The organism is Streptomyces sp. NPDC007905 (genome assembly GCF_042959345.1).
In the GTDB taxonomy this organism is placed as follows: domain Bacteria; phylum Actinomycetota; class Actinomycetes; order Streptomycetales; family Streptomycetaceae; genus Streptomyces.
The window spans coordinates 1-89,081 of record NZ_JBIBKS010000028.1; the positions used below are offsets into that span (position 1 = coordinate 1).

Below are 89,081 nucleotides of genomic sequence, written 5' to 3' on the forward strand. Positions count from 1 at the left end.
GTGGGGTGCCTGCTGCCGTCGGCCCCTTGCCGCGGGGGGGGGGGCGCGCGCGGCCCCCCCCCCCCCCCCCCCGGCGGGGGGGGGGGGGGGGGCCGGCCCCCCCCCCCCCCCCCCCCCCCCCCCCCCCCCCCCCGCCAGTCCGCCGTCAGCTCCCGCGCGGCCCACGAACGGCGTGTGCAGTTCCCGCGCCGCCCGCGGCACCGACTCCGCGCGGCGGCGCTGGAGTCTTCGGCAGACCGCGGGTTTCACGACCCGAGAGCCGCTGGACAGGAGGCGTCCGTCACCGACGGTCTGCCCTGGCGTGTCCGTGATTCCCCGCCCGGGCCCGTCGGCGTGTCCGTGATGCGCTCGCACGTTCACGCACGGCTCTCGTCCCCACGTCGGCCGGCCGCGCCGCCGCCGTCCCCGTCGGCGCTCGGAGCCGGCCCCGAAGCAGCTTCCGGTTCAGGTGCCGCTCGTGTCCGCCGAGCGGGCCCGCGCCCCGGTCAGGGCCTGCAGGTGTGCCCGGCGGGTATGCGCCGTCTGGCCCTGCACCAGCAGGAACAGGCCTTCGCGAGCGAGGCGTTGGGCGCGGCTGGTCAGGGACATCGCGCGGCCTCCGCCGGCCACCACCGCCGCAGTGGTGGCGGCGCCGAGCACCTCGTACGCCTCCGCCCGCACGGCCAGCCGTTCCTCGGTCCGCTCGTGCGGCACCGGGTGGTCGGCCAGGGCGTAGGCCCGGCGGCGGACGTCGGCGAGGCGGGCGCGCAGGGGGCCGGAGAACTCCTCGTCCAGCAGGGACAGCGCCGCCTGTGCGACGCCGAACACCGCCGGGTTGGCGTTGAGCGTCCTGGCCCGGTCGCGGGGGGCCCACTGCTCGTACGGGATCCGCAGGGCCACCGCCTCCTCGGGCACCCGCAGGCCGTCCAGCTCCAGCGACACCGTACGAGCGGCGGTGAGCGCCGCGAGGCGCATCGGCGCCGAGGCCCGCAGACCCGGCTGCTCGCGTGCCTCGACGAAGGCGAACAGGGCCTCGCCCGCCTCGCTCCAGCCGGCGAGTAGCAGCACGTCGTTCAGGCCCCATCCGGTGTACCAGGGGACGGTCCCGTCGAACCGCCAGCCGTCGGCCGCCCGCCGGACCCGCACCGGGACGCGGGGATGGGCCCGCAGGTGCGCATATGCCACCCCGGACAGCAGCTCGCCCCGCGACATGGGCCCCAACAGACGTTCGCGCACCGGCAGTTCACTCTGCGCCAGGGTCTGCACCGGTGCGTGGTGCTGCGTCTGCACGAACCAGGTCGAGCAGCACGCCCCGGCCAGGATCTCCGCGGTCTCCCGCAGCACGGCCGACGGCGCCCCCGAGCCGCCGTACGCGACCGGCGCGACCACCCCGAGCAGCCCCGACCGCTTCACCGCCTCGATGTGACTCGCGGGCACGCCTTCCCGGTCCACCCGCTCGGCCTCGGGGAGGAGCAGATCGGCGGCAAGGCGACGGGCGGCGGCCATGAGCGGATGTCCGGTGTCGGTCATACGGCAGATTCTCCCGAAGATGCCGCCGGATGTTTCTTCCGCATCCACACGTCGCGCTGTCGATGCGGGCTCCCGCCGTTCGTGTAGGAGGTGACAGACACCCCCGAGACCGGGAAGACGCCCGGCAGGACGCCAAGGAGGACGTCATGAAGCACTACCTGCTCAGCGTGGTCCAGCCCGCCGGAGGGCAGCCGCCCGCCCCCGACGCACTCGCCGGGATCATGCGGGACGTCGAGGCCTTCAACGACGAACTGCGCGCGGCCGGGGCCTGGGTCTTCGCCGGCGGACTGCACGGCCCGGAGACCGCCACCATGCTCCGCCCCCAGGACGGCGACGTCCTCATCACCGACGGCCCCTACGCCGAGGGCAAGGAGTACCTGGGCGGACTGTGCCTGATCCGGGCCGCCGACCTGGACCAGGCCCTGGAATGGGGGCGAAAGGCCGCCCTGGCGACCACGCTGCCGATCGAGGTGCGGCCGTTCGTGGACCAGCACTGATGGCCGAAGCGCCCGGCATCGAGGCCGCCTTCCGCGCCGAGTACGGACGCGCGGTCTCCGTCCTCGTCCGCTTCCTCGGCGACATCGGCCTCGCCGAGGAAGCGGTGCAGGACGCCTTCGCGACCGCCGTGCGCACCTGGCCGGAGACCGGCGTGCCGCCGAGCCCGGCCGGCTGGATCATCACCACCGCCCGCAACCGGGCCGTCGACCGGTTGCGCCGCGAGTCCTCGCGGGACGCCCGGCACGCCGAGGCCGTCCGGCTGTACGCGCCCGACGCACCGCCCGAGGAGGGCCCCGTGCGCGACGACCGGCTCCGTCTGATCTTCACCTGCTGCCACCCCGCGCTCGCCCCGCAGTCCCGGGTCGCCCTCACCCTGCGCCTGCTCGGCGGCCTGAGCACCGCCCAGATCGCCCGTGCCTTCCTGGTCCCCGAGCCGACCCTCGCCCAGCGCCTGGTGCGGGCCAAGGCGAAGATCCGGGATGCGGGCATCCCGTACCGCGTGCCGCGCGACGCCGACCTGCCCGAGCGGCTCGACGGCGTCCTCGCCGTCGTCTACCTGATCTTCAACGAGGGCTACACCGGCGATCCCGCCCTGTGCGCGGAAGCCGTACGGCTGGGCCGGCTGCTGGCCGGGCTGATGCCGGACGAACCCGAGATCACCGGGCTGCTGGCACTCATGCTGCTGATCGAGGCGCGCCGCCCGGCCCGGCGGGACGCGGACGGCGTCCTGGTGCCGCTGCCCGAGCAGCACCGCGACCTGTGGAAGCGCGAGCTGATCACCGAGGGCCAGGACCTGGTCCGCCGCTGCCTGCGCCGCGGCCGGCCGGGGCCGTACCAGATCCAGGCCGCCGTCAACGCCGTGCACAGCGACGCGCAGACCGCCGCCGCCACCGACTGGGGGCAGATCCTGCGCCTGTACGACCAGCTGATGGCCGTGGCCCCCTCGCCGGTCGTCGCGCTGAACCGGGCGGTCGCGGTGGCCGAGGTCGAGGGCCCGGCCAAGGCCCTGGACCTGGTCGACTGCCTCACCCTCGGGCGCTACCACGTCCTGCACGCCGTCCGCGCCGATCTGCTGCGCCGTCTGGACCGGCCCGCCGAGGCGGCGAAGGAGTACCAGGCGGCGATCGAGCTGGCCGGGAGCGAGGCGGAGCGGGCGTATCTGCGGCGCCGCCGCCGGGACCTCCACGACGGGGCCACGTGACCCTTGTCACCGCCGACGGGCATCGGAATTTACTTGGGTACCTGAAAGGTTGGCATCTACACCTGACCCTGTCGAGACCTAGGCTCGGACCGACCGGCCCGTGCACCATCAGCGAGGTACCCGTGACCCACTCCACCCCCGAGCAGCCCGCCGACCTCGTGGCCCGGCTGCGCGCCACCTTCCGCACCGGCCGCACCAAGCCCGTCGAGTGGCGCACCGGCCAGCTCCTGCGCCTGCGCGCGATGCTCACGGAGAACGGCGCCGACCTCGCCGCCGCCCTCCACTCGGACCTCGGCAAGAGCGCCACCGAGGCCTATCGCACCGAGATCGACTTCACCATCCGCGAGATCGACCACACCCTGGAGCACCTGGACGAGTGGCTGCGCCCGGAGCCCGCACCCGTCCCGGCGCACCTCGGCGGTGACGCGACGGCCTGGACGCAGTACGACCCGCTCGGCGTCGTCCTCGTCATCGCCCCCTGGAACTATCCGGCCCAGCTCCTGCTCGCCCCCATGGTCGGCGCGCTGGCCTCCGGCAACGCCGTCGTGGCCAAGCCGAGCGAACTGGCCCCGGCCACCTCGGCCGCACTGGCCAAGCTGCTCCCGGCCCACCTGGACACCGACGCGGTCGCCGTGGTCGAGGGCGGCGTCCCGGAGACCACGGCCCTGCTGGCCGAGCGCTTCGACCACATCTTCTACACCGGCAACGGCACCGTCGGCCGTATCGTGATGCGTGCCGCGGCCGAGCACCTCACGCCGGTCACCCTGGAACTGGGCGGCAAGTCCCCGGTGTTCGTCGACCGCGGCACCGACGTCGAGGTGGTCGCCGACCGGCTCGCACGCGGCAAGTTCCTCAACGCGGGCCAGACTTGCGTCGCCCCCGACTACGTCCTCACCGACCCCGAGACCGCCGCCGCCCTGGAGAGCGCGCTCGTCGCAGTCGTCGAAACCCTCTACGGCACCGACCCTGCCGCCTCGCCCGAGTACGGCCGGATCATCAACGAGCGCCATTTCGACCGGCTTTCCGGTCTCCTCGACTCGGGCCGTGTGGTGGTCGGCGGCGGCAGCGACCGTACCCAGAGGTACATCGCGCCGACCGTGCTCGTGGACGTCGACCCGACGTCGCCCGTCATGCGGGAGGAGATCTTCGGCCCGATCCTGCCGATCGTCACCGTGCCCGGCCTGGACGCGGCGATCGACTTCATCAACGACCGCGACAAGCCGCTCGCCCTGTACGTCTTCACCGAGTCCGAGGAGACGCGCGGCCGCGTCGTTGCCGAAACCTCCTCCGGTGGCCTCGGCCTCGGTCTGCCCCTCGCCCACCTCACGGTCTCCGACCTGCCCTTCGGCGGGGTGGGGGAGAGCGGTATGGGCAGCTACCACGGGCGCTACTCGATGGAGACGTTCAGCCACCGCAAGGCGGTCCTGGCGAAGCCGCTCGGCTGAACTCCCCTTCCCCGCAAGGGATGTGCCAGACTCCGCCGATGACCGCTGAAACGATCACTGCGGACGCGTCCGGCACGTTCAACCTCGGCGACCTGCCCGTCCACCGCATCGGCTTCGGTGCCATGCGGCTGACGGGCAGCGCCGCCTTCCATCTCGGCACCCCGAGTGACCGGGAACGGTCTCTCGCCGTGCTGCGCAGAGCCGTCGAGCTCGGTGTGAACCACATCGACACAGCGGCCTTCTACTTCTCGTCGCTGCGGTCCGCGAACGAACTCATCAACACCGCCCTGTCCCCGTACCCTGGGGACCTGGTCGTCGTCACCAAGGTCGGCCCCTACCGTGACCACCACGGACAGTGGGGCCCCTCGGCCCGGCCCGACCAGCTGCGCGGGCATGTCGAGGAGAACCTGCGCCAGCTCGGGCGGGACCACCTGGACGTCGTCAACTTCCGCCGCCAGGGCCAGGATTCGATAGCCGAGCACTTCGGCGCCCTCGCCGAACTGCGTGCGGCGGGGCTCATCCGGCACCTCGGCGTCTCCGGTGTCGAACCGCGTCACCTCGCCGAGGCGCTGGAGATCGCGCCGGTGGTGTGCGTCCAGAACCGTTACGCGGTGGACCGCCCCGACCCCGTCGACGACGAGGTCCTGCGCCTGTGCGGCGAGCAAGGCATCGCCTTCGTCCCCTTCTACGCCGTCGCCGGCGCGGCCGGACAGCACGGCGCGACGACCGCCCACGACGAGGCGGTGCTCTCGGTCGCCCGGGCCCACGGCGTGAGCCCTGCCCAGATCCGTATCGCCTGGACCCTGCACCAGGGCCCGCACGTCCTCGCCATTCCCGGCACCGGCAACCCCGACCACCTCGTCCAGAACGTCGCCGCGGGGTCGCTGCGGCTCAACGACGAGGAGCTGGCGCGGCTCGGCAAGGAGCGCGCGCAGGCAGGCTGACGGCGGTCGCTGGTGTCAGCCCGCGCCGGTGGGGAGGGAGAGGCCGGCGTAGATCTGGTCGAGGACGGTGGGCAGCAGGGCCTGGGCCGTGGTCCGGCCCTCCGGCGACAGGGTGAGGTTCGTCCAGATCACGAGCGTGACGTCGTGCTCCGGGTCGTAGCCGATGAAGGAGTTGAAGCCCGGCATCTCACCGCCGTGGTAGTACATCGAGGCGTTCGGACCGAAGCGCTGCTGGGCGATGCCGTACCCGTATTTCTGCCCGTCGGGCGCGGCCGGGTCCTCGGCCCGCGGGCTGTGCAGCCACTGCTGCTGGAACGCGGGGCCGAGGACTCTGCCCGTCACCAGGGCTCTGATCCAGGTGGCCAGGTCGTCCGCGGTGGAGATGACGCCTCCGGCGGCGGTGGCGTAGGAGGGGTTCTGGTGGGTGTAGTCCGTCGGCCGGAGCTTTCCGGATCGGGCCGCCGCCGGCACATCGGCGGGGTAGGGCCGGTCGACCAGCGCGTAGGCCGATCCGCCGTACATGTAGCCGTGTGCACAGGGGGCGGGGAGGGACCGGTCCTCGGGGCCGGGCAACGAGGTCCCCACGAGGCCGAGCGGGGCGAACAGCCGGTCCCGGAACTGCTGGGCCAGGGGGCGGCCGCCGGCCTTTTCGGCGACGAGGCCCAGCAGCGCGTAGTTGGTGTTGCTGTACTCGTAGGACGTGCCGGGCGCGAAGTCCGGCCGGTGCCGGAAGGCGAGGGCCAGCATCTCCTGCGGTGTGCGGGCCCTGCCCGGGTCGGCGTCCAGGCTCGCGGCGAGTTCGGGCACGTCGGTGTAGTTGTGGAGTCCGCTGCGCATCGTCAGCAGTTCGGCGAGGGTGATGTGTGCGCCGCCCGGCACTCCGGGAACGTACGCGGACACCGGGTCGCTCAGCCGGAGCCTGCCGTCCTGGGCGAGGAGGAGGGTCAGCGCCGCGGTCATGGTCTTGGTGTTGGAGGCGATCCGGAAGTGGTCGGCCGTAGTGGGCGGTTCCGCCGTGCCCGACTCGGTCGTGCCGACGGTCGCCCGGAAGGTTCCCTGCGGAGTGCGCAGCAGGACCACGGCGCCGGGGACCATGAGCTTCTTCGCCGCACGCGCCACGGCGGACCGGAGCGCGGCCGGATCGATGGGCTTCAGCGCCGACGGAGTGGGGCCGGGGGCGCTCGCCGTCGCCGCAGGTGCGGCCGGCGCGTCGGCCAGGGCCGTGGAACTCGCCCCCGAGGGTGATGCGCAGCCCGCGACGAGCACGGCCGCGCACGCGGCGGGCACAGCCATGCGGCGGGCGTCAGCTCGGCGACTCCTCATGCCGACGTCACAGCCCTCGCGCTCGACGGTCCGGTACCGCGGCCGGGACGGAGCCGAAGTGATACGGCTGGAACAGGACCGAAGAGACCAAAAGGCAATAGGATGCATCATTTTATCAGCGCGACGGCCCCGCCCGTCGCGTGCGCCTCCGAGGGGCACCACCGCATCGTCGGGGGCGCCGGTGCCGGCATCGGCATTGTCGGAAGCGTCGGTGTCGACGGCCGGCGCGGCATTGTCGGCGGCCCCTTTCATAATGGTCGTACGGGCGCGCGGCTGCGGGACGGCACCCGGCTGACTACACTCATGTAGACGGTCTTCCGCACGGTGGACGAAGACGGGGTGAGGAACGTTCCATGACCGACGCCAAGGACGAACGTCGGCCGGCCGGCGAGCTCGAAGCGAGTGTCATGGCCGCCCTCTGGGCCGCCGGCGCGCCCCAGACGCCCGGCCAGGTGCAGCTGAGCCTCGGCGCGGACCTCGCCCGTACGACGGTGACGACGATCCTCACCCGCCTGCACGACAAGGGCATGGTCGAGCGGCACCGTCAGGGCCGCGGTTACGCCTACGTCCCGCTCCAGGACGCGCAGGGCCTCACCGCCCGCCGGATGCACAGCGAGCTGGACCGGGACAGCGACCGCGAGACCGTCCTCGCCCGCTTCGTCGCCCAGCTCAGCCCGGACGACGAACGCATCCTGCGCGACCTGCTCGAATCCGACGACTGATGACCGTACTGCTCCTGCTGCCCCTGCTGCTGCCGTTCGCCCTGTCGGCACTGGCCCGGCGGGCCCTGGACCGGCTCGCCCCCGTCGCCGCGCTGTGGGCGGTCACCGCGTGCGCGGTCGTCCTCGCGGGTTGCTCGCTCACCGCACTCGGCGCCTTCGTTCTGACCGGCCTGCTCAAGGTGCCGCTGTTCGCCGCCCTCGGCGAACTCGTCCACCCGCTGCGCACCGCCTCGGACCTCGTCGTCCTCCCTGCCGCCGCGACCTCCGTCGGCGTCCTCGCCGTGTGCGGCTGGACGTTCGTCCGCTCGGTGCTGCGCCAGACCCGCGCCTTCCGTGCCGCCCGCACGGAGGCCGGGCGCGGGCCCGCCGCGGGCGACCTGTGTGTCGTCGACTCGCCCCGTCCGGACGCCTACGCGCTGCCCGGGCGCCCGCACCGCATCGTCGTCACCACCGCCATGCTGCGCAGCCTCGACGGTCCCGAGCGCGAGGCGCTGTTCGCGCACGAGCGGGCGCACAACGAGGGCGGCCACCACTACTTCCTCGCCGCCGCCGAACTCGCGGCGCACTGCCATCCCGCCCTGCGCCCGGTCCGCGAGACCATCCGGCTCGCCGCCGAGCGCGCCGCCGACGAGGCCGCCGCGGTCTCGGTCGGCGACCGGCGGCTGACCGCCCGCGCCATCGCCCGCGCCGCCCTCGCCGGTCAGGCCGCCCGCTCCGAGCGCCCCGACTTCGCCGCCGCCGCGACCACGGGCCCGGTCCCGCAGCGCGTCCAGGCCCTGCTGGCCGCCCCCCGGACCCCGGGCCGGACCGGCCGCCGCATCGCCGCCCTCCTCCTCGCCTGCACCGCCGTCTCCTGCGTCGCATCGGTCACGGGGATGGCCGACTTCCACCACCGGGTGGAGGTCGCCCAGGGCGAGCGGCCCTGACCTCCTGCCTGGACGAACACCCGTCGCGGAGGTGACTGGCGCCGTCGACGTTTTACGTATAACCTCCCGGCTGACCACCCCCACCGGAAGGCCCCGATGCGACGCGTTGCCCTGGTCACCCTCGTCGTGGACGACTACGACGAGGCCATCCGCTTCTACACCGAGGCCCTCGGATTCCGGCTGGCCGAGGACGAGTCCCGGCCGGACGGCTCCCGCTGGGTGGTGGTCGAACCGGGTACGGCCGGCCCCGGCACCGGTCTGCTGCTCGCCCGCGCCAAGGGTGAGGAGCAGCGTGCCCGGATCGGGGACCAGACCGGCGGGCGGGTCGGCTTCTTCCTGCACACCGACGCCTTCGCCCGCGACCACGCCCGTATGACCGCCGCCGGAGTGACCTTCCTGGAGGATCCGCGCCACGAGCCGTACGGCACGGTCGCCGTCTTCCAGGACCTGTACGGCAACCGCTGGGACCTGCTCCAGCCCGCCGGCCACTGACCCACCACCGCACCACCTGCCGAGGAAACACACGCCCATGACCGCGCCCCGCATCGACACCGAGACCCTCCGCCGGCTTCCCAAGGCCGTGCTGCACGACCACCTCGACGGCGGCCTGCGCCCCGCGACCGTCGTGGAGCTCGCGGCCGCGGTCGGCCACACCCTGCCCACCACCGACCCCGACGAGCTGGCCGCCTGGTACTTCGAGGCCGCCAACTCCGGCGACCTGGTCCGCTACATAGCCACCTTCGAGCACACCCTCGCCGTGATGCAGAACCGCGAGGGCCTGCTGCGCACCGCCGAGGAGTACGTGCTCGACCTCGCCGCCGACGGAGTCGTCTACGCCGAGGTGCGCTATGCCCCCGAACTGATGCTCAAGGGCGGGCTGACACTCAACGAGGTCGTGGAGACCGTCCAGGAGGGCCTCGCCGCCGGTATGGTCAAGGCGGCCGCCGCCGGTACGCCCGTCCGCGTCGGCACCCTGCTCTGCGGCATGCGGATGTTCGACCGCGTCGGCGAGGCCGCAGAACTGGCCGTCGCCTACCGTGACGCCGGTGTCGTCGGCTTCGACATCGCCGGCGCCGAGGACGGCTTCCCGCCCGCCGACCACCTGGCCGCCTTCGAGCACCTGCGCCGCGAGAACGTGCCCTTCACCATCCACGCCGGCGAGGCGCACGGCCTGCCCAGCATCCACCAGGCCCTGCAGGTGTGCGGCGCCCAGCGCATCGGCCACGGCGTGCGCATCACCGAGGACATCCCCGACCTCGCGGCCGGCAAGCTCGGCCGCCTGGCCGGCTGGGTGCGCGACCGCCGCATCGCCCTGGAGATGTGCCCGACCTCCAACCTTCAGACCGGCTGTGCCACCTCGATCGCCGAGCACCCGATCACCGCGCTGAAGGACCTGGGCTTCCGGGTCACCCTCAACACGGACAACCGTCTGGTTTCCGGTACGACGATGACCCGGGAGATGTCCCTGCTCGTCGAGGAGGCCGGCTGGGGCCTGGAGGACCTGCGCACGGTCACGGTGAACGCCGTCAAGAGCGCGTTCCTCCCGTTCGACGAGCGCAACGCCCTCATCGAGGACGTGGTCCTGCCGGGTTACGCGGCCGCGCTCTGAAGCAGCCCCCGCAGGTAGGCGGCCTGTCCGATGTGCTGAAGATCGTCGGACAGGACGCTCACCAGGCGCACGCCCAGCGTGACCGGGGGATCCCAGCGCTCGTCCACGATCCGTTCGAGATCCTTGGCGGCGAGGGCGCGCAGGGCGCCGAGCGTCTGTTCGTGCACGGCGTCGTAGTACCCGATGAGCAGGTCGGCCGACTCGACCCGCACCTTCGCGACCTTCGCGGGACTGTGCCCGTAACCGGTGTCGTGGCGGGGCAGGTCGAGGCCGAAGCGCTTCTCCCAGCCCTGTGACAGCCACACCTGGTCGAGGTCGAAGGCGTCGGCGACGTGGTCGTCCTGGACCCGGGTGAGGTGCCAGACGAGCCACGCGACGGAGTTGGCGTCGGGGGCCGGGCGGGAGTGCAGCTCGTCCGGTCCGAGGCCGTCGAGGGCGGCATGGACTTCTTCCTGGATGCGGCCGTAGCCGTCGATGAGGATGTCCTTCGCATGCATGCGTCCACCATCGCGCATCGCGCGTGGTCATGCGTCCGGAATCCAGCTCCCGTGGAAGCCGAGCGGCACCCGCTCGGACAGGTGTACCCGCGCCACCGGCCCGCCGGTGAAGTCCCGCGCCGCGAGGATCACCGGGCCGGCGCCTCCCGGTAGGGATCGTGGACGTACGAGAGCGCGTATCCGTCATCTTCCGCCGCCCTCCCGTCGCGCAGCCGCGCACCCCCTGCACCATGCCCTCGCCGAGCATCCAGTGGTGCGTGCGCGGATCCTCCGGGCCGAGGACGCTGGGGCCGTCGCGCGGGAAGCGGCCGTCAGCTCGCGTGGGATGCGGCCGGTGACCGGCAGGTCGAAGGCGGTCAGCTCCTCGGCCACCGGCCTGAACGCGTTCTCCAGGAAAGGATGGTGACGCTCGGTCGTCCGCTCGGCCGAACCGGCGCCGGCTCATGTCCGGGCGTTCCGGCGAGCGCGCCCGCCGCCGCGATGCCGGCGGCGCCCCGCAGCACCGTCCGCCGTGTGTGTTCCGTCATCTTCCGTACTCCCACCGCCGTCGACGTGCCCGACGGTCGCGAGTCTGCGGCGGCGGGCAGCCGGAATCAGCAGGCCTGCCCGTCCTGGGGTGGTGCCAGGCCCCCTGTCTCGAGGAGCGTGACCAGCGCGCGGGCCGCCGGGCTGGTGGCCCGCTCCGGCGGCAGCAGGGCCACCGTCTCGTACTCCGCCTCGCCGGCGCCCTTCAGCGGGAGCGCCGTGAGCGAGGGCCGCTTGTGCCGGAAATGACGGGGTACGACGGCGACGCCGAGGTTCTCGTCGACCAGGTCCAACAGGCTGTGCACGTCGTTGACCTCCAGGGCGACCGTGCGCCGGACGCCGGCCGCACTGAAGGCGGCGTCGGTGGTGCGGCGCGGCCCCCAGTCCGGGTGGAAGTCCACGAAGACCTCACCGGCCAGGTCGTCCGGTGCGAGTACCGCGCCGGCCGACGCGAGGCGGTGGCTGGGGTGGCACAGGACGGTCATCGGCTCGCTGGTCAGGGACACCGAGCGCAGCTGGTCGCTGTCCGCCTGGGTGCGGTAGGCGAATGCCAGGTCCAGCCGCCCGGCCGCGACCTCCTCGGCCAGCGCTCCCGAGCCCGCCTGCCGCAGTCGGATCTCCACGTCCGGATGCCGCCGCCGGAAGCCCGCCAGCAGCCGCGCCACATGCACCCCGGCGATGCACTGCTCGGTGCCCAGTGCCAGCGTGCCGCGCAGCACGCCCTGCACCGCGGCCACCGCCTCGTGCGCCGAGCGCACCTGCGCCAGGATCCGCTCGGCCTCGACCAGCAGCGCGCGCCCCGCCTCGGTGAGCGTGACCCGCCGGGTGGTGCGGACGAACAGCGGTGCCCGCAGCTCCCGTTCCAGCGCCCGGATGGACGCCGACAGGCCGGACTGGGACACCAGCAGGCGTTCGGCGGCCCGGGTGAAGTGCTGGTCCTCGGCGACCGCGACGAAGTGCTGGAGATGGCGCAGTTCCATGATTGAGAAGCCTAGTCGCACAATTCCATCGGATTCTCCTGTTGGACCGCTGTACGTGACCCAGGGAACAGTGGACCTGGTAGATCGTGTGCCAACCCCTCTGGAGTCGCGTTGTACACCGCACACCCCGACCGTTACGCCGACATGCCCTACCGGCGCACCGGACGCAGCGGCCTGAAGCTCCCCGCGCTGTCGCTCGGCCTGTGGCACAACTTCGGGCCCGACCGGCCCGCCGAGACCCAGCGCGCCATCCTGCGCCGTGCCTTCGACCTCGGCATCACCCACTTCGACCTCGCCAACAACTACGGTCCGCCGCCCGGCGCCGCCGAGTCCGCGCTCGGCGACGCCCTGAAGGCCGACTTCACGCCGTACCGCGACGAGCTGGTCATCTCCACCAAGGCGGGCTACCTCATGTGGCCCGGTCCGTACGGTGAATGGGGCTCGCGCAAGTACCTGCTGTCCTCGCTCGACCAGAGCCTCGCGCGGCTGGGCCTCGACCACGTCGACATCTTCTACTCGCACCGCCCCGACCCGGACACTCCCCTGGAGGAGACGATGGGCGCCCTGCACTCGGCGGTGCAGCAGGGCAAGGCGCTCTACGTCGGCGTCTCCAACTACTCGACGGAACAGACCCGCGAGGCCGCCCGCATCCTCGGCGAACTCGGCACCCCGCTCCTCATCCACCAGCCGCGCTACTCGATGCTCGACCGGCGCCCCGAGGACGAGGGCCTGCTGGACGCCCTGGACGAGCTGCGGGTCGGCTCCATCGTCTACTCCCCGCTGGAGCAGGGCCTGCTCACCGGCCGCTACCTCGACGGCATCCCCGAGGACTCCCGCGCGGCCGGCGACAGCCCCTTCCTGAACTCGGACGCGGTGACGGAGGACCTGGTCGGCCGATTGCGCGCCCTGGACCAGATCGCCACGTCCCGCGGCCAGACCCTGGCTCAGCTGGCCCTGGCCTGGGTGCTCCGGGGCGGCCGGGTGACCTCCGCCCTGGTCGGCGCGAGCAGCGCCAGGCAGATCGAGGACAGCGTCGGCGCGATCCGCAACCTGGACTTCGACGACGAGGAACTGGCGCGGATCGACGCGATCGTCAGGCCGTGAGCCGCTCGCCGACCTCCCAGAGGCGGGCCGCCGCCTCGGGGTCCACCGCGTAGGGCAGGACGCCCGGCAGCTCCGCTCGGGCGTACCACTCGGCCTCGCTCTGCGCGGTCACCTGCGGGCTGATGTCGCAGTTCTCAACAGTAGACGCCGCCCAGGCCGGCCAGCTGCGGGGCGGTGGCGCACCCCACGCTGGTGGCCGCTCCCTGCGGCACGGTCCTGAGCTGTGCCCAGCGACCCGGCGGAGGTCGCCGTCGATCCGCGCACCGGCATGGGTGAGCTCGGCGGGGGAGCGGAAGTGGTGTGCGTCTCCGGGCACATCGACCTCAGGGACGGCGGCGACCTGCTGCGCCGGGCCCTGCCCGAGCTGATCCACATGCGCGCCACCGCCGTCGAGGCCCCGGTGCTGGGCCGGCTCACCGCGGAGCTGATGGAGGAGATGGCCGGCGGCCGGCCGGGTTCGCACTCCTCCTCCGACCACCTGGCCCAGCTGATGTTCGCCCAGGTGCTGCGGGCCTGCCTCGGCGAGGCCGCGGGCCCGCTGCCCGGCTGACTGCGGGCGCCGGCGGACGAGAGGCCGGCTGCCGCCTGGCGGCTGATGCACGCCGACCCGGCCCACCCCTGGCAGCCGGAGGAACTGGCCCGGGCCGCCGCGATGTCCCGGACCACCTTCGCCGTGCGTTTCCGGGAGGCCGCCGGCGTGCCACCCCTCACCTGTCTGCAGAACTGGCGCATGAGCCTGGCCGCCCGTGCCCTCAGGCAGGACCCCATCCCGGTCGCGGCACTGGCACGTTCGGTCGGATACACCTCCGAGAGCGCCTTCAGCAACGCCTTCACACGTGCCGTCGGGGTCGCGTCCCGCCGCTACCGGGAGACGGCTGGGAGTTGAGCCGTTCCAGGAGGCGCACGGTCACCGCGTCCCCCTCGCTCTTGCCGATCGCCCTGCGCACGGCGGCCCTGACGGGCAGCTTGTGCGTGCCGTCGCCCAGGGCCATGAAGGAACTCCGGAAAGGATGGCCGTCGACCGTGCCGCGGACCTTGACGAGTCCGCGGGTGCCGAAGAATTCCGCGGACCGTGGCCAGACGACATACGTCCAGCCGCCTTTCCCCGGGCTTTTGCGCAGGACCGCGGTGAATTCCTCGTCCACTTTCCCCGTGCTGCCCGTCTTCTTGCCGGTGGTCATGACGGTCTCCGCTCGCGGTGATCTCTTTCCGGGCCGCACCGGGGAGTGCGCCCCGGCCTTTCCTTCACCAGACCGCCGCGAGCGGGAGAACTCATCGCGACCCGGCCTCAGGCGCCGGCGGGCACCCTGTCTAGGAAGCCCAGCACCTGGCGGATGCGGCCCTCGCCGTCCAGCGTGATCACGTCGAACCCGGCCACCGGCGCCGAGCCGTCCGCCTCGTTCACCAGTTCCCAGCCGAAGCGGGCGGTGTCGTGGTGCCCGTCCACCGCACCGAGGAGGCGGAACGCGAACCCCGGGAACTGCTCGTGGGCCGCCGCGATCACGGCCGCGATCTGCTCGTGCCCGCGCACGTCGGCGAGCGGGTCGGTGTAGCTGCCGTCCGCGGTCCAGGCCGCGGCGACCGCCTTCCGCAGGGCCTCCGGCTCGGTGGCGTTCCAGGCCTCGAAGTAACGGGCGACGGCGCTGTCGTAACTGTACGTGTTCACGGTCATGGCGAATCAGCCTCCATCGAGGGCAACTGCTGGTCAGGACCCGGATCCGGGCTTCGCCGATCCGGTGTCACCACCATGCCCGAGCGGCGCGGGCCGGGTCGATTACCTCCCGGGTAAGGCCCGGGGCGCCGTATGCCCGTCGCAATTTCGGCCAGAACGGACGGTGAATATGCCAAGAGGCTGGCCGGAAAGTCATGGTGACAGTGTTTCGGGAGTGGCGATACTCGAACGCCAAGGGCACTTCACCGCACAGGAGCCGTACGGAAAGCGAGGCCGGGCCGGCACACCAGCGAGGCGACGGGGGAGTGATCGTGCACGACGAATTCCTGTGCCATGTCACGGCGTACGGCATGTGCGGCGGACAGCGCATCGGCGTACCGCTCGGCACCTATCGCGCGCCCACCCTGGCCCTGGCCCTGTGGTGGCTGCGGGACCGCGCGTCCTGGATCGCCGAGCGGCTCGACCCGAGCCCGGAGGACCCCGCCTACCCGGCGGGGGCGCTCGTCCCGGTCGCGCACACGGTGGCCGACGTCCCCGCGCTGCTGCGCGCCTGGTGCGCCGATGCCGCCCGGCAGGAGCTGGTCGCGGACGAGCTGGCGGGCGGACGGCTGGTGCGGATCGCCGCCAGCGACGACACCACCGAGTACGAGCTGCTCGCCGAGTCCGTCGACGCGCTGCGCATGCAGCGCACCCTCCCGGCGCTCGTCGTCCCCGTCGCCTGAGACGGTCCACGGCGAGGCAGACCGTGGACCGCCCCGACCGCACGGGCACAGACAAGAACGAATCGGTAGAATTCAGGCCATGGCGGAGCGTCCGGTCGCCCCGACAGCGCTCGAACTCGTCCTGGAGACCGACACGGGCTCCACGGTGCTGAGCCCGGGCCAGGACTACCACGTCGGCCGCGATCCGTTGAGCGACATCGTGTTCGACGATGCCCGGGTCTCGTGGCACCACGCGGTGCTGCGCTGCGACCGCGACCGCTGGACGCTCAAGGACACCGAGAGCACCAACGGCACCTACGCCGACGGCCGCCGCGTCCAGGAGTGGGGCGTCCGCCCCGGCAGCGTCATCCGCTTCGGCAACCCCGACGACGGCCCCCGGGCCGTCCCGGTCGGTCCGCTCGCACCCGCCGCCGACCGCCCCTCGGCCGTCTCGCATCCCGAGCTGACCGGAACCTTCCGCACCCCGAGCAGCGTACGGCCGCTGCCCGCGCACACGATCCGCATCGGCCGCGACGCCCGCAACGACCTCGTCGTCGACGACCTGAACGTCTCCCGCCGCCACGCCGAACTGCGCGCCCTCGCCGAGGGGGGCTACGAGATCGTCGACCTCGGCAGTCACAACGGCACCTACCTCAACGGCCGGCCGGTCGCCCGCGCCCCGGTCGGCCCCGGCGACATCGTCGGCGTCGGCCACGTCACGTACTGCCTGGTCGGCGACGAACTGCGGGAGTACGTCGACACCGGTGAGGTGTCCCTCGACGTGCAGGACCTCACGGTCACCGTGGACCGCGGCCGCAAGGCCCTCCTCGACCACGTCTCCTTCCCGGTGGGGGAGAAGTGCCTGCTCGCGGTGGTCGGACCGAGCGGCGCCGGCAAGTCCACACTGCTGAACGCCCTGACCGGCCAGCGACCCGCCGACCACGGCACCGTCCTGTACGACGGCCGCGACCTGTACCGCGACTACGCCGAGCTGCGCGGGCGCATCGGCCTGGTCCCGCAGGACGACATCCTGCACCCCCAGCTCACCGCGCGCGCCGCCCTGTCCTACGCCGCCGAGCTGCGCTTTCCCGGGGACACGGCGAAGTCCGAACGGCGGGCCCGGGTCGACGAGGTGATCCGGGAACTGGGTCTCGAGCAGCGCGCCGAGCAGCCCGTGCACCGCCTCTCCGGCGGCCAGCGCAAGCGGGTCAGCGTGGCCATGGAACTGCTGACGAAGCCGTCGCTGCTGTTCCTGGACGAGCCGACCTCCGGCCTCGACCCCGGCATGGACCGCTCGGTGATGCACATGCTGCGCGGACTGGCCGACGACGGCCGGACCGTCATCGTGGTCACGCACAGCGTGCTCAGCCTCGGCGTCTGCGACCGTCTCCTGGTCCTCGCCCCCGGCGGCCGGATCGCCTACTTCGGCCATCCCGACGACGCCCTCGCCTTCTTCGGCTTCGAGCAGTGGCCGGAGGCCTTCGAGGCCTTCGACCGCGACCAGGACCGGGACTGGGCGCGGGAGTACCGCGACTCGCCCTTCCACCGGCACTACGTCATCGAGGCCACCACCCAGCCCCGCCGCCCGGACGCCGCACCGGCCGCCCCCGCGCCACCGCCCCGCCCCCGCAGCCGGCACGCGCAGCTCGGTACCCTGGTGCGCCGCTACACCGCCGTCCTCGCCGCAGACCGCACCTTCCTCGCCGTCATGATCGCCCTGCCCTTCGTGATGGGCGCCATGGACCGGGCCCTGGCGGGCGGGAAGCTCACCCAGGACACCGCGATGAACGCGCTGCTCATCCTGTGCGTCGGCGGCGTGCTCACCGGCGCCGCCAACGCGGTGCGCGAACTCGTCAAGGAGCGCGCGGTCTACGGACGCGAACGCGCCGTCGGTCTGCCCAGATCGGCATACCTCATGTCCAAGATCGTGGTGCTCGGCGCCATCACGGTCGTCCAGGCCGTCGTCCTCACCCTGGTCGCGCTGCTCGGCGTGGACATCAACGCACCCGGCGGCCGAGGCGTCATGATGCCACCTCTCGCCGAGATCACCCTCGCCGTCGCCCTGCTGTCCTTCACCGCGATGATGCTCGGCCTGCTGGTCTCCGCGCTGGTGCGCAAGGAGGAGGTGACGATGCCGCTGCTGGTGCTGCTGGCCGTCGTCCAGGTCGTCTTCTGCGGCGCCCTGCTCCCGTTGCACGGCGTACCCGTCCTCGAAGAGCTGTCCTGGCTGGTGCCCTCGCGGTGGGCGCTCGGTGCGATGGCGAGCACGGTCGGGCTCGCCCGGCTCGTGCCCGGCGACCTCACCGCCGACCCCCTGTTCCGGCACTCGGCCGGCGTCTGGCTGCTCAGCCTCACCATGCTGGTCGGGCTCTCAGCGGCCTACGGCGTCCTGGTCGCCCTGCTGCTGCGCCGGCACGAACCCGCCGTGATGCGGAAGTAGGCGAGGCGATGCCGAAACCGTCGAAACCGCCGGCCTCCGGATTCCGGCCCACGCACGTCGTCCCGCCGAACGGCATGCCCGCATGGGAGGCCCCGGACCCCGACAGGCCCACGGTGCCCCTCGACCCGCTGCTGCCCGTGGTGCTGGTGGAGCGGCTCGGCGACTGGGGGCACATCCGCTGTGCCAACGGCTGGGCCGCCTGGGTCGACGGCCGCCACCTGGTCGCCGTACCCCGGGACCCGCCCGCCACCGACGGACCGCCCGCCGGCACCGCCGACCCGCGTCCCCTCCTGGCCCGCGCCGAAGAGGCCCTGGCCGACTACCGGGCTGCGGTGGAGGAGCTCGCCGGCGGCGGCCTGGACGGGCAGTCCTTCGAGGACCGTACCCACGGACTGCGGATCGGGGTCGTGGTCGACGGGGAGTCCATGTGGGTGTACGACCACGACCAGGAGCGCTGGCTGTACGGCGACGGGCGGCAGCTGACCACCTACGCCACCGACCGGACGGCCTCGGACGAGGACTCCGGGCACGCACCCACCCGGTTCGTCGCCCCGAAGGGTGAGTCCTGATGGCGGGCCGGGCGAGCCTGTCCTCCGGGCGGCCCTCGGAGCTGATCGGCTGCCAGGTGGCGAGCTACCTCGTCGAGAGCGAGGTCGGCCGCGGCGGCATGGCCGTCGTCTACCGGGCCCGCGACCTGCGCCTGGACCGCACGGTCGCGCTCAAGCTCCTGGCCCCGGAGCTCGCCCGCAACGACACCTTCCGGCAGCGCTTCACGCACGAGTCCCGGGTGGCCGCCGCGATCGACCATCCGCACATCGTGCCCGTCTTCGAGGCCGGCGAGACGGACGGCGTGCTCTACATCGCCATGCGGTACGTACCCGGCAGCGATCTGCGCCACCTCCTGGACGAACGCGGGCCGTTGCCGTTCGACGTCGCCGTGCGCATCGCCGTCCAGGTGGCCTCCGCGCTCGACGCGGCTCACGAGCACGGCCTGGTCCACCGGGACGTGAAGCCCGGCAACGTCCTGGTCGCCCGGGGCACCGACAGCGACCACCCCGAGCACGTCTACCTCACCGACTTCGGACTGACCAAGAAGTCGCTGTCCTTGACCGGGTTCACCAGCGTCGGCCAGTTCGTCGGCACCCTCGACTACGTGGCCCCGGAGCAGATCTCGGGCCGGCCCGTCGACGGCCGCTGCGACGTCTACGGCCTCGCCTGTGTCGTCTACGAGACCCTGGCCGGACGCCCGCCCTTCCAGCGCGAGGACGACATGGCCCTGCTGTGGGCCCACCAGTACGACGAACCGCCCCCACCGAGCGAGACCCGCCCCGACCTGCCGCGGACCGTCGACGCCGTCTTCGCCAAGGCACTCGCCAAGAGTCCCGACGCCCGCTACGACACCTGCCTCGGCTTCATCGCCGCCCTGCGCGCCGCCCCGTCCGGCGGCCCAGGCGACGACCACCCGGCCACGGAGACGCACCGGAAGGCGCCCGTCGAGCCCCGGCAGCCGCCCGGGTGGGCACAGCCCGTCTTCCGCAGGGCCTCCTGAGGCATGAGGGATTTTCACGACCGGCCCTGGGGTCCGGCCCTGCTCCGCCGGCGCACCGGGCGGGCCGGCAGTGCGCCCAGGAAGCCGGTGGCCAGCCCCCACAGCGCGCCGAGGCCCACCGCCTGCCACAGCCCGGGCTTGAGGAACAGCTCCCCGGACAGGCCGCCGCCCAGATCGCCGATGCCGAGCAGGGACAGGCCGTAGTGCGCCGAGACCCGGCAGAGCAGACAGACCATGAACACCGTCAGGGCCAGGGCGACGGCCAGCCGCAGGGCGTGCCGCCGGGCCGGGACGCGGGCCGGGGACCGCACCGCCATCAGGAAGGCGACCGCGGGCAGCAGCACCACGTCCGCGACCAGCAGCCACCACATGCCGCTGTCGTAGTCGGTGAGCGTGCGCAGGTTCAGCGTGGCGATGTCGGGGGTGCGCAGGATCTCGTCCAGCACGTGCGGCATCGGCAGGCCGAACGGGCCGTCGACGCGGCCGTGCCAAGTGGCGCCCATGCCGAGGGTGAGGGCGAGCCACGCCAGGTTGGGCAGGCCGAGCAGGATCACCGCGAACGTCTCGCCGACGTGGCCGCGCGTCGCCGCCGACACGAGCCCGACGACCAGGCCCAGGACGACGTACCCGAGCAGCAGCACGAGCATGGCGTGCGCCGCCGGCCGTACCGAGGCGTGGAAGCGCAGCAGCCGCCCCGGCAGTGGTGCGCCGGGCGCGACGAGCAGGGCCACGACCAGCACCCCCGCGAGCCACAGCAGTCCGAACAGCATGGTCAGCGGCACGTCCGTGGTGAACCCGACCTTCGGTGCCGCGTCGAACAGGCCGGTGAGATCGCTGAGGGTGCCGTTGCCCACGTCCACGGCGAAGGTCTGCCGAGCGGCGAACGCGAGGCCGATGAGCGCGAGCAGCCACAGCACCGCGATCCGGGCGGCCCAGCCGGCCAGCTCCCCGGCCGACGCAACGGCACGGTGCCGCAGCGGGCGCAGGAAGCCCGCGCCGATCACCAGGGCGCCGGCCAGCGTCACCGACAGGGGCATCACGGTCAGGCCGGCCCTGGTTCTCGCCAGTGCGCCGGCGCCGCCGGAGAGTTCGAGCGTGCCGCCGACCGCGGTCACCACGGTGGCCACCACCACCCGTGCGAACGCCCCGTCCGGCAGATCGGCCGCCCCGGCCGCCCACAGCCCCAGCGCGGCGAGCACGACCATCACGACCAGCCCGGTCAACACCGTGGCCACGGCCCGCACCCAGCCGTGACGGGCGGCGGCCGGTGCGGGGGCGGTCGCAGGGCTCACCCTTGTCACGCTAAGCAGCACCCGGGCACCCCGCCCGTCGGGTGGCCCGTCCGCGTCGGCTTGCGGCGCCCCTGGGGCAGGAGGACACAATGGGTTCGATGTGCTGTAAGTGCACAAAAAGGGGAGTCTGTCTGATATAAGCCGCTCATTGCGACGGGAAGAAGGGCTCGTGAGCGTCGAACCTCCGTCCTCCGGCCGCCCGACCGGGCCCCCCTCCGGCCCTCTGTCGGGAGCCTCCCAGCCCCCCGTGGGACCGCCCTCGCCGCCACCGGGCGGCGGTTCCGGGGCCGGATCCGGCGAGCCGCACCGGCCGTGGTGGAAATCCGCGCCTCGCATGGCCGCCCTCACCGCCGTCGTGGTCGCCGCGGCCGTCGTGGCGGTGGTGCTCACCCGTCCAGGGGGCGGCTCCTCCGCGAAGAGCGGCGAGGTCTTCCTGCAGGCAGCCAACCAGACCGGCCCGGACCCCTTCACGGAGTCCACCGCGACCGACGGTTCCGCCCCGCCGACGGCCTACTCGACGAAGTCCTCCGCTCCGCGGACCTCCACCGCTGCGGGAACCTCCTCCGCTTCGAGGGCACCGTCGGCGCCCACCAACGAGGTGCGCGCGGTCCAGGGCGGCGCGCCGGGCCTGTACAGCGGCACCCGGAACCGCCCAAGCTGTGACGTGGAGAAGCAGATCAGGGCACTGCAGGCGGAGCCTGCGAAGAACCGCGCGTACGCCTCCCAGGTCGGTGTCCAGCCGTCCGCCGTCCCGGCCTACCTGCGCTCCCTCACCCCCGTGACGCTGCGCGCCGACACCCGTGTCACCAACCACGGCTACCGCGCCGGCGGCGCCACCAGTTTCCAGTCCGTTCTCCAGGCGGGCTCAGCCGTCCTGGTCGACGGGCACGGCATGCCCCGGGCGCGCTGCGCCTGCGGCAACCCGCTGACACCGCCGGTCGCCCAGCGCGCTCCGCGACTGACGGGTGACCACTGGGCGTCGTACCGGCCCTCGAACGTCATCGTGGTGACGCCGACGCCGGTGGTCGTCAACGTCTTCGTGATCTACGACCCCCACCACGGCGACTGGTTCCGCCGCCACCGCGGCGACGACACCGGCCGCCACGACCAGCACGTCCAGCCGCCGAAGGACCCCCACCCCTGGAACCGGCCGGCCTCCTGCCTGCCCACTCCGGGTACGACGGGGACACCGGGAGCCTCCCCGACGTCCTGCCCGTCGACACCGACACCGACACCGACGTCGACGTCGAGCAACTCCTCCAAGTCGTCGTCTTCGTCGTCCTCTTCGTCTTCGTCCTCGTCTTCGCCCAGTTCGAGTTCGCAGTCGCCGTCGTCCAAGACACCGTCGTCCAAGTCGCCGTCGTCCGAGACACCGTCGTCCAAGTCGCCGTCGTCGGAGTCGCCGTCGTCCGAGACACCGTCGTCCAAGTCGCCGTCGTCCGAATCCCCGTCGACGCAGGGCTCCACCTCGGGGCCTGCGTCCTCGACGTCCTACCTGCCTCAGAGCTCGTCCGGCCACGGAGCGTCCACGCAGTCGGAGAGCGAAAGCGCCCCCGGCTCGTCGGCCGCGAACTCTCCAGCGACGTGAGGGACAGGATGCCGTTCCCCGTACGCGATCGGCGAAACGGGCTCGGGGGGACTGCCGGGCCCGGCTCGGGGTACGAGGACTGGTGCAACAGTGGCCGGATCGGGCTTCCGGAGAGAGACACGAATGACCGAGTACCTGGGCGGGGCAGTGATACCGACTGGTTTCGACGTACCCGTGGAGCCGCTGCGACGCGCGGCGCACTACACCGGTGAACCCGGATGCATCGCCGAGGCGCGGGCCTTCGCCGCCCAGTTCCTCCAGCAGCTCAGGAAGGAGTGGTGCGCGGCCATCGACAGCCGGACCGACGGTGAGCTGCTCCTTGTCGTGAGCGAGCTCGTCACCAACGCCGACCAGCACAGCACCGGCCCGTACATCCTGGAACTGGAGGGCACGGACAGCGCGGTCATGGTGGCCGTGTACGACAGCAGCTCGGCCCTGCCCCGCCGGTTCCCCAAGAACCCCGAACGCGTCGGCCGGCACGGTCTGGAGATCGTGCACGCCGTGGCCTCCGAGGTCACCGTGCAGCGCGTCCCGGTCGGCAAGTGCGTGTGCGCGCGGGTGGAACTGAAGCCGTGAATCCCCGACGGCCCTTGACCGGGCTCGTGGGTCCATGGGCGGACCCGGTCAAGGGCCGTCGCGGCCTTCCTCTCGTCAGGCGCAGCCGAGTTCGCCGAGCATCCCCTGGCGCAGCCGCATGATGATCCGCTTGATCAGGCGGGAGACGTGCATCTGGGAGCAGCCCAGCCGTTCCCCGATCTCCGCCTGGGTCGCCTCCTCGACGAACCTCATGTGGATGATCTGCCGGTCGCGGTCGCTGAGTTCGGCCATGAGCGGAGCGAGGGCGTGGAAGTCCTCGACGAGCCTGAGGCCCTCCTCCTCGATCCCGATGAAGTCCGCGAGCACGGCCTCCCCGTCCTCGGGGCCGTCACCCGTGAGCGCCGCGTCCAGGGAGGCGGAGTTGTACCCGTTCGAGGCGAGCTGGGCCTCGACCACCTCGTCCTGGGAGATGTTCATGAGCGTGGCCAGCTCCGCGACGGTCGGATCCCGGTCGAGCCGGCTGGACAGCTCCTCGCGGGCCCTGGCCAGCTCCACGCGGGCCTCCTGCAGCCGCCGCGGCACGTGCACCGCCCAGGTGGTGTCCCGGAAGAACCGCTTGATCTCGCCCACGATGTAGGGCAGCGCGAAGGAGGTGAACTCGACCTCGCGCGACAGTTCGAACCGGTCGATGGCCTTGATCAGCCCGATCATGCCGGTCTGGACGATGTCCTCCATGTCGTCGCCGCGGCCGCGGAACCGTCCGGCCGCGAAGCGCACCAGCGACATGTTCATCTCGATGAGGGTGTTGCGCGCGTACTGGTACTCGTGCGTGCCCTCCTCCAGCTCGGTGAGCCGGCGGAAGAACTGGCGGGACAGCTCCCGTGCGTCACGCGGCGCAACGGATGCCGGGTCCTCGATGCCAGGCAGTGCTCCCTCGCCCGCCCTGTCCTGCTCGGTCCCCTCGACGACCTCTGCTTGTGACCGGATCCCGGCGGTGTTCATTACCTCTCCCACGAAAGTCACGGTTCGACGTCTGCCTGTGCGGCCTCTGTGTGTCCGATCTCTGCCCGATAGCGTGTTCCCCCGGATACCCCGAATCCGAGTTCCCATGCGTCACCACGACCTTCTTTACGGTGCGAGTACCCGCGGTGACACCACGCATGCCCCTGCCCGCCCGCGTCGGCGGGAAATCGGCGCCGTCCGGGTGCGGCGGCGGTGCCGGGGCCTACTAGGGTGAGGGGGTGACCGACCAGGTGAGCGACGCAACCCGTGTGATCCCGCTGCGCCCGGAGCCCACGCGTTCCGACGGGCCGGAAACCGCGCGCAGGGAGCCCCTGTGGCGCGATCTGGTCGGTGAGGTGCTGCGGCGCGAGCGGCTGGCGCAGGAACGCACCCTGCGCGACGTGGCCGACGCGGCCCGGATCTCGCTGCCCTATCTCTCCGAGATCGAACGCGGCCGCAAGGAGGCCTCCTCCGAGGTCCTCGCGGCCGCCGCCCATGCGCTCGGCCTGGGCCTCGGCGACCTGCTGTCGCTCGCGCACGGTGAGCTGACCCGGCACACCGGCGCGGCCCACCGCACGACCGCGGCGCCACGGCACCCGTACCAGCCGTACAACGGGCTGTGCCTGGCCGCCTGAGGCACCCTCCCTCCCGGCACGTCAGCCGATGTCCTTCTCCCGCAGCTGCCGGAAGAAGGCCCGCAGGTCGGCGGCGAGCAGGTCCGGTTCCTCCATGGCCGCGAAGTGGCCGCCCCGGTCGAACTCCGTCCAGCGCACGATGTTCTCGGTCCGCTCCGCCCTGTGCCGCAGCGGGATCTGGGGCTCGGCCGGGAACAGGGCGAGGGCCGTCGGCACCGTGGACGGCTCCGCGGGCCGGGCGGTCCGGCCACGGGCGTGGGCCCGCTCGTAGTAGATGCGCGCGGACGAACCGGCCGTGCCGGTCAGCCAGTACAGTATGACGTTCGTCAGCAGCCGGTCCCGGTCGACGGCCTCCTCCGGCACCTCGACACAGTCGCTCCACTCCCGGAACTTCTCCACGATCCAGGCGAGCTGACCGACCGGGGAGTCCGTCAAGGCGTAGGCGAGGGTGTGCGGCCGGGTCGACTGCAGGACCGCGTAACCCGTGCCCTCGCGCGACCACTGCTCCCACCGCCGCCACGAGGCGAGCGTCTTCTCCCGCTCCCGCGGGCCGAGCCGGCCCAGCTCCTCGGCGCCGGGCTCGGTCGCCGCCTGGGCGCCGGGCAGCAGGGTGAGGTGGACACCGATCACCCGGTCGGGGTGGGCGCGTCCCAGCTCGCGGGAGACGGCCGCGCCCCAGTCGCCGCCGTGCGCGCCGAACCGCTCGTACCCGAGCCGCCGCATCAGCTCCGCCCAGGTGTCGGCGACCCGGGCGGCCTCCCAGCCGGGCTGTGCGGTGGGCCCGGACAGCCCGAAGCCCGGGATGCCCGGTACGACGACGTGGAACGCGTCGGCCGCCTCGCCGCCGTGTGCCACGGGGTCGGCGAGCGGCCCGACCACGTCAAGGAACTCGACGATCGAGCCGGGCCAGCCGTGCGTCAGGATCAGCGGGGTCGCGTCCGGCTCGGGAGAGCGCACATGCGCGAAGTGGACGTGCGCACCGACGACCGTGGTGGTGAACTGCGGCCACTCGTTCAGCTGTGCCTCGGCCGCCCGCCAGTCGTAGCCGTGCCGCCAGTACTGGGCCAGATCACGCAGGTAGCCGCCGGGGACGCCGTAGTCCCAGCCCGCCCCCGGCAGCTCGGCCGGCCAGCGGGCGCGGTCGAGGCGTTCGTACAGGTCGTCCAGATCGCTCTGCGGAATCGACAGACGGAACGGCCGGACGGTCCCGGCGGACGCAGACGTCATGGCCGGGATGCTAGTGCGCGGCGGGCCCCGCACCCGGGAGGCCGATCGGGGGCCGGCCGATGAGTTTCGCGGGGCGGACCGGTCGATACGGATGACCGTGTTCCACGCCCCAGGAGGTGCGCATGACCACCGACGGATTCACCACGTGTCTGTGGTTCGACGGGCAGGCCGAGGAGGCCGCCGACTACTACGTGTCGATCTTCAAGAACTCCAGCATCGGCCGCGTCGGCCGCTACACCGAGGCCGGTCCCGGGCCGGCCGGCTCCGTGGTGGCCGTGGAGTTCACGGCCAACGGCCAGAAGTTCGTCGCCCTCAACGGCGGCCCCCAGTTCACGTTCAACGAGGCGATCTCCTTCCAGATCTTCTGCTCCGAACAGGAGGAGATCGACTACTACTGGAGCAGGCTCACCGAGAACGGCGGCGAGGGCGGCTCCTGCGGCTGGCTCAAGGACAGGTACGGCGTCTCCTGGCAGGTCGTCTACGACCGGCTGATCGACTTCATCGCCGACCCGGACCCCAGGAAGGCGACGCGTGCCACCCACGCCATGATGCGCATGGGCAAGCTGGAGGTCGCCGCGCTGGAGAAGGCGTACGCGGGGGAGTAGCGGGACTCCGGCACCTACCCGGCCTCGGCGAGGATCTCGGCGATCACATGCCGGGAGTTCTCCGCCAGGGCCGGGTTGCTGTGCCAGTAGTACGGCAGCTGGATCAGCGAGATCGACAGCGCCCAGCCCCGCCCGCGTGCCCACTCCGCGTCGTCCGCCCCGACCGCTTTGCGGAAGGTGTCCCGGGCGGATGCGGGCAGCAGGTTCCAGGCCACGATCAGGTCCACGGCGGGATCGCCGACTCCGGCGGTGCCGAAGTCGATCACGGCACTCAGCCGGCCGCCGTCGACCAGTACGTTCCCGGGAGACAGGTCTCCGTGGGCCCAGGCCGGCGGCCCGGCGTGCTCCGGGGCGCCCAGAGCCCGGGTCCACAACGCCGTGACCGCGTCGGTGTCCACCCTGCCGCCCAGCTCGGCGACGGCCGCGCGGGTGGGCTCGTCCCGGCCCGTCAGGGGGCCGCCCCGGTAGCCGGGCGGACCGTCCTGCGCGGGGACCCGGCGCAGGGCGCGGACGAACGCCCCGAGGTCCTCGGCGAGCCGCTCGGGCTCCTCCACGGCGCCCGCCGCCGGATTGCGGCCCTCCAGCCAGCGGTAGACGGACCAGGGCCACGGAAAGCCCTCATCCGGGTCGCCCACCCCCAGTGGCTCGGGCACCGCCACCGGCAGCAGCGGCCCGAGCCTGGGCAGCCAGCGCTGCTCCCGCGTCACGTCCTGCACGGCGCCGGGACGCCGGGGGAGCCGAACCACGAGGTCGGTGCCCAGCCGGAACATGGCGTTCTCGGTCCCGCAGGACGCCAGGCGCCGTACGGGCAGCGCGGCCCACTGCGGAAACCGGAGGGAGACCAGGCGATGGACCAGCGGGGCGTCGAGGTCGACCTCGTCCGCGTGCATCTTCCGCGGCTTCTGGCTGTCGAAGGCATTCATCGGAGCCCATCCCAGCGCCTCGACGCCCCGGCTGTCGACGGAATTTCGCCGGGATCAGACCCGGTCGGCCACGATGAGCAGGTACTGGAAACTGCCGTTGCGGTACGCGGACAGGAAGGTGTCCTCGATCCCCGTGACCAGGTGGTCCGCCTCCCTGCGCAGTTCCCAGTACGGGATGGTGGCCTGCGTCAGGTCCTCGACGTGCACCGGCACCAGCCGGTTGCGGGCCATCGCCCGGAAGTACGCCGACCGCGGATGGATGTCGCAGATGTAGTGCGCGTTGATCAGCGACACCTCCCGGGAGGCCTGCCCGTAGGTGTCGTTGTAGCAGCCGGTGATGACCACGTACCGGCCGCCGCGGCGCAGCAGCCGGGCGTGTTCGGCGAACAGCAGGTCCAGCTCGACGTACATCGTCGACTCGTTGTTCCACGAGGCCGCGTACGCGCCCGACGTGAAGCCGGTGTCGAGCATGTTGCGGTGGTGGTAGCGCACCTTGCCGTCGATGCCCCGCTGCCGGGCCTGCTCGTTGGCGAAGTCCGCCTGCTTCGCGGAGATCGTCACGCCGTCGGCGTGACAGCCGTACCGCAGGTGCGCCGTGACGCTGCCGCCGCCGCGGCCGCAGCCGGCGTCGAAGACCCGGTCGGTGGGGGAGAGCGGCCCGAGGCGGGAGGCGAGCAGTTCGGCCTGGGCGTGCTCCAGACGGTGCAGCTCGGTGGTGATGCGCTCCCGGCGCCGGTCGGGGTCGGGCTCGTCGAGCACCGAGCGGTCGGCGGCGCCGATGCCGTAGTGGTGGTGGTACAGGTCGTCGATCCTGCCGAGTTCGAGATTGACCGGGTTCTCCTCGGCGTTCCAGTAGTCCGCGACGCGGCTCTGGTACGTGGACTGGGCCGGCACCGGAGCGGGTGCGGTCCGGGCGACGGGGACGGTCGTCAACGGTGACTCCTCGTGGCGCATGTGACGGTGTTTCGTTTCCGTGGAAGCGGGGGCGGTTACCAGTAGTCGGGCAGGTGGTAGCGGTGGGTGTTGGTGGCGTGCCACTCGTGGTTGCCGGACACCCAGGCGGCGAGCCCCTCGGCGTAGCGCTCCACGAGCGGCGAGACGGTGGAGAGGAGGGCCGACTCCTCCTCGAAGGCCTCCATGATCCTGTTGTGGATCTCGACGGACCTCAGGTACGCGGCCTTCAGCCCGCACCGCTCGTTGGCGGCGACGACCTGCGGCAGGTTGAGGTGGGTGGGATCGCTCGCCAGCTCCTTGGTGAAGGAGTACAGGTCGTTGACGATGGTGGTGGCGTTGCACGCCAGGGCGGTGATCCGCTGGATCGCGGGGCGGGCGTAGACCTGCTCGGGCAGTTCGTAGCCGTCCACCGCGTCCACGATCGACAGACAGGGGCGGAAGTTGTTGAACTGCCGCATCACCAGGTACTCCCAGACCCGTGGGACGTAGCGGGTCTCGGCCCAGCCGGCCTCCGCCAGATAGCCCAGGTGGAGCCGGGCGATGTCGTGCACGAACCGGTCGGTCTGGCTGGGCGTGGCGAAGGTGGCGTAGTCGGTGAGGGCGAAGTGGTACGAGCGCAGCGGACCGTCGGCCCGCATGCCCTGCCGCCACTCCTCCTCCAGCTCCGGGATGCCGTGATATGGGTCGATCGCCGACTGGGCCATGATCAGCCGGCCGCCGAGGCCGCGACGCGCTCCGCCCCTGCCCTCGTCCTCCTCGCAGTAGCAGGAGTCGACCACGTTCTCGGCCAGCAGCAGCTGGCCGGCGACCGTCAGGCGCTCCAGGTCGAGGGCGCCCGGATGCTGCAGAACGACGGCCCGGCCGAACTGGAAGCCGGAGAAGTCCCCCTTCCAGGCCTCGGGGAACAGGTTCAGGCCGCGGGCCCAGATCTCCAGCCGGCGATCGATCTCGGCGGCCTTCTCCGGGTCGGCGGGAGCGGCCGGCCGGAAGCGCAGCCCGGGGATCGCCCCGGTGCGCCGGTTTCCGCGCATGCTCCGGGCGATGTCGGGCGGCCCGGGCAGCGTGTAGGAGGGAGTGGGTGCGCTCATGGCGTGCTCCGGGCCGTCACTCGGCCGTCCGGCCGATCTGGACGTTCTCCAGGATCCCCGCCGCGTCGGGGACCAGGATGGCCAGCGAGTAGTAGGCCGTGACGAGGTAGTTGGTGATCGCGGCGCCGTCGATGCCCATGAAGCGGACGTTCAGGCCGGGCTGGTACTCCTCCGGGATGCCGGTCTGGTGGAGGCCGATGACGCCCTGGTCGGCCTCGCCGGTGCGCAGCGCGATGATGCTGCTGGTGTGGTCCTCGCTGATCGGGATCTTGCCGCAGGGGAAGATCGGCACCCCCCGCCAGGCGGGCACCTCGTGGCCGTCGACGCTCGCGGTGCCGGGCACCAGGCCGTGCTTGTTGCACTGCCGGAAGAAGGCCGCGATCGCCTTCGGATGGGCGAGGAACACCTTGGTCTTGCGGCGCATCGACAGCAGCTCGTCGAGGTCGTCCGGCGTCGGCGGCCCGGTGTAGGTGCTGATGCGCTGGCCGTAATCGATGTTGTGCAGCAGCCCGAACTCGCGGTTGTTGACCAGTTCCCACTCCTGCCGCTCGCGGATCTCCTCGACGGTCAGCCTCAGCTGCTGGGCGGTCTGGTCCATCGGGTCGTTGTACAGGTCGGCGACCCGGGTGTGCACCCGCAGCACGGTCTGGGTGAGGGACAACTCGTACTCGCGCGGGGTCAGCTCGTAGTCGACGAAGCCACCCGGGAGCGTCGGCTCGCCCACATGGCCGGCCTGTACCGGCACCTCCGCCTCGCCCTTGCGGTTCATCGGCCTGCGCTGCCGCTCGACATAGGCCTGCAGGTGGGCGGCGAGGGACGGCGCGCGCTCGGTGAGCTCCTCCACGACCGCCCAGGGCAGCGCCAGCACCACACCGGCGGTCTCGGCCCGCACCGAGGTCAGCCACAGCGGATCGGACTGGCCGACCGCCTCGTCGCCCATCTGGTCGCCGTCGGTGACGACGCCGATGATCTCCTCGTCGCCGTACTTTCCGTTGGTGTAGCGGGTGAACCGGCCGTGGACGACGAGATAGGCCTCGGTGACCGGCTGCCCCGCCTCGAACAGCACCTGTCCGGCACGCACCTCCCGGGGCTGGAAGCGGGTGGCGATCTCCCGCAGCACGTCCGTGTCGGGGTAGCCGCGCAGGATCGGCAGCTCGGTCAGCGTCTGGGGGACGACCCGGATGTCGTCGGCGCCGTTCTGCTCGAAGTGCACGCGCCCGCGACCGGTGCGCAGTTGCAGACGCCGGTTGACCCGGTAGGCGCCGCCCCTGACGTCCACCCACGGCAGGGTCTTCAGCAGCCATCGCGAGGTGATGGCCTGCATCTGCGGTGCGGACTTGGTGGTGGTGGTGAGCCGGCGGGCCGCCCGGGTGCTCAGGCTGGTGAGCTGCCCGTCGGCCGGGGGCACGGGGTCGGGTTCGTCGACTGCGGAACCGGTGGCGATGTCCGGTGTGGACACTTTCCCTCCTGCGGAGAGGCGAACAGGGGTGATGCGGATCGGTCGGTGGAGCGCGGGGCGCCGCTGCGCTGGGACCAGCCAAACAGCACGCGTGATGTACGGGTACGGCGTGAAAGGGGCGGTTTTGATCAACACGTGGTGCAAACCTGCCGTTGAGAGCGTTCTGTGTCGGTTGCGGTGATCGCGCGCTGAGGGGTCGCCTCCGCGCCCCCGGCGGCTCGGGGTTTTCGTCCCGGACGGTTCGGCGCGCGGCCCGACCGCGGGGTGGCTAACGTGATGTACCGGCACGAACCATCCGACCGAGAGGGTCCCGACCATGGCCGTGCAACCCGAAGGAACGCCCTGTTGGGCCGATGCGATGTTCAGCGATCTCGAGGGTGCCAAGACCTTCTACGGCGACGTCCTCGGCTGGACCTTCGGTGAGTCGTCGTCGGAGTACGGCAACTACACCCAGGCCTACGCGAACGGCAAGGCGGTGGCCGCCGTCGTTCCTCCCATGCCGGGGCAGGAGGGGCAGTCGCAGTGGTGCCTGTACTTGGCCTCGCCGGACGCGGCCGCGACCGCGGCGAGGATCCGGGAGAACGGCGGCGACGTGCTGATGGAGCCGATGCAGGTCGGCGAGTTCGGCACCATGTGCCTGGCCCGGGAGCCCAGCGGAGCCGTGTTCGGCGTGTGGCAGGGCGGCGTCCACGAGGGCTTCGAGGCGACGGCGGTGCCGGGCGCCTACTGCTGGGCCGAGGTCTTCACCCGCGAGCCCGAGAAGACGGACACCTTCCTGACCGCCGTCTTTCCCTACCGGGCGAAGCAGATCGAGGACGACGCGGTCGACTTCCGCATGTTCGACATCGGGGAGGACACCGTCCTCGGCCGGATGCGGATGACCGACGACTTCCCGCCCGAGGTGCCGTCGTACGTCAACGTGTACTGGACCGTCGACAACTGCGACGAGGCCGTGGCCCGGGCCACCGGGCTCGGCGGCATCCTGCGCTTCGGGCCCATGAGCAGCCCCTTCGGCCGGTTCGCGGCACTCAGCGACCCGCAGGGTGCGAACTTCTCGGTGATCGACATCACGACCACCGAAGGCGAGATGCCGAAGATCAAGGACGTCTGACCGATCGGCCGCGACGGGGACGCCGCCCGGCAACCGGTGGGGCCATGGCATGATCGACGGCATGCGTGAACGTGTGGTGGCCGCGTGCGACGGGGCTTCGAAGGGAAACCCCGGACCGGCCGGATGGGCATGGGTGGTCTCGGACGACGAGCGGACCGCCGCCCGCTGGGAGTCGGGCCCGCTCGGCCGGGCCACCAACAACGTCGCCGAACTCACCGCCCTGGAGCGGCTGCTGGCTGCCGTCGACCCGGACGTGCCGCTGGAGATCCGCATGGACTCCCAGTACGCGATGAAGGCCGTCACGACCTGGCTGCCCGGCTGGAAGCGCAACGGCTGGAAGACGGCCGCCGGCAAACCGGTCGCCAACCAGGACCTGGTGGTCCGCATCGACGCACTGCTCGACGGTCGCTCCGTCGAGTTCCGCTACGTCCCCGCCCACCAGGCCGACGGCGACCCGCTCAACGACTTCGCCGACCGCGCCGCCAGCCAGGCCGCCGCGGTCCAGGAGGCGGCCGGCAGCGCCCTCGGCTCCCCGGAGCCGCCGCCGTCGCCCGACACCCCGAAGGCGGCCGCCCCGCGCAAGAAGGCGCCCCGCCGCACGGGCGGCGGAGCGTCCGCCCGCACCATCAAGGCGAAGTTCCCCGGCCGCTGCCCGTGCGGCCGCGCGTACGCGGCCGGCGAGGCCATCGCCAAGAACGCGCAGGGCTGGGGCCACCCGGAGTGCCGTACCGCCGAGGCCTGATCAGCTGTCGAAGGTATAGAACGCGGTGTGGTCGAGCAGGTCCGCCGGACGCACGTCGTTCCACGGCTTCATCGTCTCGTTCAGGTCCACGACGTCCGGCGTTGCGCCGGCCGGTACATAGCCGGCGTTCGGGTGCCGGCGCTGCCACTCGGCCCAGAGCTTGTCGATGAAGGCGTGGTGCAGCCAGAACACCGGGTCGTTGGGGGAGACCCCGGTGGCCATCTGCCCGCCGACCCACACGTGGACCCGGTTGTGCAGATTGACCCCGCGCCAGCCCTCGAGGTGGTTGCGGAACCCGTCGGAGGCGCTGTTGTACGGCGCCATGTCGTACGTGGACATCGTCAGCACCGACTCCACCTCCGCGCTCGTCGGCAGCTCGCGCACGCCCACGCCGAGCGAACGGCGCAGGAACGTACGGCCGTCCACGCGCACGCTCAACGGCCAGTTGCCGGTGGACGCCGCGAACGGGCCGTCCATCACCCGGCCGTCGGAGCTGCGCCCGGTGCCGCCGAGGAAGTCCGGCGCCCACAGCGAGGCACGCACCGTGCGGTCGGTGCTCCAGTCCCAGTACGGCAGCGCGACCGAGGAGTCGACCGACTGCAGCGCCCGCTCGAAGTCGAGCAGGAATCTGCGGTGCCAGGGCAGGAAAGACGGGGAGCGGTGGCCGGTGCGTTCGCCGGTGTCGGTGTCGGACATGATGAAGCCGTTGTGGGTGCGGACGAATTCGTCGTAGCGTCCGCTGCGCTTGAGTTCGAGGACGGCGTCCACGAACCGGCGCTTCTCGTCGGGGGTCAGGGTGGCCTGGTTCTTGCGTACGGTCATGTGCGTGGTGCTCCGGAAGTCCTTGCGGAGGCGGTCAGTTGGCGGGGAACGGCAGCAGCGGGGCGCCCTGCAGCTCGTCCACCGCGGTACGGGCGGCGGCGCGCGGCGTGGGCACCGGGTCGTAGTGGCTGACGACGCTGATCCAGGTGCCGTCGGCGTTCCGCATCACGTGCAGCTCCACCCCGTCGACGAACACGGCGTAACCGCCGCCGTGTTCGTGGTGGTGACCGCCCCCGCTGGACGGCCGGCCCTGTATCCGGCGGCCCTTGTAGACCTCGTCGAAGGGGTCCGGCGAGCCGTGCTGGTGTTCGGCGGCCGGCGCGCCGGGCGCGACGAGGGTGGCGGCACCTGCCGTGGCGGCGAGGGCGACCGCCGCGGTGAGCGCGCGGCGCCGCGTGAGTCCGGGCATGCGGGTCCTCCTGCGAAGGTGTTCGAGTGGTGACTTCGCATGCCTACTGGGCCCTTGCGGAGGCGAGGAAATCGCCCGGAGCCGCTTGGCTGTGATCCGGACAATTACCCACATGACGTGCAGGATTGAACAAAGATGATCTTGCTGTGGCGGGGGCCGGTGCACCGCGGAACGGGGAATTCCTTGCCGGTGCGCCCGCAGTTGCGGTGATCTTTCTCGTGCGCGGCCCACCCGAGTGGCGCCGGTCACCGCGGCAGACTGGCGCGATCCGGAAGCCCGGCCGCACCCCTGCTGCGCCCCCGGTGCCAAACGGTCACGTCGGGTAAGTCGTCAGGGGGGTGTGCGTGAAGGGCGTCTGTGCCGGGGGTGAGCCCGCGGGCGTGCTCTCCGCGCAGAGCGCGGCACGCTGCAGCGCCCAGTGGTACGAGAAGCTGCCCCGCCGCACCGCCCTGGCGCCGCACCGCATGTTCGCCCTGCTCGGCCGACGGCACCCGCTGCTGCTGCCGCACGTCCCGCCCTCCGGCTCTGCTACGGGATCGACAAGGCGGCCGGCCAACTGGAGGTCCTGCGCCGGCTCAAGCGCCAGGCTCGGCCCCGCGGTGGCCCGCGCCCTGCGATCCCGGTCGACGGGCAACCGGGCCCAGGGCCCCAACCCCAGCCGCCCTGGAGGAGCACCTCGCCCGACGGGCCGGCCCGGCTTCCGGGCAACCTTGGTGAATGGCCATTCACCCGATAAGGTGAATTGTTATTCACCCTTATTGACGCTGCCCGCAGGAGCGCCGATGGACCAGCCGGACCCGATGCCCCAGCCGCCCGGCACCGCAGCCCCCGCGCCCCCGCTCCGGGACCGCCTCACCATCCCGGTGCTGGCGTCGGGCGGCATCCTCATGGCGGTCATGCAGACCGTGGTCGTACCGCTCCTGCCGGACCTGCCCCGGCTCACCGGCGCGTCGGCGGCCACGGTCTCCTGGATGGTCACGGCGACCCTGCTCTCCGGAGCGGTGCTCACCCCGGTGCTCGGCCGCGCCGGCGACATGTACGGCAAGCGCCGGGTCCTGACGGCGGCCCTCGCGCTGATGACCGCCGGCTCGGTGATGTGCGCGCTCTCCTCCGACATCGGCGTGCTCATCGCGGCCCGTGCGCTGCAGGGCGCCGCCGCCTCCGTCGTCCCGCTGTCGATCAGCATCCTGCGCGACGAACTCCCACCCAAGCGGCGGGGCTCGGCGGTGGCGCTGATGAGTTCCACGGTCGGCATCGGCGCCGCTCTCGGCCTGCCGCTCGCCGCGCTGGTCGTCCAGTACGCCGACTGGCACACCATGTTCTGGCTGACCAGCGCCCTGGGCGCACTCGGCGTGGCGGCCACCTGGTGGGCGGTCAGGGAGTCGCCCGTGCGGGAGCCGGGCCGCTTCGACGTCCTCGGCGCCCTCGGTCTCGCCGCCGGGCTGACGTGCCTGCTGCTGGGCGTCTCGCAGGGCGGCACGTGGGGCTGGGCGAGCCCCCGGATCCTCGGGCTCTTTCTCGCGGCCGTCGTGGTCCAGGCCCTGTGGTGGTGGCAGCAGCTGCGCAGCGAGCGGCCGCTCGTCGACCTGCGCCTGGTCACGCGGCCACGAGTGGGAATGTCCCATGTGGCGGCCCTGCTGACCGGGTTCGCCTTCTACGCCAACTCGCTCGTGACCGCCCAGCTGGTGCAGGCGCCGAAGGCCACCGGCTACGGCCTCGGGCTGTCGATCGTCGCCACCGGACTGTGTCTGCTGCCCGGCGGCGTCACCATGCTGCTCTTCTCGCCCCTGTCCGCCCGTATCTCGGCAGCGCGCGGGCCGCGCGTCACCCTCGCCCTCGGCGCCGCCGTCATCGCCTGCGGCTACGCGGTGCGTATCGCGGACAGCCGCGACCTGTGGATGATCGTCCTGGGCGCCACCGTGGTGGCTACCGGCACCACCCTCGCCTACTCCGCGCTGCCTACCCTGATCCTGCGCGCCGTCCCGGCCGGCCAGACCGCCTCCGCCAACGGTGTCAACGTCCTGATGCGCACCATCGGCCAGGCCACGTCCAGCGCCGCCGTCGCCGCCGTCCTCGTGCACCACAGCAGCCCCGTCGCCGGCCTCGCGGTGCCCACCCTGCACGGCTACCTGCTGGCGTTCGCGATGGCGGGGGCGGTCGCCCTGGCCGCGTGCGCGGCGGCCCTGTCCATCCCGGGCGACGAACCCTCCGCAGACACCCGGCATGCCCGCGGAACGAACCGGGGTGCGCGCGACGGGGCGATGGAGGGAGCATGAGGGTCGTGAGCACTCGACCCGGCCCCGCACCGGCCGCCCCCGTCCGCCGTGACGCCGAGGCCACGAAGGCGGCCATCCTGAAGGCGGCCCGATACCTGCTGGCCCGGCACGCGCACGCCGACATCACCCTCAGGGCGGTCGCCGAACGGGCCGGTGTGAGCCCACCGTTGATCCTGAAGTACTTCGGCAACAAGGACACCCTCTTCGCCCGCGTCATGTCCTTCGAGACCGACGCGGACGACCTGCTCGACGCGCCCCTGGAGGAGCTGGGCCGCCACATGGTCCGCCATGTGCTGGCCAGCCAGCGCGAGCGCGGTGCCGACCCGCTGCTGCGCATCGCCTTCGCACCCCTGCACGACGATCACGGAGACGTCCTGCGCGCCAACTTCCGCGTCCAGGTGACCGAACGTCTCGCCGGCCGGCTCCCCGGTCCCGACGCGGGCCTGCGCGCCGAACTCGCCGTCGCGGGACTCCTCGGCCTCGGCGTGATGTACGGCATCGCGCGTGGCCCGCACCTGCGCGCGACCGACATCGACGCCATCGTGGACCGCTACGGCCCCTTCGTACAGGCGCAGTTGACGCCCGGCTCCTGACCGAGTCCGGCAGCGGCGACGGCCGGGTCGGCCGCCACCGGCACCGGTACGGCGGCCGGCGCGGCGGCGGTGCGCAGGAAACCGCCGCGGCTGACCGGCACCGAACCGTCGCCCGCCGGAGGGAAGTTGCCCGCTGAACGGTCGATCACGGGTTCACGCTGGGGGGCCGCTCGACGACCAGCGGCCATCGACTCATTCACCCGTGTGGGTGATAAGCGCGCAGGTCGGCCGCCGGAGCGGCCCGTTCCGCGGAATGCGGGGCCGGGTGACAGACTGACGCCATGGACGAACGCGTATTCGGCAGGTCGGGGCAGTGGGCATCGGTCGTCGGCCTCGGCACGTGGCAGCTGGGCGCCGACTGGGGCGACGTGGACGACAAGGAGGCGCTGTCCGTCCTGGAGGCGGCGGCCGAGTCGGGAGTCACCTTCTTCGACACGGCTGACGTGTACGGCGACGGGCGCAGCGAGTCGACCATCGCCACCTTCCTGAGCAGTCGGCCCGACCTGCACGTTCTGGTGGCCACCAAGATGGGCCGCCGGGTCGAGCAGATCCCCGGGAACTACGTCCTGGACAACTTCCGCGCCTGGAACGACCGGTCCCGCCGCAACCTCGGCGTCGACCGCCTCGACCTGGTGCAGCTGCACTGTCCGCCGACGCCGGTCTACTCCTCGGACGAGGTGTTCGACGCCCTCGACACCCTGGTCGAGGAGGAGCGCGTCGCCGCGTACGGCGTGAGCGTGGAGACCTGCGCCGAGGCGCTGACCGCGATCGCCCGGCCGAACGTGGCTACCGTGCAGATCATCCTCAACCCGTTCCGCATGAAGCCCCTGTACGAGGTGCTCCCGGCGGCCCGGCGGGCGGGCGTCGGCATCATCGCGCGCGTACCGCTCGCCTCCGGCCTGCTGTCGGGCAAGTACACCAGGGACACCGTCTTCGCCGCCGACGACCACCGCACCTACAACCGGCACGGCGAGGCCTTCGACCAGGGCGAGACCTTCTCCGGTGTCGACTACGCGACCGGCGTCGAGGCCGCCGCCGAGTTCGCCGCGCTGGCCCCCGAGGGCTGCACCCCGGCCCAGCTGGCCCTGCGCTGGATCATCGAGCAGCCCGGCGTGACCACGGTCATCCCCGGCGCCCGCAACCCGGAACAGGCCCGCGCCAACGCGGCCGCCGCCAAGCTGCCGCCGCTGCCCGAGGAGACGTTCACCGCGATCCGCGATCTGTACGACCGCCGGATCAAGGACCAGGTCGAGCACCGCTGGTAACACCCGGCCAGCCATCCGTTTGAACGATCGTCCACGCGGTTACACGCACCGCATGACGCAGGAGGTACGGCGCAGGGGCCGCAACGAGACCGAGGAGGAGCGGGCCGACCGAATGTGGGGCGAGCTCATCCAAGAGGTCCGGGTGGCCCAGACGGGGGTGCAGATCCTCTTCGGTTTTCTGCTGACCGTCGTCTTCCAGCCGAAGTACGCCACGCTGACCCACACCAACCAGGTCATCTACATCGTGACCGTCGTGCTCGGCGCCTGCGCGACCGGTGCCCTCATCGGGCCGGTCTCCCTGCACCGCCTGGTCGCGGGCCGCCGCGTCAAGCCGCAGGCGGTGCGGCTGGCCTCCCGGATGACCTTCGTCGGCCTGGTTCTGCTGCTCGCCACCATGACCTCGTCCCTGCTGCTGATCCTCCGGGTGGCCACGGCCGACAGCTACGTGCCCTGGCTGGTCGCGGCGGTCGTCGCCTGGTACCTGCTGTGCTGGTACGGGCTGCCGCTGTGGGCGCGCCGCAGGCACACCAGCGGGTCGGCCGACAGGCCCTGACCGGCCGTACGCACCCCGAGGGCCGCCAGCTGGCGGTCGTGCACCCTGCCGAGCAGCAGCAGTGACAGCACGGCGCCGATCAGGGCACAGAACATGTCCCACTGTGTGTCCCACACATCGCCCTGGGTGGCCAGGAAGGCGTCCGCCCCGTGCCCCCCGATCACGGCGGCCGCCCACTCCAGCAGTTCGAAGCAGGCGCTGAAGGCGAGGCAGGCGCACACGGTGAGCGGTGCCAGCCAGCGGCTGCCGCGCAGCGGAGAGATACGGCTGAGCAGTTCCCGTACCAGGACGGCCGGTACGAAGCCCTGCATGAGGTGCCCGAACCGGTCGTACGGATTGCGGGACAGGCCGAAGGCGTCCCGTACCCAGTCGCCCACCGGCACCTGCGCGTACGTGTAGTGGCCGCCGACCGCGAGGACCAGCGCGTGCGCGGCCAGCAGCCCGCACAGCAGCCCGGTCAGCGGGAAGCGCCGCCAGACCAGCATCACCAGGGGCAGTCCGGCCAGCGCCCAGAACGTCTCCAGCAACCAGGTCGTGCGGTCGTGCACGTCCCACGCCGACACGGCGAGGCCCACGGCCACCACGCCCGCGCACAGGGCGGGCGGGACGCGGCGCGGCGTGGAACGTGCGGCGGGATGCACTGCGGTCATGGCGGGGCTCCTTGCCCTGGGCGTCGAAGGAAGCCCATCGTGGCGCCGACCGCCGGGCGCGGGCATGAGTACCGCTACTCAGCCCGCGCTGAGGATCTCCGCGAGCAGCTCGTCGACCGGGACCTCCTCCTGCCCGGGGGCCACCACCCCATGGGTCTCGCGCAGGAACGCGGCGACCGCGGGTGCCCAGGCGAACACCACCGCGTGGTGCCGGCCGCCGTCCGGCCGGACGTCTCCGAGGAACTCCAGGCGCAGCTCCTGCCACAACCCGGCGGAGACCGGACGTATCCGCACGTCACCGACCCCGACCGGCCTGGTCAGGCCGTCGGCGAGCATCTCCCGGTCCAGCCGCCACCGGGCCAGCACACGGCCGTCGTGACCGAACACGGCGGTGACGGCGAACGGGTCGTCGACGTCGTAGCTCAGGTGGGCGAGCACGGGACACCGGCCGGTGCCCTCCGCCTGGAGCTGCACCACCAGGGTCTTGTGCACGAGGGGGTTCACGCGAGGGCCTCCGGGAACGATCGGCGTAGAGCCCTCTAGTACCCCCGTCGGGCACAAGATGCTCATCCAGGTGGCTGATTTGTGCGGCACCCCTCAGTGCGGCCCGGCCTGTGCCGATGGCCTGCTGCAGCTCCTGCAGGCGCTGGGCCGTGTCGTCCTCGTCGGAGTCCTGACTGCCGGACCCGGCCGTCCCGTCGTCAGCCGAGCGCCTCCCGCAGCGCGGGCAGCAGCGTCTTCGCCGACCAGTCCAGGTACTCCGGCTGCGAGTCGCCGCCGATCTGGACGAGGGCGATCTCCTCGAACCCGGCCTCGGCGTAGGGGCGTACGGCCTCCACAAAGGCGTCCGGGTCGTCACCGCACGGGATGGAGGAGGCGACGTCGTCGGAGGTCACGAACTGTGTCGCGGACTCGAAGGAGTCCGGATGCGGCAGTTCGGCGTTGACCTTCCAGCCGAGCCCGAACCAGCGGAACTGGGCGTGCGCCCGCTTGATCGCGGTGTCCCGGTCGGGGTCGTAACACACCGGCAGCTGGCCCACCCGGCCCTTGCCGGTGCCACCGTGCCGGTCGAAGGCCTCCAGCAGCCCCTTCTTCGGCTCGGTGGCGATGACCAGGTCGGCGAGACGCCCCGCCAGCTTGCAGGACCGCTCGCCGGAGACCGCGATGCCGATCGGCGGCGGCTGGCTTGGCAGGTCCCAAAGCCGGGCCGACTCCACGTCGTAGTGCGTGCCGTGGTGGGTGACGTGCCCGCCCTCGAACAGGGCGCGGATGATCTCCACCGCCTCCTCGAGCATCTCGTGGCGTACGTCGACCGGGGGCCAGCCGCCGCCCACCACGTGCTCGTTAAGGTTCTCGCCGGCGCCCAGCCCGAGCCGGAACCTGCCGTCGCACAGCAACTGCATGGTCGCCGCCTTCTGCGCCACCACCGCCGGGTGGTAGCGGATCAGGGGGCAGGTCACGTATGTCATCAGCGGAATGCGCGAGGTGGCCTGCGCGGCGGCGCCGAGCACGCTCCACGCGTAGGGGGCGTGGCCCTGCGAACGAAGCCACGGAAAGTAGTGGTCGGAGGTCACCGAGAAGTCGAAGCCGGCCTCCTCGGCGCGCACCACGTGGTCCACCAGGTCACGGGGGCCGGCCTGCTCGGTCATCATCGTGTATCCGATTTGCACCATGGGGGGCGAGTCCCCGGGCTGCCGGTCCGAAAACGGCCGGGGGCGCGAGGTCAGTCCTTTGGCTCCTGAAAGGTCTGCAGGAAGGTCCGCAGGGCCAGGCGGTTGGCGGGGTCGTCCCAAGTCCCTGCCGGGGTGGTGAAGCGCAGGGAGAAGCCGTCCCCGCCGCCGAGCAGGAAACCGCGTCCGAAGGTGTGCACCTGTGCCTCCCCGGATCCGGACAGCCACTCCAGGTCGGCGGCCTTGTGCCCCTGGTAGGTGGTGGCCTGGACGCTGCGGACCTGGTGGTATCCCGGGAGCCGCTCCAGATCCGGTTCGACGTCGTCACGCCATACGGCGACCGGGTCCGGGCCCACGCGCTCGCTGTGGGTGACGGCGAGGGTCGGGGAGTCGCCGCCCGTGCCGAAGGTGACGCGGTAGGCGCGATCGGGCACGCGTGAGGTGGTCAGCCGTTTCCAGCCGTCCGGCAGGGCCACCGAGAAGCCCTCGGGAGCGGTGTAGCGGTGGTAGCCGGCCGGGAGGGCGGGGGAGTCTGTGGGCCTGGGGCCGGCACTCGGGCCGGCGCTGCGGCTCGGGCGGGGGCTGACGTTCTCGGTGCGCTTGGCCGGCGGGGCGGCCGAGGCGCCGGACCGGGCAGGTCCGTCGGCCGTGGAGGCACCGGAGCGATGGTGGGTCGCGACCAGCACGGCGGCCACGACGGTGATGACGGCCAGCGCGGTTCCGGCCGCCATCATGTGGCGGCCGCGGCCCGGGCCGGCGTGCCGCACGGCCGCGTACGCGCTGCGCAGCCGGGGGGCCGGGGCGGGGTACCGGTCGGCGTCCGCGTCCAGGGCCCGGGTCAAGGCCTCGCGCACCACCGGTCGCGTCAGCCGCTCCCCGGAGCTCTTGCGCAGCAGCCCCTGGACAGCCTGGGTGAGCGGGCCGGTGCGCAGTGGGGTGCGCAGGGGCAGCCGGTCCACGGCCTGCAGGGTGGCCTCGGGTCGGCCGCGGTCGCGGAACGGAGGCCGGCCCTCGACCGACGTGTAGAGGATCGCGCCCAGCGCCCACAGGTCGGCGGCCGGCCCGATGCGCTCGTCGCGGGCCTGTTCCGGTGAGGCGTACGACGGTGCCGTGAGCCTCGGGGCCAGGGTCGCGCCCGCCAGCCCGAACCCGGCGACGACGACCGGGCCCGCGTCCCGGACGAAGACCTGGCCGGGGCTCAGCTCGCCGTGGGTGATGCCCTCGTCGTGCGCGGCCTGCAGCACATCGAGGAGTTCGAGGCCGATCCGCGCCGCCCGCACCGGGTTGCACGGGCCTTCACGGTCGAGGAGTTCTCCGAGCGGGGTGCCGTCGATCCACTCCGTGACCGTCCACAGGGCGCCCGCCTCCACGACGGCGTCGACGACGGTGGCGACCCTGCCGGGGCACAGGAGCCGCATGATCTCGGAGGTGCGGACGACACGGGCCGTGGCGCGACGCAGGGTGTCCGCGTCGCAGGTCTCGGGGAGGACGATCTGTGACACCAGGCGGGGCTGGTTCACCGTCACGTCCTCGGCGGACCACCACAGGCGATTCGTCTCGCGCGCGAAGACCTCGAGGAGCCGGTAGCGGCCGGCGATCAACTCGTGTGCGGAGACGTGCGCCTTGACCATGGTCATCCCTCGCTGAACCCCTGACTCGTCCTTTCCCAGAGGTACGCGGGGGGTGCGGGGGTGCGTTCAACGAATCCTCAACTCCGAACCCCTTCCTGCCTTTTATTCACTACTTCGAAAGGGCTTGCGAGTTAGGGAAAACGGCTCACGGCCGGGCATCGACCTGCGGGTAACCGACGGTAAACGCCCGGCGGCCAGTGCGTCAGAGCAGTCCGAAGCGGTCCGCCCATCCGATGAGCTCCCCGGGTGCCGCATTGCCCCCGCACACCACGAGCCCGAGCCGGGCGCCGTCACCGACCCGCGCCACGACCTGCCGGGCCGCCGGCAGCAGACAGCCCGCGGCCGGCTCCGTCCACAGCTTGGCCCGGTCGGCGAGATCCAGGCAGCCCTGCACGGCCTCCCGGTCCGGCACCACCAGAACCTCCTCGACCAGCGCTGACACATGGTCGTACGTCAGCCGGGACACCGACGGCGCACTCAACGTGGTGACGAGCGAGGACACCGGCACCCGCACCGGACCGCCCGCCCGCAGCGCGGCGGCCATGGCCTCGGCGCCCTCCGTCTCCACACCCCACACCCGCACGTCCGGGCGCCGGGCGCGCAGCGCGGCCGCCACCCCGGAGATCAGACCCCCGCCGCCGACGCTGACGATCACGTCCGTCAGTTCCCCGGCGTCCTCGCCGAACTCCAGCCCCACCGTGCCCTGTCCGGCGATCACGACCGGATCGTCGAACGGGTGGACCAGGGTCAGTCCCTCGTCCCGCAGCCGGAGCACCAGCTCGAAGGCGCTGTCCATGCCGTCGGTCAGCCGCACCGACGCCCCGGCCTCCTCGGCCAGCTCGATGGAGCGCGTCGGCGCGGTGCGCGGCATGACCACGGTCGCCTTCACGTCGAGAGCCGCCGCCATCACGGCGAGGGCGATCCCGTGGTTGCCGCCGCTGACCGCGACCACGCCGGCCGCCCGCTCGGCCTCGCTCAGCGACAGCAGCCTGGCCGTCGCCCCGCGCGCCTTGAACGACCCGGTCCGCTGGAGCAGTTCGAGCTTGGCGGTGACCGGGACGCCGAGCAGTGCCGTGAGGCCGGGGCTCGGTACCGTCGGCGTCCGTACGACGTGTCCGGCGATCCGTCGGGCGGCGGCTTCGATGTCCGAGATGCCGATCAAGGTGGTTCACCTTCCCGGCGCGGGGGTGGGAACCGCGCCGCCGACACCGTGGCCCGCGGGCCCGTCCACGGTCAACGCGGTTTCACAGATGGCGACCCGCCAGGAGGTCGAGCAGGCCGAGCAGCTCGTCGACGGGTCCGGCGGCCAGTGTCGGTTCCGCGAGCAGGGCCCGTGCGGCGGCGGTGTGCGCGCGGGCCTCGGCCAACGCCGCCGCACGGCCGCCCGCCTCCTCGATCAGTGCGGACGCCTCCTCGACGTGCCCGGGGGAGTCCAGGAGCGCGAGCAGGTGGCGGGCCCGGGGGGAGCCGAGCGCCGCCAGGACCGGGAAGGTCTTCTTGCGCTCCCGCAGATCGCCGCCCACCGGCTTGCCGGTGACGGCCGGGTCGCCCCAGAGGCCGAGCACGTCGTCCACCAGTTGGAAGGCGACCCCCAGATGGCGCCCGGCGCGGTCCAGCGCGGCCACGGCCGGCTCGGGAGCCCCGCCGAGCGCCGCCCCCAGCGCCGCTGCGCAGCCCAGCAACGCGCCCGTCTTGTGCTCCGCCATCGCCCGGTACTCCTCGGGCGTGACCCGCTCCGGCCCGCCGAAGGGCCGCGCCGCGAACAGCAGGTCGTCGGCCTGCCCGCGCACCAGATCGGCCAGGGCGGCGGACAGCAGCCGTACGGCACGGGGGCCGCCCGGCGCCGCGGCGAGCGTCTCCACGGCCAGCGCGAACAGGGCGTCCCCGGCGAGCACCGCGGGACCCGTGCCGTACGCCTTCCACACAGCGGGCCGGCGGCGCCGCGTCGCGTCGCCGTCCATGATGTCGTCGTGGAGCAGCGAGAAGGCGTGCACGAGCTCCACCGCGACCGCCGCCGGGACCCCGGCCCGCGCGTCGGCTCCGGCCGCCCGAGCGCCCAGCACCGCCAGCGCCTGCCGTACGCCCTTGCCGCCGGGCGCGGCGGCGGGCGCGCCGCCGACCTCGCACCAGCCGAAGGAGTACGCGGCCATCTCGGCCACCCACGGATGCAGCCGCCCCACTGCCTCCGTCAGTGCGGGACGCACCAACTCGCGGCACTGGTCGAGGACTTCGGCAGCCGAGGGCGGTGCCTGCACCGCCGAGGAGAGCGCGGTCACCGTACGACCTCCGCGACCAGGCCGAACTCCTCCTGGGCCCGGGCCACCATCTCCCGCGCGTGCCGCAGTCCGCTGCGCTCCAGGACCCGTGCCAGCTCGGCGAGTTCGGCCGCCGTCTCGGCGCGGTCGCGGCCGAGGCGGGCCAGCGACTTGGCGAGGCCCAGCCGCGCCAGCGCCTCGCCGCGCGGCTCGCTCATCGCGCGGAACTCCTCGAGGGCGAGCTCGTACAGGTCCCGGGCCTCGGCATACCGCCCGGCCCGGTAGAAGACGTTGCCACGCATCTTGTGGTTGTAGGCGAGCGCGCTGGACAGGTTCATCGCCCGGCAGGTGGCCTCCGCCCGTGCCAGCAGCTCCAGCGCCCGCTCGGTGTCCCGTCCCGGACCGAGAGGACGTCGGCGAGTCCGCGCAGTGCCCAGGCGTGCCCGCGCCGGTCCTCGGACCGCTCGGCTATCTCCGCCGCCTCCTCGAAGAGCGCGTACGCCGTGTCGAAGTCCCCGGTGTTGCGGTGGATCTGTGCGATGCCCTCCAACGCCCAGACCGTGTGCCGGGCCTCCCCGCGCCTGCGGGCCTCGGCCAGCAGCTGCTCGTGCAGGCGGCGCACCGCCTCGTAGTCGCCCTGGATGCGGCCGGTCTCCGCGAGGCCCGCCAGGGAGTAGCCGCGGACGACGATGTCGCCGCCCTTTTCGCCGAGTTCTGCCGCGAGCCCGAGCAGTCGCCACGCCAGCGGGAACGCCCCGCGCTGCCGGGCGAGGGTGCCGCCGCTCCACAGCGCCCAGGCCATCGCGGCCGTGTCCCCGGCCTGGCGGGCCGCCCGGTAACTGGCCTTCCAGGCCCGGTCGGCGTCCCGCACCTGGCCGAGCCGCCGGTGCGCCTCGGCGACCGCGAGTCCGCAGCGGGCCGCTTCGTCGGGGCGGCCCGACCGCTCGGCCTCGCGCAGCCGCTCGGTGCCCTCGGCCAGCACGTCGACCAGCGAGGAGTTCACGGACAGGGTGGTCATGGCGCCCTGGTACTCCGGGGCGAAAGCCTTGCCGTACATGCGTCCCTTTCTATACACGACGTGTATACATAGCGTGTATAGCGCGCCGGAAACACGCCCTGACCCGGGGGCCAGGGCTTGGTCTGTCGTCGGTCAAGACGCGGGTACGGCGAGGGGGGTTGCCTGTGCGGCGCAGATCACGTCAGGGGCCCCTCAGTGCTGCTGCGCCTTCTGGGGCGTCGCCTCGCTCGGCCGGACCACGACGACCCCCTCCCCTTGGAGCATCAGCTGTACGGCCTCCCCGGAACCGCCGCGCAGCATCGAGCCGATCGACTGGGAACGGTGCAGGGAGGTCTGCAGCTGCGCGGTCCAGCCGACCACCGCGTCCGTGTCGACGTACACCGGGTACTGCGCCGAGACCGGTATGACCAGCGGGTTGCCCTCACAGACCAGACCGAGCCGGCCGTGCCCGCGGAACACACTGTTGAACAGACCGCCGCCGGCGATGCCCGAGCCCTTCACGGTCTTGATCTCGTACGACAACGAGGGGTCGAAGCACAGGACGTTGCGGCCGTTGACGGTGAACTGGTCACCCGGCTCGACCTCGACGATGAAACAGTTCTGCGCCTCGTGCGCGAACCAGACCTCGCCCTGCCCGCGCACCGTCATCAGGGGCAGCCCCTCACCGGTGACCGCGCGCTTGAGCATGCCGCCCACGCCCTGGCCCTTGCGCTCGGACTGGAGGTCGCCGCGGTACGCGATCATCGCGCCCTGCCGGGCGTACATCTCGCCGTTCACCGCGTACTTGATGCACTTGGCGTTCTCGACGGACATGCCGGGCTCGACGGCCGGCTGCACCACGTGCTCCTGGGAAAAGAGATCACCCTTCATGCGGGGCATCGTGTCCCGGACGGTGGCATTCCGCCAAGATCACGGAACGTGCCCGTTCAGCCACTGGACAGCTGGGCCCCGCAGACGCCCGCCCGGCCGCCGCCGGTGATGCCGGCGCCGCCGCCGACCTGCCCGCCTCCGTCCGTGACGAGGACGGACACCAGGAAGGGCCCGGGCACCCGCAACCGCAGCGCACCGCCCGGCACAGGCAGGTTCCCGCGGAGAAGCGGCTCGCTCGTCACATCGTGAGGAACGTGGGCCAGGGCCACGAGAGTTCCCGGAATCCGTCGACGAACGGCCCGGTGTCCTGCCCAGGGGCGCGGGGAACTGCGCGAGCAGTCCCCACACACCCGCACCCGGCCCCGAGGCCCCTACTCCCTCACATCCCCATGCCGCGCCATGACCGCCGAGCCGCCCGGCGACTTCGCCTGCTTCCCGCAGAACGCGGACTCCAGCACCCCCGCCAACGTGGTGAGCACCTTCCCGTTGTTCGAGGTGTTGGCGGCAGCGGTGACACTGCGCTTGCCGTCCTTCGTGGCGAACGCGTACGTGTAGTAGCCCTGGACCGCCCCCGTGTGGCCGTACACCGAGATCCCGCAGGACAGGTCGCGGCGACGCAGCCCGAGTCCGTACGACGTCGTGCTGTCGACCCGTGTGAAGCGCTCCATCTCCGCGAGCCGCGCCGAGGAGAGCAGCTTCCCGCCGAGCAACGCGGAATAGAAGGTGTTCAGGTCCTTGGCGCTGGAGATGATGGCACCCGCGCTCTGCGCCCAGGACACCGTCTGGGCGGTCGCGTCGACCAGCTGGGCGCCGGCCGTGTCCGGGGTGAGGTAGCCGTGGGCGTACCGGCCCGGGATCCCGGTGTCGGGGTGGACGTAGAAGGTGTCGAGCAGCCTCAGCGGCTTGACGATGCGGTTCTCGTACGCGGCCTTCACGGGCTGTCCGGTGAGCTTCTCGATGAGCAGGCCCGCGACGACGAAGTTGGTGTTGGAGTAGGAGTAGGCGGCGCCGGGCGCGTTGGTGCGGGGCTTCTTCAGGGAGAGCTGGACCAGCTGCTGGTAGGTGAAGACCTTGTCGCGTACCGCCTCGAAGCCGGACACGCTCTTGGCGAACATGTCGTTGGTGTAGTCGTACAGTCCGCTGCGGTGACTCAGTACGTGCCGGACCGTGATGTGGTCGTCCGGCAGCAGTTTGGGCAGGTAGCGGTTGACCGGGGCGTCCAGGTCCAGCTTGTGCTCGTCGGCCAGCTGCAGCAGGACGACGGCCGAGAAGGACTTGGTGACACTGCCGATGCGGAAGCGGTCCTCGGTGCTGATGCCCTGCCGCGTGCCGCGGTCGGCGACTCCCCGGGTCAGCCGGTAGGTGCTGCCGTTGTCGTCGATCTCGGCCAGCGCGCCCGGCGCGCCCTGCGTCACCGCCGTGCGCAGCACCTCGTCGAGGCCTGTGGCGTCGGGCGCCGGCAGCGTCGTCGACGCGCGGGCGTCCGCGTCTGCGGTCGCCCGCGCCGGGACCGCGAGCAGCGACATGACGACCGCTCCGAGCACCGCACCCCTGCTCACCGTTGCTGAGACCATCCGGCCACTCCCGTCCTCGCGGTATGTGATGCGACATCGGTCACATTCAGGCCTGGGAACCTAGGCGATGGGGGCTACGTCTCCACAGCCGACACACAGTTGGTCGTCCCGCGATCACTCTGTGGCAGGCATATGTAAAGGATTCCTCTAGAAATCCGCGAAATGGATCATTCCGGCTTTACGTGCGCATGACTGATCCGGAAGGGTTACCGCCCGGGGCCCGACCAGCCCCCGTGGCGCCCAACGGCGCCATGCATCAAGGCGGTTGGTGATCCCTGCCGCCTTCGATCGAAGGAACCCTGATCAGATTGCGTAGAGCGCACATACGCAGCGTGGCGGTCGCCGTCGCGGTGACGACGGCTGCCACGGGCCTGGCCGGTACGGCCTTCGCGGGTCCCTCCACGGGGGTGGAGCGGTCCGCCGCGTCCGCCGCCACGACCGCCACGGTGGTGGTGGAGGCGGCGCGCACCGCGGCCTTCGCCCACACCGCGGCGACGGGCGTCTCGCAGGGCGACGAACTCCACGCCCAGGACGTGTTGATCGACCCCGAGGGTGCGCGCCACGTCCGTTTCGTCCGCACGCACAATGGACTCCCGGTGCTCGGCGGCGACCTCGTCGTCCACCTGACCCGGCAGCTGGCCTACACGGGGGTCACCGGCGCGGCGGACCACTCCGTCAAGCCCGCCACCGCCGAGGCCAAGCTGACCGCCAGTCAAGCCGCGGCGAAGGCCGCCCAGGTCGCCAAGGGCGACGCGGGCAGCGCCCAGCTGGTCGTGGACGCCCGCGGCGGTTCCTCCGCCCTCGCCTACCAGGTGACGGTGACCGACAAGGGCAGCGCCAGCACCGTCGTCATCGACGCCGTCACCGGCAAGGTGCGCAGCAACACGCCCGACGCCGACGAGTTCCTGTCGCCGAAGCTGATCGACACACTGCGCGAGCGCGGTGAGACGATCGACCCGGCCACCGGCACCGCCTCCGCCGACGCCGGGCTGCTCGGCTCGGGCGTCTCCGGCGCCACCCACTACCCGGCCACCGCGCACGGCACCGGCAAGACGCTCTTCGTGGGCAACGTCGGCCTGACCACCACGGCGACCTCGCGCGGCCACTACCAGCTCAAGGACCCGAGCCGGTACGGCACCGAGACGCGGGACGCCAAGGGCAAGTACACCGAGAGCTTCGGCGCGGGCACGAAGTTCACCAACACCACCAACGTGTGGGGCAACGGCAAGACCTCCAGCCGTGCCAGTGCCGCCGCCGACGCCCAGTACGGCGTCACCAAGACCCTGGACTTCTACAAGAAGACCTTCAACCGCAAGGGCATCGCCAACAACAGCAAGGCCGCCCGCGCGATGGTCCACTGGGGCAACAAGGTCGCCAACGCCTTCTGGGACCCGACCTGCAACTGCATGCTGTACGGCGACGGCGACGGCGACATGTTCAAGAAGCCGCTCGTCGTCCTCGACGTCACCGGTCACGAGCTGACCCACGGTGTCGTGGAGGCGACCGCGAAGCTCGAGCCGACCTACGTCGACCAGGACGGCAACCAGTACGGCGAGCCCGGCTCGCTGAACGAGTCGCTCGCGGACATCTTCGGCTCCAACGTGGAGTTCTACGCCAACAACGCGAAGGACACCCCGGACTACCTGGTCGGCGAGAAGCTGGGTCTGCAGCAGAAGTTCCTGCGGCGCCTGGACCACCCGTCGCTCGACAAGCTCGAGGGCACGATCGACTACTGGGACCCGAGCACCTACTACACCGAGGTGCACGCCGGTTCCGGTGTCTCCTCGCACGCCTACTACCTCCTCGCGGAGGGCAGCGGCAAGAAGAGGATCGGCAGCGTGAACTACGACTCGCCGACGTACGACGGCTCCACGGTCAAGGGCATCGGCCGCACCAAGGCCACGGCCATCTTCTACCGTGCGCTGACCCGCTACATGGTCTCCACCACCGACTTCCACGACGCGCGCGTCGCGACGCTGAAGGCGGCAAAGGACCTGTACGGCGCGAACAGCACCGAGTACAACACGGTGGACAAGGCGTGGGCCGCGGTCAACGTCACCGCCGCCAACACGCCGGCCGCCCGCCACTGACGGACGGCACCGCACACCGGCACCACCGGATGCCCCGCCCCGCGCGGGGCATCCGCATGTCCGCCGGGGCCCGGCCCGGAGCGTCACCGCAGGTCGGCAACAGCCCCGCAAGCCGCTGGGGGTCCGCTCCGCAGTGATGTACGACAGGCGGCTGTTCGCGAGCCGCCCCGATGACGTGGTCGTCGTGCACTTCACCCAGAAGGGCGGCGGCCGCTGCACCGGCACCGTGACGCTCGAAGGCACGCACGGAGAGAAGGCGTCCGGCGCCACCTCCTTCGCGGGTGCCCTCCCCAACGGATCGCGGTACGCGGCCGCGGTCACCGCGCGCGGCAGCGGCGGCACCGTCCGTGTCGACGGCTGCCGCGTCACCTTCTCCAAATGCACGGACCTGACCGTCGTGGTCAGCGGCGGCACCGACTACGCGCCCGACGCCTCCGCCCACTACCGGAACCCCTCCCTCGCAAACCCACCGAGGTGCGGATCCGCAGCGTCGGCGGGACGATGACCTCCGTGGGATACGCAGGCACATCCCGGACGGTCCGCCACGTGCCCGGCGAGTACGTCACGCTCAGGGACCTCGCCCGGTGACCGGCCGGTTCCGGCGCGTCTGCCGCATCGCAGCCGTCCTGCTGGTGGCCGTCGCCTGTCAGTCCGTACCCGCCCGCGCGGCCGCCCCGCTTGCCCGGGCCACCATCCGGGCCTCGGGAGTGGTCACCTGGGCGGCGAGCGCCGACCGCCTGGGCGAGGGCAGCGCCGACCGCGGCTACCGGCTCGTCGTGCACACCAGCGTCGGCGGCAGCGACCTGCGCGTTCGCCTGTCCAACGCCTTCGGCGACCGCCCGCTGAGCCTGGACAGCGTGTACGCCGGCCTGCAGAGCCAGGGCGCCGCACTCCGGCCGGGCAGCAACCGCCGGCTGACCTTCGGCGGAGCGCGCACGGCCACCGTTCCGGCCGGCGCCTTCGTCTGGAGCGACCCGCTGCCCGGAGAGGTCCCCGCCGCCGTCAACCTGGTCGTCAGCCTGCACACCCCGGACGCGGTGGGACCGGCCACCGGCCACGGGATGGCCATGCAGACGTCGTACCTCGCCCAGGGCGACCACACCGCCGAGGACAGTGCGGGCAACTGGTACCTGACGACCGGCTCCTGGTGGTACCTCGACGCCGTCTCCGTGCGCCCGGCGAGCACCGCCACCGGTGCCGTGGTGGCGCTCGGCGACTCCGTCACCGACGGCTGGCAGTCCACCACCGACCGCAACCGGCGCTGGCCCGACTATCTCGCCCGGCGCCTGAGCACGGCGGGCACGACGGTCGAGGGCGTGGCCAACGAGGGGATCTCCGGCAACAAGGTGCTCGCGGACGGCGCCGGGCAGAGCGCCCTCAACCGGCTGGACCGGGACGTCCTCTCCCAGCCCGGCGTGCACACCGTCTTCCTCTTCGAGGGCGTGAACGACCTCAAGGCCCACACCGGCGTCACCGCGGCCGGCCTCGTCGCCGGCTACCGGAGGATCGCGCAGCGGACGCACGCGGCCGGGAAGTGCGTGGTCGCCGCGACCGTCGGCCCGTTCAAGGGCTGGTCCGAATGGGACCCGGCCGCCGAAGCCGTACGCCAGGACGTCAACCGGTTCATCCGCACCAGCGGGGAGTTCGACGCGGTCACCGACTTCGACCGCACCCTGAGCAGCCCCTACGACCCCGAACGGATCCTGCCCCTCTTCGACAACGGCGACCATCTGCACCCCGACGACAAGGGCATGCAGGCTCTGGCCGACACCGTCGACCCGCACAGCCTCGACTGCCCGCGCTGACACTCCGGCCGGCCGGACCCGGCCGGCTCCGGTGGGATCAGCCCTTGGCGGTGGGCGATCGCCACCACCGCCGTACGGCTCGCGGCGCCCAGCCCGGCGAGGATGCCGGAGACGTGCGGCCGTCCTGCCGGTGATGAACAGTTCTCGCCGATCTGCCGGTTGCTGCGCCCGTGCGCGAGCAGCCGCAGCACGTCCCGCTCCCGCGCGGTCAGCGGTGACACGCGGTCCTCGCTGCGCGAGCTGCCCATGGGGCGGCCCGGCGGATCCGCTCCAGCAGCGGCGCCGCGCCCAGCGCGGCCGCCGTCGAGCGGGCCTCGCGCGCCTGCTCCGCCTCCTCGCGCCGCTCCACGGCCGGCAGGGCGGCGGCGTACCGCAGCCGGCACCGCGCCCGCTCGTAGGCCCCGACACGGCCGACGCCCATTCCGCCTCGGCGCGCGTCAGCCGCCTGCCCCTCCGGATCGGCGCGCCGGCCACGCCTGCCCCGCCGGATCCTTCGAGCGGCCGTCCGCGCCGCGCTCGGCCGAGGCACGAGCCCGCTCCACCGGGTCGGCCGCGAAGTCCGTGCAGCGGCGCAGCTCCGGCGCCTGGCCGCCACGGCGCAGCTCGGGCGTGGGTGACCTGTGCCGGTTTCAGCGCAGCGTCTCGGCCCAGTTCGCCGGCACCCGCCCCGCCGGACCCGGCGCCGGCTGGTCGGCGGGATGGCTGACCGGCGGCGCGAGTTCGGGACCGCAGTCGTACACCTCGTTCGTGTCGTAGTTCCAGAACCAGGCCTCACCCGGCTCGTAGCTGCGGATCACCGGATGCCCGGTGGCCCGGTAGTGGGCCGTGGCGTGCTTGGCGGGGGAGTCGTCACAGCAGCCGATGTGGCCGCACGTCGCGCAGCGGCGCAGGTGGAACCACCAGCCGCCGGCCTCGTCGCACTCCACGCACCCGGTGCCGCTCGGCGGAACACCCGGGTCGATCGCGGCCTCGTCACTCATGCCGCCTCCTCGGGGGTCGAAGCGGACGCCTCGTCCGGCACCTCGGCGGTCAGCGGCAGCAGCACCTGGAATCGGGTGTCGCCGGGCACCGACTCGACCTGCAGCGTGCCGTGGTGCTTGTTGACGACGATCCGCCAGGAGATGTCCAGGCCGAGACCGGTGCCCTGGCCGACCGGCTTGGTGGTGAAGAACGGGTCGAAGATACGGCTTCTGATCTCCGGTGGGACGCCGGGCCCGGTGTCCCGGAACTCGACCAGCAAGCGCTCGTGGTCCAGCGCGGTCCGCACGGTCAACGTACCCTGGCCGCCCGCGCCGTTGATGGCGCACACCGCGTTGTCGATCAGGTTGGTCCACACCTGGTTCAGTTCCGCCGGGTAGCCGGGGATCTGCGGGAGCGTGCGGTCGTACTCCTTGACCACCTGGATGCGCGGGCCGATCTTGCCGGACAGCATCAGCAGGGTGCTGTCGAGCAGTTCGTGCACGTCCACCACCCGGTAGGGCGCCCGGTCCAGCTGCGAGTACTGCTTGGCCGCGTCGACGAGGTGCGAGATACGGGTGGTGGAGTCCTCGATCTCGTTCATCAACAGCTCGGTCTCGACGGTGTAGTTGAGCCAGCCGACCGCGCCGGGCAGGATCTCCTCGCCCACGGCCGCCGCGACCTGCTCCAGCCAGTCGACGTCGAGGCCCGCCTGCACGAAGGTGGGCGCCAGCTGCCAGCCGTAGTCGATGCCGTGGTCCTCCAGCCAGTCCGTGAGCGTGTCCTCGCGGTCGGAGGCCTCCAGCGGACCGAGCGCCGGCGCCTTGACCACCCGCTCGGCGGTGCGCTCCTGGATCTCGATCAGGCTCGCCAGCGCGTCGCGGGAGAACGGGCCCTCGGCGATGACGGCGAGCTTGTGCCGCATCTTGGCCACCCGCTCCCGCAGGGTGGCCGTGGCCCGGACGGCGGCCGCCGCCGGGTTGTTCAGCTCGTGGGTGAGCCCGGCCGACAACGAGCCGAGCGCCAGCAGCCGCTCCCGCTGGCCGATTGCGGCCTGGGCGCTCTTCGAGCCGAAGAAGAGCCCCTCCAGCAGGTGCACGGCCATCGGGAACCACTCGCTCATGACCTCGGCGAAGGTGTCCGCCGGCAGGACGAAGAACCGCGTCGGCTCCGTCACCCGCATCGAGTTGTTGTACACCTGCCGGACCCGGTCCCCGAGGTAGGCCTGCATGGCACCCGCGTACACCCCGCGCTGCGAGGTCCGGTTGACCTCCACGTCGTCCCCGCCGACGCGCCGTGAGAGCACGACCGTGCCCTCGACCATCACGAAGAAGCAGGTGGCGGGGTCACCCTCGGTGTACACCGGGCCGGGCTGGAACAGCTCCACCCGCCCCTCGCTGCACAGCCGCCCGAGCTGCTCGGGCGCCAGCTTCTCGAAGAGGAACAGGGAGCCGATGTCCTTGGGGTTGCACGGCATCACCTGCCCGCTCATGACTGCTCCAGATACCGGTGGACGAGCATGACGGCCATGGCTCCCTCTCCGACGGCGGACGCGACGCGCTTGGCGGACTCGGCGCGCGCGTCGCCCGCGACGAACACGCCGGGAATGCTGGTCTCCAGGTGGTACGGCGGCCGGTCCAGCTCCCAGCCCGTCGGCGGGCGCCCGTCGGCGGACAGATCCGGCCCGGCCAGGATGAACCCGCGCTCGTCGCGCAGCACCGTGTCGCCCAGCCAGTCGGTGAGCGGGGCGGCGCCGATGAACACGAACATCCACTGGGCTTCGACCTCTTCGGTCTCACCGGTCGCCACATGACGCAGCGTCAGGTGATCCAGACGGCCGGAGCCGTGCGCCGCGTCGACCACCGTGTGACTGCGCACCGCGATGTTCGGCGCCTCGTCGATCTGCTGGATCAGGTAGTACGACATCGACGCCGACAGGTCGGGGCCGCGCACCAGCAGCGTCACCGACTTGGCGAACCTGGACAGGTACATCGCGGCCTGTCCCGCGGAGTTGGCGCCACCGACGATGTACACGTCGTGCCCCTGGCAGGAGGACGCCTCGGTCAGCGCGGAGCCGTAGAACACCCCGCAGCCGGTCAGGTCGGTGCAGCCCTCGGCCTCCAACTGCCGGTACTGCACCCCCGTCGCCAGGATGATGCTGTGCGCCGCGATCGCCGAGCCGTCCGCGAACCGTACGACCCGCGCCGCCCCGTTGATCTCCAGTCCCGTCACCTCGCGCGCGGTGAGGATCTCGGCGCCGAACTTGGCGGCCTGCCGTCGCGCCCGGTCGGTGAGCTGGGCGCCGGAGACACCGTCCGGGAAGCCGAGGTAGTTCTCGATCCGGGAGCTCTGCCCGGCCTGACCGCCGGTCGCCGAGCGCTCCACGAGCACCGTTCTGAGCCCCTCCGAGGCTCCGTACACGGCAGCCCCGAGCCCGGCCGGGCCACCGCCGATCACGACGAGGTCGTAGAAGTCGGCCGTCGGCATCGTCGCCAGACCCACCCGCGCGGCCAGCTCGGGTACCTCGGGCTCGACCAGCACCGCGCAGTCCGGGGTGATCACGAGCGGCAGCCGCTGCCCGTCCTGCCCGGCCGCGGCCAGCAGCCGCTGTCCCTCCGGCTCCTCGACCGAGTACCAGCGGTACGGCACCTGGTTGCGGGCCAGGAACTCGCGCACGTCCGACGACCGCGCCGACCACCGGTGCCCGACGACCTTGGTGCTGGGTACGGGCTTGTAGGCGCTGGTGCGCCAGGCTTGAAGCAGATCGTCCAGCACCGGATAGAGCTTCTCCTCCGGCGGGTCCCACGGCTTGAGCAGATAGTGGTCCAGGTCGACGACGTTGATCGCGTCGATCGCCGCGTTGGTGTCCGCGTACGCCGTCAGCAGCACCCGGCGCGCCCCCGGATACACGTCCAGGGCCTCTTCCAGGAACTCGATGCCGTTCATCTGCGGCATCCGGTAGTCGGCGAGGATCACGGCCACCAGGTCGCCGCGCAGCTTCAGCTCGCGCAGCGCCTGAAGCGCCGACTCGCCGGACTCGGCGCGCACGATCCGGTACGACTCGCCGTAGCGCCGTCTGAGGTCACGGGCGACGGCGCGGGAGACTCCCGGGTCGTCGTCCACGGTCAGGATGACGGTCCGCGCTGCGTCGGCGGCCTGTGCCATGCCTCTCCCACCCCGAGCGGTTTGATCCACGGCACGGCGTCGCTGGGCCCACCGCGCCGGTTCCCGCCCATCGTATGTTCGATCGCCAGGGTTCGCTCCGGTATACGGCAGCGACCGGTGTCTCCGCCGGGGCACTCCCCGAGCACGCAGAACTTGATCGCTTCTTTCTCGGGTACGGGTAGGAAGGAAGAGCCCCGGCAGCCGTCCGGAGCCGGCCGGATCCCGTCCTCGTCGGAGGCGTCGTTGACCACCGCCCACCCGAGCGCCTCTGCCCACCAGCGGCCGACGGCCACGGGGTCGGCCGCGGCGACGCCCAGCTGTTCCCCCGCACGGACATGACCGCGGCGTGGTGAAGACTGGCCCCGAGCGATGAAGGACGAGGAGGCCCACGCATGGCACGCCCGATCACGGCAGGGGTGGACGGTACGGAGGAGAGCCTGGCCGCGCTGGGCTGGGCGGTCCGGGAGGCCGTACGCCGGGGGCTGCCGCTGCGCGTGGTGCACGTGTGGCGCTACGAGAAGACGCTCGCCACGGCCGACCGGGACACGCAGCACGGCTGGGTGTCGGACGGGGTGACGCGGGCCGTGCGCTCCGTCTCCGGGCGGCATCCGGAGCTGGACGTGAGCGTGGACGTGCTGGAGGGCGGCGCCGTCGAGGCGCTGGCCGGTGCGGCGGCGGATGCCGAGATGCTGGTGCTCGGCTCGCGGGGGCACGGCCGGGTGGTCGGGTTCCTGCTCGGCTCCGTCGGTCAGCAGGTGATCGCCGAGGCGACCCGGCCCGTGGTGCTGGTGCGCGCCGGGGACCAGCCGGCGGCGGAAGCGGCCGGACGGGACGTGGTCGTCGGCCAGCACGGCGGCCCCGAGGACAGCGCGGCCGCGCTGCGGTTCGCGTTCGAGACGGCGGCCGCGCGGGGCGCCACCGTCCGGGCGGTACGGGCCTGGACCCTGCCGCCCGTCTTCGCCTACAGCCCCGGCTCGCTGAAGCTCCTGGACGACGTCGGCGGCCTCGAGCCGTACGAGAAGCAGGCTCTGGCGGAGGCGCTGCGGCCGTGGCGGGAGCGCTTCCCGGAGGTGCCCGTGGCCGAGCACATCGAGATGGGCAGCGCGGGGCAGGTGCTGCTGGCGGCGGCCGCACGGGCCCAGCTGACGGTCGTCGGACGGCGAGCGCAGCGTACGGCCGTGGGCGCCCGGATCGGGTCGGTCGCGCACGGCGTGCTGCACCACGCGGAGTGCCCGGTGGCCGTGGTCCCGCACGAGTGACCTGAGGGGGGCGACTTCTACTCGGGGGTCGTCGGCTCCAGGGTCGCGCGGGCCTTGGGCAGGACGTTGTGGATGTAGTCCTCGACGGCGGTGTCGAGGCCCATGTCGTGCTCGGCGCGCTCGGACAGGTACCAGCGGTGCTCGAGCAGCTCGTGGTAGATCTCGGCCGGGTCCATCGAGCCGCGCAGCTCCGGCGGGACCGCGCGCACCGTGGGCCGGAACACGTCCCGCACCCAGCGGTGGGCGAGCACCTCGGGGCGGGCGGCGAGGGGATCGCCGGGCGCGTAGTCGTCCTGGGTGGCCATCCAGCTCTCCAGGTCGTTGAGCAGCCGCCGCGCCTGGTTCTCCTCGGTGTCGAGGCCGGTCAGCCGCAGCAGCTGGCGCTGGTGGTGGCCGGCGTCGACCACCTTGGGCACGAAGGTGACCGTGTCCCCGTCGGAGGAGTGTTCGATCTGCATCTCGGCCACGTCGAAGCCGAGGTCGTTGAGGCGGCGTATCCGGCGTTCCATGTAGTGGTACTTGCCCGCCGGGTACACGGAGGTGCGGGTCAGCTCCTGCCACAGGCCGCCGTAGCGGGTGCAGATCTCGTGCCCGAACTCGACGGGGTCGACCGAAGGGTGCAGCGCCCCGGACGCCTCCAGGTCCAGCAGTTCGCCGCTGATGTTCACGCGCGCCAGGTCGAGGTCGTAGTCGCGCTGCCCGGGGCTGAGCCGGGGGTGCAGGTCGCCGGTCTCGGCGTCCACCAGGTAGGCGGCGAAGGCGCCCGCGTCCCGCCGGAACAGCGTGTTGGACAGCGAACAGTCGCCCCAGGCGAACCCGGCCAGATGCAGCCGCACCAGCAGCACCGCGAGGGCGTCCATCAGACGGTGCATGGTCGCCGGGCGCATGGTCGTCTCGAACATCGAGCGGTACGGCATCGAGCCGCGCAGATGACGGGTGACCAGCACCGGCTCCAGCGGTGCGCCGGAGCGGTCGGTGCGGCCGGTGACCACGGCGAGGGGGTCGACGGCGGGGATGCCCAGCCGGTCCAGGTCGCGCAGGAGCCCGTACTCGCGCAGCGCGGGCCGTTCGGCCAGCTCCTTGACGGCGATCACCTCGTCACCGGCGTGCGCGTAGCGCACGACGTGCCGGGAGATGCCCCGGGGGAGTGGCACGAGGTACTCCTCGGGCCACTCCTCCAGGGGGACGTCCCAGGGAAGTTCGAGCAGGAGCGCGGGGTGCTCCGGGTTCGTGGCGCTGATCTGCAAGGCCATGGGAGGAACCCTAAGGCTCCCTCTGGAGCGCGCGTTCGCGGGCCCGCTCGGCGGCCGCCCGTACCGAGCCCCGGTGGACCGGGCCGTGCCCGGGCAGCAGGGTGTCACCGTCGAGCGCCGCGATCAGCTCCAGCGAGGCCAGCGCCCGCGCACGGTCGTGCTGGAAGAAGTCGAGCACGAGTTGCGGGCCCTCGACCCGGGAGGTCGGGTGGCCGCTGACCAGGGCGTCGCCGGACAGGACGATGCCCGCGTCGGGCAGGTGGTAGGCGCAGTGGCCGTCCGTGTGGCCCGGGGTGTGCACGGGCACGGGCCGACCGGGCAGGTCGAGGGGGCCCTCGTTCGGGAACGGCGCCGGTGCGACGACGGGGTGGTGAGCGGTGCCGCCCACGCGCAGCACGTGTGCCGCCCAGGGCAGGACGCCGGGCCGCCAGGCGTTGCGCACCACGTCCGCGACGGTGGCCTGCTGCAGGAACTCCCGCCGCGCGTGGGGTACTTCCGCGGGGTGCAGGTGGACCGGGGTGCCGTAGGTGCTGCGCAGGTACTCGGCCGAGCCGATGTGGTCGTTGTGCGCATGGGTGATCAGCACGGCGGTGACCGCCTCCGGCGAACTGCCCACAGCGGCCAGGGACGCGAGGACGCCCCGGCGGTCTCCGGGGTACCCGGTGTCCACCAGCGTGACGGCGTCGCCGTCGCGGAGGATCACCCAGTTGGTGTGGTGGCCGTGCACCAGGTAGGTGCCGTCGGCGACTTGGCGTACGTCTGCCCGCATGATCTCCCCGAGCGCCCGGCGGCTGATCGTCGGGGACAGCCAACCAGATGATCCACCGGCGTCCGCAGGGGGGCCGCCGCAGAGGTCACTGCACGCCGTGCGGCCGGAACTGGATGCTGATGCGCGGTCCCGCGGCCCGGGCGGTCTTGGGGACGCAGTGCTCCCAGGTCCGCTGGCAGGAACCGCCCATCACGATGAGGTCGCCGTGTCCGAGCGGCCGCCGTACCGTCGTGCCACCGCCTCCCGCCGGCCGCAGCAGCAGATCCCGGGGCGCGCCGACGGACAGGATCGCGACCATCGTGTCCTCACGGCCGCCGCGCCCGATCCGGTCGCCGTGCCAGGCGACACTGTCCCGGCCGTCGCGGTAGAAGCACAGTCCGGCGGTGGTGAACGGCTCACCCAGCTCTTCGGCGTAGTGCGCGGACAGGGCCGCGCGGGCCTCGTCGAGGATGGGGTGCGGCAGCGGGTCGTGCGCCTTGTAGAAGGCGAGCAGCCGCGGTACGGCCACCACGTTGTCGTACATCTTGCGGCGCTCGGCCCGCCACGGGACGTCGGTCGCCAGCTGTTCGAAGAGGGCGTCGGCGCCGCTCAGCCAGCCCGGCAGCACGTCGATCCAGGCGCCCGAGCCCAGCTCGGTCCGGCGCAGCCCGTCGAGCGAACCGAGCCGCAGATCGTCGGTCTGGTCGAACAGGGAGCCCTGGAGGTGCGTGGACATGGGGCCAGCGTACTCCTAATCGAAAATATGTTCCCCTCGCGCGTCCGTCCCCGAGGAAGCGACCCGGCCTCTTTTGATACGCCAATGTATCGGATACATTGCTGTATCGAACGGAGGTCCCACCATGACGGCGGAGGACATGGCCCGGCGCGTCACCCGGCGGCGGGCCCGGACGCGGGCCAACCTGCTCGACGCCGCCTTCGCGGTGTTCGCGGCCAAGGGCTTCGGCCGCGTCTCCATCGAGGAGGTCTGCGAGGCCGCCGGCTACAGCCGGGGCGCCTTCTACTCCAACTTCGCCACCCTGGACGAACTGTTCTTCGCGCTCTACCGGGAGCGCGCCGACCTCATCGCCTCCCAGGTGGCCGAAGCCCTCGCCCAGGACGGCCCCGACCTCGACGTACCGGCCTCCGTGGACCGGGTCACCGAAGTCCTGCTGCTCGACGTGGACTGGCTGCTGGTGAAGACCGACTTCCTGGTGCACGCGGCCCGCGACCCGGCCGTCGCACAGGCCCTGCTGGACCACCGCACCCGGCTCCGCGAGGCCATCGCAGACCGGCTCTTCCGGGCCCGGGGCCACACCGAACTGCCCGCCGTGCTCGGCGGCGTCGACGGCGCCGCCCGCGCGGTCGTCGCGGCCTACGACGGCGTCACCACCCAGCTGCTGCTGGACAAGGACGTCGACGCCGCCCGCACCTGGCTGGGGCAACTGCTCACCGCCCTGCTGACCGACGGCAGCGGCACCCCCGTATGAGTCGTAGACGGAAGGACACAGACGCCATGGCCGCCATGGACGCGGACGTCATCGTCGTCGGAGCGGGCCTCGCGGGCCTGGTCGCGGCGCACGAACTCACCAGCCGGGGCAGGCGCGTCGCCCTGGTCGACCAGGAGAACGCCGCCAATCTCGGCGGCCAGGCGTTCTGGTCCTTCGGCGGGCTCTTCCTCGTCGACTCACCCGAGCAACGGCGCCTCGGCATCAAGGACTCCTTCGACCTCGCCTGGAACGACTGGCGGGGCAGCGCGCGGTTCGACCGGCTCGAGGACGAGGACTCCTGGGCGGTGCGCTGGGCCCGCGCCTACGTGGAGTTCGCGGCCGGCGAGAAGCGGTCCTGGCTGCAGGGGCACGGCATCGAGCTGCTGCCCACCGTCGGCTGGGCCGAGCGCGGCGACCTGCGGGCGAACGGACACGGCAACTCGGTACCCCGCTTCCACATCGCCTGGGGCACCGGTACCGGTGTGGTCGAACCCTTCGTCCGGTACGCCCGGCAGGCCGCCCGGGACGGGCTGCTGACCTTCCACCACCGGCACCGGGTGGACGAGTTGGTCATCGAGGAGGGTGCGGCGCGCGGGGTGCGCGGCACCGTCCTCGCCGACGACGACTCACCGCGCGGCGTGGCGTCCAACCGCGAGCGCCTCGGCGACTTCGAACTCACCGCGCAGGCCGTGGTCGTCACCACCGGCGGCATCGGCGCCAACCACGACATCGTGCGCCGCTACTGGCCCGAGCGACTCGGCACGCCCCCCGCCGAGATGGTCACCGGCGTCCCCGCCTACGTCGACGGCCGCATGCTCGACATCAGCGCCGAGGCGGGCGTGCGCCTGGTCAACCGGGACCGGATGTGGCACTACACCGAGGGCCTGCAGAACTGGAACCCCATCTGGCCCGGCCACGGCATCCGCATCCTGCCCGGTCCGTCCTCCATCTGGCTCGACGCCCTCGGCCGCCGGCTGCCCGACCCCTGCCTGCCCGGCTACGACACCCTCAGCACCCTCAAGTACCTGCGCACCACCGAGGACATCGCCGGATACGACCACTCGTGGTTCGTGCTCACCCGGAAGATCATCGAGAAGGAGTTCGCGCTCTCCGGATCCGAGCAGAACCCCGACATCACCGCCAAGGACCGCAAGGCCGTGCTGCGTGACCGGCTGCTCGGCAAGGGCGCCCCCGCACCGGTCAGGGCGTTCCTCGACAAGGGCGCGGACTTCGTCACCGCGGGCAGCCTGGAACAGCTGGTCGAGAAGATGAACGGCCTCACGGACAAGCCCCTGCTGGACGCGGCCGAGGTGCGCCGCCAGATCGAGGCCCGCGACCTGCAGATCACCCACCCGTACAGCAAGGACTCCCAGGTGCAGGGCATCCGCAACGCCCGCCGCTACATAGGTGACCGCCTCGGCCGGGTGGCCGGCCCGCACCGCATCCTCGACCCGGCCGCGGGCCCCCTGATCGGTGTCCGGCTGCACGTGCTGACCCGCAAGACCCTCGGCGGCATCCAGACCGACCTCGACTCCCATGCCCTCGGCGCCGACGGCAAGCCCGTCACCGGCCTGTACGCGGCGGGCGAGGTGGCCGGCTTCGGCGGCGGAGGCGTCCACGGCTACAACGCCCTGGAGGGCACCTTCCTCGGCGGCTGCCTCTTCTCGGGCCGCGCGGCGGGCCGGGCGGCGGCGAAGCAGACGGGCTGAGCTCAGCGCCCCAGCAGCTCCGCCAGCACCGAGGCATGGCCCTGCTCCGGCCTCTTGGACGCCGTGAGCAGCGTCACCCGCCCCTCGCGCACCGACTTCCTGAGGCCGTCGAGGAGTTCGGCGGCCCCGGGAGCGTCGAGTTCCGCCTCGTAGCGGCGGCGGAACTCGACGTACGAGCCCTCACCCGCGTGGTACCAGTTGCGCAGCTCCGTCGACGGTGTGAGCTCCTTCGGCCACGCGTCGATCTGCGCCGCCTCCTTGGCGAGGCCGCGCGGCCACAGTCGGTCCACCAGGACCCGCAGCCCGTCGTCGGGCTCGGGCGGTTCGTAGATCCGGCGTACGCGGACGCTCACGGTCGGGCTCCCCTTCGGGTCGCGGACGGTTCCGCGAGCGTACTGCGGACGTCCCGCGTCCCCGGGTGGCGACGCGGCGTGACTTGACCAGAATGAGGGGGAAACCGGGACGCCACCGCACCTAGTCTGTGGGCGAAACGATCATTCGCCACCCCCCCCGGAGGAGCGCCCGTGACGCCACCGCGCAGGCAGGCCCCAAGACGACGCACCGCCGTCCTCCGCCGCGAGGCGGTCCTCGCCACCGTCCCCGTCGCCGTGGCGGCGCTGCTCGCCGCCGCAGGGCCCGCGGCGGCCGGCACCAACGGCGGGTCCGGCGCGGGCGACCCCTACTTCCCGCTCAGCGGCAACGGCGGCTACCACGTCAAGCACTACGACCTGACGCTCAGTTATGACACCGCCACCCGGCACCTCGACGGCAAGGCGGTCCTCACCGCCCGCGCCACCCAGAAGCTCACCCGCTTCGACCTCGACCTCAAGGGCCTGAAGGTCACCGGTGTCAGCGTCGACGGAACCGCCGCCGGCTTCCACCGCAGCGGCCAGGAACTCGTCGTCACCCCGCGCCACGCCCTGCGCAAGGACCAGCAGTTCCGCGTCACCGTCAGCTACGACGGCACCCCCAAGCCGGTCACCGACCCGGACGGTTCCGCGGACGGCTGGATTCCCACCGACGACGGTGCGTTCGTCGCGGGCGAGCCGCAGGGCGCGATGACCTGGTTCCCGGCGAACAACCACCCCAAGGACAAGTCGTCGTACGACTTCACGATCACGGTCCCGAAGGGGCGTACCGCCGTCGCCAACGGCGTCCTGCGCGGCCGGCACACCGCGCACGGGCGCACCACCTTCCGCTGGCACCAGGCCGAGCCCATGGCCGCCTACCTCGCCACCGCCACCGTCGGCACGTTCAAGGTCGAGCAGTACACCACCCGCGACGGCATCCAGGTCTACAACGCCGTCGACGCCCGGGAGGCGCGCGCCGCGGCGCCCGTGCTCAAGAAGCTGCCCTCCGTACTGGAATGGGAGAGCAAGCTGTTCGGGCCGTACCCGTTCCGCGCGGCCGGCTCGATCGTCGACCACGCACCGAACGTCGGCTACGCCCTGGAGACCGAGAGCCGGCCCGTCTACGACTCGGCGCCCGACCTGAGCACCCTCGTCCACGAGAACGCCCACCAGTGGTTCGGTGACTCGGTCGCGCTGACCGCCTGGAAGGACGTCTGGCTCAACGAGGGCTTCGCGACCTACGCCGAGTGGCTCTACAGCGAGCAGCACGGCGGGGACAGCGCCCAGAAGTCCTTCGACGCCCTCTACGCCCGCCCGGCCCACGACCACCTGTGGGCCTTCCCGCCCGGCGACCCGGGCAGCGGCAAGAACATCTTCGACACGCCCGTCTACGCCCGTGGCGCGATGACCCTGCACGAGCTGCGCAAGGCCGTGGGCGACCAGGACTTCTTCCGGATCCTGCGGGCCTGGGCGACCGAGCACCGGGCCGGGCACGGAACGACGGCCCAGTTCGTGAAGCTCGCCGAGCGCGTGTCCGGCGAGAACCTGGACGGGCTCTTCCACACCTGGCTCTACGCGCAGGGCAAGCCGGACAAGGCCTAGACTCGGTCGTCGAACTCCCCTTTGCGCCGCGGAGTTTGACGACAGGAGCTCGAACCTGACGAGTTCCCAACATGTGTCGGCCATGGTCGATCCATGATCCATCGCAGAACCGCCGTCGCTCTCCTCGCCTCCCCGCTGCTGCTCACCGGCTGCGGCGGCGGAGCCGAGGCGACCGAGCGCCGCGCCCCCGCCACCCGCCCGGCGCCGACGCCCACTCCCACCCGCACGCCCGGGATCCAGGCCGGGGCGGCACCGCGGGCCATATCCGGCCTCGGCCCCGAGACGACCGCGGCGATACCGGACCGCTCCCGGCAGGCCGTCGTCGTGACGGGGCGCGGCAAGAACTCCCCGCTCGCCACCGTCGTCGTGCACGAGCGCACCGCCACCGGCTGGCAGGCCGGCGCCGAATGGCCCGCCCACAACGCGCTGCGCGGCTGGAGCGCCCACCACATGGCCGGAGACCTGCGCTCCCCGCTCGGCGTCTACACCCTCAGCGACGCCGGCGGCCTGCTGCCCGACCCCGGCAGCAAACTCCCGTACCACCACTCCACCGGGTTCACGTCGCCCGGCACCGGGTTCCAGGGCGAGCCGCTGGCCGGATCCTTCGACTACGTCGTCGCCATCGACTACAACCGCATGCCGGGCACCTCGCCCCTGGACTGGACCCGCCCCCTCGGCCCGGGCCGGGGTGGCGGCGTCTGGCTGCACGCCGACCACGGCGGCCCCACCCACGGCTGCGTCAGCGTCGCCAAGGCCCACATGAAGGAGCTGGTGCGCACCCTCGACCCGCACCGGCATCCGGTCGTCGTCATGGGGTTCGCCGACTGGCTCGCTCGCTGAGCGGCCTAGGATCCGAACTCGTGTGCGCACATGTGCTGGTCGCCGAGGACGATGAGAAGCAGGCCGAACTGATCCGCCGCTCCCTGCTGGCCGAGGGGCACACCGCCACGGTGGTGCACGACGGCGCGGCCGCGCTCGACGCGGCCCGCCGGCTCGGACCCGACCTCCTCGTGCTCGACCTGATGCTCCCGGTGATCGACGGCTTCGGCGTCTGCCGGGTGCTGCGCGGCGGCGCCGAGGACCCGGACATCCCCGTGGTCATGCTCACCGCCCGCTCCGCGGAGGACGACGTGCTGCTCGGCCTGGAACTGGGCGCCGACGACTACATGACCAAGCCGTACAGTCCGCGCGAGCTGATGGCCCGGATCCGCACGGTCCTCAGGCGCAGCGGGCGCGGGGCGAGTCTCCGGGACGGCGATCCGGTCGTCCGGGCCGCGGGGATCAGCGTCGACCCGGTACGGCACGAGGTGCGCTGCGACGGAATGCCGGTGGAGTGCACACCGGCCGAGTTCCAGATCCTGCTGGCCATGGCGGGGGAACCGGACCGGGTGTTCTCGCGGCGGCAGCTGCTGCAGTGCACGCGCGGCTTCGACCGGGCCTCCACCGAGCGGGCCGTCGACGTGCACATCATGAACCTGCGCCGGAAGATCGAGGCCGACCCGCGGCGGCCGGCCCGCCTGGTGACCGTGTTCGGCGTCGGCTACAAGCTCACCGGCGGCCGGGCGTGAGGCGCGGGGCCGCCGTGAAGCGCCGGATACCGCTGCGCAAACGGCTGCTCGTCCGGCTGCTCTTCGTCTCCGCCCTCATCGCCGTCTGCTCGGTGGCGGCCACCGCCTGGCTCGCGGTGACGACCACCACCAGCGCCCTGAAGGAGGAGCAGGGTCAGGACCTCGCGGCCGACAACAGCATCCTCGCCCGGCTCAGCGGATACGCCGCCACCCACCCAGGCTGGGCGGACGTCCAGCGCACCGTTCGCGACCTGGCCGCCAGGACCGGGCGGCGCATCGCCCTGACCACCGCCGACCGCAGCCTCGTCGCCGACTCCGCGCCGCGCGGCACCCCGCTGCCGCCCCGGCCCGCCGCCACCGTCGACCCCCTGCGCACCGACACCTACACCGAGACCGGTGCTCAGCTCAGCGGCATCGACCCCCGGGTGGTGGGGCCGTACCGGGTCACGGCCAAGGAGCGGGCCGGACTGGACGCGCTGGCCGCCAAGCGCAGGCGGTGCTACGAACGCTTCGGCGTCGAGACCACCGTCGTGCGGGCTCCGAGCGGACGCCCCGTGCTCAGCGCCCCGGAGGGCACGGACACCTCCTATGCCTCCGAACAGTGCGCGGACGGGCAGCTCAACACCCCTGCCCCGACCGAACAGAAGGCTCTGAACGACCTCTCGGAGCTGGCCCGCCCCTGCCTGGGACGGGCGGGTCTGAACCTCGGTGGACCGCTGTTCTTCACCTTCGACCCCAGCGGAAAGGATCCCCTGGGCGGTGGCTCCCCGATGTCCAAGTACGCCAACCCCACCAGCAGGCTCGGACAGGTGGCGCAGGGCTGTGTGCTGAGCGCCCGCCGCACCCAGCTGGAGCCGTACGTCGCCCCCGTCGCCGAGCTGTTCCTCGGCATCGGGGACCAGAACCCCTCCCGGTTCGACATGTCCGCGGCGAACAAGGCCAAGGTGGTCGGCGCGGCCGGCCTGGTGCTCGCCGTCACCGTCGCCGTCACCGCCGTGGTCGCCGTCCGGCTCTCCCGGCCGCTGCGCGCCCTGACGGAGGCCGCGCAGCAGCCGCCCGAGCTGCATGTCCGGGTGCCGGTGACCACCCGGGACGAGACCGGCATCCTCGCGGAGGCGTTCAACGACCTGGCCGAGCGCCGCGAGCGCCTGGAGGCCCAGCGCAAGGCGATGGTCAGCGACATCGCCCACGAGCTGCGCAGCCCGCTCACCAACATCCGCGGCTGGCTGGAGGTGGTCCGCGACGGCGTCGTCGACCCGGATCCGGCCCTGCTGGCCTCCCTGCACGAGGAGTCGCTGGTGCTCCAGCGCGTCATCGACGATCTGCAGGACCTCGCGGCCGCCGACGCGGGCACCCTGCGCGTGCACCGCGAGCCGCTGCGCGCCGGTGACCTGCTCGACCAGGTCGCGGCCGCCCACCGGGTGGCCGCCGGCACCGCCGGGGTGGCCCTGCGCACCGAGGCCGACGGCACCGCCTGGCTGGACGCCGACCCGGTACGGATGCGGCAGGCGCTCGGGAATCTGGTCACCAACGCGCTGCGGCACACCCCCAGCGACGGCACGGTCTCGCTGGCCGCCCACCGGGACGGCCAAGAGGTCGTCCTCACCGTCACCGACACCGGCACGGGCATCGCACCGGAGGACCTGCCCCACGTGTTCGACCGGTTCTGGCGCGCCGAGAAGTCCCGCAGCCGCCGCACCGGCGGCAGCGGCCTCGGTCTGCCGATCGTCCGCCACCTGGTCGCCGCCCACGGCGGCACGGTTGGGGCCACGAGCGAACGCGGCGCGGGCGCGGTCTTCACCCTGCGGTTGCCCGCGGCCGCGCCGCCGGGCGAGGCACCGTGAGAGCGGAAGCCGCAGGTCCGATTCCTGGAGCGCGGTGCGGGTACTCCGGTGCGCGCGACGTACCAGCCGAGGGAGGTAGTGCCATGAGCGCACCCGAGGACCTGCCGGTCGTGTCGAAGCTCGCCGAACTGGCCGCACTCGTGCAGCGGCACCGGGGCCTGTACGTCCGCTGGTCGCTGGGGCCCGAGCCGGACATGGGCAAGGTGTCGAGCACCGACGACCTCACCGGCGTACCGATGCCGGGGCTGTCCGCCAACCCTCTCGACGTCGAGGAGTGGTGGCAGGGCCGGTCGGTGGAACTGTGGGTGGCGCGCCGGCTGTACGACTACGCCCACCTGCCGCACGAGAAGGGCCCCGGGGTGCGCCCCTGGACCCTCAAGGGCCGGGAGACGGGCCGGGGCCCCGACAACGAGCCGCTCGTCGTGGACGTGGAACCGATGTGCTGGATCGCCGACGAGGTGATCGACGAGGCCAGGGCCGAGGTGGCCCGGCAGGAGCGGGAGTGGGGGCCGCTGCGCCGTTTTGGCCGCTGAGGCCCCCGTCCGCCGTCAGCCCGAGCGTGGCCGGGAACGTGCGCGGCGCCGCAGCGCGCGCCGCTCCATCTCCGTCGTACCGCCCCAGACGCCGATGCTCTGACCCGTCTCCAGCGCCCAGTCGAGGCACTGTTCACGGACGGGACAGTGCCCGCAGACGGCCTTCGCCTGCTGGGCCTGCACCTGCGCGGGCCCGGTGGTGCCGATCGGGAAGAACAGATCGGGGTCCTCGCGACGGCACGCGGCATGGTCGCGCCAGTTCTCCATCGAAGTCTCCTGCGGTCGAAGTCGTGCGTACCCTGTCAATGCGTGCTTCGGTCTCGGGTGACCGGTCGCGGCGGCATGAAACAGCGGATCCGACAGGGATCGGACGGCGACGGCCGCGACCCGTCACTGCTCGCGCAGGCCCCACGGGGAGTCGTACGCCGTCAACAGGTCGAGGAACGGCCGCGCGGGGAAGGCCTCGGGACCGAGGACGCCCGTGCCCGACCAGGCCCCGGTGGCGAGGAGTTCGAGGGCGACGACCGGATTGACCGCCGTCTGCCACACCACCGCCTGGCACCCGTACTCCGCCATGGACCACTGGTTGTCGACCACGTGATACAGGTACACCTCGCGCGGCGCCCCGTCCTTCGTGCCACGCACCCAGGTGCCCGCGCACGTCTTGCCGTGCATCCGCTCGCCCAGCGTCGCCGGATCGGGCAGACACGCCGCGACCACGTCCCGCGGTGAGACCGCCACAGGTCCCTCCGGGCCGGGCACGGTCACCGGCGCGGTGCGGTCAAGTCCCAGCCGGTGCAGGGTCTTCAGCGTCTCGATGAACTCCCGGCCCAGGCCGTACTTGAAGGTGACGCGCCGCGCGCCGACCCAGCGCGGCACCAGCAGCACCTCCTCGTGCTCGACGTGCACGCACTCCACCGGCCCGATCCCCTCGGGGAAGTCGAAGACCTCGGGCTCGCTGAACGGCGCGGTGGTGAACCAGCCGCGCCCGGCCTCGTACACGACCGGCGGGTTCAGGCACTCCTCGATCGTGGTCCAGATGCTGAAGGAGGGCGCGAAGTCGTAGCCGTCGACGGTGAGGTTCGCACCGTCGCGGATGCCGATCTCCTCGACGGTGTCGAAGAGTTCGTCGGCCGCGTACCGGGCGAACACGTCCGACAGTCCGGGCTCTACACCCATGCCGACCAGGGCGAGCGCGCCGGCCTTCTCCCACTCGGCGGCAAGCGCGAACTGCTCGTCGCCCAGCTTGACCCCGCACTCCTCGTACGGCCGCTCGGGGTGCGGCCGGGACAGGGACATCGCCATGTCGACATAGGTGGCGCCGGCCGCCCGGGCCGCGCGGAACAGGGGCATGACGAACCGCGGGTCGGTGGCGTTGAGCAGGACGTCGCAGCCGTGGCGGGCGAGCAGGTCGGCCACACCGGCCTCGTCGGCCGCGTCCACGCGCTCGGCGCGGAACCGGGCACCGGCGTCGCCGAGGGCCGCGACCGCCGCCTCGGCCCGGGCGGGGTCGTAGTCGGCGACCACCATCAGATCGAGGAACGGGCGCCGGGCCGCGATCCGGGTGATGGCGGTGCCCACACCGCCGGCTCCCACGAGCAGTACACGCATGACGGAAACTCCCTGCCTGACACGGTACGGAAACGAGAACGGGGCAGGCGCGCCTTGGCCCGAATCCAACGTCCGGGCATGACGTAAGGTCAATGCCGTTGGCATAAGGACGCAGGAGGACCGTGAGGAGCCGCCGTGCCCAAGCCCGTGGTGCCCGAGGAGAAGCGCCGCCGGCGCCGTCCGACCCGGAGCGGCACCGTGCTGTCCGAGCCGCTGATCGTCGAGACCGCGCTGCGCCTGCTGCGCGAGCACGGCAGTACCGGGCTCACCGCGCGCCGTCTGGGCCTCACCCTGGACTGCGATCCCAGCACCCTGTACCGGTACTTCCGCGGCATGGACGACCTGACCCTGGCCATCGGGGACGCGCTCATCGGGCAGGCGCTGGCGGGCTGGAGGCCGACGGGGCAGTGGCGGGCCGACCTGCGGGCGATCGGGCTGCGCATCCACGCCGCGTACGTCGCGCACCCGCAGGCGGCGCTGCTGACCGCGAACCGGGTCACCGGCCGGGCCCATGAACTGGCCGCCGACGAGGCGGTCCTGGACGTCCTGCGCACGGCCGGGTTCTCCCTGCAGGAGACCGTCGGCGTCTACCACGCCTTCATCGACCAGACGCTGGCCTTCGCCGCCCTGGACTCCGCGTCCCTGGCCCTGCCGAGCGCCTCCCAGCGGGCAGACGAGGACAAGTGGCACTCGACCTACGCCCGCCTGCCGCGCACCACCCACCCACGCATCGCCGAGGCGGCCCCGCTGCTGGCCCGGCGGATGGTGACCAGCGCCTATCCGGCGGCGCTCGAGATGCTGCTGGACAGCGCGCAGGGGCGCCTCGGGGCGGAAAACAAGCGCTGTGCCGGCCACGACGACCGCGAACCGCCGACCGATCGGGCCTGACGACCCCGCGTGTCGCCCGGGCTCCGGCGCGAGGGGCCGCCGGCGGTCGCGGCCGGCGTCGCGTCCGGGTGCGGTGGGGGTCGGCGTCGCGTCCGGGTGCGGGTGGGGGCAGGTCGCTGCGGGGCTGTGGTGCGTGGGCCGGCTGCGAGGGCCGGTGGCGGGCGCACGGTCGGGGCAGGAGGTCGGGGTGCTGTTCGGCCCGGTATGTGGTGCGTGCCGGCGATGGTGCGTGGCGTGCTGCGGGCCCGCCGGACCCCCGGTGCCCGGCCGAGGGGAAGGGGTGCCGCGTCGGGGCAGGGGCCGGGTGCTGTTCGGCCCGGTATGTGCCCGCCCGGTATGTGCGGCCCGGCCGCGCAGGGACTCCGCTGCCGCCGTGCGGGCCGTGCGGCGATGCCCGGCTCCGGTCGTGGCCGTACCGCATGTGAACCGGTTCGGCAGCCACGGGACTTCCTGCCATAGTGAGGCTCGAATCGAAAGATGTATCGAGCAACCTCTGTCGAGCGACCAGGAACCCCGTGGACACGAGCGAGAGCAGCAGCACCGAACCCGAAACCGGCCTCCCGGCCGCCCCGGCGCAGACCGCGCCCCGGCGCGGCTGGCGCCGCTGGGCGATGGACACCCGGCCCCTGCGCCTCCCGGCCTACCGGCGTCTGTGGTCGTCGACCATCGTCACGGCCGTCGGCAGCCAGCTGACCGCCGTCGCCGTACCCAAGCAGATCTACGACATCACCCACTCCTCGGCCTGGGTCGGCTACGCCAGCCTCGCGGGTCTGGTGCCCATGGTGGTGTTCGCACTGTGGGGCGGGGCGATCGCCGACACGGTGGACCGGCGCAAGCTGCTGCTGGTCACCAACAGCGGTATCGCCCTGACCTCGGTGCTGTTCTGGGCGCAGGCCGTCACCGGCCTCGACTCCGTCGTCGTGCTCATGGTCCTGCTCGCCGTGCAGCAGGCGTTCTTCGGCCTCAACTCCCCGGCCCGCAGCGCCTCCGTCGCCCGCCTCGTCCCCGCCGAGGAACTGCCCGCGGCCAACGCGCTGGGCTCGACCGTGATGCAGACCGGCCTCGTCGCGGGGCCGCTGCTGGCCGGTGTGCTGATCCCGGTCATCGGGCTGCCCGAGCTGTATCTGATCGACGCGCTCGCCCTGTGCGTCACCGTCTGGGCGGTGTTCCGGCTGCCCGCGCTGCCCCCGCTCGGCGAGGGGCCGGCCCGTCGGGCCGGGCTGCGCGAGATAGCGGCCGGGTTCCGCTACATCGCCGGGCACAAGGTGCTGCTGCTGTCCTTCCTCGCCGACATCGTGGCCATGGTGTTCGGCATGCCCCGCGCCCTGTTCCCGCAGCTGGCCGCGCAGACGTACGCCTCCTGGGGTGAAGGGCTGGCGCTCGGCGTGCTCTACGCCGGGATCCCGGTCGGCGCCGTCCTGGGCGGCCTGCTCTCCGGTGTCTTCTCACGGGCGCGGCGGCACGGCTGGATGGTCATCGGGGCGGTCGTCGGCTGGGGCGTGGCCATCGCCGGGTTCGGGCTGAGCGGCGGCCTGTGGCTGGCCGTGGCCTTCCTCGCCGCCGCCGGTGTCGCCGACATGATCTCCATGGTGTTCCGCGGGGCGATCCTGCTCTCCGCCGCGACCGACGAGATGCGCGGCCGGATGCAGGGGGTGTTCACCGTGGTCGTCGCGGGCGGGCCGCGCCTGGCCGACGTGCTGCACGGCACGGCCGGCTCGGCGTTCGGCCCCCGGGCCGCCGTGGCGGGCGGCGGCGCGCTGGTCGTCGCGGTGATGCTGGCGCTGGCCGCCGCGGTCCCGGCCCTGCGCCGCTATCGGATCTGACGGCTCAGGGGGTGTCTTCCGCGTCAAGCCGGCGTGCCTGCGGAAGACACCCCCTACAGCGGGCCGCTGCGCCGGCGGATCGCGTACTGGTCCATCAGTTTGCCGCGGGTCGTCTCCAGGCGGTGGGCGAGGATCTCGGCGACCGTGCGCACCAGCGACAGCCCGAGGAGCGGATCCTCCACGCACAGCGCGAGCACCGACGGCCCGTCGAACTCGTAGGCCCGTACGTTGCTGAAGGCCACCGCGCCGAAGTCCCACTGGTACGGCGGGAACAGCCAGGACCAGCCGAGCATGTCGCCCGCGCCCAGCGTGGCCACGGTGACCCGCTGCCGGGAGGTGACCTGCTGGTCCAGGTGGACCGCCCCCGACCGGATCACCCAGAACCGGTCGGCGGTGCCGCCCGTCTCGAAGATCCGGGTGTCCTCCGGGAAGGACACCTCCTTGGCCAGCTCCATCAGCCGCTCGCGTTGTGCCTGAGGCAGGGCGGTCAGCAGTTTTATCGCTTTGGTCATGGCGCGGGACTCCTCGCCGGCAGCGGTTCGGGTGGTTTCCCCAAGCCCATTTCAGCCGGTGCCGCCGTCCGGGGCACCTCGTGGGAGGGGGATCGAGCCGGCGATGCGCCCGAAGACAGTAAAAAGCCCTGGCTGGACGGGGGAGACCAGCCAGGGCCGTATGTGGTGGCGAGGGAGGACCGTTGCGGTCGACTCCGTCACCACTTATTGATGAACGATAAACCATCCAGTGGGAATTCACCCCATCGGGTGCGGGTCACGTGACCTGTTTCACCCCCGAGCGTGTCGCGGGCGATCCGCCCGGGTCCACGATCTCCTCCAGCACCCGCAGTACCGCCTCGTAGGCCTGCGCCCGCACGGACGCCTCGCGCGCCCCGTCCGGATCGGTCGCCGTCAGACTCAACGCCCGCTCCTGCCAGGCCCGTTCCTCCTCGGCCGCACGGTCCTTGCCCCTCCGGATGCGCCGCAACAATTCGTCCGCGTCCACGACATCGGTCATGCGCCCCGGGTACCCGCCCAGCGCGCGGTGATGACAGCGGTACCGACTGTGTTTGAAGGCGCCGGGAGAGGTCAGCCGAAGGGGAGAGACCCGGCAAACCCGGCACCACTCAGGGAGGGAAGGGATGCGCGAGACGCACCGGACCAACTTCTCGGCAGGCCTGCGGGAGCCGTGCCGGTCACTGCCGTGCCGACCGGCCGACGCCCGCAGAACCGTTCGGCAAGTGGTGGCCGAACGCTGCGGCGCCTGCGCCATCCCGTGCGACGACACGGCCCTGGAGGACGCCCTGCTGGTCACCTCGGAACTCACCACCAACGCCATCCTCCACGGAGGCGGGATCACCGGCTTCGACGTCGACGTCGACCGCGGCGGCGTGAGCGTGTCGGTCAGTGACCGCAGCGACGAGATCCCGGTGGTCAACGCCCCGGTGGACGAGCGGGGCCGCTCCCGGCTCGGCGGCCGCGGCTGGCCCATCGTGTGCCGGCTGGCGCGAGACGTCAGGGTGGCCGGTCTGCCCTGCGGCGGCAAGCGCATCACGGCCGTCGTACCACTGCGGTGAGCCGGAGCCCGAAGTTCCGACCGGCGGCGTTTGTCACCCGGGCGGACGGGCAGACGGAGTTTCGTGCTTCGGACCGGAGGCGCGCGCCCAGCGGGGACGGTACGACTGCCGCGGGCCCCCTTCCGGCGGGCCCGGGGTATCTCCCGCGGCGAACCCTGACACCACCGTTCGGGCCAGGACCCGGAACCCGGGTTCCGTTCGTGCCCTGAAATCACCGTTCAGGAGCGATTCCGCATGCTGACCGACATGTCGACAAGCCGTCCCGGCACGCCCGACACTGCTTCCGCCGCGTCCGTGCGGCGGACACATGACGATGCCCCCGACACCACGGCCCTGTTCACCCGACTGGCGCACCTGCAGGAGGGGCCGGAGCGGGACGCCGTGCGCGACGAGCTGGTGACCGCGTGGCTGCCCATGGCCCACCGTATCGCCGGCCGCTTCCGCGACCGCGGGGAATCCGTGGAGGACCTGCGCCAGGTGGCCGCGCTCGGGCTGGTCAAGGCCGTCGACCGGTTCGACCCCTCGCGCGGGGCCTTCGAGAGCTACGCCGTCCCCACCATCACCGGCGAGGTGAAGCGGCACTTCCGCGACCGGATGTGGGCGCTGCGGGTGCCCCGCCGGGTGCAGGAGCTGCGCAACCGGGTGCGGGTGGCCCGCCGGGAACTCACCCAGAACCCGGGCACCCCCGAACCCACCGCGGCCGACATCGCCGCCCACACCGGCCTGACCGAGGAGGAGGTCGCCGCGGGAATGGAGGCGCTGGAGAGCTTCAGCACCCTCTCGCTGGACGCCGAGCTGTCCTCCGACGACGACGGCTACAGCCTGGCCGACACGCTCGGTGCGGCGGACACCTCCTTCGACGTCGTCGTCGACCGCGAGGCGGCCAAGGAGGGCCTGCGCCGACTGCCCGAGCGCGAGCGGGCCATCCTCTACATGCGCTTCTTCGAGGACATGACGCAAAGCCGCATCGCCGACCAGCTCGGCATCTCCCAGATGCACGTCTCACGGCTCATCAGCCGCAGCTGCGCCCGCGTCCGCGACGAGGTGCTGGGGCAGCGGCCGGGCGGCCGCACCCCCATGTGACAGTCCCCCCGGACCAGGAGCCCCGGATGCCGACACCACCTCCCGCCGCTCCGCGGCGGAGCGAGACGCTCGCCGCCCCGGCGGCGAGCGTCTCGCTCCACAGGGGCCTTGCCCGCCCGGTCCGCGTGCCCGTGGGCACGCGCGGGATCAGACCCACCGGCGAAACGGCCCCCGCCGTGTCGGCCGCCCCAGGAACGGAGTGACGGCTGCCGTGGGCACCGATGCAGGGGTGGGGCGAGGCGGACTGGGGGGACGCCCCGAGGGCACGGTCACACCGACCCGCTGGGCCGCCCGGGCCGGCCTGCTCGCCTGGGGGTTCATCTACCTGGTGGTCGGGCTGCTCGCCCTGCGGATCGCCTTCAGTGACCGGGGGCGGCAGGCCGACCGCAGCGGCGCCCTCGCGGAACTCGCGGACCGGCCCTACGGGTCGGTCCTGCTGTGGGCGCTGGGCATCGGTCTCGTCGGCATGGCGGTCTGGCGGCTGTCTGAGGCCCTGTTCGGCGCGACCGAGCCGGACGGCCACAGTGTGCGCAAGCGCCTGCTGTCCGCGGCGCGTTGCGTCTTCTACGCGGTCCTCGCCTGGTCCGTGCTCGCCTTCGCGGCCGGTGCCGGCGGCGGGGGCCGGTCCAGCGACGCCCAGTCCCGGGATGTCACCGCCCGGCTCATGCAACTGCCCGCCGGACAGTGGCTGGTGGGCGCGGCCGGTGCCGGGATCGTGGTGACCGGCGTGTGGCTCGGCGCGCAGGCCCTCCGGCGCGCCTACCGAAAGGAACTGAAGCTCGGCGAGATGTCCCCGCGCGCCCGGAAGCTGGTCGACGTGGCCGGCGTCGGCGGCGGACTCGCCCGTGCGCTGCTGTTCGTCGCCGCGGGAGCCTTCGCGATCCGCGCGGCCGTCGACTTCCGGCCCGACCGGGCCAAGGGAATGGACGACACCCTGCGCTCCTTCGCGGCCACGTCCGCCGGGCCGGGGCTGCTGGTGGCGGTGGCGGCAGGACTCATGCTGTTCGGCCTGTTCGCCTTCGCCCTGGCCCGCTGGCGCCGGGTGTGAGCCAGGGGACGCCGTCACTTCCTCGACGGCTCCGGTGCCATGCCGAGCGGCCGGGCCAGGCCCGACACCGCCTCGTCCAGGCGCTGCAGATGCCGTAGCACCCGGTCGGTCACGCGGCCGTAGCGCGGGGTGCGCAGGGTGCCCGGCTCCAGCAGTGACGCGATGCTGGGGCCGGACTCGACGGTTTCCGTGGACCGTGGATCCTGGACGTGCGCGGCGATCGCCTCGATGTTGTGCACGATCCGGCCACAGGCGGTGCGCAGCCGGGGGTCAGCGGCGATCGACGGGTGCGTGGGCAGCAACTCGGCCGTGGCCGCCAGCGAACGCCCGTGGTACGCGCACGTCTCCAGCAGCGCCACCACGTACCGGGCGGTGTCCCGGCGGGAGCGCAGCGGCGTGATCGGGTGGGTCAGCGGCTGAGTGGCGGCGCGCAGATCGGCCAGCGCCTGGTCCAGGTCGCGCGCCTTGTCCACAAGATCGGCCGGCGCCCCGCCGCTCAGCTGGTCCACGGCTGCCCGGGTGACGTCCGCCAGCTTGTCGAGGACGGCGGCCAGGAGGTCGTTGGTGCGTCGGCCGGTGTGGACCGGCAGCACCACCGCCGCCGCGATCACCCCGCAGGCCGCGCCCAGCGCCGTCTCCTCCACGCGCAGCAGCAGCACCGACGCGCTGTAGGTGTTCAGCAGGGTGTACAGCAGCCCGAGCATCGCCGTGACGAAGAACGACATCAGCGTGTAGGACAGCGGGGCCGTGTAGAACATCGCGAAGACGAACAGCAGCACCAGCGCGAACGCCGTCCAGATGTGGTGTCCGACCAGCCCGGCGAGCGCGATGCCGGCCACCACGCCGAGGACCGTGCCGACCAGCCGCCGGTAGCTCTTGACCAGGATCTCGCCGGTGGACGCGGTGTTGATGAACACGATCCAGCAGGTCAGCACCGCCCAGTACCAGCGCTGACTGGACAGCAGTTCACCGCCCGCGATGGCGAGGGTCGAGCCGACGGCCACCTGTACGGCGGCCCGCGTGGTGGGCCGCTTCAGTCCGGTCGGCTCCGGCTCCGTGGGCTCGTCCTCCTCGCTGCTCTCGATGGCGGCGTCCTCGGCGTCCAGTTCCGCACGGGAGCGGATCGTCGCCGGGGTGTCGTCGGACTCGTCCTGCGGCCCGTCCATGGCGATCCGCAGCCCGAGCACGGCCCGCGCCGCTTCGCCGAGACCCCGGAAGACGTCCTGCACGGCCGGGGAGGCGGTGGGCAGGTTCTCCTCCTCGCGGTAGCCGAGCAGCCGGTTGCGCAGGTGCGCCGGGGCGGTCCCCGAGGCCTCGCCGACCGGCCGCAGCACCAGCAGGCGCAGCGCCTCCAGGTCCCGGCGCAGGACCGCCGTCGCCTCCTCCCGCACCGGCAGTTCACCGCCGGAGGGGAGGACAGCGCCGGGCAGGTGCAGGGTGAGGGTGTCGGTCCGCTCGGCGCTGCGCGCGGTGAGCAGCAGCAGACCGAGCCGCTCGGCGGCGATCTCGGCGTCCGCGATACGGCGCTGCAGCAACCGGGCCGTCGCCTCGTCGGAGGTGCCGTCCTCCAGCCGGCCTTGGATCAGCAGCGCCGTCTCGTGCAGCCGCGCGGTGCCGGTGCGCAGGTCCTCCAAGACCTTCTCGACCTCGTCGGGACCGGCGTCCAGCAGCTCGATCTGGGTGGCGATCAGCTGTCCCAGCCGGGCCCGGAAGGCCCGGCGCAGCCGGTCGAGGGTGCCTGCCGGGGTCTGCGGCAGCAGGACGAAGCGGGCGGCGGCGCTGCACAGGAACGCCACGCCGATCACGCCGTACAGGGCGGGCAGCCCGGACGTGGTCGCGTTCACGAACAGGGAGAGGAAGTAGACCTGGAAGCCGATCAGGCCGAGTGCCGTGCCGCGGTCGCCGAAGCGGCGGCTGTAGACGGCGCAGAAGATGAGGACGACGAAGAACACGTCGCCCACCACGACCCGCTGGTTCAGCAGCGCGCTCAAGGACACCGAGGCGAGCGCCACGGGCAGGCCCAGCACGAGGGTGACGGCCTGCTGGGAGCGCTGCTTCTCCCGGATGGCGAAGGTCGCGGCCATCGACGCGATGGCGCCGGCGACCAAGTGCTGCACCGGGACCCGCAGCAGACCCAGCACGGTGAGGGTGAGGGCGATGGCGGTCACCGTGCGCAGCCCCGCGGTCAGTCTGAGCAACCCGGGGTCGAACGCTGCGAGCCGGTCCCACATCCGCGCCCACCATGACCGAACCGCTTCCCTCACGCCGCCGTGCTCTCTCCCGTGCCGGAACTCGATCTCGGACCCAGCATCGCACGAGGTCCCGGACTACTTGCCTCCGGCCAGGGTGTGCGCCACCAGGGCGTTCGCATGCCCGTGGCCGAGGCCGTGTTCGGCCTTCAGCCGGCCGACCAGCTCCATGTGCTTCGTCAGCGGCGAGGAACGGATCAGTTCCAGCCACTCGGCCACCCGGCGGCCGTACCTCTTCTCGGTCGAGGGGAAGTAGCTCGCGGGGCCCTTCACGGTCCTGTCGGTCATGCCGGTGTCCGCTCCGTGTGACGTTTCCTGGTCACCGGTGAAGACCGCCGATCCGTAGAGAATGATCGGCGGTCTCCGGGGGATGCCGGTCACATCAGGGACTCTCGGCCACCGGACCCTCCAGCCGCGCCCGGACCTGTTCCGGGGTCAGGTACGAATCGGTGTACTCGAAGTCCTTCAGCCGGGCGGCCTTGCGGGTCTGGAAGCCGGTGCGCACGAAGTCGTCGCCGGCGACCGCGTTGAGCAGCCAGTTGGTCATGACGCGGGTCTTGGCGACGTTGGTGCGCAGCGCCGCCCAGTGATAGCCGCGGGCCGCCGCCTGGGCGGCCACACCCCTCAGCTCGATGCCCAGGGGCTTGGACACGGCGTCCTTGCCGCCGAGGTCGACGACGAGGCCCAAGTCCTTGTGCACGTACGGCTGGAGCGGCTGGTTGCGCAGGGTCGCGATGACGTTGTCGGCCACCTTCCGGCCCTGGCGCATGGCGTGCTGGGCGGTGGGCGGGCAGATCGCGCCCTGCTCGCCCTTGGCCCGGTCGGGCACGGCGGCCGAGTCGCCGAGCGCGAAGACACCGTCGTGGCCCGGCAGGGTCATCTCGGTGGTGACCGCGAGCCTGCCGCGGACCGTCTCCGCGCCGAGCGTGGCGATCAGCGGGCTCGCGACCACTCCGGCCGTCCAGATCAGCGTGTGGGTGGGCACCACCCGGCCGTCGGTGAAGGTGACCTCCTCGGCGCCCGCCTTGTCGATCGACACGCCCAGCGAGACATCGATGCCGCGCCGCTTGAGGATCTCCTGCGCGGTGCGGCCGAGCTTGTCTCCGAGTTCCGGCATGAGCTTGGGCGCGATGTCGATGAGGTGCCACCGGATCAGCTTCGGGTCCAGACGCGGATAGCGCTGGACGGCCGCGTGCGTGAGCCGTTGCAGACAGGCCGCGGTCTCGGTGCCCGCGTAGCCGCCGCCGACCACCACGAACTGCAGCCGGGCGGCCCGCTCGGCCGGGTCGTCGCTGGCGTCCGCGAGGTCGAGCTGCGCGATGACGTGGTCGCGGATGTAGGCGGCCTCGGCGAGGGTCTTCATCCCGAAGGCGTGTTCGGTGAGCCCCGGGATGTCGAAGGTGCGGGTCACGCTGCCCGGTGCCAGCACGATGTAGTCGTACCGCTCGTCCACGATCTTGTCGGTGATCGAGCGGATGACGCAGACCTTGGACTTCAGGTCCACGCCGATCGCACCGCCCGGGATGATCCGGGTGCGGTACTTCTTGCTGCGGCGCAGCGAGATGGCGATCGACTGCGGCGTCAGCACGCCGGAGGCGACCTGGGGCAGCAGCGGGAGGTAGAGCTGATAGGCGAACGGCGTCACCAGCGTGACGTCGGCCTCGTCGGGGGCGAGCTTCCGCTCAAGGCGGCGGACGCACTCGACTCCGGCGAAGCCTGCGCCAACCACCAGGATCCTGGGTCGTGTCACGGTGTCATCCCTTTCTGCGGCTCCAGGCGGTCCGACTCGACGCCGTTCGTATGCCCTGGATCGTTGCGGCCACATCGATCCCACCGCGGCACCAGCCGTTCCGCCAGCCGGGTGCGGCAGGCAGACGAACGCGTGGGCACCAGCATGCCCCTGCAGAGGCGGGAGTAACCGGATCTCGCACACCTACACGTCGTACTCCAGCTCGCCCCGCACGCGGCGCCCGGTCACCACGGCAGGAACACGTGGATGTCCTTGCCGTGGTCGTCCACGACGACGCTCACCTGACTGCACAGCGTGTGCACGAGGTGCCAGCCGATGCCGCCGCCCCCCGCACTCGGGTGGAACGGCCTGGGCTCGGGCCGGGTCGTGCTGGTGTCGTGCATGGTCACGTGCACCCCGTCGAAGGTCCTGCGCATCCGCAGGTCGAAGGGTCCTGGGGCGTACTGGATCGCGTTGGCGGCCAGTTCCGTGACCACCAGCAGGATGTCGTCCCAGTACTCGGGGACGCCGGGCGGCGCCTCCTGCGCCAGGTCGCACAGGTACTCCTCCGCGGCGAGCCGCGCGCCCGTGACGTTGCGCAGCTCACCCGCGAAGGAGAACGAACGCTCGTTCCTCTCCTCCGAGGGGGGTGTGTCCTCCCAACGCGGCTCCGTCACCATCTCGCATTCCCCGGCCCTGCCGGTCCGGTCGGGGCCGGGGGCCCCTTCCGACCAGGGCGGTCGTCGTTCGTGGATCACTGCAAAGCTGCGGGTTCCCAAAGGCGGCCAGGGTTATCCGTCCGTGGGGCCCGGGGTTCGTATGGCGCCGCCCGGTCTCCCCCCGGCGGTCGTACGTGCACCTCCCATACGTGCACCTCCTAACGGAAGACGTCGTCCGACTCGTCCCAGTCGGCCGGTTCCTCGGGTCCCGGTCGGCGCACCGTCCGGGCCCGGGTCTCGTACATCGCGTCGATCTCGGCGGCATAGTGGCGCGCTATGGCGTCCCGGCGCAGCTTCATGGACGGCGTCAGCAGCCCGTTGTCCGGGGCGAACGGTTCTTGGAGGACACGGTAGACCCGGATGGACTCCGCGCGGGACACCGCACTGTTGGCCGAGGCGACGGCCCGCGCGATCTCCTCCCGGAGCGCGTTCTCCTCGCGGGCCTCCCGGCCCGGTGACTCGCCCTGCAGGGCCAGGCCGGCCCGCCAGTGGGCGAGGAAGTCGGGATCCAGGGTGATCAGGGCCCCCACGCAGGGCCGGTCGTCACCGACGACCAACGCCTGGTGCACCAGGGGATGCATGCGCAGCCGCTGCTCCAGCGGGGCCGGGGCCACGCTCTTGCCGCTGCTGGTGACGATGACGTCCTTCTTGCGTCCGGTGATCGTCAGATAGCCCTCGGAGTCCAGTCGGCCGATGTCCCCGGTGGCCAGCCAGCCGCCGCGCAGCGCGGCCCGCGTCCGCGCCTCGTCGCTGATGTAGCCCTGGAACACGGACGGGCCGCGCACCAGGATCTCCCCGTCGTCGGCCACCTGGACGTCGGCCCCCGGCAGCGGCCGGCCCACCGTCCCGGACTTCTCCCGCCCCAGCGGCTGCATGGTGATCCCGCCGGAGGTCTCCGTCAGCCCGTAACCGTCGTGGATGTACAGCCCGATGCCCTCGTAGAACAGGGACAGTTCCCGGCTGAGCGACGAACCGCCCGAGGTGCCCCGTACGACGCGACCGCCGAGCGCGGCCCGCAGCCTGCGGTACACCGTCCGCTCGTGCAGGGCGTGTTGCAGCCGCAGCTCGAACCCCGGACCGGGGCCGAGGCCCAGTCGCCGGCGCTCCTCCGCCTCGGCGAAGTCCCGCGCGGTCTGCGCCGCCCGCTCGAACAGCGCGCCCCGGCCGGCCTGCTGGGCCGTTCGCAGGAAGGTCTTGTACAGCTTCTCGAACACCGACGGCACGCCGTACAGGTACGTCGGCCGGAACGTGCGCAGCGCCGAGGCGAGGGCCTCCGCGGTCATCTCCGGCTCGTGCGCCATCAGGATCCCGCCGCGCAGGCACATCAGCTGGATCATGATTCCGTACACATGGGAGAAGGGCAGGAAGGCCAGCACGGACGGCTGTTCGCCCGGGGGCGCCGCGGTGTGTCCCCAGCCGGCGAGCAGGATGTCGCACGGGTGGGCCAGGCCGCGGTGGCTGAGCGCGCAACCCAGCGGGCGGCCGGAGGTGCCCGACGTGTAGGCGACGGCCGCCGTCGAGTCCGGCAGCACGATACGGCGCAACGACTCCACCGTGGTCAGCGGGACGAACGCACCCTGCTCGGCCAGGTGGGGCAGCGCGGCCGCGTCCAGCTGCCAGACGTGCTTCAGCCGCGGCAGCCCGGCGCACACCGTGCCGACGGTCATGATGCCCTGCTCGTCCTCCACCACGACGGCCACGCAGCCCGCGTCCCGCAGGATCCACTCCACCTGGTCCCGCGAGGACGTGGGATGGATCGGCACGACCTCCGCGCCGACGGTCCACAGCGCGTGCGCGAACACCGTCCACTCGTACCGGGTCCGGGCCATCAGGGCGACCCGGTGGCCCGGGGAGATCCCCGAGGCGATCAGCCCCTTGGCCAGGTCGACCACCTCGTCCCGCAGCTCGACCGCCGTCACCTCCTCCCACACGCGGGACGCCGCGTCCGCACGGCGGGCGAGGACGGACAGCGTGGGGTTGCGCTCCGCGGTCTCGAAGATGGTGTCGGCGAGCCCGCCGGTCATCGGCGGCACGGCTGCTGGAGCGAGGGCGACGTCGCGCATGCGCTGCTCCCGGGGTGTACGGAGGGTGACTGCGCCGGTCGACTCTGTTGCCGGCGGTGCTCGAATGTAGCCCAGGGAAGCGGTTTCGGTGCCCGGAACAGGTAAGTCGTGATCGGCTGATGATGTGCGCGTGTCCGGGGGACTCGGCGGACATGAGTTACGTGAACCCCGATCCCGAACCCGAGCGGACCCCGGGGCTGGAGCCCGGAGGAGGAGTCCCGCCCGGCGAGACCCCGCCCGCCGAGAGCAGCATGCCCGAGGCCGGGCCCCGGCCCAATCCGCCCAAGGGCTGGGCCAAGGCGCCGCTGACGCTGATTCTCGTCCTCGTCGTCCTGGTCGCGGCCTTCTTCCTGGTGTACGCCCTCGTCCTGATCCTCTGAGCGAGGGGGCTCACCCCTGGGTGCGGCGTACACACTCGGTGACGACGTCCCGCAGACTGCCGGTCCGCTCCAGCAGCCGCCGCTGCTCGACGGCGCCGTTGCCCCGCCGCAACAGATCCGCCACGGCCTCGTCAGCGCGCTCCGCGTCGCCGCTCTCGGCGAGGGCGTCCCCGGCGTGCTCCAGCAGCGACCGCAGGACGTCCGGGGCCGGCCGGGGCCGCATGGTCGCGGGGTCGAGCAGATCTCCCTCCAGGCCCGACCGGGCGGCCTGCCAGGCGGCCAGCCGCAGCAGGCTGATGCTGTGGTCGAGCGGTGGCCTGCCCGCCCGCCAGTCGCGCGCGGCGGTCTCCACCAGGGCGCGGGCCAGCGTGGCGATGAGCACGGCGGTGTCCGCGGACAGGCATACGTCCGCCACCCTCAGCTCCACCGTCGGATAGTGGGCGGACAGGCGTGCGTCGAAGTAGGCCATCGCCTCGTCCAGGATGACGCCGGTCGCCACCATGTCCGCGATCCGCCGGTGGTACCGCTCGCCGGACCCGAAGAGCTCGGTGGGGCCGGCCGACGGCCAGCGCCCCCACACCCGGGTCCGGTAGCTGGCGTAGCCGGTGTCACGGCCCTGCCAGAACGGCGAGTTGGCGCTGATCGCGTTGAGCACCGGGAGCCACGGGCGCAGCCGGTCGAGGACCGCGACGCCCTCCTCGTCGGACTCCACCGACACATGCACATGACATCCGCAGACCAGCTGGTCGCGGGTGCCGATCCCGTACCGGTCGGCGAGCCACTTGTACCGCTCGTTCACGGTGAGGGACGGGCTGACCGGCAGCGGGGAGGTGGCCAGCGCGGCGACCGCGCAGCCGATCTGCCCGGCGTGCCGGGACGCCTCCTTGCGGCAGCGCACGATCTCGTCGCCGAGGCTCATCATGTCCGACTGCGGATGCGTGGCGAACTCCAGCATCTGCCCGAACAGCTCCTTCTCGAAGACGTCCTGCTCGGGATCGTCCCGGGCGGCGCGGGCGAGCACGGCCGCCGCCAGCGCCTTCGGGTCGCCGCTGTCCGGATCGACCAGAAGGAGTTCCTCCTCCACTCCGACGGTGCGCACGGGGTGCCGCCCTTCTGTTCCTGCCACGAGGGGTATTCGGGGTCTGTACGACCCCGGATGCCCCTCGGACGGCCGTCGACACCTGGGCTCAGCGCACCGGCGACAGCCACACCGTGGCGAGCGGTGGCAGCGTGAGCCGGAGGAACCCGTCCTCGGGCTTGATCGCCCCCGGAGCACCGACGCCGACGCCGCTGCCGCCGTAGCGGACGTCGTCGGTGTTGATCGCCTCCGCCCAGCCGGGGATCTCGCCGGGCACCCTGAGGCGGTAGTCGTGACGGACGACGGGGGAGAGGTTCGACACCGCCAGCAGCGGGTTGCCGTCGGCGTCCTGGCGCAGGAACGCGAAGACGTTGTCCTCCGCAGCGTCGCACAGCACCCACCGGAAGCCGCCGGGATCGGTGTCCCGCTGCCACAGCGCCGGGGTGGCCCGGTACAGCGTGTTCAGATCCCGCACCAGATCCTGTACGCCCCGGTGGTCACCCGCCGCCACGTAGCCGGGGTCGAGCAGCCACCACTCGGGCCCGTGCTCGGCGGACCACTCGCCGCCCTGCGCGAACTCCTGCCCCATGAACAGCAGCTGCTTGCCCGGATGCGCCCACATGAAGCCGAGGTAGGCCCGGTGGTTGGCGCGCCGCTGCCACCAGTCGCCCGGCATCTTCGACACCAGGGCCTGCTTGCCGTGCACGACCTCGTCGTGGGAGATGGGCAGTACATAGTTCTCGCTGCAGGCGTACACCATCGAGAAGGTCATCTCGTGGTGGTGGTACTTGCGGTGCACCGGCTCCTTCTGGATGTACTCCAGCGAGTCGTGCATCCAGCCCATGTTCCACTTCAGCCCGAACCCGAGCCCCCCGCTGTCCGTCGGCCGGGTCACCCCGTCCCACGCGGTGGACTCCTCGGCGATGGTCACCACCCCCGGGCAGCGCCGGTAGACGGTGGCGTTCATCTCCTGCAGGAAGGCGACCGCGTCCAGATCCTCCCGCCCGCCGAAGATGTTCGGTTCCCACTGACCGGAGTCACGCGAGTAGTCGAGGTAGAGCATGGAGGCGACGGCGTCCACGCGCAGCCCGTCGATGTGGAACTCCTCGCACCAGTACACGGCGTTCGCGACGAGGAAGTTGCGCACCTCGGTCCGCCCGAAGTCGAACTCGTACGTGCCCCAGTCCGGATGCTCGGCCCGCCGCCAGTCCCCGGGCTCGTACAGCGGGTCCCCGTCGAACCGGGCCAGCGCCCAGTCGTCCTTCGGGAAGTGCGCCGGCACCCAGTCCATGATCACGCCGATGCCGGCCCGGTGCAGCGCGTCCACCAGGTGCTTGAAGTCGTCCGGCGGGCCCAGGCGGGGCGTCGGCGCGTAGTACGAGGTGACCTGGTAGCCCCAGGAGCCGCTGAACGGGTGCCCGGCGACCGGCATCAGCTCGACGTGCGTGAAGCCCATCTCCTTGACATAAGCGGGCAGTTCGTCGGCCAGCTGACGGTAGGTCAACCCCGGCCGCCACGACGGCAGATGCACCTCGTACACCGAGAACGGCGCCTCGTGCACGGGCGTGTCACCGCGATGCGCCATCCACTCCGCGTCGCCCCACGCGTAGTGCGAGGCCGTCACGATCGACGCCGTGTCCGGCGGCACCTCCGTGCGCCGCGCCATCGGGTCGGCCTTGAGGAAGCGGTGGCCGTAGCGAGAGGTGATCTCGAACTTGTACCGGGCGCCCTCGCCGATGCCCGGCAGGAACAGCTCCCACACACCGGACGCGCCGAGCGACCGCATCGGGTACTGCGTGCCGTCCCAGTACGTGAAGTCGCCCGCGACCCGCACTCCTTGGGCGTTCGGCGCCCACACCGTGAAGCGGGTGCCCGGCACTCCCTGGTGCGTCATGGGCTCGGCGCCGAGCGCCTGCCACAGCTGCTCGTGCCGGCCCTCGCGGATCAGATGCAGGTCCAGCTCCCCGAGGGCGGGCAGGAAGCGGTACGGATCCTCCACCTCCTGCTCACCGCCGTCGTAGGCCACCAGCAGCGTGTACGACGGGATCCCGTCGTACGGCAGCACGGCGGCGAAGAGCCCGCCGCCCTCCGACACCAGCTCGTTGCGCACGCCGTCGACCACGACGCTCACCGTGCGGGCGTTCGGGCGCAGCGCACGCAACAGCGTTCCGCCCGGGACCGGGTGGGCGCCCAGCAGGGCGTGCGGATCGTGGTGTGCGCCACCGAGCAGACGGTCGCGGTCGGCGGGATCGAGCGGAGGGGTCACGGGCTGGACCGGGCCGGCGGACTCAGGACTCGAAGTGTCGCGCAGAGCCATGACGTCAGCCTCCCCACACGGCGAGTCGCTCGATCGCGGCCATCGGAACCGGCAGCCAGTCGGGCCGGTGTCTCGCTTCGTACAGCACCTCGTACACCGCCCTGTCCGTCTCGTGCGCGCGCAGCAGCGCGTGCTTCTTGCGTGGATCCCACCCGGCGCGGGCCGCGTAGCCCGCGCAGAACGCTTCCCTGCAGCGGCGCGCCCACTCGGGCCGCCAGGGGCGGCGCTGGCGCGCCGCGTAGTCGAAGGAGCGCAGCATCCCGGCCACGTCCCGCACCGGGGACTGCGCGGCCCGCCGCTCGGCGAGCGGCCGGGACGGCTCGCCCTCGAAGTCGATCACGAACCAGTCGCGCCCGGCCCGCAGTACCTGCCCGAGGTGCAGGTCGCCGTGGATGCGCTGGGCGGGCGGCCCGGTGTCGCACGTGGTCAGCGCACCGAACGCGGCCCGCAGACCGGGAACGAAGGGCCGCAGCGCGGGCACGGCGTGCGCGGCGGCGTCCAGCCGCGCGCACATGGCATCCGCCGTACGCCCGTTCTCGCCCGGTCCGGCCGGCGGAAAGGCCTCGGCCAGCGCGAGATGGATCTCCGCCATGGCCCGCCCCAGCTCCCGGGCCTCGGCGGTGAAGTCGTCGCCGGTGCCGAGCGCCCGCAGCGCCAGCGTCCAGCCGTCGGTGGCATCGGGCAGGAACGGCTGCAGCACGCCCAGTGTGGCCGGGCGCGGAGCGGTCGTGCTGAACCAGGCGACCGGCGCCGGCACCCGAGCGCACCCCTGCGCGGCCAGCGCGCCCGGCACCTCCAGGTCGGGGTTGACGCCCGGCTGGATGCGGCGGAAGACCTTCAGGATGTACGCGTCGCCGTAGACGATCGACGAGTTGGACTGCTCGGCGTCCAGCAGCCGCGGTGGGAGCCCGCCGGGCAGCTCGACGCCCGGGGCCGCCTCGAAGCGCAGCGGACCCGTCGCGCCGGGCTGCCGCAGCCGCTCCAGGAGCAGATGGGCCGAGCGCGGGTCGTCCAGGGCGTCGTACACCGCGAGACCGGCCAGCGGGCCCTGCTCGGCACGGCCGATGAACGCCCGCTCCAGCCGCGGGGCGAGGTGCTCGCGCACACCGAGCAGCAGCTGGTAGCAGTCGCCGGGCGGGGGCGTGCCGCCGGGGGTGGGCACCGGCGCGTGCGAGGCGTGGACCAGCAGGTGCAGACACCCCGGGAACAGCTCGGTCACGAACAACACCGACAGGTCCGCGACGGGCCGGTCCTTGCCCGCGAACCAGCGCTGTTTGGGCAGCCAGTCACGCAGCAGCCCGCCCAGTGAGGCCAGCGGCCGGTCGACACCGGCCGCGGTTCTCGGTCGGACCGTGATGGTCTTCGGCATGGTGACGCGTCCTTTCCTCGGCGCCGTGCGTCAGCGGCGGCGGCCGATGCGGGATGCGACTCGGGTGAGCCGGAACCAGTAGAAGCCGTGGCCCGCGAGGGTCAGCAGGTAGGGCAGTTCACCGATGGCGGGGAAGCGCACACCGCCGATCAGCTCGACGGGGTGCCGTCCGTCGTAGGTCCGCAGATCGAGTTCGGTGGGCTGTGCGAACCGGGAGAAGTTGTTGACGCACAGCACCAGGTCGTCGCCGTACTCGCGCAGGAAGGCCAGGACCGCCGGATTGGACGACAGGAGTTCGGTGTAGGACCCCAGTCCGAAGGCGGGATTCTGCTTGCGGATCTCGATCATGCGGCGGGTCCAGTGCAGCAGCGACGACGGCGAGGCCATGGA

The 89,081-nt window shown here is 72.3% G+C and carries 89 protein-coding genes and 4 pseudogenes; 42 read left to right on the forward strand and 51 right to left on the reverse strand.

Annotated elements, in window-relative coordinates:
• Positions 1-444: 444 nt before the first annotated feature.
• The gene (locus ACFZDC_RS35335) at positions 445-1,509 is read right to left on the reverse strand and encodes an acyl-CoA dehydrogenase family protein (RefSeq protein ID WP_391330297.1); all 1,065 of its coding nucleotides are present in this window, start codon (positions 1,507-1,509) and stop codon (positions 445-447) included.
• Positions 1,510-1,655: 146 nt separating this feature from the next.
• On the opposite strand from ACFZDC_RS35335, the gene ACFZDC_RS35340 reads away from it, so the two are divergent.
• From ACFZDC_RS35340 to ACFZDC_RS35355, 4 genes are all read left to right on the forward strand, one after another.
• Positions 1,656-2,006 carry a YciI family protein gene (locus ACFZDC_RS35340; RefSeq protein ID WP_391330299.1) on the forward strand — a complete coding sequence of 117 codons (351 nt, stop codon included), beginning with the start codon at positions 1,656-1,658 and terminating at the stop codon, positions 2,004-2,006.
• Positions 2,006-3,208 carry a sigma-70 family RNA polymerase sigma factor gene (locus tag ACFZDC_RS35345; protein ID WP_391330300.1) on the forward strand — a complete coding sequence of 401 codons (1,203 nt, stop codon included), beginning with the start codon at positions 2,006-2,008 and terminating at the stop codon, positions 3,206-3,208. The genes ACFZDC_RS35340 and ACFZDC_RS35345 overlap by 1 nt, the downstream gene beginning before the upstream one ends.
• A gap of 122 nt (positions 3,209-3,330) precedes the next feature.
• A complete protein-coding gene (locus tag ACFZDC_RS35350) occupies positions 3,331-4,653 on the forward strand; it encodes an aldehyde dehydrogenase family protein (RefSeq protein ID WP_391330302.1) in 1,323 nt (440 codons plus the stop codon).
• Positions 4,654-4,691: 38 nt separating this feature from the next.
• Complete coding sequence (locus ACFZDC_RS35355) at positions 4,692-5,597, forward strand: aldo/keto reductase (protein WP_391330304.1); 906 nt, start codon at positions 4,692-4,694, stop codon at positions 5,595-5,597.
• Between the two features lie 15 nt (positions 5,598-5,612).
• Here the strand turns inward: ACFZDC_RS35355 and ACFZDC_RS35360 are convergent, their stop codons facing one another.
• Complete coding sequence (locus ACFZDC_RS35360; protein WP_391330306.1) at positions 5,613-6,890, reverse strand: serine hydrolase; 1,278 nt, start codon at positions 6,888-6,890, stop codon at positions 5,613-5,615.
• Positions 6,891-7,273: 383 nt separating this feature from the next.
• Between ACFZDC_RS35360 and ACFZDC_RS35365 the strand changes: the two genes are divergently transcribed.
• From ACFZDC_RS35365 to ACFZDC_RS35380, 4 genes are all read left to right on the forward strand, one after another.
• On the forward strand, positions 7,274-7,642 hold the full coding sequence (locus ACFZDC_RS35365; protein WP_391330308.1) for a BlaI/MecI/CopY family transcriptional regulator: 369 nt from the start codon (positions 7,274-7,276) through the stop codon (positions 7,640-7,642).
• A complete protein-coding gene (locus tag ACFZDC_RS35370) occupies positions 7,642-8,568 on the forward strand; it encodes a M48 family metalloprotease (protein ID WP_391330310.1) in 927 nt (308 codons plus the stop codon). The genes ACFZDC_RS35365 and ACFZDC_RS35370 overlap by 1 nt, the downstream gene beginning before the upstream one ends.
• A gap of 96 nt (positions 8,569-8,664) precedes the next feature.
• Positions 8,665-9,060 carry a VOC family protein gene (locus ACFZDC_RS35375; RefSeq protein ID WP_391330312.1) on the forward strand — a complete coding sequence of 132 codons (396 nt, stop codon included), beginning with the start codon at positions 8,665-8,667 and terminating at the stop codon, positions 9,058-9,060.
• Positions 9,061-9,097: 37 nt separating this feature from the next.
• On the forward strand, positions 9,098-10,177 hold the full coding sequence (locus ACFZDC_RS35380; protein ID WP_391330314.1) for an adenosine deaminase: 1,080 nt from the start codon (positions 9,098-9,100) through the stop codon (positions 10,175-10,177).
• On the opposite strand, the gene ACFZDC_RS35385 is transcribed toward ACFZDC_RS35380, so the two are convergent.
• The 3 genes from ACFZDC_RS35385 to ACFZDC_RS35395 form a co-directional block, all read right to left on the reverse strand.
• Positions 10,159-10,674, reverse strand: a complete 516-nt coding sequence (locus ACFZDC_RS35385) for a DUF664 domain-containing protein (protein ID WP_391330315.1) — start codon at positions 10,672-10,674, stop codon at positions 10,159-10,161. The two genes, ACFZDC_RS35380 and ACFZDC_RS35385, sit on opposite strands and share 19 nt — an antisense overlap.
• A 27-nt stretch (positions 10,675-10,701) precedes the next feature.
• The gene (locus ACFZDC_RS35390; RefSeq protein WP_391330316.1) at positions 10,702-10,806 is read right to left on the reverse strand and encodes a carotenoid oxygenase family protein; all 105 of its coding nucleotides are present in this window, start codon (positions 10,804-10,806) and stop codon (positions 10,702-10,704) included.
• 461 nt (positions 10,807-11,267) lie between these two features.
• Positions 11,268-12,179 carry a LysR substrate-binding domain-containing protein gene (locus ACFZDC_RS35395; RefSeq protein WP_391330317.1) on the reverse strand — a complete coding sequence of 304 codons (912 nt, stop codon included), beginning with the start codon at positions 12,177-12,179 and terminating at the stop codon, positions 11,268-11,270.
• A gap of 111 nt (positions 12,180-12,290) precedes the next feature.
• Here ACFZDC_RS35395 and mgrA point away from each other — a divergent pair, with 111 nt between their 5' ends.
• On the forward strand, positions 12,291-13,283 hold the full coding sequence (mgrA, locus tag ACFZDC_RS35400; protein WP_391330318.1) for an L-glyceraldehyde 3-phosphate reductase: 993 nt from the start codon (positions 12,291-12,293) through the stop codon (positions 13,281-13,283).
• Here mgrA and ACFZDC_RS35405 read toward each other — a convergent pair.
• On the reverse strand, positions 13,273-13,395 hold the full coding sequence (locus tag ACFZDC_RS35405) for a hypothetical protein (RefSeq protein ID WP_391330320.1): 123 nt from the start codon (positions 13,393-13,395) through the stop codon (positions 13,273-13,275). The genes mgrA and ACFZDC_RS35405 overlap by 11 nt on opposite strands.
• A gap of 111 nt (positions 13,396-13,506) precedes the next feature.
• Between ACFZDC_RS35405 and ACFZDC_RS35410 the strand changes: the two genes are divergently transcribed.
• Both ACFZDC_RS35410 and ACFZDC_RS35415 read left to right on the forward strand, forming a co-directional pair.
• Positions 13,507-13,833, forward strand: a complete 327-nt coding sequence (locus tag ACFZDC_RS35410) for a cupin domain-containing protein (protein ID WP_391330321.1) — start codon at positions 13,507-13,509, stop codon at positions 13,831-13,833.
• A gap of 45 nt (positions 13,834-13,878) precedes the next feature.
• Complete coding sequence (locus ACFZDC_RS35415; protein ID WP_391330323.1) at positions 13,879-14,169, forward strand: helix-turn-helix domain-containing protein; 291 nt, start codon at positions 13,879-13,881, stop codon at positions 14,167-14,169.
• Here the strand turns inward: ACFZDC_RS35415 and ACFZDC_RS35420 are convergent.
• Entirely contained in the window at positions 14,114-14,464 is a 351-nt protein-coding gene (locus ACFZDC_RS35420) for a DUF1905 domain-containing protein (RefSeq protein ID WP_391330325.1), read from the reverse strand. The two genes, ACFZDC_RS35415 and ACFZDC_RS35420, sit on opposite strands and share 56 nt — an antisense overlap.
• A 107-nt stretch (positions 14,465-14,571) precedes the next feature.
• Positions 14,572-14,955 (reverse strand): nuclear transport factor 2 family protein, encoded by a 384-nt coding sequence (locus ACFZDC_RS35425; protein WP_391330327.1) that lies wholly within the window; start codon positions 14,953-14,955, stop codon positions 14,572-14,574.
• A gap of 311 nt (positions 14,956-15,266) precedes the next feature.
• Here ACFZDC_RS35425 and ACFZDC_RS35430 point away from each other — a divergent pair, with 311 nt between their 5' ends.
• The 4 genes from ACFZDC_RS35430 (at position 15,267) to ACFZDC_RS35445 (ending at position 19,645) form a co-directional block, all read left to right on the forward strand.
• On the forward strand, positions 15,267-15,677 hold the full coding sequence (locus tag ACFZDC_RS35430; RefSeq protein ID WP_391330329.1) for a hypothetical protein: 411 nt from the start codon (positions 15,267-15,269) through the stop codon (positions 15,675-15,677).
• Positions 15,678-15,756: 79 nt separating this feature from the next.
• The gene (locus ACFZDC_RS35435) at positions 15,757-18,096 is read left to right on the forward strand and encodes an FHA domain-containing protein (RefSeq protein WP_391330331.1); all 2,340 of its coding nucleotides are present in this window, start codon (positions 15,757-15,759) and stop codon (positions 18,094-18,096) included.
• Positions 18,097-18,104: 8 nt separating this feature from the next.
• Positions 18,105-18,665 (forward strand): hypothetical protein, encoded by a 561-nt coding sequence (locus tag ACFZDC_RS35440; RefSeq protein ID WP_391330333.1) that lies wholly within the window; start codon positions 18,105-18,107, stop codon positions 18,663-18,665.
• Positions 18,665-19,645 carry a protein kinase gene (locus ACFZDC_RS35445; RefSeq protein WP_391330334.1) on the forward strand — a complete coding sequence of 327 codons (981 nt, stop codon included), beginning with the start codon at positions 18,665-18,667 and terminating at the stop codon, positions 19,643-19,645. Before ACFZDC_RS35440 ends, ACFZDC_RS35445 begins: the two co-directional genes overlap by 1 nt.
• A 14-nt stretch (positions 19,646-19,659) precedes the next feature.
• On the opposite strand, the gene ACFZDC_RS35450 is transcribed toward ACFZDC_RS35445, so the two are convergent.
• The gene (locus ACFZDC_RS35450) at positions 19,660-20,937 is read right to left on the reverse strand and encodes a streptophobe family protein (protein WP_391330335.1); all 1,278 of its coding nucleotides are present in this window, start codon (positions 20,935-20,937) and stop codon (positions 19,660-19,662) included.
• Positions 20,938-21,106: 169 nt separating this feature from the next.
• Between ACFZDC_RS35450 and ACFZDC_RS35455 the strand changes: the two are divergent.
• Both ACFZDC_RS35455 and ACFZDC_RS35460 read left to right on the forward strand, forming a co-directional pair.
• Positions 21,107-22,390 (forward strand): annotated as a pseudogene (locus ACFZDC_RS35455) (DUF6777 domain-containing protein); the annotation flags it as partial.
• Between the two features lie 258 nt (positions 22,391-22,648).
• On the forward strand, positions 22,649-23,101 hold the full coding sequence (locus ACFZDC_RS35460) for an ATP-binding protein (protein ID WP_391330336.1): 453 nt from the start codon (positions 22,649-22,651) through the stop codon (positions 23,099-23,101).
• A gap of 75 nt (positions 23,102-23,176) precedes the next feature.
• On the opposite strand, the gene ACFZDC_RS35465 is transcribed toward ACFZDC_RS35460, so the two are convergent.
• On the reverse strand, positions 23,177-24,064 hold the full coding sequence (locus ACFZDC_RS35465; RefSeq protein ID WP_391330338.1) for a SigB/SigF/SigG family RNA polymerase sigma factor: 888 nt from the start codon (positions 24,062-24,064) through the stop codon (positions 23,177-23,179).
• Between the two features lie 239 nt (positions 24,065-24,303).
• On the opposite strand from ACFZDC_RS35465, the gene ACFZDC_RS35470 reads away from it, so the two are divergent.
• The gene (locus tag ACFZDC_RS35470) at positions 24,304-24,699 is read left to right on the forward strand and encodes a helix-turn-helix domain-containing protein (RefSeq protein ID WP_391330340.1); all 396 of its coding nucleotides are present in this window, start codon (positions 24,304-24,306) and stop codon (positions 24,697-24,699) included.
• A gap of 21 nt (positions 24,700-24,720) precedes the next feature.
• Here ACFZDC_RS35470 and ACFZDC_RS35475 read toward each other — a convergent pair whose 3' ends face one another.
• Positions 24,721-25,926: an alpha/beta fold hydrolase gene (locus ACFZDC_RS35475; RefSeq protein ID WP_391330342.1), complete on the reverse strand. Its 1,206-nt coding sequence runs from the start codon at positions 25,924-25,926 to the stop codon at positions 24,721-24,723.
• A gap of 122 nt (positions 25,927-26,048) precedes the next feature.
• Here ACFZDC_RS35475 and ACFZDC_RS35480 point away from each other — a divergent pair, with 122 nt between their 5' ends.
• Positions 26,049-26,531: a VOC family protein gene (locus tag ACFZDC_RS35480; protein WP_391330343.1), complete on the forward strand. Its 483-nt coding sequence runs from the start codon at positions 26,049-26,051 to the stop codon at positions 26,529-26,531.
• A 14-nt stretch (positions 26,532-26,545) separates the two neighbouring features.
• Here ACFZDC_RS35480 and ACFZDC_RS35485 read toward each other — a convergent pair whose 3' ends face one another.
• The 4 genes from ACFZDC_RS35485 to ACFZDC_RS35500 are packed head-to-tail and all read right to left on the reverse strand — an operon-like array spanning position 26,546 to position 30,955.
• On the reverse strand, positions 26,546-27,454 hold the full coding sequence (locus ACFZDC_RS35485) for a phosphotransferase (RefSeq protein ID WP_391330344.1): 909 nt from the start codon (positions 27,452-27,454) through the stop codon (positions 26,546-26,548).
• Positions 27,455-27,508: 54 nt separating this feature from the next.
• A complete protein-coding gene (locus ACFZDC_RS35490; RefSeq protein ID WP_391330346.1) occupies positions 27,509-28,387 on the reverse strand; it encodes a geranyl diphosphate 2-C-methyltransferase in 879 nt (292 codons plus the stop codon).
• Positions 28,388-28,443: 56 nt separating this feature from the next.
• Positions 28,444-29,496 carry a family 2 encapsulin nanocompartment cargo protein terpene cyclase gene (locus ACFZDC_RS35495; RefSeq protein WP_391330348.1) on the reverse strand — a complete coding sequence of 351 codons (1,053 nt, stop codon included), beginning with the start codon at positions 29,494-29,496 and terminating at the stop codon, positions 28,444-28,446.
• A 16-nt stretch (positions 29,497-29,512) separates the two neighbouring features.
• A complete protein-coding gene (locus ACFZDC_RS35500) occupies positions 29,513-30,955 on the reverse strand; it encodes a family 2B encapsulin nanocompartment shell protein (RefSeq protein ID WP_391330349.1) in 1,443 nt (480 codons plus the stop codon).
• A 316-nt stretch (positions 30,956-31,271) separates the two neighbouring features.
• On the opposite strand from ACFZDC_RS35500, the gene ACFZDC_RS35505 reads away from it, so the two are divergent.
• Complete coding sequence (locus ACFZDC_RS35505; RefSeq protein WP_391330351.1) at positions 31,272-32,066, forward strand: VOC family protein; 795 nt, start codon at positions 31,272-31,274, stop codon at positions 32,064-32,066.
• Between the two features lie 49 nt (positions 32,067-32,115).
• Positions 32,116-32,808, forward strand: coding sequence for an RNase H family protein (locus ACFZDC_RS35510; RefSeq protein ID WP_391330352.1), 693 nt, complete (start codon positions 32,116-32,118; stop codon positions 32,806-32,808).
• Here the strand turns inward: ACFZDC_RS35510 and ACFZDC_RS35515 are convergent, their stop codons facing one another.
• Positions 32,809-33,630, reverse strand: a complete 822-nt coding sequence (locus ACFZDC_RS35515) for a tyrosinase family protein (RefSeq protein WP_391330354.1) — start codon at positions 33,628-33,630, stop codon at positions 32,809-32,811.
• A 34-nt stretch (positions 33,631-33,664) separates the two neighbouring features.
• Positions 33,665-34,039 (reverse strand): tyrosinase family oxidase copper chaperone, encoded by a 375-nt coding sequence (locus ACFZDC_RS35520; RefSeq protein ID WP_391330356.1) that lies wholly within the window; start codon positions 34,037-34,039, stop codon positions 33,665-33,667.
• Between the two features lie 782 nt (positions 34,040-34,821).
• Here ACFZDC_RS35520 and ACFZDC_RS35525 point away from each other — a divergent pair.
• Both ACFZDC_RS35525 and ACFZDC_RS35530 read left to right on the forward strand, forming a co-directional pair.
• Positions 34,822-36,315: an MFS transporter gene (locus ACFZDC_RS35525; RefSeq protein WP_391330358.1), complete on the forward strand. Its 1,494-nt coding sequence runs from the start codon at positions 34,822-34,824 to the stop codon at positions 36,313-36,315.
• A complete protein-coding gene (locus tag ACFZDC_RS35530) occupies positions 36,312-36,908 on the forward strand; it encodes a TetR family transcriptional regulator (protein WP_391330360.1) in 597 nt (198 codons plus the stop codon). Before ACFZDC_RS35525 ends, ACFZDC_RS35530 begins: the two co-directional genes overlap by 4 nt.
• Here ACFZDC_RS35530 and ACFZDC_RS35535 read toward each other — a convergent pair.
• Positions 36,866-37,057 (reverse strand): hypothetical protein, encoded by a 192-nt coding sequence (locus tag ACFZDC_RS35535; RefSeq protein ID WP_391330362.1) that lies wholly within the window; start codon positions 37,055-37,057, stop codon positions 36,866-36,868. The genes ACFZDC_RS35530 and ACFZDC_RS35535 overlap by 43 nt on opposite strands.
• Before the next feature lie 132 nt (positions 37,058-37,189).
• On the opposite strand from ACFZDC_RS35535, the gene ACFZDC_RS35540 reads away from it, so the two are divergent.
• The gene (locus tag ACFZDC_RS35540; protein ID WP_391330364.1) at positions 37,190-38,173 is read left to right on the forward strand and encodes an aldo/keto reductase; all 984 of its coding nucleotides are present in this window, start codon (positions 37,190-37,192) and stop codon (positions 38,171-38,173) included.
• 52 nt (positions 38,174-38,225) lie between these two features.
• Positions 38,226-38,726 carry a DUF6328 family protein gene (locus ACFZDC_RS35545; RefSeq protein ID WP_391330366.1) on the forward strand — a complete coding sequence of 167 codons (501 nt, stop codon included), beginning with the start codon at positions 38,226-38,228 and terminating at the stop codon, positions 38,724-38,726.
• On the opposite strand, the gene ACFZDC_RS35550 is transcribed toward ACFZDC_RS35545, so the two are convergent.
• The 10 genes and pseudogenes from ACFZDC_RS35550 to ACFZDC_RS35595 all read right to left on the reverse strand — a co-directional run bounded on the left by ACFZDC_RS35550 (position 38,615) and on the right by ACFZDC_RS35595 (position 48,394).
• Positions 38,615-39,376, reverse strand: a complete 762-nt coding sequence (locus tag ACFZDC_RS35550; RefSeq protein ID WP_391330367.1) for a DUF2238 domain-containing protein — start codon at positions 39,374-39,376, stop codon at positions 38,615-38,617. The two genes, ACFZDC_RS35545 and ACFZDC_RS35550, sit on opposite strands and share 112 nt — an antisense overlap.
• A gap of 78 nt (positions 39,377-39,454) precedes the next feature.
• Positions 39,455-39,880 carry an SsgA family sporulation/cell division regulator gene (locus ACFZDC_RS35555; protein ID WP_391330368.1) on the reverse strand — a complete coding sequence of 142 codons (426 nt, stop codon included), beginning with the start codon at positions 39,878-39,880 and terminating at the stop codon, positions 39,455-39,457.
• 197 nt (positions 39,881-40,077) lie between these two features.
• Complete coding sequence (locus ACFZDC_RS35560) at positions 40,078-41,049, reverse strand: TIGR03557 family F420-dependent LLM class oxidoreductase (RefSeq protein WP_391330370.1); 972 nt, start codon at positions 41,047-41,049, stop codon at positions 40,078-40,080.
• Between the two features lie 50 nt (positions 41,050-41,099).
• Positions 41,100-42,683: a protein kinase gene (locus ACFZDC_RS35565; RefSeq protein WP_391330372.1), complete on the reverse strand. Its 1,584-nt coding sequence runs from the start codon at positions 42,681-42,683 to the stop codon at positions 41,100-41,102.
• A 196-nt stretch (positions 42,684-42,879) separates the two neighbouring features.
• Entirely contained in the window at positions 42,880-43,839 is a 960-nt protein-coding gene (locus tag ACFZDC_RS35570; RefSeq protein ID WP_391330373.1) for a pyridoxal-phosphate dependent enzyme, read from the reverse strand.
• Between the two features lie 82 nt (positions 43,840-43,921).
• On the reverse strand, positions 43,922-44,953 hold the full coding sequence (locus tag ACFZDC_RS35575; protein WP_391330375.1) for a polyprenyl synthetase family protein: 1,032 nt from the start codon (positions 44,951-44,953) through the stop codon (positions 43,922-43,924).
• A pseudogene (locus ACFZDC_RS35580) lies at positions 44,950-45,989 on the reverse strand (tetratricopeptide repeat protein). The gene ACFZDC_RS35575 and the pseudogene ACFZDC_RS35580 overlap by 4 nt, the downstream one beginning before the upstream one ends.
• 153 nt (positions 45,990-46,142) lie before the next feature.
• The gene (locus ACFZDC_RS35585) at positions 46,143-46,820 is read right to left on the reverse strand and encodes an AIM24 family protein (RefSeq protein WP_391330377.1); all 678 of its coding nucleotides are present in this window, start codon (positions 46,818-46,820) and stop codon (positions 46,143-46,145) included.
• Positions 46,821-46,876: 56 nt separating this feature from the next.
• The gene (locus tag ACFZDC_RS35590; RefSeq protein WP_391330379.1) at positions 46,877-47,026 is read right to left on the reverse strand and encodes a hypothetical protein; all 150 of its coding nucleotides are present in this window, start codon (positions 47,024-47,026) and stop codon (positions 46,877-46,879) included.
• A 165-nt stretch (positions 47,027-47,191) separates the two neighbouring features.
• Entirely contained in the window at positions 47,192-48,394 is a 1,203-nt protein-coding gene (locus ACFZDC_RS35595) for a serine hydrolase (RefSeq protein WP_391330381.1), read from the reverse strand.
• Between the two features lie 332 nt (positions 48,395-48,726).
• On the opposite strand from ACFZDC_RS35595, the gene ACFZDC_RS35600 reads away from it, so the two are divergent.
• From ACFZDC_RS35600 to ACFZDC_RS35610, 3 genes and pseudogenes are all read left to right on the forward strand, one after another.
• Positions 48,727-50,484, forward strand: coding sequence for a M4 family metallopeptidase (locus tag ACFZDC_RS35600; RefSeq protein ID WP_391330383.1), 1,758 nt, complete (start codon positions 48,727-48,729; stop codon positions 50,482-50,484).
• A gap of 121 nt (positions 50,485-50,605) precedes the next feature.
• Positions 50,606-50,944 (forward strand): annotated as a pseudogene (locus ACFZDC_RS35605) (glycoside hydrolase N-terminal domain-containing protein); the annotation flags it as partial.
• A 124-nt stretch (positions 50,945-51,068) separates the two neighbouring features.
• Positions 51,069-52,289 carry a GDSL-type esterase/lipase family protein gene (locus ACFZDC_RS35610; protein ID WP_391330384.1) on the forward strand — a complete coding sequence of 407 codons (1,221 nt, stop codon included), beginning with the start codon at positions 51,069-51,071 and terminating at the stop codon, positions 52,287-52,289.
• A gap of 116 nt (positions 52,290-52,405) precedes the next feature.
• On the opposite strand, the pseudogene ACFZDC_RS35615 reads toward ACFZDC_RS35610, so the two are convergent.
• The 6 genes and pseudogenes from ACFZDC_RS35615 to ACFZDC_RS35640 form a co-directional block, all read right to left on the reverse strand.
• Positions 52,406-52,537: pseudogene (locus ACFZDC_RS35615) on the reverse strand (LuxR C-terminal-related transcriptional regulator); the annotation flags it as partial.
• A complete protein-coding gene (locus ACFZDC_RS35620; RefSeq protein WP_391330386.1) occupies positions 52,498-52,710 on the reverse strand; it encodes a hypothetical protein in 213 nt (70 codons plus the stop codon). The gene ACFZDC_RS35620 and the pseudogene ACFZDC_RS35615, both read right to left, overlap by 40 nt.
• 208 nt (positions 52,711-52,918) lie before the next feature.
• Complete coding sequence (locus ACFZDC_RS35625) at positions 52,919-53,269, reverse strand: UBP-type zinc finger domain-containing protein (RefSeq protein WP_391330388.1); 351 nt, start codon at positions 53,267-53,269, stop codon at positions 52,919-52,921.
• Positions 53,266-54,738 (reverse strand): ATP-binding protein, encoded by a 1,473-nt coding sequence (locus ACFZDC_RS35630; RefSeq protein WP_391330390.1) that lies wholly within the window; start codon positions 54,736-54,738, stop codon positions 53,266-53,268. Before ACFZDC_RS35630 ends, ACFZDC_RS35625 begins: the two co-directional genes overlap by 4 nt.
• The gene (locus ACFZDC_RS35635; RefSeq protein WP_391330392.1) at positions 54,735-56,411 is read right to left on the reverse strand and encodes an FAD-dependent oxidoreductase; all 1,677 of its coding nucleotides are present in this window, start codon (positions 56,409-56,411) and stop codon (positions 54,735-54,737) included. The genes ACFZDC_RS35630 and ACFZDC_RS35635 overlap by 4 nt, the downstream gene beginning before the upstream one ends.
• Positions 56,372-56,914, reverse strand: coding sequence for a VOC family protein (locus ACFZDC_RS35640; RefSeq protein WP_391330394.1), 543 nt, complete (start codon positions 56,912-56,914; stop codon positions 56,372-56,374). Before ACFZDC_RS35640 ends, ACFZDC_RS35635 begins: the two co-directional genes overlap by 40 nt.
• Here ACFZDC_RS35640 and ACFZDC_RS35645 point away from each other — a divergent pair.
• On the forward strand, positions 56,804-57,670 hold the full coding sequence (locus tag ACFZDC_RS35645; protein ID WP_391330396.1) for a universal stress protein: 867 nt from the start codon (positions 56,804-56,806) through the stop codon (positions 57,668-57,670). The genes ACFZDC_RS35640 and ACFZDC_RS35645 overlap by 111 nt on opposite strands.
• A 17-nt stretch (positions 57,671-57,687) precedes the next feature.
• Here ACFZDC_RS35645 and ACFZDC_RS35650 read toward each other — a convergent pair whose 3' ends face one another.
• The 3 genes from ACFZDC_RS35650 to ACFZDC_RS35660 all read right to left on the reverse strand — a co-directional run bounded on the left by ACFZDC_RS35650 (position 57,688) and on the right by ACFZDC_RS35660 (position 60,407).
• A complete protein-coding gene (locus tag ACFZDC_RS35650; RefSeq protein ID WP_391330398.1) occupies positions 57,688-58,923 on the reverse strand; it encodes a DUF4032 domain-containing protein in 1,236 nt (411 codons plus the stop codon).
• A gap of 10 nt (positions 58,924-58,933) precedes the next feature.
• On the reverse strand, positions 58,934-59,692 hold the full coding sequence (locus ACFZDC_RS35655) for an MBL fold metallo-hydrolase (protein WP_391330399.1): 759 nt from the start codon (positions 59,690-59,692) through the stop codon (positions 58,934-58,936).
• Between the two features lie 85 nt (positions 59,693-59,777).
• Complete coding sequence (locus ACFZDC_RS35660) at positions 59,778-60,407, reverse strand: alpha-ketoglutarate-dependent dioxygenase AlkB (protein ID WP_391330401.1); 630 nt, start codon at positions 60,405-60,407, stop codon at positions 59,778-59,780.
• A 124-nt stretch (positions 60,408-60,531) separates the two neighbouring features.
• On the opposite strand from ACFZDC_RS35660, the gene ACFZDC_RS35665 reads away from it, so the two are divergent.
• Positions 60,532-61,158 carry a TetR family transcriptional regulator gene (locus ACFZDC_RS35665; RefSeq protein ID WP_391330403.1) on the forward strand — a complete coding sequence of 209 codons (627 nt, stop codon included), beginning with the start codon at positions 60,532-60,534 and terminating at the stop codon, positions 61,156-61,158.
• A 35-nt stretch (positions 61,159-61,193) separates the two neighbouring features.
• Positions 61,194-62,867 carry an FAD-binding dehydrogenase gene (locus ACFZDC_RS35670; RefSeq protein ID WP_391330448.1) on the forward strand — a complete coding sequence of 558 codons (1,674 nt, stop codon included), beginning with the start codon at positions 61,194-61,196 and terminating at the stop codon, positions 62,865-62,867.
• Positions 62,868-62,869: 2 nt separating this feature from the next.
• On the opposite strand, the gene ACFZDC_RS35675 is transcribed toward ACFZDC_RS35670, so the two are convergent.
• Positions 62,870-63,220 (reverse strand): DUF488 family protein, encoded by a 351-nt coding sequence (locus tag ACFZDC_RS35675; protein WP_391330404.1) that lies wholly within the window; start codon positions 63,218-63,220, stop codon positions 62,870-62,872.
• 171 nt (positions 63,221-63,391) lie between these two features.
• Here ACFZDC_RS35675 and ACFZDC_RS35680 point away from each other — a divergent pair, with 171 nt between their 5' ends.
• From ACFZDC_RS35680 to ACFZDC_RS35700, 5 genes are all read left to right on the forward strand, one after another.
• Positions 63,392-64,819: a M1 family aminopeptidase gene (locus ACFZDC_RS35680; protein ID WP_391330406.1), complete on the forward strand. Its 1,428-nt coding sequence runs from the start codon at positions 63,392-63,394 to the stop codon at positions 64,817-64,819.
• Positions 64,820-64,912: 93 nt separating this feature from the next.
• Positions 64,913-65,659: a L,D-transpeptidase family protein gene (locus ACFZDC_RS35685; RefSeq protein ID WP_391330408.1), complete on the forward strand. Its 747-nt coding sequence runs from the start codon at positions 64,913-64,915 to the stop codon at positions 65,657-65,659.
• 20 nt (positions 65,660-65,679) lie between these two features.
• Positions 65,680-66,387, forward strand: a complete 708-nt coding sequence (locus tag ACFZDC_RS35690) for a response regulator (RefSeq protein WP_391330410.1) — start codon at positions 65,680-65,682, stop codon at positions 66,385-66,387.
• A 14-nt stretch (positions 66,388-66,401) separates the two neighbouring features.
• A complete protein-coding gene (locus tag ACFZDC_RS35695; protein WP_391330411.1) occupies positions 66,402-68,231 on the forward strand; it encodes an ATP-binding protein in 1,830 nt (609 codons plus the stop codon).
• Between the two features lie 83 nt (positions 68,232-68,314).
• The gene (locus ACFZDC_RS35700) at positions 68,315-68,764 is read left to right on the forward strand and encodes a DUF6098 family protein (RefSeq protein ID WP_391330413.1); all 450 of its coding nucleotides are present in this window, start codon (positions 68,315-68,317) and stop codon (positions 68,762-68,764) included.
• Positions 68,765-68,779: 15 nt separating this feature from the next.
• Here ACFZDC_RS35700 and ACFZDC_RS35705 read toward each other — a convergent pair whose 3' ends face one another.
• Together ACFZDC_RS35705 and ACFZDC_RS35710 are read right to left on the reverse strand one after the other, a co-directional pair.
• Complete coding sequence (locus tag ACFZDC_RS35705; RefSeq protein ID WP_391330415.1) at positions 68,780-69,031, reverse strand: WhiB family transcriptional regulator; 252 nt, start codon at positions 69,029-69,031, stop codon at positions 68,780-68,782.
• A 123-nt stretch (positions 69,032-69,154) separates the two neighbouring features.
• On the reverse strand, positions 69,155-70,375 hold the full coding sequence (locus tag ACFZDC_RS35710) for a saccharopine dehydrogenase C-terminal domain-containing protein (protein WP_391330416.1): 1,221 nt from the start codon (positions 70,373-70,375) through the stop codon (positions 69,155-69,157).
• Between the two features lie 135 nt (positions 70,376-70,510).
• Here ACFZDC_RS35710 and ACFZDC_RS35715 point away from each other — a divergent pair, with 135 nt between their 5' ends.
• Positions 70,511-71,263: a TetR/AcrR family transcriptional regulator C-terminal domain-containing protein gene (locus tag ACFZDC_RS35715; protein WP_391330418.1), complete on the forward strand. Its 753-nt coding sequence runs from the start codon at positions 70,511-70,513 to the stop codon at positions 71,261-71,263.
• A 515-nt stretch (positions 71,264-71,778) separates the two neighbouring features.
• On the forward strand, positions 71,779-73,086 hold the full coding sequence (locus tag ACFZDC_RS35720) for an MFS transporter (RefSeq protein WP_391330420.1): 1,308 nt from the start codon (positions 71,779-71,781) through the stop codon (positions 73,084-73,086).
• Positions 73,087-73,139: 53 nt separating this feature from the next.
• On the opposite strand, the gene ACFZDC_RS35725 is transcribed toward ACFZDC_RS35720, so the two are convergent.
• On the reverse strand, positions 73,140-73,598 hold the full coding sequence (locus ACFZDC_RS35725; protein WP_391330421.1) for a cyclic nucleotide-binding domain-containing protein: 459 nt from the start codon (positions 73,596-73,598) through the stop codon (positions 73,140-73,142).
• Positions 73,599-73,854: 256 nt separating this feature from the next.
• A complete protein-coding gene (locus ACFZDC_RS35730) occupies positions 73,855-74,097 on the reverse strand; it encodes a hypothetical protein (protein WP_391330423.1) in 243 nt (80 codons plus the stop codon).
• A gap of 124 nt (positions 74,098-74,221) precedes the next feature.
• On the opposite strand from ACFZDC_RS35730, the gene ACFZDC_RS35735 reads away from it, so the two are divergent.
• From ACFZDC_RS35735 to ACFZDC_RS35745, 3 genes are all read left to right on the forward strand, one after another.
• On the forward strand, positions 74,222-74,656 hold the full coding sequence (locus ACFZDC_RS35735) for an ATP-binding protein (protein ID WP_391330424.1): 435 nt from the start codon (positions 74,222-74,224) through the stop codon (positions 74,654-74,656).
• 234 nt (positions 74,657-74,890) lie between these two features.
• Positions 74,891-75,739, forward strand: a complete 849-nt coding sequence (locus ACFZDC_RS35740) for a SigB/SigF/SigG family RNA polymerase sigma factor (RefSeq protein WP_391330426.1) — start codon at positions 74,891-74,893, stop codon at positions 75,737-75,739.
• Between the two features lie 211 nt (positions 75,740-75,950).
• Entirely contained in the window at positions 75,951-76,787 is an 837-nt protein-coding gene (locus ACFZDC_RS35745) for a DUF1206 domain-containing protein (protein WP_391330428.1), read from the forward strand.
• Between the two features lie 14 nt (positions 76,788-76,801).
• Here ACFZDC_RS35745 and ACFZDC_RS35750 read toward each other — a convergent pair whose 3' ends face one another.
• From ACFZDC_RS35750 to ACFZDC_RS35770, 5 genes are all read right to left on the reverse strand, one after another.
• Entirely contained in the window at positions 76,802-79,018 is a 2,217-nt protein-coding gene (locus ACFZDC_RS35750; protein WP_391330429.1) for an FUSC family protein, read from the reverse strand.
• A gap of 96 nt (positions 79,019-79,114) precedes the next feature.
• Positions 79,115-79,324 (reverse strand): DUF4287 domain-containing protein, encoded by a 210-nt coding sequence (locus ACFZDC_RS35755; RefSeq protein WP_391330430.1) that lies wholly within the window; start codon positions 79,322-79,324, stop codon positions 79,115-79,117.
• Between the two features lie 94 nt (positions 79,325-79,418).
• Positions 79,419-80,786 (reverse strand): FAD-dependent oxidoreductase, encoded by a 1,368-nt coding sequence (locus tag ACFZDC_RS35760; protein WP_391330432.1) that lies wholly within the window; start codon positions 80,784-80,786, stop codon positions 79,419-79,421.
• Between the two features lie 224 nt (positions 80,787-81,010).
• The gene (locus tag ACFZDC_RS35765) at positions 81,011-81,445 is read right to left on the reverse strand and encodes an ATP-binding protein (RefSeq protein WP_391330434.1); all 435 of its coding nucleotides are present in this window, start codon (positions 81,443-81,445) and stop codon (positions 81,011-81,013) included.
• A 197-nt stretch (positions 81,446-81,642) separates the two neighbouring features.
• Complete coding sequence (locus ACFZDC_RS35770; protein ID WP_391330436.1) at positions 81,643-83,547, reverse strand: AMP-binding protein; 1,905 nt, start codon at positions 83,545-83,547, stop codon at positions 81,643-81,645.
• A gap of 152 nt (positions 83,548-83,699) precedes the next feature.
• Between ACFZDC_RS35770 and ACFZDC_RS35775 the strand changes: the two genes are divergently transcribed.
• Positions 83,700-83,927 (forward strand): DUF6480 family protein, encoded by a 228-nt coding sequence (locus ACFZDC_RS35775; RefSeq protein WP_391330438.1) that lies wholly within the window; start codon positions 83,700-83,702, stop codon positions 83,925-83,927.
• Positions 83,928-83,937: 10 nt separating this feature from the next.
• Here ACFZDC_RS35775 and ACFZDC_RS35780 read toward each other — a convergent pair whose 3' ends face one another.
• From ACFZDC_RS35780 to ACFZDC_RS35795, 4 genes are all read right to left on the reverse strand, one after another.
• A complete protein-coding gene (locus tag ACFZDC_RS35780; RefSeq protein WP_391330440.1) occupies positions 83,938-85,026 on the reverse strand; it encodes a glutamate--cysteine ligase in 1,089 nt (362 codons plus the stop codon).
• A gap of 88 nt (positions 85,027-85,114) precedes the next feature.
• Positions 85,115-87,322, reverse strand: coding sequence for a 1,4-alpha-glucan branching enzyme (glgB, locus tag ACFZDC_RS35785; RefSeq protein ID WP_391330442.1), 2,208 nt, complete (start codon positions 87,320-87,322; stop codon positions 85,115-85,117).
• Between the two features lie 4 nt (positions 87,323-87,326).
• A complete protein-coding gene (locus ACFZDC_RS35790) occupies positions 87,327-88,691 on the reverse strand; it encodes a maltokinase (RefSeq protein ID WP_391330444.1) in 1,365 nt (454 codons plus the stop codon).
• A 30-nt stretch (positions 88,692-88,721) separates the two neighbouring features.
• Positions 88,722-89,081 (reverse strand): alpha-glucosidase C-terminal domain-containing protein (locus ACFZDC_RS35795; protein WP_391330446.1); only part of this gene is annotated, 360 nt, incomplete at its 5' end.

Coding starts and splice junctions, on each gene's coding strand:
- ACFZDC_RS35740 (WP_391330426.1), top strand. CDS start 74,891: ATGCTGACCGACATGTCGACAAGCCGTCCCGGCACGCCCGACACTGCT.
- ACFZDC_RS35420 (WP_391330325.1), bottom strand. CDS start 14,464: ATGACCACCGGCAAGAAGACGGGCAGCACGGGGAAAGTGGACGAGGAA.
- ACFZDC_RS35765 (WP_391330434.1), bottom strand. CDS start 81,445: ATGGTGACGGAGCCGCGTTGGGAGGACACACCCCCCTCGGAGGAGAGG.
- ACFZDC_RS35775 (WP_391330438.1), top strand. CDS start 83,700: ATGAGTTACGTGAACCCCGATCCCGAACCCGAGCGGACCCCGGGGCTG.
- ACFZDC_RS35435 (WP_391330331.1), top strand. CDS start 15,757: ATGGCGGAGCGTCCGGTCGCCCCGACAGCGCTCGAACTCGTCCTGGAG.
- ACFZDC_RS35560 (WP_391330370.1), bottom strand. CDS start 41,049: ATGGTGCAAATCGGATACACGATGATGACCGAGCAGGCCGGCCCCCGT.
- ACFZDC_RS35510 (WP_391330352.1), top strand. CDS start 32,116: ATGATCGACGGCATGCGTGAACGTGTGGTGGCCGCGTGCGACGGGGCT.
- ACFZDC_RS35530 (WP_391330360.1), top strand. CDS start 36,312: ATGAGGGTCGTGAGCACTCGACCCGGCCCCGCACCGGCCGCCCCCGTC.
- ACFZDC_RS35705 (WP_391330415.1), bottom strand. CDS start 69,031: ATGGAGAACTGGCGCGACCATGCCGCGTGCCGTCGCGAGGACCCCGAT.
- glgB (WP_391330442.1), bottom strand. CDS start 87,322: ATGGCTCTGCGCGACACTTCGAGTCCTGAGTCCGCCGGCCCGGTCCAG.
- ACFZDC_RS35620 (WP_391330386.1), bottom strand. CDS start 52,710: ATGGGCGTCGGCCGTGTCGGGGCCTACGAGCGGGCGCGGTGCCGGCTG.
- ACFZDC_RS35345 (WP_391330300.1), top strand. CDS start 2,006: ATGGCCGAAGCGCCCGGCATCGAGGCCGCCTTCCGCGCCGAGTACGGA.
- ACFZDC_RS35355 (WP_391330304.1), top strand. CDS start 4,692: ATGACCGCTGAAACGATCACTGCGGACGCGTCCGGCACGTTCAACCTC.
- ACFZDC_RS35520 (WP_391330356.1), bottom strand. CDS start 34,039: ATGCCCGGACTCACGCGGCGCCGCGCGCTCACCGCGGCGGTCGCCCTC.
- ACFZDC_RS35650 (WP_391330398.1), bottom strand. CDS start 58,923: ATGGCCTTGCAGATCAGCGCCACGAACCCGGAGCACCCCGCGCTCCTG.
- ACFZDC_RS35770 (WP_391330436.1), bottom strand. CDS start 83,547: ATGCGCGACGTCGCCCTCGCTCCAGCAGCCGTGCCGCCGATGACCGGC.
- ACFZDC_RS35505 (WP_391330351.1), top strand. CDS start 31,272: ATGGCCGTGCAACCCGAAGGAACGCCCTGTTGGGCCGATGCGATGTTC.
- ACFZDC_RS35730 (WP_391330423.1), bottom strand. CDS start 74,097: ATGACCGATGTCGTGGACGCGGACGAATTGTTGCGGCGCATCCGGAGG.
- ACFZDC_RS35735 (WP_391330424.1), top strand. CDS start 74,222: ATGCGCGAGACGCACCGGACCAACTTCTCGGCAGGCCTGCGGGAGCCG.
- ACFZDC_RS35625 (WP_391330388.1), bottom strand. CDS start 53,269: ATGAGTGACGAGGCCGCGATCGACCCGGGTGTTCCGCCGAGCGGCACC.
- ACFZDC_RS35645 (WP_391330396.1), top strand. CDS start 56,804: ATGGCACGCCCGATCACGGCAGGGGTGGACGGTACGGAGGAGAGCCTG.
- ACFZDC_RS35475 (WP_391330342.1), bottom strand. CDS start 25,926: ATGACGTCTGCGTCCGCCGGGACCGTCCGGCCGTTCCGTCTGTCGATT.
- ACFZDC_RS35550 (WP_391330367.1), bottom strand. CDS start 39,376: ATGACCGCAGTGCATCCCGCCGCACGTTCCACGCCGCGCCGCGTCCCG.
- ACFZDC_RS35340 (WP_391330299.1), top strand. CDS start 1,656: ATGAAGCACTACCTGCTCAGCGTGGTCCAGCCCGCCGGAGGGCAGCCG.
- ACFZDC_RS35370 (WP_391330310.1), top strand. CDS start 7,642: ATGACCGTACTGCTCCTGCTGCCCCTGCTGCTGCCGTTCGCCCTGTCG.
- ACFZDC_RS35750 (WP_391330429.1), bottom strand. CDS start 79,018: ATGTGGGACCGGCTCGCAGCGTTCGACCCCGGGTTGCTCAGACTGACC.
- ACFZDC_RS35380 (WP_391330314.1), top strand. CDS start 9,098: ATGACCGCGCCCCGCATCGACACCGAGACCCTCCGCCGGCTTCCCAAG.
- ACFZDC_RS35525 (WP_391330358.1), top strand. CDS start 34,822: ATGGACCAGCCGGACCCGATGCCCCAGCCGCCCGGCACCGCAGCCCCC.
- ACFZDC_RS35445 (WP_391330334.1), top strand. CDS start 18,665: ATGGCGGGCCGGGCGAGCCTGTCCTCCGGGCGGCCCTCGGAGCTGATC.
- ACFZDC_RS35425 (WP_391330327.1), bottom strand. CDS start 14,955: ATGACCGTGAACACGTACAGTTACGACAGCGCCGTCGCCCGTTACTTC.
- ACFZDC_RS35790 (WP_391330444.1), bottom strand. CDS start 88,691: ATGCCGAAGACCATCACGGTCCGACCGAGAACCGCGGCCGGTGTCGAC.
- ACFZDC_RS35365 (WP_391330308.1), top strand. CDS start 7,274: ATGACCGACGCCAAGGACGAACGTCGGCCGGCCGGCGAGCTCGAAGCG.
- ACFZDC_RS35710 (WP_391330416.1), bottom strand. CDS start 70,375: ATGCGTGTACTGCTCGTGGGAGCCGGCGGTGTGGGCACCGCCATCACC.
- ACFZDC_RS35465 (WP_391330338.1), bottom strand. CDS start 24,064: ATGAACACCGCCGGGATCCGGTCACAAGCAGAGGTCGTCGAGGGGACC.
- ACFZDC_RS35665 (WP_391330403.1), top strand. CDS start 60,532: ATGACGGCGGAGGACATGGCCCGGCGCGTCACCCGGCGGCGGGCCCGG.
- ACFZDC_RS35460 (WP_391330336.1), top strand. CDS start 22,649: ATGACCGAGTACCTGGGCGGGGCAGTGATACCGACTGGTTTCGACGTA.
- ACFZDC_RS35585 (WP_391330377.1), bottom strand. CDS start 46,820: ATGAAGGGTGATCTCTTTTCCCAGGAGCACGTGGTGCAGCCGGCCGTC.
- ACFZDC_RS35515 (WP_391330354.1), bottom strand. CDS start 33,630: ATGACCGTACGCAAGAACCAGGCCACCCTGACCCCCGACGAGAAGCGC.
- ACFZDC_RS35725 (WP_391330421.1), bottom strand. CDS start 73,598: ATGACCAAAGCGATAAAACTGCTGACCGCCCTGCCTCAGGCACAACGC.
- ACFZDC_RS35565 (WP_391330372.1), bottom strand. CDS start 42,683: ATGACCATGGTCAAGGCGCACGTCTCCGCACACGAGTTGATCGCCGGC.
- ACFZDC_RS35630 (WP_391330390.1), bottom strand. CDS start 54,738: ATGAGCGGGCAGGTGATGCCGTGCAACCCCAAGGACATCGGCTCCCTG.
- ACFZDC_RS35595 (WP_391330381.1), bottom strand. CDS start 48,394: ATGGTCTCAGCAACGGTGAGCAGGGGTGCGGTGCTCGGAGCGGTCGTC.
- ACFZDC_RS35635 (WP_391330392.1), bottom strand. CDS start 56,411: ATGGCACAGGCCGCCGACGCAGCGCGGACCGTCATCCTGACCGTGGAC.
- ACFZDC_RS35540 (WP_391330364.1), top strand. CDS start 37,190: ATGGACGAACGCGTATTCGGCAGGTCGGGGCAGTGGGCATCGGTCGTC.
- ACFZDC_RS35395 (WP_391330317.1), bottom strand. CDS start 12,179: ATGGAACTGCGCCATCTCCAGCACTTCGTCGCGGTCGCCGAGGACCAG.
- ACFZDC_RS35385 (WP_391330315.1), bottom strand. CDS start 10,674: ATGCATGCGAAGGACATCCTCATCGACGGCTACGGCCGCATCCAGGAA.
- ACFZDC_RS35700 (WP_391330413.1), top strand. CDS start 68,315: ATGAGCGCACCCGAGGACCTGCCGGTCGTGTCGAAGCTCGCCGAACTG.
- ACFZDC_RS35545 (WP_391330366.1), top strand. CDS start 38,226: ATGACGCAGGAGGTACGGCGCAGGGGCCGCAACGAGACCGAGGAGGAG.
- ACFZDC_RS35375 (WP_391330312.1), top strand. CDS start 8,665: ATGCGACGCGTTGCCCTGGTCACCCTCGTCGTGGACGACTACGACGAG.
- ACFZDC_RS35660 (WP_391330401.1), bottom strand. CDS start 60,407: ATGTCCACGCACCTCCAGGGCTCCCTGTTCGACCAGACCGACGATCTG.
- ACFZDC_RS35495 (WP_391330348.1), bottom strand. CDS start 29,496: ATGAGCGCACCCACTCCCTCCTACACGCTGCCCGGGCCGCCCGACATC.
- ACFZDC_RS35415 (WP_391330323.1), top strand. CDS start 13,879: ATGCACGCCGACCCGGCCCACCCCTGGCAGCCGGAGGAACTGGCCCGG.
- ACFZDC_RS35685 (WP_391330408.1), top strand. CDS start 64,913: ATGATCCATCGCAGAACCGCCGTCGCTCTCCTCGCCTCCCCGCTGCTG.
- ACFZDC_RS35335 (WP_391330297.1), bottom strand. CDS start 1,509: ATGACCGACACCGGACATCCGCTCATGGCCGCCGCCCGTCGCCTTGCC.
- ACFZDC_RS35360 (WP_391330306.1), bottom strand. CDS start 6,890: ATGGCTGTGCCCGCCGCGTGCGCGGCCGTGCTCGTCGCGGGCTGCGCA.
- ACFZDC_RS35670 (WP_391330448.1), top strand. CDS start 61,194: ATGGACGCGGACGTCATCGTCGTCGGAGCGGGCCTCGCGGGCCTGGTC.
- ACFZDC_RS35485 (WP_391330344.1), bottom strand. CDS start 27,454: ATGAATGCCTTCGACAGCCAGAAGCCGCGGAAGATGCACGCGGACGAG.
- ACFZDC_RS35755 (WP_391330430.1), bottom strand. CDS start 79,324: ATGACCGACAGGACCGTGAAGGGCCCCGCGAGCTACTTCCCCTCGACC.
- ACFZDC_RS35655 (WP_391330399.1), bottom strand. CDS start 59,692: ATGCGGGCAGACGTACGCCAAGTCGCCGACGGCACCTACCTGGTGCAC.
- ACFZDC_RS35440 (WP_391330333.1), top strand. CDS start 18,105: ATGCCGAAACCGTCGAAACCGCCGGCCTCCGGATTCCGGCCCACGCAC.
- ACFZDC_RS35480 (WP_391330343.1), top strand. CDS start 26,049: ATGACCACCGACGGATTCACCACGTGTCTGTGGTTCGACGGGCAGGCC.